General features: G+C 56.9%; 91 protein-coding genes (1 of these 91 running past the window's edge). 51 read left to right on the forward strand and 40 right to left on the reverse strand.

What is annotated here, in order from left to right; genetic code table 11:
- Window positions 1–342 (forward strand): transposase (locus tag B5D61_RS02500; protein WP_139373018.1); only part of this gene is annotated, 342 nt, incomplete at its 5' end.
- Window positions 343–360: 18 nt separating this feature from the next.
- Here the strand turns inward: B5D61_RS02500 and B5D61_RS02505 are convergent.
- The 7 genes from B5D61_RS02505 to B5D61_RS02535 form a co-directional block, all read right to left on the reverse strand.
- Entirely contained in the window at window positions 361–930 is a 570-nt protein-coding gene (locus B5D61_RS02505; RefSeq protein WP_078811741.1) for an MSMEG_0567/Sll0786 family nitrogen starvation N-acetyltransferase, read from the reverse strand.
- A 49-nt stretch (window positions 931–979) separates the two neighbouring features.
- Entirely contained in the window at window positions 980–2,260 is a 1,281-nt protein-coding gene (locus B5D61_RS02510; protein ID WP_078811742.1) for an MSMEG_0569 family flavin-dependent oxidoreductase, read from the reverse strand.
- 15 nt (window positions 2,261–2,275) lie between these two features.
- The gene (locus B5D61_RS02515; protein ID WP_078811743.1) at window positions 2,276–2,551 is read right to left on the reverse strand and encodes an MSMEG_0570 family nitrogen starvation response protein; all 276 of its coding nucleotides are present in this window, start codon (window positions 2,549–2,551) and stop codon (window positions 2,276–2,278) included.
- Window positions 2,552–2,554: 3 nt separating this feature from the next.
- Entirely contained in the window at window positions 2,555–3,688 is a 1,134-nt protein-coding gene (locus tag B5D61_RS02520; RefSeq protein ID WP_217698893.1) for an MSMEG_0568 family radical SAM protein, read from the reverse strand.
- The gene (locus B5D61_RS02525) at window positions 3,636–4,667 is read right to left on the reverse strand and encodes a Nit6803 family nitrilase (RefSeq protein WP_078811745.1); all 1,032 of its coding nucleotides are present in this window, start codon (window positions 4,665–4,667) and stop codon (window positions 3,636–3,638) included. Before B5D61_RS02525 ends, B5D61_RS02520 begins: the two co-directional genes overlap by 53 nt.
- 15 nt (window positions 4,668–4,682) lie before the next feature.
- The gene (locus B5D61_RS02530) at window positions 4,683–5,165 is read right to left on the reverse strand and encodes an MSMEG_0572/Sll0783 family nitrogen starvation response protein (protein WP_078811746.1); all 483 of its coding nucleotides are present in this window, start codon (window positions 5,163–5,165) and stop codon (window positions 4,683–4,685) included.
- Between the two features lie 211 nt (window positions 5,166–5,376).
- The gene (locus B5D61_RS02535; protein WP_078811747.1) at window positions 5,377–6,522 is read right to left on the reverse strand and encodes a hypothetical protein; all 1,146 of its coding nucleotides are present in this window, start codon (window positions 6,520–6,522) and stop codon (window positions 5,377–5,379) included.
- Window positions 6,523–6,635: 113 nt separating this feature from the next.
- Here B5D61_RS02535 and B5D61_RS02540 point away from each other — a divergent pair, with 113 nt between their 5' ends.
- From B5D61_RS02540 to gcvH, 3 genes are read left to right on the forward strand one after another with little or no spacing between them, the layout of a single operon-like run.
- Entirely contained in the window at window positions 6,636–7,238 is a 603-nt protein-coding gene (locus tag B5D61_RS02540; RefSeq protein WP_078811748.1) for a hypothetical protein, read from the forward strand.
- 36 nt (window positions 7,239–7,274) lie between these two features.
- On the forward strand, window positions 7,275–7,874 hold the full coding sequence (gene leuD / locus B5D61_RS02545) for a 3-isopropylmalate dehydratase small subunit (RefSeq protein ID WP_078811749.1): 600 nt from the start codon (window positions 7,275–7,277) through the stop codon (window positions 7,872–7,874).
- A gap of 27 nt (window positions 7,875–7,901) precedes the next feature.
- Complete coding sequence (gene gcvH / locus B5D61_RS02550) at window positions 7,902–8,279, forward strand: glycine cleavage system protein GcvH (RefSeq protein WP_078811750.1); 378 nt, start codon at window positions 7,902–7,904, stop codon at window positions 8,277–8,279.
- A gap of 223 nt (window positions 8,280–8,502) precedes the next feature.
- Here the strand turns inward: gcvH and B5D61_RS02555 are convergent, their stop codons facing one another.
- Window positions 8,503–9,729, reverse strand: a complete 1,227-nt coding sequence (locus B5D61_RS02555; RefSeq protein ID WP_078811751.1) for an aspartate kinase — start codon at window positions 9,727–9,729, stop codon at window positions 8,503–8,505.
- Between the two features lie 146 nt (window positions 9,730–9,875).
- On the opposite strand from B5D61_RS02555, the gene B5D61_RS02560 reads away from it, so the two are divergent.
- The 5 genes from B5D61_RS02560 to B5D61_RS02575 all read left to right on the forward strand — a co-directional run bounded on the left by B5D61_RS02560 (window position 9,876) and on the right by B5D61_RS02575 (window position 15,637).
- Window positions 9,876–11,843 (forward strand): acetylxylan esterase, encoded by a 1,968-nt coding sequence (locus B5D61_RS02560; protein WP_176159182.1) that lies wholly within the window; start codon window positions 9,876–9,878, stop codon window positions 11,841–11,843.
- 46 nt (window positions 11,844–11,889) lie between these two features.
- Complete coding sequence (locus B5D61_RS26945; RefSeq protein WP_281251739.1) at window positions 11,890–12,024, forward strand: hypothetical protein; 135 nt, start codon at window positions 11,890–11,892, stop codon at window positions 12,022–12,024.
- Window positions 12,025–12,042: 18 nt separating this feature from the next.
- Window positions 12,043–12,219, forward strand: a complete 177-nt coding sequence (locus tag B5D61_RS26065) for a hypothetical protein (RefSeq protein ID WP_176159183.1) — start codon at window positions 12,043–12,045, stop codon at window positions 12,217–12,219.
- 175 nt (window positions 12,220–12,394) lie between these two features.
- Window positions 12,395–14,980 carry an ATP-dependent chaperone ClpB gene (clpB, locus tag B5D61_RS02570; RefSeq protein ID WP_078811754.1) on the forward strand — a complete coding sequence of 862 codons (2,586 nt, stop codon included), beginning with the start codon at window positions 12,395–12,397 and terminating at the stop codon, window positions 14,978–14,980.
- A gap of 186 nt (window positions 14,981–15,166) precedes the next feature.
- The gene (locus tag B5D61_RS02575; RefSeq protein WP_176159184.1) at window positions 15,167–15,637 is read left to right on the forward strand and encodes a lipocalin family protein; all 471 of its coding nucleotides are present in this window, start codon (window positions 15,167–15,169) and stop codon (window positions 15,635–15,637) included.
- Between the two features lies 1 nt (window position 15,638).
- Here B5D61_RS02575 and B5D61_RS02580 read toward each other — a convergent pair whose 3' ends face one another.
- Window positions 15,639–16,586, reverse strand: coding sequence for a YHYH protein (locus B5D61_RS02580; protein ID WP_176159185.1), 948 nt, complete (start codon window positions 16,584–16,586; stop codon window positions 15,639–15,641).
- Window positions 16,587–16,725: 139 nt separating this feature from the next.
- Here B5D61_RS02580 and B5D61_RS02585 point away from each other — a divergent pair, with 139 nt between their 5' ends.
- Entirely contained in the window at window positions 16,726–18,840 is a 2,115-nt protein-coding gene (locus tag B5D61_RS02585) for a M3 family metallopeptidase (protein ID WP_078811757.1), read from the forward strand.
- A 63-nt stretch (window positions 18,841–18,903) separates the two neighbouring features.
- Here the strand turns inward: B5D61_RS02585 and bioA are convergent, their stop codons facing one another.
- Entirely contained in the window at window positions 18,904–20,172 is a 1,269-nt protein-coding gene (gene bioA / locus B5D61_RS02590; RefSeq protein WP_078811758.1) for an adenosylmethionine--8-amino-7-oxononanoate transaminase, read from the reverse strand.
- Between the two features lie 183 nt (window positions 20,173–20,355).
- A complete protein-coding gene (locus B5D61_RS02595; protein ID WP_139373019.1) occupies window positions 20,356–22,116 on the reverse strand; it encodes a hypothetical protein in 1,761 nt (586 codons plus the stop codon).
- Window positions 22,117–22,178: 62 nt separating this feature from the next.
- On the opposite strand from B5D61_RS02595, the gene B5D61_RS02600 reads away from it, so the two are divergent.
- On the forward strand, window positions 22,179–23,411 hold the full coding sequence (locus tag B5D61_RS02600) for a glycosyltransferase (RefSeq protein ID WP_078811760.1): 1,233 nt from the start codon (window positions 22,179–22,181) through the stop codon (window positions 23,409–23,411).
- 41 nt (window positions 23,412–23,452) lie between these two features.
- Here B5D61_RS02600 and B5D61_RS02605 read toward each other — a convergent pair whose 3' ends face one another.
- Window positions 23,453–23,665 carry a hypothetical protein gene (locus B5D61_RS02605; protein WP_139373020.1) on the reverse strand — a complete coding sequence of 71 codons (213 nt, stop codon included), beginning with the start codon at window positions 23,663–23,665 and terminating at the stop codon, window positions 23,453–23,455.
- Window positions 23,666–24,198: 533 nt separating this feature from the next.
- Window positions 24,199–25,137 carry a histone deacetylase family protein gene (locus B5D61_RS02610; RefSeq protein ID WP_078811762.1) on the reverse strand — a complete coding sequence of 313 codons (939 nt, stop codon included), beginning with the start codon at window positions 25,135–25,137 and terminating at the stop codon, window positions 24,199–24,201.
- Window positions 25,138–25,229: 92 nt separating this feature from the next.
- Here B5D61_RS02610 and recG point away from each other — a divergent pair, with 92 nt between their 5' ends.
- Window positions 25,230–27,320: an ATP-dependent DNA helicase RecG gene (gene recG, locus B5D61_RS02615; RefSeq protein ID WP_078811763.1), complete on the forward strand. Its 2,091-nt coding sequence runs from the start codon at window positions 25,230–25,232 to the stop codon at window positions 27,318–27,320.
- A gap of 9 nt (window positions 27,321–27,329) precedes the next feature.
- On the opposite strand, the gene B5D61_RS02620 is transcribed toward recG, so the two are convergent.
- The 3 genes from B5D61_RS02620 to B5D61_RS02630 form a co-directional block, all read right to left on the reverse strand.
- Window positions 27,330–29,696: a protein kinase domain-containing protein gene (locus B5D61_RS02620; RefSeq protein WP_176159186.1), complete on the reverse strand. Its 2,367-nt coding sequence runs from the start codon at window positions 29,694–29,696 to the stop codon at window positions 27,330–27,332.
- 94 nt (window positions 29,697–29,790) lie between these two features.
- Complete coding sequence (locus B5D61_RS02625; protein WP_078812152.1) at window positions 29,791–30,543, reverse strand: RNA polymerase sigma factor; 753 nt, start codon at window positions 30,541–30,543, stop codon at window positions 29,791–29,793.
- Between the two features lie 72 nt (window positions 30,544–30,615).
- Entirely contained in the window at window positions 30,616–32,499 is a 1,884-nt protein-coding gene (locus tag B5D61_RS02630; RefSeq protein ID WP_078811765.1) for a DNA topoisomerase IV subunit B, read from the reverse strand.
- A gap of 281 nt (window positions 32,500–32,780) precedes the next feature.
- Here B5D61_RS02630 and B5D61_RS02635 point away from each other — a divergent pair, with 281 nt between their 5' ends.
- Together B5D61_RS02635 and B5D61_RS02640 are read left to right on the forward strand one after the other, a co-directional pair.
- A complete protein-coding gene (locus B5D61_RS02635; RefSeq protein ID WP_078811766.1) occupies window positions 32,781–33,608 on the forward strand; it encodes a hypothetical protein in 828 nt (275 codons plus the stop codon).
- The gene (locus tag B5D61_RS02640) at window positions 33,605–35,587 is read left to right on the forward strand and encodes a hybrid sensor histidine kinase/response regulator (protein ID WP_078811767.1); all 1,983 of its coding nucleotides are present in this window, start codon (window positions 33,605–33,607) and stop codon (window positions 35,585–35,587) included. Before B5D61_RS02635 ends, B5D61_RS02640 begins: the two co-directional genes overlap by 4 nt.
- 71 nt (window positions 35,588–35,658) lie before the next feature.
- On the opposite strand, the gene B5D61_RS02645 is transcribed toward B5D61_RS02640, so the two are convergent.
- The 10 genes from B5D61_RS02645 to B5D61_RS02690 all read right to left on the reverse strand — a co-directional run bounded on the left by B5D61_RS02645 (window position 35,659) and on the right by B5D61_RS02690 (window position 47,764).
- Window positions 35,659–37,713 carry a TonB-dependent receptor gene (locus B5D61_RS02645; protein ID WP_078811768.1) on the reverse strand — a complete coding sequence of 685 codons (2,055 nt, stop codon included), beginning with the start codon at window positions 37,711–37,713 and terminating at the stop codon, window positions 35,659–35,661.
- A gap of 144 nt (window positions 37,714–37,857) precedes the next feature.
- Window positions 37,858–38,283, reverse strand: coding sequence for a hypothetical protein (locus B5D61_RS02650; protein WP_078811769.1), 426 nt, complete (start codon window positions 38,281–38,283; stop codon window positions 37,858–37,860).
- Window positions 38,284–38,362: 79 nt separating this feature from the next.
- Window positions 38,363–41,527, reverse strand: a complete 3,165-nt coding sequence (locus B5D61_RS02655) for a putative Ig domain-containing protein (RefSeq protein WP_078811770.1) — start codon at window positions 41,525–41,527, stop codon at window positions 38,363–38,365.
- Between the two features lie 157 nt (window positions 41,528–41,684).
- Window positions 41,685–42,815 (reverse strand): GTP-binding protein, encoded by a 1,131-nt coding sequence (locus B5D61_RS02660; protein WP_217698894.1) that lies wholly within the window; start codon window positions 42,813–42,815, stop codon window positions 41,685–41,687.
- A 197-nt stretch (window positions 42,816–43,012) separates the two neighbouring features.
- Window positions 43,013–43,498: a molybdopterin-dependent oxidoreductase gene (locus B5D61_RS02665; protein WP_078811771.1), complete on the reverse strand. Its 486-nt coding sequence runs from the start codon at window positions 43,496–43,498 to the stop codon at window positions 43,013–43,015.
- Window positions 43,499–43,510: 12 nt separating this feature from the next.
- Window positions 43,511–45,493, reverse strand: coding sequence for a TonB-dependent receptor plug domain-containing protein (locus B5D61_RS02670; protein ID WP_078811772.1), 1,983 nt, complete (start codon window positions 45,491–45,493; stop codon window positions 43,511–43,513).
- A gap of 49 nt (window positions 45,494–45,542) precedes the next feature.
- Window positions 45,543–45,929 carry a winged helix-turn-helix domain-containing protein gene (locus B5D61_RS02675; RefSeq protein WP_217698895.1) on the reverse strand — a complete coding sequence of 129 codons (387 nt, stop codon included), beginning with the start codon at window positions 45,927–45,929 and terminating at the stop codon, window positions 45,543–45,545.
- 63 nt (window positions 45,930–45,992) lie between these two features.
- Window positions 45,993–46,316: an ArsR/SmtB family transcription factor gene (locus B5D61_RS02680; protein ID WP_078811773.1), complete on the reverse strand. Its 324-nt coding sequence runs from the start codon at window positions 46,314–46,316 to the stop codon at window positions 45,993–45,995.
- A 60-nt stretch (window positions 46,317–46,376) separates the two neighbouring features.
- Complete coding sequence (locus B5D61_RS02685) at window positions 46,377–46,952, reverse strand: DUF2062 domain-containing protein (RefSeq protein WP_078811774.1); 576 nt, start codon at window positions 46,950–46,952, stop codon at window positions 46,377–46,379.
- A gap of 11 nt (window positions 46,953–46,963) precedes the next feature.
- Window positions 46,964–47,764: an undecaprenyl-diphosphate phosphatase gene (locus B5D61_RS02690; protein ID WP_078812155.1), complete on the reverse strand. Its 801-nt coding sequence runs from the start codon at window positions 47,762–47,764 to the stop codon at window positions 46,964–46,966.
- Between the two features lie 210 nt (window positions 47,765–47,974).
- Here B5D61_RS02690 and B5D61_RS02695 point away from each other — a divergent pair, with 210 nt between their 5' ends.
- Both B5D61_RS02695 and B5D61_RS02700 read left to right on the forward strand, forming a co-directional pair.
- A complete protein-coding gene (locus B5D61_RS02695) occupies window positions 47,975–48,316 on the forward strand; it encodes a hypothetical protein (RefSeq protein ID WP_078811775.1) in 342 nt (113 codons plus the stop codon).
- Between the two features lie 47 nt (window positions 48,317–48,363).
- Window positions 48,364–48,840, forward strand: coding sequence for a hypothetical protein (locus B5D61_RS02700; RefSeq protein WP_078811776.1), 477 nt, complete (start codon window positions 48,364–48,366; stop codon window positions 48,838–48,840).
- Between the two features lie 66 nt (window positions 48,841–48,906).
- Here B5D61_RS02700 and B5D61_RS02705 read toward each other — a convergent pair whose 3' ends face one another.
- Window positions 48,907–54,120 (reverse strand): DUF1549 domain-containing protein, encoded by a 5,214-nt coding sequence (locus tag B5D61_RS02705; RefSeq protein WP_245846438.1) that lies wholly within the window; start codon window positions 54,118–54,120, stop codon window positions 48,907–48,909.
- Window positions 54,121–54,190: 70 nt separating this feature from the next.
- On the opposite strand from B5D61_RS02705, the gene B5D61_RS02710 reads away from it, so the two are divergent.
- The 8 genes from B5D61_RS02710 to B5D61_RS02745 all read left to right on the forward strand — a co-directional run bounded on the left by B5D61_RS02710 (window position 54,191) and on the right by B5D61_RS02745 (window position 64,336).
- On the forward strand, window positions 54,191–54,466 hold the full coding sequence (locus tag B5D61_RS02710) for a hypothetical protein (RefSeq protein WP_078811777.1): 276 nt from the start codon (window positions 54,191–54,193) through the stop codon (window positions 54,464–54,466).
- Window positions 54,463–55,020 carry a nucleotidyltransferase gene (locus B5D61_RS02715; RefSeq protein ID WP_078811778.1) on the forward strand — a complete coding sequence of 186 codons (558 nt, stop codon included), beginning with the start codon at window positions 54,463–54,465 and terminating at the stop codon, window positions 55,018–55,020. Before B5D61_RS02710 ends, B5D61_RS02715 begins: the two co-directional genes overlap by 4 nt.
- Window positions 55,021–55,100: 80 nt before the next feature.
- Window positions 55,101–56,579, forward strand: coding sequence for a Wadjet anti-phage system protein JetA family protein (locus B5D61_RS02720; protein WP_139373021.1), 1,479 nt, complete (start codon window positions 55,101–55,103; stop codon window positions 56,577–56,579).
- Window positions 56,576–57,211 (forward strand): DUF4194 domain-containing protein, encoded by a 636-nt coding sequence (locus B5D61_RS02725; protein ID WP_078811780.1) that lies wholly within the window; start codon window positions 56,576–56,578, stop codon window positions 57,209–57,211. Before B5D61_RS02720 ends, B5D61_RS02725 begins: the two co-directional genes overlap by 4 nt.
- Window positions 57,212–57,238: 27 nt before the next feature.
- Window positions 57,239–60,604 (forward strand): SbcC/MukB-like Walker B domain-containing protein, encoded by a 3,366-nt coding sequence (locus tag B5D61_RS02730; RefSeq protein ID WP_078811781.1) that lies wholly within the window; start codon window positions 57,239–57,241, stop codon window positions 60,602–60,604.
- A gap of 160 nt (window positions 60,605–60,764) precedes the next feature.
- The gene (locus B5D61_RS02735; protein ID WP_078811782.1) at window positions 60,765–62,015 is read left to right on the forward strand and encodes a Wadjet anti-phage system protein JetD domain-containing protein; all 1,251 of its coding nucleotides are present in this window, start codon (window positions 60,765–60,767) and stop codon (window positions 62,013–62,015) included.
- 115 nt (window positions 62,016–62,130) lie between these two features.
- The gene (locus tag B5D61_RS02740; RefSeq protein WP_078811783.1) at window positions 62,131–63,411 is read left to right on the forward strand and encodes a hypothetical protein; all 1,281 of its coding nucleotides are present in this window, start codon (window positions 62,131–62,133) and stop codon (window positions 63,409–63,411) included.
- A 49-nt stretch (window positions 63,412–63,460) separates the two neighbouring features.
- On the forward strand, window positions 63,461–64,336 hold the full coding sequence (locus tag B5D61_RS02745; protein ID WP_078811784.1) for a YicC/YloC family endoribonuclease: 876 nt from the start codon (window positions 63,461–63,463) through the stop codon (window positions 64,334–64,336).
- On the opposite strand, the gene B5D61_RS02750 is transcribed toward B5D61_RS02745, so the two are convergent.
- Complete coding sequence (locus B5D61_RS02750; protein WP_078811785.1) at window positions 64,281–65,537, reverse strand: TCR/Tet family MFS transporter; 1,257 nt, start codon at window positions 65,535–65,537, stop codon at window positions 64,281–64,283. The two genes, B5D61_RS02745 and B5D61_RS02750, sit on opposite strands and share 56 nt — an antisense overlap.
- Window positions 65,538–65,682: 145 nt before the next feature.
- On the opposite strand from B5D61_RS02750, the gene B5D61_RS02755 reads away from it, so the two are divergent.
- The 14 genes from B5D61_RS02755 (at window position 65,683) to B5D61_RS26755 (ending at window position 91,666) form a co-directional block, all read left to right on the forward strand.
- Window positions 65,683–69,561, forward strand: a complete 3,879-nt coding sequence (locus tag B5D61_RS02755) for a S8 family serine peptidase (RefSeq protein WP_078811786.1) — start codon at window positions 65,683–65,685, stop codon at window positions 69,559–69,561.
- A 49-nt stretch (window positions 69,562–69,610) separates the two neighbouring features.
- Window positions 69,611–70,387: a dioxygenase family protein gene (locus B5D61_RS02760; RefSeq protein WP_176159187.1), complete on the forward strand. Its 777-nt coding sequence runs from the start codon at window positions 69,611–69,613 to the stop codon at window positions 70,385–70,387.
- A gap of 48 nt (window positions 70,388–70,435) precedes the next feature.
- Window positions 70,436–71,866 carry a sulfatase gene (locus B5D61_RS02765; RefSeq protein ID WP_078811788.1) on the forward strand — a complete coding sequence of 477 codons (1,431 nt, stop codon included), beginning with the start codon at window positions 70,436–70,438 and terminating at the stop codon, window positions 71,864–71,866.
- Window positions 71,867–72,014: 148 nt separating this feature from the next.
- Complete coding sequence (locus B5D61_RS02770; RefSeq protein WP_078811789.1) at window positions 72,015–74,636, forward strand: DNA topoisomerase III; 2,622 nt, start codon at window positions 72,015–72,017, stop codon at window positions 74,634–74,636.
- Window positions 74,637–74,782: 146 nt separating this feature from the next.
- Entirely contained in the window at window positions 74,783–75,643 is an 861-nt protein-coding gene (locus tag B5D61_RS02775) for an acyl-CoA desaturase (RefSeq protein ID WP_078811790.1), read from the forward strand.
- Between the two features lie 124 nt (window positions 75,644–75,767).
- The gene (locus B5D61_RS02780) at window positions 75,768–77,585 is read left to right on the forward strand and encodes a BatA domain-containing protein (protein ID WP_078811791.1); all 1,818 of its coding nucleotides are present in this window, start codon (window positions 75,768–75,770) and stop codon (window positions 77,583–77,585) included.
- The gene (locus B5D61_RS02785) at window positions 77,582–80,302 is read left to right on the forward strand and encodes a vWA domain-containing protein (RefSeq protein WP_078811792.1); all 2,721 of its coding nucleotides are present in this window, start codon (window positions 77,582–77,584) and stop codon (window positions 80,300–80,302) included. Before B5D61_RS02780 ends, B5D61_RS02785 begins: the two co-directional genes overlap by 4 nt.
- Window positions 80,303–80,375: 73 nt before the next feature.
- The gene (locus tag B5D61_RS02790; protein WP_078811793.1) at window positions 80,376–80,909 is read left to right on the forward strand and encodes a sigma-70 family RNA polymerase sigma factor; all 534 of its coding nucleotides are present in this window, start codon (window positions 80,376–80,378) and stop codon (window positions 80,907–80,909) included.
- Window positions 80,906–82,363 carry a LamG-like jellyroll fold domain-containing protein gene (locus B5D61_RS02795; protein ID WP_078811794.1) on the forward strand — a complete coding sequence of 486 codons (1,458 nt, stop codon included), beginning with the start codon at window positions 80,906–80,908 and terminating at the stop codon, window positions 82,361–82,363. Before B5D61_RS02790 ends, B5D61_RS02795 begins: the two co-directional genes overlap by 4 nt.
- A 20-nt stretch (window positions 82,364–82,383) precedes the next feature.
- On the forward strand, window positions 82,384–85,131 hold the full coding sequence (locus B5D61_RS02800; RefSeq protein WP_078811795.1) for a PSD1 and planctomycete cytochrome C domain-containing protein: 2,748 nt from the start codon (window positions 82,384–82,386) through the stop codon (window positions 85,129–85,131).
- On the forward strand, window positions 85,128–86,594 hold the full coding sequence (locus tag B5D61_RS02805; protein WP_078811796.1) for a DUF1501 domain-containing protein: 1,467 nt from the start codon (window positions 85,128–85,130) through the stop codon (window positions 86,592–86,594). The genes B5D61_RS02800 and B5D61_RS02805 overlap by 4 nt, the downstream gene beginning before the upstream one ends.
- 239 nt (window positions 86,595–86,833) lie before the next feature.
- Window positions 86,834–87,826, forward strand: a complete 993-nt coding sequence (locus tag B5D61_RS02810; protein WP_078811797.1) for an SGNH/GDSL hydrolase family protein — start codon at window positions 86,834–86,836, stop codon at window positions 87,824–87,826.
- Window positions 87,827–88,152: 326 nt separating this feature from the next.
- On the forward strand, window positions 88,153–89,829 hold the full coding sequence (locus tag B5D61_RS02815) for a 30S ribosomal protein S1 (RefSeq protein ID WP_078811798.1): 1,677 nt from the start codon (window positions 88,153–88,155) through the stop codon (window positions 89,827–89,829).
- A 307-nt stretch (window positions 89,830–90,136) separates the two neighbouring features.
- Window positions 90,137–91,666, forward strand: a complete 1,530-nt coding sequence (locus B5D61_RS26755) for an SGNH/GDSL hydrolase family protein (protein ID WP_245846439.1) — start codon at window positions 90,137–90,139, stop codon at window positions 91,664–91,666.
- Between the two features lie 335 nt (window positions 91,667–92,001).
- Here B5D61_RS26755 and B5D61_RS02830 read toward each other — a convergent pair whose 3' ends face one another.
- Together B5D61_RS02830 and B5D61_RS02835 are read right to left on the reverse strand one after the other, a co-directional pair.
- The gene (locus B5D61_RS02830; RefSeq protein ID WP_078811799.1) at window positions 92,002–92,658 is read right to left on the reverse strand and encodes a PEP-CTERM sorting domain-containing protein; all 657 of its coding nucleotides are present in this window, start codon (window positions 92,656–92,658) and stop codon (window positions 92,002–92,004) included.
- 51 nt (window positions 92,659–92,709) lie between these two features.
- Complete coding sequence (locus B5D61_RS02835; RefSeq protein ID WP_078811800.1) at window positions 92,710–93,732, reverse strand: hypothetical protein; 1,023 nt, start codon at window positions 93,730–93,732, stop codon at window positions 92,710–92,712.
- Between the two features lie 252 nt (window positions 93,733–93,984).
- Between B5D61_RS02835 and B5D61_RS02840 the strand changes: the two genes are divergently transcribed.
- Window positions 93,985–94,755, forward strand: coding sequence for a DUF3313 family protein (locus tag B5D61_RS02840; protein WP_176159188.1), 771 nt, complete (start codon window positions 93,985–93,987; stop codon window positions 94,753–94,755).
- Window positions 94,756–94,780: 25 nt separating this feature from the next.
- Here B5D61_RS02840 and B5D61_RS02845 read toward each other — a convergent pair whose 3' ends face one another.
- The 3 genes from B5D61_RS02845 to B5D61_RS02855 all read right to left on the reverse strand — a co-directional run bounded on the left by B5D61_RS02845 (window position 94,781) and on the right by B5D61_RS02855 (window position 97,374).
- Window positions 94,781–95,011: a PEP-CTERM sorting domain-containing protein gene (locus tag B5D61_RS02845; protein WP_078811802.1), complete on the reverse strand. Its 231-nt coding sequence runs from the start codon at window positions 95,009–95,011 to the stop codon at window positions 94,781–94,783.
- A gap of 86 nt (window positions 95,012–95,097) precedes the next feature.
- Window positions 95,098–96,630, reverse strand: a complete 1,533-nt coding sequence (locus B5D61_RS02850) for an OpgD/OpgG family glucan biosynthesis protein (protein ID WP_078812158.1) — start codon at window positions 96,628–96,630, stop codon at window positions 95,098–95,100.
- Window positions 96,631–96,696: 66 nt separating this feature from the next.
- On the reverse strand, window positions 96,697–97,374 hold the full coding sequence (locus B5D61_RS02855; protein WP_078811803.1) for a YceH family protein: 678 nt from the start codon (window positions 97,372–97,374) through the stop codon (window positions 96,697–96,699).
- 166 nt (window positions 97,375–97,540) lie between these two features.
- Here B5D61_RS02855 and B5D61_RS02860 point away from each other — a divergent pair, with 166 nt between their 5' ends.
- Complete coding sequence (locus B5D61_RS02860) at window positions 97,541–97,831, forward strand: FmdB family zinc ribbon protein (protein ID WP_078811804.1); 291 nt, start codon at window positions 97,541–97,543, stop codon at window positions 97,829–97,831.
- A gap of 5 nt (window positions 97,832–97,836) precedes the next feature.
- Here B5D61_RS02860 and B5D61_RS02865 read toward each other — a convergent pair whose 3' ends face one another.
- Window positions 97,837–98,322, reverse strand: coding sequence for an 8-oxo-dGTP diphosphatase (locus tag B5D61_RS02865; RefSeq protein WP_078811805.1), 486 nt, complete (start codon window positions 98,320–98,322; stop codon window positions 97,837–97,839).
- A gap of 160 nt (window positions 98,323–98,482) precedes the next feature.
- Between B5D61_RS02865 and B5D61_RS02870 the strand changes: the two genes are divergently transcribed.
- The 3 genes from B5D61_RS02870 to B5D61_RS02880 all read left to right on the forward strand — a co-directional run bounded on the left by B5D61_RS02870 (window position 98,483) and on the right by B5D61_RS02880 (window position 101,197).
- Window positions 98,483–99,001 (forward strand): sigma-70 family RNA polymerase sigma factor, encoded by a 519-nt coding sequence (locus tag B5D61_RS02870; RefSeq protein ID WP_078811806.1) that lies wholly within the window; start codon window positions 98,483–98,485, stop codon window positions 98,999–99,001.
- Entirely contained in the window at window positions 98,998–100,437 is a 1,440-nt protein-coding gene (locus tag B5D61_RS02875; protein ID WP_176159189.1) for a DNRLRE domain-containing protein, read from the forward strand. Before B5D61_RS02870 ends, B5D61_RS02875 begins: the two co-directional genes overlap by 4 nt.
- An 82-nt stretch (window positions 100,438–100,519) precedes the next feature.
- The gene (locus B5D61_RS02880) at window positions 100,520–101,197 is read left to right on the forward strand and encodes a bifunctional nuclease family protein (protein WP_078811808.1); all 678 of its coding nucleotides are present in this window, start codon (window positions 100,520–100,522) and stop codon (window positions 101,195–101,197) included.
- An 86-nt stretch (window positions 101,198–101,283) separates the two neighbouring features.
- On the opposite strand, the gene B5D61_RS02885 is transcribed toward B5D61_RS02880, so the two are convergent.
- Complete coding sequence (locus B5D61_RS02885; protein WP_078811809.1) at window positions 101,284–102,864, reverse strand: sodium:solute symporter; 1,581 nt, start codon at window positions 102,862–102,864, stop codon at window positions 101,284–101,286.
- Window positions 102,865–102,912: 48 nt separating this feature from the next.
- Window positions 102,913–104,043: a glycosyltransferase family 2 protein gene (locus tag B5D61_RS02890; protein ID WP_176159190.1), complete on the reverse strand. Its 1,131-nt coding sequence runs from the start codon at window positions 104,041–104,043 to the stop codon at window positions 102,913–102,915.
- A gap of 12 nt (window positions 104,044–104,055) precedes the next feature.
- On the opposite strand from B5D61_RS02890, the gene B5D61_RS02895 reads away from it, so the two are divergent.
- Window positions 104,056–104,658 (forward strand): type II secretion system protein, encoded by a 603-nt coding sequence (locus tag B5D61_RS02895; protein ID WP_078811811.1) that lies wholly within the window; start codon window positions 104,056–104,058, stop codon window positions 104,656–104,658.
- A gap of 200 nt (window positions 104,659–104,858) precedes the next feature.
- Complete coding sequence (locus tag B5D61_RS02900; RefSeq protein ID WP_078811812.1) at window positions 104,859–106,979, forward strand: hypothetical protein; 2,121 nt, start codon at window positions 104,859–104,861, stop codon at window positions 106,977–106,979.
- A 173-nt stretch (window positions 106,980–107,152) separates the two neighbouring features.
- Here B5D61_RS02900 and B5D61_RS02905 read toward each other — a convergent pair whose 3' ends face one another.
- Window positions 107,153–107,671, reverse strand: a complete 519-nt coding sequence (locus tag B5D61_RS02905) for a PH domain-containing protein (RefSeq protein ID WP_078811813.1) — start codon at window positions 107,669–107,671, stop codon at window positions 107,153–107,155.
- A 279-nt stretch (window positions 107,672–107,950) separates the two neighbouring features.
- On the opposite strand from B5D61_RS02905, the gene B5D61_RS02910 reads away from it, so the two are divergent.
- The 6 genes from B5D61_RS02910 (at window position 107,951) to B5D61_RS02935 (ending at window position 113,121) form a co-directional block, all read left to right on the forward strand.
- A complete protein-coding gene (locus tag B5D61_RS02910; protein ID WP_078811814.1) occupies window positions 107,951–108,541 on the forward strand; it encodes a hypothetical protein in 591 nt (196 codons plus the stop codon).
- A 6-nt stretch (window positions 108,542–108,547) separates the two neighbouring features.
- Window positions 108,548–109,480 carry a glycosyltransferase family 9 protein gene (locus B5D61_RS02915; RefSeq protein ID WP_078811815.1) on the forward strand — a complete coding sequence of 311 codons (933 nt, stop codon included), beginning with the start codon at window positions 108,548–108,550 and terminating at the stop codon, window positions 109,478–109,480.
- 130 nt (window positions 109,481–109,610) lie between these two features.
- A complete protein-coding gene (locus B5D61_RS02920; RefSeq protein WP_078811816.1) occupies window positions 109,611–110,480 on the forward strand; it encodes an ABC transporter ATP-binding protein in 870 nt (289 codons plus the stop codon).
- Between the two features lie 25 nt (window positions 110,481–110,505).
- Window positions 110,506–111,384 carry an ABC transporter permease subunit gene (locus tag B5D61_RS02925; protein WP_078811817.1) on the forward strand — a complete coding sequence of 293 codons (879 nt, stop codon included), beginning with the start codon at window positions 110,506–110,508 and terminating at the stop codon, window positions 111,382–111,384.
- A gap of 4 nt (window positions 111,385–111,388) precedes the next feature.
- Window positions 111,389–112,174, forward strand: coding sequence for a hypothetical protein (locus tag B5D61_RS02930; protein WP_078811818.1), 786 nt, complete (start codon window positions 111,389–111,391; stop codon window positions 112,172–112,174).
- A 176-nt stretch (window positions 112,175–112,350) separates the two neighbouring features.
- Window positions 112,351–113,121: a polysaccharide lyase gene (locus B5D61_RS02935; protein ID WP_176159191.1), complete on the forward strand. Its 771-nt coding sequence runs from the start codon at window positions 112,351–112,353 to the stop codon at window positions 113,119–113,121.
- Between the two features lie 46 nt (window positions 113,122–113,167).
- Here B5D61_RS02935 and B5D61_RS02940 read toward each other — a convergent pair whose 3' ends face one another.
- The 3 genes in view from B5D61_RS02940 to B5D61_RS02950 are tightly spaced (each overlapping or abutting the next) and all read right to left on the reverse strand, a layout consistent with a single transcriptional unit that may run on beyond the window.
- A complete protein-coding gene (locus B5D61_RS02940) occupies window positions 113,168–114,136 on the reverse strand; it encodes an ABC transporter ATP-binding protein (RefSeq protein WP_078811820.1) in 969 nt (322 codons plus the stop codon).
- Window positions 114,133–115,119 (reverse strand): ABC transporter ATP-binding protein, encoded by a 987-nt coding sequence (locus B5D61_RS02945; protein WP_078811821.1) that lies wholly within the window; start codon window positions 115,117–115,119, stop codon window positions 114,133–114,135. Before B5D61_RS02945 ends, B5D61_RS02940 begins: the two co-directional genes overlap by 4 nt.
- Window positions 115,116–115,343 carry the end of an extracellular solute-binding protein gene (locus tag B5D61_RS02950; RefSeq protein WP_176159192.1) on the reverse strand. It continues 1,713 nt past the right edge of the window, so the window shows 228 of its 1,941 coding nt (coding positions 1,714–1,941); the start codon falls outside the window, past its right edge; its stop codon occupies window positions 115,116–115,118. Before B5D61_RS02950 ends, B5D61_RS02945 begins: the two co-directional genes overlap by 4 nt.

Consider the following 115,343-nt stretch of genomic DNA (forward strand, 5'->3'; position numbering starts at 1 on the left):
ACCAGTCGCCAGTTGCTCGCAGCGCTGCCGGAGTTGGGCAAAGTATCGCGAGGGCAGATCGCGGCGCTGGCAGGCCTAGCGCCTTACAACCGGGACAGTGGCAAATGGCGTGGGCGGCGTTTTATCTCAGGCGGACGCAGCTGTGTGCGGCGTGTGCTTTACATGGCAGCGTTGGCGGCCAGCCGCCATAATCCAGAACTGAAGGTGTTCTACAAGCGTCTGAAGGAAGCCGGCAAGCCGTCCAAAGTGGCGCTGGTGGCGACGGCCCGCAAGTTGCTGATCCATCTCAATGCTATCCTCGCTCGCCACTTTAAAAAAACTTCTTCTAACACTTGCCTTTAACACAGTTACTCCAGTAGCCTACGCCACCATCGCCGCCGGAGGATAATGAGGCAGTTCCGCCCGCATATGCACATGTAAGCGACCATGCAGTTGCCGCTCCCCCAATCGCTGCCAGTGCAGACGCTGGAAGAATTTGGCGTTCTGCTCCTGCACATCCGCCAGGAACTCATCACAACCTATTTTGTTAGCCGTGGACACCGCTTTGTAAATCAAGCCTGCACCGATAGCACCGAACCCGCGATACACCGGCTGATGACTGCGCACGCTGACACTGCTGCTCATCTCGGTGAGACGGCGATAGTCGCGATGCACACACAGACGGCTGCCATACCAGAGGCGAGGTGCGCGCTCGTCAATACGCACGGTGCCGATCACCTCGTCCACCATGCCAGCGACTAGCGTAGCACAGATGATGGGGTAGGCATGCTCATCAATGGCATCACGATCATCGCCATCATGAAAGACATGTTGCTCTTCACAGAACACCGCTCTTCTCAGCGCCCAGTAACCGGCGAGTTCATTGGGTGTGCTCGCGATCTTAAAGACAAAATCACGCGGGCGGAACGGAGGGTAGTTATCAAAAAGCATGACATGAAGGTGTGTTAAGGTTTCAGTCCGCAGGAGGCATGCCAGATTGCTAGGAGCCGAGCGCCCACATGTTTAAAATATGACCCACGGCCGCCTTGGGTGACACATAACGGGACTCGATGGCCTGGGCCAGATAACGCGCATCTTGAGCAACCCCCGAGAAGCGACCGCTACCCCAGGTGTATTGCCACGGAAGCCCGATGAAATAGACCCCTGGCACCGTGGTGATACCGCGATCATGGCTCGGATAACCTTTGCCATCAAAGAGCGGGACCTCCAGCCAGCGATAGTCGGTGCCATAGCCCATGCTCCAGATGATGCTGGTGATGCCCGTCTGCGCAAAGTCGAGTGACAGAGGCCTCTCCTCAGGATGCCACAGGGGCGAATAACGATCCTCATGTGGAGCCTCAATGCCCTTGGCCGCGATGTGTTTATCAATCGTCGTCTTGATGCTATCCGCCACCGTATCAGCCTGATCCAGGTTTTGTTTGAGATCATCGGCGAAGGTCAATGTCGTGCCGTTGATCTCCTTGAGCCGCCCATAGAGCTGCATGCCCTCCACGGCAAAACGCCGCAGGTCAATGTCGCGTCCACCATCACGCCCGGTCACGTAGTGATTGGCCTTGGCGCGGACAGTGTCCTTTTTCGGATGTTCATGAATCGGCAGATCATAATAACCCATGTCATGCAGCCACTCGACCACATCCCGCCCGCGATAACGTCTCGCTGTGCGAGGGGCACCGCCGACGCAGAGATGCACCTTGCGTCCGGCTAGATGCAAGTCCTCCGCGATCTGGCAACCAGACTGACCCGTGCCGACGACGAGCACTTCACCTGGAGGGAGGGCATTCGCGTTCTTGTAGTCGGACGAATGCAGTTGCGTGATCCCTGCCGGGAAACGCTCGGTCATACGAGGCAGGCGAGCTGTTTGATAACCACCCGTGGCGACCACCACTTGATCGGCAGTGAAATCACCCAGATCGGTTTTCACCTCAAACACACCTGAATCGTTGCGGCGCAAGCGAGAGACGGACACGCCTTCTTTGAGTGGTGGATTGAAGGAACGCGCATAGGCTTCGATGTATTCGATGATCTGCTCCTTCACCATGAAGCCCTTCGGATCATCGCCGGTGTAGTGAAAGCCAGGAAGTGTGCATTGCCAGTTCGGCGTGACGAGGCAAAAGGAGTCCCAACGTTTGCTGCGCCAGGATTCGGCCATGCGGTTTTTTTCAAAGATGAGGTGAGCAATGCCTTTTTCCTTCAGGCAGTAGCTCATGGACAGGCCGGCCTGACCGCCGCCGATGATGATGACTGGATAGTGGGTTTCCATGGAAACGAAATGAGTTCAGAGACTGATGATGCGGACCGTCTGGTCGGCGGGATAGCTGCGGCCCCAGCCCTCGATCTCGCTGAGCTGGTCCATGGCGGACGAGCAGGCGAAACCGAAACGCTGGCGCACTCGCTCGCTGGCGGCGTTCAGGGCCGTGCGGCTGCGGGTAATGAAGTCCTTCATGGGCATAACCTCGCCCTTTTTGAAATGATCGTGAATGACGGTGGAGGGAGAGTAACACTGCCGACGGGTGCCATCCGGCAGTTCAACGGTGTAATGGACAGCGGGCATGGATCAGGCAGCGCAGGACGTTTGTTTTTCAAAGGAAGAGAGTGAGGAACAGGCCCCGCATTTGGCACAGCCCGCCTTCACCGTGTCCGAGGTCATGCCCGCAGCCGTGAGCATCTCCCCGAGCGGGAGGAGGATGGAGCGCATGAAGTCCGAGGACGGCGGCGGACGGTTCTCAAGCTGCGTTCCACCAATGGGCACAAAGGGCACCACGAAGGGATACACACCGAGGGCGATGAGCTGCTGACAAGCGCCTAACAAACTTTCTTTTGTATCACCCAACCCCGCGAGCAGATAGGTACTGACCTGACCTCGCCCAAAAACCTCCACGGCGGCTTGGAAGGCTTTGAGGTAGTAGGACACCGGCACCTGGGCCTTCCCCGGCATGATGCGGGCACGCACCTCTTCATCCCAGGCCTCCAGATGCATGCCCAGAGAATCCACTCCGGCCTCATGCAGATGTCTGAACCAGATGAAGTCCGCTGGAGGTTCGCACTGTGCCTGGATGGCCAAACCCGTGCGCAGCTTGATGGCACGAGCCACTTCCGTCAGCACGGCCGCACCGCGATCCTCCGTGGGTGGTGTGCCTGTGGTGAGAACCACTTGCTCGATGCCGTCGAATCGCTTGGCCGCCTCCGCCACTTCCGCCAGTTGCTCCGGGGTCTTGCGGGCAATGGTGCGGTCGCCTTTCAGCGATTCACCAATGGCGCAGAACTGGCACTTCGTGGAGGTATTGCCATAACGGATGCAGGTTTGCAGCACCGTTGTTGCCAACACGTTGTGAGAGTGCAGTTGGGCGATCTTCCAATATGGAATGCCCTCCTCAGTCTCCATCGAGTAAAAGCGCGGCTGACGCGGAAACAGGATAGGCGATTCCGGTTCGCCGTCGCGATACAACATGGCGCGACCATCATTACCAGGAACACTCGCCGTGAAGGGCGAGTGATGCGCCGGACGCGTGTGGATGGGCACCATGATCGTCGTGCCCATGATAGACACGGCTTTATGATCGCTGGGACCCGCACCGCCTCGTCGGCTGGAGGCGGAAGAGGCCTCATCCAGCATGCGCAGCCCGAGGGATTGCAACTCAGACAGCAGCCATTGCTTCCGGCTGACCAAGGCGGTCTCGTAGGTCATCATGATCGTGATTGAGTTGAGTGTTAGGCCAGGATTCTTCGGTGGCTGACGGCACGCCGTTTTTCGGCATGACCTGGAGGTTTTCCTGGAAGTTTTGACGCAGGGTGAAGATGTCGGGCCGTGAGTAATGACCGACGCTGTCCATCATGCGTTTGCGTTTCGTGATGAGGGCAAAGTCGAGATCAGCAATCGCCATGCCTTCCCCCTCCGTAATGGGTTCACTCATCAGGGCTCCCTCGGGCGAAATGATCGCCGTGTAGCAGCCACCTCGCAGCGCCTTTTGCATCTTCGGATCGCCGGTGATGGAGGTGATTTGCTCATCGGTCAGCCAGCCCGTGGAGTTGATGACGAAGCAGCCGGATTCCAGAGCGTGATGCCGGATGGTCACTTCGATCTGATCCCGAAAGATCGGCCCCACCATGCTGCCGGGAAACTGCGCGCAGTGGATCTGCTCATGCTGGGCCATGAGGCTGAAGCGGGCAAGAGGGTTGTAATGCTCCCAGCAAGCGAGAGCCCCCACCCGACCAACCTCCGTCTGCACGACCTTCATGCCCGAGCCATCCCCCTGCCCCCAGATCATGCGCTCGTGGTAGGTGGGCGTGATCTTGCGGCGTTTCAGCGCAAGGGTGCCATCGGCATCAAAGATAAGCTGCGTGTTGTAGAGCGACCCTTGCTCACGCTCGTTCACCCCGACGACGAGGACCATGCTGTGCTTTTGCGCCTGCTGGCTCAGCACCTCAGGCACCCATCCAGGAATCTCCACCGCATTTTCATAAAGCCGCAGGTGCTCCTTCCCGGCACTCACCGGCGGCTCCACGAAGCTGAAGTAGGGATAATAAGGGACGAAGGTCTCCGGGAATACCGCGATCTCCACCCCCTGGGCAGCGGCGTCCGCCACGGCCCGGCAGATGCGATCCACCGTGCCTTCGGCACTGGTAAGATCCGGTGCGATCTGCACCGCTGCTGCTCGAATTGTCGCCATATAAAAGAAGGACGATCAGAGGTTCCAGGAATGGATGACCACGGCACCCGCACGGCCGTGGATGAGATTGATATCCAGGACGTCCAGCGGGTTGATTGGGATGATGCCGGGGATGAAGGCTTTCTCCGTCTGGCCATACAAAGCCTGAGTGGAGAACCGGCAGGCGTAGATCTTGCCACCTTCCGCCATGAACTGAGCAAGACGCTTATTCACCAGCAGGTGGCCGGGGAAAGCTTCATCGCCGAGCGTGGGGAAACCCTTCTGGAAGCCCATGGTCACACCAGGACCATAGAGCAGGATGGAGGTCTCATAGCCTTTGCGCAGCAGGCGGGTGGCCACCAGAGTATTGACCAGACCAATGGAGCCCTCATGAGCGACACCGTGAAAGGTGACCAGGGCTTTCTCCCCGGGATTGGCCTTCACGTCCTCGAAGACTTTCTCTTCATAGTTGACCAAGATGTCTCCGTCTTTGTGAGCAGGGTGGGTTACTTCAGGCATAATTCGTTAGGTTTTGAATGTGGACTTTGAGTGAGGATGACATGCCACCAGCAACCGCCAGGGCATGCTCCTCAAAGCAGCACTGCCAGTGCCACCGCCCGTGCCAACCTTTCCTCGCAGAAGCGTGATTCATGCAAACCGTTGCATGAATTTGCGCAGCCTTAGGCCTACGCCTTTCTCACAGGCTCAATCTTTGGTTAGCTCACCCGACTCACTTGGTTTGTTCAAACCGGTAGATCGCGTTTCGGCCCATCTTTTCGATGCCCGATTGGAGCAGGACTCGCATCTGTTTGACCAAGAGAGCCCCCTCTAGGTCGGCTGCTTGTGTGCGTTCATTGAGGGCCGTCTCCAACGTTCGGTCATAGGTCATCAGAGTCGAGATCTCGGCTTGATCACGAGCTTCGGCCAAGCGTTGGAGAGACGAACGATAAGTCGCCTGCAAAGACTTCAGCACGGTTACCCCAAGAGCTGCCGCTGAAGGGATCGGTTTGTTTTCCTCGACGCGTTTTTTCTCGTCCCGAATGGCCAGAGCATCATCGAGCTTTGAAGCTTGGGTCGCCTCCGCCAGCGATCGATCCAGCGCGGCTTGATAATGTGCATTCAGTGCCTTCACCCCTTCCTGATATGGAACCTCCACATTCCGCTGGCGGACTACTTCATACGCCGCATGCAACTCAGCCAGTTTGGGATACTTCGCCACCATCACCTGGAGAGCCGAGGCAACAGCTGAGGTGGGTTTACCATCGAGAGTGAGGCTGCGCACCTGGATGTTTGAAAACCAAGCATTGCCTGCCGCGGGGCCCCAATAGCCTGACGTCGGAATGGCATCGTCCTGAATCTCCAAAGAAGGTTTCCCATCGACGGAGATTTGCAGGCGATTACCCACGGCGGAGAATTCGATATCCATCTGATCTCCGATGCGCAGTGACTGAGGTAAGTGAACGGTGCCGATGACCTTCCCCTGCTGCTTGGGGATGATTTTCATGATATCAAACTTCTTCAATTCAGACTGCCCGTCTCGAATGAACATGATCAGATTGTAATAAGCCGCCTCGTCGGTGCCGCCGTCAGCACTCCGCCGAATCCGCAACTGCGGAAAAGTCGTGCCCGTCAGGAAATGAAAACGCGCGCGGATAGCACCATTCGGGCTCGGTTGAGGCACCAACACACCTGCTCCTGATCGGACATGCAGGAATTCTTTGTCTATCTCCACCTGCTGTGTTGGAAAAGCCTCGAGTTCATGGGCTCCTCCTAAAATGGTCGTCCAGCCTTCCAAATCTGTGCTCTGTCCATAAGTATGAAAAGCCGCGCTGAAAAGTAAGCCAAAAACCAAGAGCCATCGGGACGCTTTCATCATGAAAGAGGGATGTTAGATACTGACCTCCTTGATAGCCAGCGTAATTGTCATCCATGCCCCCCGAATACTGATTCCAGCTAAGATCGGCGATGAGCCCCACGTTAAAGGATCGAATGTCCACGACGCCATCCCGCAGCCTCCTGATCGATCTCCTTCACGGCGCGCTGGGCTTTGCTTTGGTTAGCCTCGCGGCCTTCTCCGTTTGGGCTTTCGGAGCGGGTTACTTCCGCAACGTCGGGGGCGAGCTCGGCATGTATGCGGCCATTGCTGCCGTGTTTTTAGGGCTTTCAGGTCTCGTCCTGGGGCCCCTGGCGGGTGGCGCGAAGCGTTTTTATCGAGCCTTTCTTCCCGCTTTTCTGATCTACGCGGTGGTCTGGTGCATCGCGTGGTTCGGCCTACGAGGCAGACTTGGGGAGTGGGTGGGGGCAGCCGCAGGCTGCGTGGCCTTCACCTGGATCTGTATGAAAATCCTGGGTTCCACTCGCGGGTGGCTGGGAGCCGCCTTGGGGTTATTCGTCCTTCACACCGCAGGATACTTCGCCGGAGATTCGGCCATGTATGATTACTGGGTGCCGCTGGCGAAAGATGTGGATTTGGGCAAAACCGAAAAAGCTCAGGCCCTGATGATGGGCAAACTCTCCTGGGGCCTCTGCTACGGTCTCGGCTTCGGGGCAGGCATCGGCTGGGTCTTTCATCGGGCGCGGGTTGGGGCTTGAGTGTCGCCAGTTCCTGGGTATGAGTGCAAGTTCACCATGGCCCTCGCAAAGATCACCCAAGTCACCGGCACTGCCGTTCACGTTCCAGGTTCCGACATTGACACGGACCGCATCATTCCAGCCCGTTTCATGAAGTGCGTCACCTTTGACGGCCTCGGTGAGTTCGCTTTCTACGACGTGCGCTTCGATAAGGACGGCAAACCGACTGGCCATCCGGTGGACGATCCTCGCCATCAAGGAGCCTCCATCCTGCTTTCTGGCCCGAACTTCGGCTGCGGCAGCTCCCGTGAGCACGCCCCTCAGGCTCTTTACCGCTTCGGTTTCCGCGCCATCATCGCCGAGAGCTTCGCTGAGATCTTCTTTGGCAACTGCACCACTCTGGGCATCCCGTGTGTGGTCGCAACCGCCGCTGACATCGCCAAAGTGGCTGCTGCTGTGGACGTGAACCCAGCTCTGGAAGTGACTGTGGACGTGGCAAACAGCCGTGTCGTTTACGGTGACGACAGCTTCAGCGTGAAGATCCCCTCCACCGCTCACGATGCGCTGACCGCAGGCAAGTGGGACCCCATCGCCGAACTCCTGGAAGCCAAAGACGCCATTCACAGCCGCATGACTGAGATGGGCTGGGTCAAATAATTCCTTCAACACTCTGCACCACCCACCATGAGCAACGTTCCCGATCAACTTCGTTACCGTGACTCTCACGAGTGGGTGGACCCCACTCAGGAAATCAGCCCGGTGGGAATCACCGATCATGCCCAAGCGGAGCTGACAGACGTGGTTTTCGTCGAACTCCCCAAGCTCGGACCGGCGACCGCAGGTCAGCAGGTCTGTGTGGTTGAATCCGTGAAAGCGGCCAGCGATATCTACGCTCCGGTGAGTGGCGAGATCGTGGAAGTGAACGAAGCCCTCAACAGCGATCCTGGCCTTATCAACACCGATCCCTACGGTGCTGGCTGGATCTTCAAGATCAAGGCCAGCAACGCGGCGGATGCCGCTGCCCTGATGGATGCCACCACATACAAGGCGCACATCGGCTGATCGTTGTTTAATCCTTTGGAACACCCCACTTCAGCTTCTGAGGTGGGGTGTTTGGTTTCCGACTTTCATCTCTTCGACCTTCGGAGCCCCGCTTTCAGGCGGAATGCGAGGATTTTGCGTAACCTTGATTCCGCCTAAGACAGGGACTCCCAACCCAATCCGGCACAAAAAACCCGCCCGGATTGCTCCAGGCGGGTTTTTGAAAGGGCTGGGTTGATTCGAATTACGCGGCGTCCAGACCGAAAGCCGTATGCACCGCGACGGAAGCCTTCTCGATGTCGGCTTCTTTCACAATGACGGCGGTCTTGATCTCGCTGGTGGAGATCATGAGGATGTTGGCGCTCACGTCGGCCAGGGCTTTGAACATGCGGGCGGCGACACCGCTGTGGCTGCGCATGCCGATGCCGACAACGCTCAGCTTAGCCACGCCGGATTCGGTGCGCAGGGTCACTTTGTCACCCAAGGTCGGCAGGATCTCGCGCAGGGCTTTTTCAGCCTTGGGCAGATCGGCGGCGCTGAGGGTGAAGGAGATGTCGGTTTCACCATCAAAAGACACGTTCTGCACGATCACGTCGATGACGACGTTGGCACTGGCGATGGCTCCGAAGATCACGGAGGAGATGCCGGGACGGTCGGGCACGTCATCAATGGTGATTTTGGCCTGATTGCGCTCAAGGCTGACGCCGCGAACGACGACGGATTCCATGCCGGGGGTTTCTTCTTTCACGAGGGTTCCTGGGTTGTTGTTAAGGCTGCTGCGCACTTCGAAGCGGACACCAAATTTTTTCGCAAACTCGACGCTGCGGCTCTGCATGACCTTGCTGCCGCTGGAGGCCATCTCGAGCATTTCGTCGTAGCTGATCTCCTGAATCTTGGTGGCACTTTTCACCACACGAGGGTCACAGGTATAGACACCGTCCACATCGGTGTAGATCTGGCAGATATCAGCTTTGATCGCGGCTGCCATGGCGATGGCGGTCAGGTCACTGCCACCACGGCCGAGGGTGGTGATTTCGCCGCTGGCCGTTTCTCCCTGGAAACCGGCCAGCATGACGATATTTCCCTCATCCAGCATCTTATGCACGGCATCGGGGGTGATGTTGACGATGCGGGCCTTGGTATGGACGCGGTCCGTAGAGATGCCAGCCTGAGCACCGGTCAGCGAGACGGCTTTGCCACCCAGGGCATTGATGGCCATGGCGGTGAGGGCGATGGTGGTCTGCTCACCGGTGGAAAGGAGCACGTCCATCTCGCGCTCACTGGGGTCCTGCTCAGGGGAAACTTCTTTGGCAAGCTTGATGAGGCTATCGGTCACCCCAGACATGGCGGAGACGACAGCCACCACTTGGTGACCAGCACGCTGGGTTTCCAGGATGCGACGTGCGCAGTTGCGAATGCGTTCTGGATTGCCGACGGAGGTGCCGCCGTATTTCTGGACAATGAGGGCCATGGCTGGAAAGGGGCGGCGAAGGTGGCACGGCCAGCCCCGGGTGCAAATGGGAAATCATCTTTGGTTGGGCAAGAGAAAGGGTGTCTGCGCGATCTGAGTGCAATTTTCCTTCCCAAACCGCGATCTTCTCTCTCATGCTCCCGCCCATGAAAGCCTGGCTCTTCCTCCCTGCCCTCCTGCTTTGCTCCGCCTCCCTGACCTGTGGGCAATCTCCACGGCCTATTCGGGACCTGAATGGCTACTTTCCCTTTACCCCCGCGGCCGATGCCCAGGCCTGGAGCGAACGCCGAGCCGAGATTGAGCAACGCGTGCGGGTCGCTTCTGGACTCTGGCCCATGCCGGAAAAGACCCCACTGAATGCCGTGGTGCATGGTCGGGTGGAGCGGGAGGATTACACCATTGACCGAGTCTTTTTCGAGAGCCTGCCAGGGCATTTCGTCACCGGTAGCCTGTATCTGCCGAAAAACCGCACGGGGAAAATCCCCGCCATCCTCTGCCCACACGGTCACTGGCCGGACGGCCGGTTTATGGATGTGGGCCTAGGCACTGAGGCACTGAAAAAGCAGCTCGATACGAAAGCTGAGGAGAGAGAATGCGCCGCGAGGTCACCCCTCCAGGCCCGCTGTGTGCAGCTCGCCCGCATGGGCTGTGCGGTGTTTCACTATGACATGCTCGGTTACGCGGACTCCATCCAGTTTCCCGTGCATCGGCATGGCGCAGGCCCGGAAGGTTTCTTGAGCCCCGCTGCCGATCTCCGGCTGCAGACCTACTTTGGCCTGCACACCTGGAATAGCGTCCGCGCTCTGGATTTCCTGCTCAGTCAGGAGGGCATCGATGAAAACCGCATCGGCTGCACCGGAGCCAGCGGCGGAGGCACCCAGACCATGATGCTCACGGGCATGGATCCGCGCATTACGGCCGCGTTCCCCTGTGTGATGGTTTCCACCGCCATGCAGGGCGGCTGCACCTGTGAAAACACCCACTACCTGCGCATCAATCAAGGCAATGTGGACATCGCCGCACTCACCGCCCCACGTCCACTGGGCATCACCGCAGCGGACGACTGGACCAAGGAAGTGGAAACCAAGGGTCTGCCTGATCTGAAGAAGCTGTATGCCATGCTCGGCGTGCCGGATCACATCACCGCGCACATCGCCACGCAGTTTCCGCACAACTACAACCTGCCCTCCCGGTTGGCGATGTATGAGTTCTTCAATAAGCACTTCCAGTTAGGCCTGAAGAGCCCCATTCAGGAGCAGGACTTCACCTTTTCCACTAAAGCCGATCTCACCGTCTGGACGACCGAACATCCCGCTCCCACGGGCGATGCGGTGGGCGACACCCATGAAAAAGCCGTGTGCGCCTGGATGACCACTCAGGATGAGAAGAACATCGACAGCCTGGTGAAGGAGGCGGACACGACTCGAGTTCGTGAGGTGGTCGGCAGTGCCTGGGAAACCATCGTCGGTCGCAAGACACCGACTGCGGCTGACGTCGCCTATGAAATGCTGAGCAAGGAGGACAAGACTGACTTCCTCATCGTCAAAGGTCGCATCACCAATAGCCGCGATGATGAAGCGTTGGAAGCCACGTTCCTCTACCCCACGAAGTGGAACGGCGAAGCCAGTCTCTGGCTCAGCCTTAAGGGCCCGAGCTCCATTCTCGAGGGTGAAACGCCCACCACCGCTGCCCAAAAGCTACTGGATCAAGGCATCGCCATCGCCTGCCCTTCGCTGTATTTGGAAGGCGCGACCGAGCAGCCCAAAGCGGGTGATAATCTCAAAGCCAAACCCAACGACTTCCGAGAATTCAGCGGCTACACCTTCGGTTATAACCCCACGCTCCTGGCCCGCCGTGTGCATGATGCGATGACCATGGTCACCATGATGCAAAATCAGGAAAAATACCCAGTGAAGCAGCTCAAGATCCACGGCACCGAAGGGGCAGGCCCCATCGCCCTCGTCACGGGTGTCGTTTTGAAACTCGACGGCGTCACCGCCGAGCTCGACGGCTTCCGCTTCGCCGATCTCACCAGCCCCTGGGATGTGAACTTTGTGCCCGGTGCGGTGAAGTATGGCGATGTCGAGGCACTGCTGAAACTGAATGGGCTGTGAAGTTAAACTCGCGGACAAAAGGTGCTGTCAGACATTGACCCTGCCCATGGACGTTGCCGCCCCTTTTTCAGACGATTCAGATGAATTGCCGATCCAGCCTCAACGTCGGCGTTTCGTCTATCTGGTCTCGGCGTGGCTCGCCGGGATGCTGCTTCAGATCGTTGGTCTTCCCTGTTTGTGAGCGATTGGGAGTTGGCGCATGGAGATCGCCGCTTGGTTTGATGCGATGATCCTGCTGCGTATGATCGTGGCCTACTGGAGGCGGGAGACGGGCCTTGCGTGGATGCTTTACACCGCCCTTTGTCTCACGTCGTTTCTATGGCTGCATTGGCTCACCGACCTGATCCTTCAAGTCGCTGGGCGCTCGCATTTTTAAAAATGCCCAAATGGCACATTTGATCCGCTCTTTGGAGACGAAACGACTCAAACTTCGACCTCCCAGTGGCATGACAATATTCACGCCACCTTTGTTAAATAAGGGCTAGCGGCTCATTGCGCCTTCCTGGCACAGTGCAAGCGTATCCAGAGGTAGAAAGATTCTCCTCCAACCTATGTCTCCTGAAAAATTCACCGTTAAGCTTCAAGAAGCCTTCAATGCCTCTCAGTCTGTGGCCACGCGTCATGGACACCAGGAATTGAAACCGGCCCACCTGCTCACGGCTCTGCTGGATCAAGAGGGTGGCATCACTCGCCCCCTCTTTGAGAAAGCTGCCGTCAACCCAGCGGCCGTGGCCAACCTGAGCACCCAGCTCGCTAACCTCCTCAGTCGTCAGCCGAAAGTCAGCGGCGCCACGGGGAGTCTGTATCTCTCCAATGAGTTCCGCGAACTCATGACCAAAGCCGAGGACGAACAAAAGAAACTCAAGGATGATTTCCTCAGTGTCGAACACGTCCTGCTCGCACTCTTCAAAATCAAATCCGATGTCGCCGACCTGCTCAAGCAGGCCGGACTCACGTATGACACCGTCTCCAAAGGCCTTGCCGCTGTCCGGGGCAGCCAGCGTGTGACGGATCAAGACCCTGAAGGCAAATACCAGACCCTGGAAAAATACGGCACGGACCTCACCGCCCGCGCTCGCCAAGGCAAGATTGACCCTGTCATCGGTCGCGATGAAGAGATTCGCCGTGTCATGCAGGTGCTCAGTCGCCGCAGCAAAAACAATCCCGTGCTCATCGGTGAACCCGGTGTGGGTAAGACCGCCATCGCGGAAGGCCTGGCCCGCCGTATCGTCGCTGGTGACGTGCCCGATTCCCTGAAAGGCAAACGCCTCATCAGCATGGACCTTGGAGGCATGATGGCCGGGGCGAAGTTCCGAGGCGAATTCGAGGAACGCCTGAAAGCCTTCCTCAAAGAAGTCACCAGCAGCGAAGGGGAGATCATTCTCTTTATTGATGAGCTGCACACCATCGTCGGTGCTGGTAAAGCTGAAGGCGCGATGGACGCAGGCAACCTGCTCAAGCCGCAGCTTGCCCGTGGTGAACTGCGCTGTATTGGCGCGACCACGCTCGACGAATATCGCAAATACATCGAGAAAGACCCCGCTCTGGAACGTCGCTTTCAGCCCGTAATGGTGGGTGAACCCAGCGTCGAAGACACCATCGCCATTCTGCGTGGTTTGAAAGAACGTTATGAAGTGCACCACGGCGTGCGCATTCAGGACGGTGCCATCATTGCTGCGGCTACCCTGAGCAACCGCTACATCACGGATCGTTTCCTCCCCGACAAAGCCATTGACCTCGTGGACGAAGCCGCCAGCCGCATTAAGATCGAACTCGACTCCATGCCCACGGAGATTGATGTGATCGAGCGGGAAATCATGCAGCACGAGATGCAGCGCCAGGTCCTGAAAAAGGAAAAGGACGCTGCCAGTCTCGCTCGCTTGGAAAAGCTGGAGAAAGAGATCGCCGACCTCAAAGAACAATCTGGGGCTCTGAAGGCTCAATGGCTGAAAGAAAAAGAAGCCGTGGATGCGGGTCGCAAAGTGAAAGAGGAGATTGATCGTCTCCGCACCGAGTTGGAACAAGCCCAACGCCGGGGAGACTTTGCTCGCGCTGGAGAGATCCAGTATGGATTGATCCCTGACCTGGAGAAGAAGCTGCAAAACGAGCCTAACCAAACCCAGGCTCCAGCGCCTAAACCCACGCTGTTGCGTGAGGAAGTCACAGAGGAAGACATTGCCCGAGTCGTCGCCAACTGGACGGGCATTCCCGTGTCTCGTTTGCAAGAAGGCGAACGCTCCAAGCTGGTGAAGATGGAAGAACGTCTGGCTGCCCGCGTCATCGGTCAAAAGGACGCCATCGTCGCTGTGTCGAACGCCGTCCGCCGTGCTCGTGCCGGCATCCAGGATGAGAACCGCCCCATCGGCAGCTTCCTCTTCCTCGGACCCACCGGTGTGGGTAAGACCGAGCTTTGCAAAGCCCTGGCCGAGTTCCTGTTCGATGATGAAAACGCCATGACTCGTCTCGACATGAGCGAATACATGGAGAAACACAGCGTCAGCCGTCTCATCGGTGCTCCGCCTGGATATGTCGGTTATGATGAAGGCGGTCAGCTCACCGAAGCCGTGCGTCGGCGTCCTTACAGTGTCGTGCTCTTCGATGAAGTGGAGAAGGCTCACCCAGATGTGTTTAACACACTCCTCCAGGTGCTGGACGATGGCCGCATCACCGATGGCCAAGGCCGCACTGTGGACTTCAAAAACACGGTCATCATCATGACCAGCAACATCGGCAGCCAGCACATCCAGGATGTGCAGAACCCCGAGCAACGTGAGGCGCTGGTGCGTGACTCCTTGAAGCAATTCTTCCGCCCCGAGTTCCTCAATCGCATTGATGAAATCGTCATCTTTGACCGTCTGAATGCGAATGAACTCGACAAGATCGTGAAGATTCAGCTTCAGCGTGTGATCGATCGCCTCGCCAAACAGAACATCCACCTCACGGTCAGCGATGACACCACGCGTTATCTTGCCGATGCTGGATTTGACCCAGTCTTCGGTGCCCGCCCTCTGAAACGCGCCATCCAGAAGCACCTGCTCGATCCGCTGTCCCTCGCCGTCCTCGAAGGCAACTTCAAAGAAGGCGACCATATCGATGCCGTCCTGAAAGATGGACGTGTGGAGTTTGTGAAAGCTTAACGAACTTTAGGAAAATGAAGCTGCAGCTTTTCACGAGGCTGCAGCTTTTTCTTTGGACACCATCCATCACTTCGGGGCACCCATTTTAAAGGCTGATCCGTTCTACGGGAGATGAAGACTGCTTCATATTTTCGCCTGCTGCTTTCGGCTCTGGCTCTCCTTGCCATCACCTCATGCTCTAGCCCCATGAAACATCCCCCACTCCGCACCGTGTCGCACGTGGATCTCCAGCGCTATATGGGCGACTGGTATGTGTTTGCCAACATCCCTTATTCATTGGAGAAGGATAAGGTCGGCACACTGGACCGCTATGCCCTGCGTCCCGATGGCAAACTGGACAACATTTTCTTGTTCCGACGGAAGACCCTAGACGCGCCTCTAGAACAGTGGAAAGGCACGGCCTGGATTCACAATACCGAAACCAATGCCGAATGGCGGGTGCAGTTCATTTGGCCATTCCGAGTGCCCTACCTGATCATTGACCTCGATAAGGATTATCAATGGAGCGTCGTTGGTTATCCCAACCGGAAGCTGGCCTGGGTGTTGAGCCGTAAGCCCGCCCTCGATGATGCCACCTATCAGGAGATTTTACAGCGTCTCAAAGAACAGGGCTACGATCCAGCTAAGCTCCAAAAAGTGCCACAGAACATTCATTGATTCAGTTGTCACGCGGCGGACCAAATCCGCGCGGAGGGCGACCTTCGCCGTCCGGCGGAGGGCCCATCCCTGGAGGCCCGAAGCCGGGGCCTCCACGACGACCACGACGCGGTGGCCCTCCCCCAGGAGGCCCGCCGTCTTGCTTTTCAAAACTTGCATCTGGAGTTCCTTTCCACAGTCGTCCCAAATACGGAAAGTCTTCCGTGATGTAATAGTGATAGATGCCCTCGGGATATTCAGGCGTGACGCCGAAACGACCGTTGCACTCATCGAGATCACCACTGCCAGCCACAAACTCAAAATCCTCCGTGTAATAACCATCATAGCGCCCCCCTGGACCGCCACTACCACCCGGGCGATTACCTTTCTTGAGTTGATAGCTGGAGCGCATCTTCACCAATGGACTGGCGGAGTTCTGGGGGGCTTGGTGTCCGCGCGTTGCGTAAATGGGAAAGCCATCCGCTGCCCACCCCAACAGGAGCATCTGATCCGGTTTTTCACCGCCCAATTGCTTCACCAAGCCACTCGGCAAGCCATGATAATGATAGGCCCCGTTCGGTTGCACATGCGCCTCATTCTGATCCAGCCCCAGATTGATTTGGCCGCTTTTGGCTTCAGCCACCCACCCTGAACGGGGATCGCGATTCCAGAACTCGGCGGTGCCGGGTTCAAAAGGCACCCCATTGACGGCCACACCAAAAAAGGCTCTCCGCGAAGGTGTGGGTTGTGCTGCTACCTCGGGTGTCAAGGTCATGCGAAATTCATACTGCTGAGGCGCTATCTCATTGGGGTTGTTGCGGTTAGGGAATGCCCCCACATCATGAGAAGGAATGCCATTGGAAACCACGATACGCATGCCACCCTCCTCACGTAGAGTCACTTGGGCGCTGGGGTTTTGGGCTAGCAGCAGCCCGGTCAGCATCGACAAAAGAATCGGAAGACGTTTCATACTCTCCCATGAACGCCTCATTTTGACGGGTGATTTGCGAATTTACCTAAGCTTAACAAAATTCATTCCTGCGCCTTCAGCCTTGCCACAAGCCCCACGCTGACGATAATCGCCGATCTTTTCGCCAACCGCCCCCCTTATGGCCCAACCGTTCCTCACTCAGGACTTTCAAATCCGCTGGTCCTCTCTCTCGCCATCTTGCATCCAAGCCGACATCCAAACCGCGCTGCAAGAGGCGGATGCGAACATCAATCGTCTGACTGAGCAGGACCGGGGTAAAATGAACTTCGATAGTGTGGTGCTGGCCCTGGATGAATCCACACGTCATCTCAATGAAGCCTGGGGGCTGGTCCAGCATCTGGATGCTCTGTGCAATTCTCCGGAACTGCGCGAGGCCCACAATGCCATGCTCCCCCAGGTGAGTGCATTCTTCGCCAAAATCCCTCTGAACGAGCATCTGTGGGATCTCCTGGAAACCTACAGCAAAACGGAGGAAGCGCGCGACCTCCCCCCCGTCAAAAAGCGTGCTCTGAAAGAGACGATGGAAAGCTTCATCCAGGCCGGAGCAGATCTCCCGCCCGAGAAAAAGAAGCGATTGGAAGAACTGGAATCTGAACTCTCTCAGGCGACCCAGAAGTATTCCGAAAACGTGCTCGACTCCACCAACAAGTGGGAGCTCATCATCACCGATGTAGCACGCCTGAAAGGCATGCCCCCCTCCGCCATCGAGGCAGCCCGTGCCGAAGCCATTGCGAAAGGTTTAGGCAGTCCCGAAGAGCCGCAGTATCGCATCACTCTGAAGGCGCCCTCCATGATCCCGGTCATGGAGTATGCAGAAGATGAATCTCTGCGCAAAGCCGTGTGGGAAGGGAGCACCAACATCGGACGCGGTGGAGAGCATGACAACACGGACCTAGTCTGGAAGATCCTGCGCCTGCGCCATGAGAAAGCCCAGATCATGGGCAAGACCAACTTTGCCGATCATGTCCTGCAGCAGCGCATGGCCAAGACCGGTCAGAGCGCTCTGAACTTCATCGAAAACCTTCACCATAAAGTGAAGGCGGCGTTTGATCGTGAAACGATCCAGCTTCAAGAATACCGTGCGGATGCCGTCGGCCAAGCCACGGATCTGCTCCAACCCTGGGAAGTGGCGTTCTGGTCGGAAAAACAGCGCAAGGCGGAGTATGATTTCGATGAGGAAGAACTGCGTCCCTACTTCCCTCTCGATAAGGTGCTTGGCGGCATGTTCCGGCTCGCCGAAATCGTCTTTGATTTGCGTATCGTGGGTCGAGATGTCGTTTATTACGGCTCTGGCGAAACTGGCACTGCGAGCACCCAGCCTGGGGAACTCGGACCTGTGGAAGTCTGGCATCCTGATGTGAAGTTTTATGAAGTGCGCAATGAGAAAGGCGTGCACATCGGCTCCTTCTATGCCGACTGGCATCCGCGTGACTCAAAGCGTGGTGGCGCCTGGATGAACTACCTCAAAGGAGGCGTGCCACCTTCAGGAGATCGTGACCGCCGCCTGCATCTGGGCCTCATCTGCGGTAACATGACTCCGCCCGTAGATGGCAAACCCGCCCTGCTGACGCATGACGAAGTCTGCACCGTCTTCCATGAGTTCGGTCACCTCCTGCATCAGCTCTGCGGCAATGTGGAGATCCCTTCTCTCAATGGCGTGAACGTGTATTGGGACTTCGTCGAGCTTCCTTCTCAACTTATGGAGAACTTCTGCTGGGAACGTGAAAGCCTGGACCTCTTCGCCCGTCATCACGAGACCAACGAACCCATCCCAGCCAAGCTCTTCAAGAAAGTTATCGCAGCGAAAAACTATCGCAGCGCCAGCGACATCATGCGCCAGCTTTCCTTTGGCAAGCTAGACCTGGAACTGCACATGCATCATGCCACCGATGAAGGCGCAGATCTGGATCAACTCTCCCGCCAGCTTCTGAAGCCTTACCTGATGCCGCTGAAGACGGAGAACCCCTCCATGGCACGTCGCTTTGGACACCTCTTCAGCAGCCCCGTCGGATATGCCTCCGGCTACTACAGCTACAAATGGGCTGAGGTGCTGGATGCCGATGCTTTCACCCGTTTCCAAACTGAAGGCGTGCTGAATCCAAAAGTCGGCCGAGACTATCGCGATAAGATCCTCAGCAAAGGCAACTCCGAAGACCCGGCCAAACTGTTCAAGGACTTCATGGGCCGCGATCCCGAACCCGTGGCATTGCTCATCCGCGCAGGCCTCGCCTAACCAACGTTGATAGAGGGTGAGGATTTTATCTCCACCCTCACTCCATGGATCAAGCTGTTGCGATCACTGAGCGATCACCTCGGTGATCGCATGACGGATCGCAGAGAACATGGCCTCTAACTCCGTCTCGGAGATATTGAGCGGCGGCATCAGCACGATGGTATCCACCACCGGACGTGTGAGCAGCCCATACTTGCGAGCCGCCAGACAGGCTTTCACGCCCATCAGCAGCTCCGGCGCATAAGGGCCGATCTCCACGCCTGCGATCAAGCCACACTGACGGATATCCATCACCGCCGGGATCTCCCGCAAGGTCTCCAGATGTTGCGTAAACGAGGCCGTCTTGGCGGACAAGGTCTCCATCGTACCCTCCTCACGAAACACCTGCAAACTGCCCAGCGCCGCTGCACAGCCGAGCTGATTGGCCGTGTAACTGTGGCCATAATAAAAAGCACGACCTGCGCCCAAGAAGCCCTCAAACACTCGCTCCGTCGTCAAGGTTGCTGCCAGAGGCAGATACCCCCCGGTAATGCCTTTGGCCAAACAGAGAAAGTCAGGAATCACCCCCTCCTGTTGACAGGCAAACATACTTCCGGTTCGGCCAAACCCCGTCATCACCTCATCCAGAATCAAGAAGACATCGCGTTGCTGGCACCATTGGCTTAACCCCTTTAGCATACCCTTCGGCCACAGACGCATGCCCGCACTCCCCTGGATCAAAGGCTCAAGGATCACGCCCGCCAAACGCGAAACCTCATCAACACTCAAAGCATCCAGCGCCTCCAAGTTCGGAACACGCACCACTCGATACCCAAAGTCATTGCCACTGCCCTTGAAAATCGGGATACCCCCCACACTCGCTGCACCCAAGGTATCGCCATGATAAGCACGATCGAAAGCCAGGATGGTATCGCGCTCGGGATGCTCGTTTTGTTTCCAATACTGCAAGGTCATCCGAATCGCCGACTCAATCGCCGTCGAGCCATTGTCCGAATAAAACACCCGACTGAGCGCACTGCCCGGCAATAGATCCACGAGCGCCTTACCCAACTGAATGGCAGGCTCATGCGTGAAGCCCAGGAAGGAGGTGTGCGAGATCTTCTCCAACTGCGCCCGGATGGCATTGTGAATCGTCGGATGACTATGCCCATGAATGTTCGTCCAAATGGAGCTGTTCCCGTCCAGGTATTCGCGCCCATGCTGATCCTTCAGATAACTCCCCTGCCCTGAAACCAGCATCAGCGGCTCATGCGCCTCCTCACACCACGCCTGCATGGGAGTGAACGGATGCCACAGGTGGCGTTTTTCGAGTTGGAGGAGAGTTTGGATCATACTGGAGCGCACGCGTCTCGCGTGCCGTGTTTCGCGTCCTCGCGGAACACCGTTCTAAGTTCGAGATCCGCATCAACCGCCAAATCCAACAACGAAGTCTCGCGAGGACGCGAGCCTTAGCACGCGAGACGCGTACGCTCCAGTGAGAGTTGAACTTCGTTCTCCCTTCTCAAAACCCCCATCTCACCTCCCTCCTGCTGTCACACCCGGAGTCTTGTCCTCTTCATTCAGCGAGACCGTATGCACCACGCGATGATCCATTTCAACAAAGCGTTCGCCATCGAATAAAGTGCGTTCGAATTCGATCTCGAGTCGCTCCACAGGATGCTCACCCTGGTAAGTGTGATCCGGTGTTTCCTTGGAAAGAACATAGGCATGCAACGGAGGTGACAGCGTATGCAAGGTCTTGGGCAGAACGCCCTCAAGAGCACGATGCTGAGCAAACCATCGCTTCAGAAAGCCATCGAAGGAAGCGGTGCGCTTCGCGTCGATCTGCACCTTGCCATGGGTGGCGATAAGCCCCCGCACGGCCTCCACCGTCCGGGCTTCACGTGCAGCCTGAGCCACGCGGGCCTCATGGATCGCGCCAAAGGTGCGCGTCAGGACTTTTTCCGGCAGGAGGAAATGGAACTGCGATTGGATGAACGCAAAGTCATAAGGCTCAAAGAAATCCGGCTTCACATACAGACGCCGCCCACCCTTCATCACAGCATAGACACTGTAGCGTTCGGTCACTTGCGAATCGAACCAAGCCAGATTGCTGGCCATATGGGAGTTCGCCGTGATCAGCAGATAGACCGCAGCCACAGCTCCCGATTGCCAGGAGAAAAGCCGCATCTCAGCACCCATCGTCGGCGCGCTTTTTTCATCCCCTTGCCCACGCCGTGGCCACTCGATGAAAGCCGCGGTGAGAGCGATCTGTAGCACGATCCAATTCCAAAAGCTGTCCCCCGAAAAGAAGAAGATGCCAGCGTGCAGCATCACGCGCCCCGCCGAGAGCAGCACAAACCAACGCCGATTCCAAAAGGCCGTAATCAGGGCCAGCTCCACCACCAGCACAAACACCTTCATCGGCAGTGCCAGCGGTTGCAGGAAAGCGAGAAGCCGCACGAGCCCCTCCTCATCCCAAAAGGCGCTCCACCCATGCACGAACGTAGAGGCGGAGAGATTGAACAAATCATCGTGCAGCAGCCAGTCCCAGCTATCCAGCCCCACCTTCAGTTTGGCCACGCCGGGAATCCAGTAGTGGATCAGCGCCGCACTGATGCAGGCCAGCGTGAAAGCATACGTCGCCTTGGGCAGACAACGGTTGATCAGAGGTCGTGCTAGACCCGCCGCGCACAGCACCCAGGCCAGATCCAGCACCATCTTACGGTTGGTGTATTCCGCATCGCTCAATCCCGGCACCCGCCATTGCAGATAGGTGACCACCACCGCATACAGCAGCGCGGGAAAGCAGGCGGGAAAACGGAGGCTGACCAGCCCCAATAGCAGGATGATCCCACGATCCACCAGATGCCCCTGACCGAAGTAAAAGTTAAACGGATACAGGCTACCGGTCCAAACCAGGACACCAATCAAGGTCCAGGCGACCCAAGCCATACGACCTCCTCGAAGTAGGTCACCCCAGCTTCGCAGATCCCGATTGAAAACCGCATAACCACCGGCCAAAAGCAGGCTCCCCCAAAAGGCTGGCTTCAGCGCATTCTCTGCCAGTAAGGAGAGCAAAAACGACTGCGCCGTGTAGTCCGCTCGCGCCCATCCACTGACCGGCTGTCGAAAGAGCCGATACAGACCAAACACGATCAGCATCGCCATCAGCGTCTGCGCCGCCGCAGGCAGGTTGTGTATACAGGCCAGCCAACGGCTTCGCCCGGTTGGGGCATCGCTCTTACAGGGAAGGATGCATTTTTCGTTAGGCTGAACAACGTCGGATTCGGGCATTTCCCGCAATGAAGGCATGTCGCTGCGCATCTTCACCTGCTCTTACGTGACACCCCTGTCACTTGAAGATTTCTTCCACTGAGACGAGCCATTCCTTTAGCCAAGCCCTGCGGGCTCTGCGTGCCATCATGAATATTGTTTGGGTCAATAAATGCAAATGGCGGTCCTCCGGCCCCATCGTCAATGTGGGTGTCCACAACGCCCATTCCTTTGCCTCCATTGGCTTGGAAACGGATCTCTTTGTCGGTGGCGGACCGGCGACAGAGACCACTGCGGATCTCGCCGACTTCTATTCGCTCGATCAGCCTCCCGGCCTGCACATTCACCGCATCGCCCGGGGTCAGTCCATGGGCATGGATGAGAGCGGTCCCATCTATCAGGCTGCCCGCCAACGCATTTTCCAACTCGCTAAAACTGGCCCCGTCGCCGTCTTCAGTCGCGAGCCCGGTTTCCTCTTCAGCCTCGCCCGACTGCGCTACCGACGCAATATCCGCACCTTTTACGAGCTGCACGATTTCTACTCCGATCTCTCCTGGCATGAGCGCAAGGTGCCCTTCTCTTTCCACCGCAAAAAGTGGGTCGAGCGTGCCCTCCTCCCGCATGTGAGCGGCCTCGTTTGCATCACTCGCGATCAGGAGAAATTCTATCAGCGTCTGTTTCCCCGGGTGCCCACCATCTACGCCCCGCTCGGCACTAAACCTTTTCCCGAGACGGACCCCGAGGTGAAACGGCGCGCTCGCACGGTCTTCTACGTCGGCCACATGCATGGCATGAAAGGCGTGGCCTTTCTACGTCAGGCCAGTCTCGGCCTCGCCCGTGCAGGCATCCGCACCGAGTTCTGGGGCGGAGGTGAAAAAGATACGCGCCCCATCCTCAAGGCCGCGAGCGACGCTGGGCTCCAGTCCTGGATCTCCGCCGTGCCCTTCCAGCCGCCCAAGGCCATGCATGATGCTCTGGCGGATCGCGCCAGCCTCGGCGTCGTCATGCTGGCGGATACCTTTTACAATCGGCACCTCACCTGCCCGGTCAAAGCGCTCGACTACCTCTCCCATGGCATCCCAGCCCTAGGCACCGACATCCCCTCCGTGCGCGATATCCTTTCTGATACAGGCCACTACCTCCCCGAGAACGACACCGCCGCCTTTGTCGCCCAAGCCACCGCCCTGCTCGACGACCCCACCGCCTACGCTCAGGCCGCCACCGCCAGCCGTAGCCGCTGCGCCACCATCACCTGGCCCAAACGCGCCGAGTCCCTGCACCGCTTCGCTTTGGCTCAGTTTGAGAAGAAGACATGAAGACGTCGAGTTAGCTCGTTGAACCCTGAGCATCGTCCATCCTATGAGGTGCCTCTTTTATTCTTCTTTTGATAGATCACATACACCCCGCCAAGCAAAAGGAAGGTTATGATTTTGCACACTTCGATAGCTAACTCATGATCGGGGAATTTGGCCTTCAGGTAACCTGATGCAAAGGACACCACAAAAACAACCACCATCGCAATTAGATAAGGTAAGATAGTCTTCATCCGTTCATCGCGATAAGGTTTCATAGATGCGAACTGTAAAATCCGCGTCCTTAGTTCATGAGGGTCCGCCTTGGTCGATGCGCAATAGCTTCTCTCGCGACGCATGACTCCATAATGATCCAAAAACAACCAGTAGGACGACAGATGCGACACTCACGCGGGTGATGGCGTTACACGGAATCAACCCAGCATTGAGAAGTAACTTGCTGATAGCAGCCGCCCCACAACCCGCCAAAATGGATTCGAGGGCAAACCAAAAGAGCAGCAGGTATCTAAAAAATTGAGATGGGCTTTTCATTGAGATCTCCATGAGAGTCCAACGACATAACGAGTTGACGACGCCTTAGCAAGACAAGCATGCTAACGCATTTTCGCTCAAAACTACATCCAACTTTTGCAGTGAGAAGAAAGATGAGAGCCTCGATTCGTTAGCCCCAAAACCGCGCTATCCCGGATCTAGAGAATCTGCCCCCTTGATATCTGATACCGAGCGTCTCTTCGCTCGGGTCGAATGTTGCCTCACCTTGGAGAGGGGCCTGCATGGCAGAACATTTATCTCACTCCGCCAAGGCCTCCACATGCGCCGTCACGGCACTGGCGAGGCCACTGAGATTGTAGCCCCCTTCCAGCACGGAGACGAGGCGGCCTTGGCAATGTTCATCGGCGGCTTGCATGAGGAGACGAGTAAGTGCCGCAAAATCATCATCGGTGAGTTTGAAGCGACCGAGGGGATCATCCATGCGGGAGTCAAAACCGGCGGAGATCATGATGAGGTCGGGTTTGAATCGAGCGATCCCGGGGAGCAGTTTTTCATCAAAGGCGGCGCTGAATTCTTTCATGCCTGCACCGGCGGCGAAGGGGAAGTTCATCGTGGTTCCCTTGCCTTTGCCGCTGCCCGTTTCCTCGGCATGTCCGGTGAAGGGATACCAGGGGGACTGGTGCGTGCTGGCGAAGAGCACGCTGCCATCTTCATCAAAGATGTCTTGGGTGCCGTTGCCATGATGAACGTCCCAATCCACGATCACGACCTTGGCGGCACCATGCTTACGCTGAGCGTAACGCGCCCCCACGGCGATGTTGTTGAAGACACAGAAGCCCATGCCCTGCGCGGGACGCGCGTGATGACCTGGAGGACGCACGGCACAGAAGGCGCGTTTCAATTTCCCCTGCATGACGGCATCTACGGCATTGAGCACCGCGCCTACAGCATGGGTGGCGATGTCGTAGCTCTTCTCACAGACCTGCGTATCGCCTGTGCTCAGGGTTTCTAAACCGGCGGTGATTTCTTCACGGGCGAGGTCGATGTAATCGCGTGTGTGACAGAGTTCGATCTCAGCTTCCTCGGCGATACGTTTTTCAATGAGGGTGAGTTCCTTCAGCAGCCCTGACTCTGTCAATGCACGTGTGATGGCGGTGTAACGTGAGGGAGACTCCGGATGCCCCGGACCTGTCTCATGATCCGTGTAGAGTGATGCAAGGTGCAGGCCTGTGGTCATGGCGGATGATTTTTGACGGCAGGACAAGTTTTTCAGGATTTACACGAATGGCGAGCCATCTTTTCATCCCCCTGCCCTTCTAAATATCGTTCATGTCCCTTGCCCTCGATGCCTCTCTTTCAGATGTCCCCGGATTACCCGCGCGCATCGTCAAAGCCTTGGCCAAGGAACAGGTGACCCAGGTGGCGGAGATCGTCTGGTGGCTGCCCTTCCGCCATGAGGATCGGCGCCAGATGGACGGTGCCTCTTTTCAGCCCAGTGAGATCCCCGCTTGCTATCAGGTGCAGGTGTGTAAAACCGGCAATAAATTCTTTGGGCGACGGCGTGGGGCAGGTCTGTTTGAGGCACAGGTGGAACCCATCGGCGGGGCCATTATGGGCGAGCTTCTCACCCTGCGCTGGTGGAACATGTCCTTCATGAGCCGGACCATTGCCGAGGGGCAGCGCCTCATCGTTTACGGGCGTGTGAAGGAGAACAAAGGGCGACTGTTCATGGATCACCCCGAGTATGAGATCCTGAACGATGAGGATGAAGCGGCTCATATCCACAGTGGGCGCATCACACCCGTGTATCGGCTGCGGGCGGGCATCACGCAGAAGAGTGTGCGCACAGCAGCGTGGTATGTCCTGCAAGCACTCTCTGAAGACTTCATCCCGGATGTGCTCCCCACGCCAAGTACCCAGGGTGAATTCGCAGGCTGGAGCCGAGCACGAGCACTGCGCACGGTGCATATGGCCTCTTCACAGGAGGATCTGGAGAAAGCCCGACGCTATCTCGCGCTGGAGGAGTTTTATGGCTATCAGCTCCGCGTGGTGCGGCGTCGCCGGGCAGTTTTGGATGCGGGAGGTCATGCGCATCAGGCGGGTTCTTTGGCCCAAGAGTTTGAGGCCTCCCTACCCTTCCAGATGACGGGAGCCCAAAAGCGCTCGCTGGAAGAGATCCAGCGAGACATGGCCAGCAATGCGCCGATGAATCGCCTGCTGCACGGGGATGTGGGGAGCGGTAAAACCGTGGTCGCTTTTGCCGCCATGCTGGGTGCGGTGGAATCAGGCCGCCAAGCCGCGCTGATGGCTCCCACGCAGATCTTGGCCGAGCAGCATTTCAACAACGCTCGCAAGTGGCTGGAACCTCTGGGCCTGAACGTCGCGCTGCGAACGGGGAATCGTCTAGAAGAAGGCGGTGTGGAATTGTGGAGCACGAAAAAGGGATCGGATCGAAATCACATCCTCATCGGCACCCATGCCCTCCTTCACGATGAAAACCTGGTCAAGAATCTGGGCCTCGTCGTCATTGATGAGCAGCACAAATTTGGCGTAGCTCAGCGCGCGCGATTGATTCAGAAAGGCAACACCCCGGATGTGCTGGTGATGACGGCGACACCGATCCCCCGCACGCTGACGCTCACCATCTACGGAGATCTGGATGTCTCCACCCTGGATGAACGCCCCAAGGAACGAGGCAAGATCATCACCAAGGTGCGACCTGCCTCCAAACAAGCCGAAGCCGCCAAGTTCCTGCTGGAACAACTGGAGCAAGGGCGACAGGGCTATCTGGTCTTCCCACTCATTGAGGAATCCGAAAAGCTCGAAGCGACTGCCGCCAAAAAAGGTCATGAAGAGTGGTCCAAACTTTTACCTCACTTTCAGGTAGGCCTCTTGCATGGCAAACTCAGCGCCGAGGAGAAAGACCTCGTCATGCGCGATTTCCGGTCCGGGAAAACGGATGTTTTGGTTTCCACCACGGTGATCGAAGTGGGGGTGGATGTGCCCAATGCCACCGTCATGTTCATCCACAATGCCGAGCGTTTCGGTCTGGCTCAGCTCCATCAGCTTCGTGGCCGCATCGGGCGTGGTGAGCACACCTCTTACTGTGTGCTCTTCATCAAAGACAAGGATGAAGAAGCCAAGAGCCGCCTCGCCATCATGGAAGAGACCACGGATGGTTTCCGCATCTCCGAAGAGGATCTGAAACGTCGCGGTCCAGGCGATGTGCTCGGCCGAGCTCAAAGCGGCCAAGCTCCGCTGAAGTTTGCGGAACTGCTGGCAAATACTCGACTGGTGCGCCTCGCTCGACAGTTGGCTGAAAAAACATTGGATGAAGATCCTCGGCTAGAGTCACCACGCCTGGCGGAGATCCGTCCCTTTGTTTTCCAAGAGGACGCTCCGCAGGCGATGATGCAATAAAATCCGTTGTTAGTTAGGCCACAATTTCTTTTTGGAGAGGGCCTGCGTCACGGCGTCAAAGAGAGCCTGACCTCGCAGTCCCACCGCCAGAAATTCACCTGAATCTCCATCGATGAGAAAGTAGGCTGGAATGCCTCGGATTCCATAACTTCGGCAAAGAGTCGAACGTATGCCCTGCCCGTCGCAAATCTGCGGCCACGGGATCTTGCGTTCGCGAATGAATGGCGGCAGCTTATTGACGGATTCCTTTTCATCCAAGCTGATGCCTACAATCTCCAGGCCCTGATTTCCAAACTTCTCGTGTAAGGCCACTAGGTTGGGCAATTCGGCGACACACGGCCCGCACCAGGTGGCCCAAAAATCCAAGAGCACCACTTTACCTTTTGATTGCAGCGGCATTTCGACCAGACGCTGGTCTAAAGTTGTTGCTTTAAAAGCAGTCGCAGGTTCGCCCACCAAGGGCAAAACCTGAGCCTTTCGATGGGTGACAACCTCACTCAGCCGAAAGGAAGGCTTCGGAGGTTCAGGGGTCTCTTGAACCAGGAGGGGGAGATTGGACTTCCTCCACGTGAACCGATCTCCTAAAGGAGAGATATCGGTCACTTGATAGCGCACTCCGTTCACCTGAACGGCATCCATGACTCGAAAGTATTCGTCTCGATTGTCATAGCGAGCATCGCCATCGCTATCCACAAGCAGCACGGGATCGGTTGAAAAGTCGCCATCGCTGTCAGCATCTTTTAAAATGACAGCGGCCTGCTTCCCGCCCATCAACGAAACTTCACCGCGGCGGTAATAATCCAAGTGATAAACCACCGAAGGAAAAGCATAGCCACTGGCAGGCGTCGGCCCTGGCCTGGACAAAGCTCTCAAATTGATACGGACACGCACGCGTTTATCTCCCAACGGGAGGTCCACCTCCGATGATCCAGAGAATGTGAGGTCAGGGTTCACCCCTTGGTCAGCGACAAACGGTGGATCGTCCGTAAAGTCTCCATTCTCATTGGTGTCCAAAAATACCCGTCCCATCTGGGACGGAATGTAATCTACCAATAGAGGCACCTTGATCTTCGCATCCCGGGGGCCCATTTCCAGCACCCCATAACACGCCTGGGTGATATCGTCCGGCAGGCGCGTCACACTTTCGGGTTTGTTAGGCCCGGTGCGGAGAATCATGGGTTTATAAGCCCTGGTTTCACGATGAGCCCCCGCAGGCATCAACGTGAGAGTGACCTTCTCGGGATCCAATGGAACTGAAGATGGAGGGGTAACTTCTGGGCTCATCTTCATGACAGCTACATGCGGCTTCGAAGGTTTTTCCAGAGTCGCCCAATGAAAAGTGAGCATTCCTAAAAATAAAAACAGGAAGATGGCTCCCACAATCGATACTGCACGCCAGATGACTGAGCCTAACCAATTAAGACTCGGGGAATTGACTTTGGGGGCCTGAGTAGGCTTAATCTCATCCAAACGTGTGCGCATTTCGCTCACGGTTTGGAACCGACGTTCTGGGCTTTTTTCCAAGGCGCGCAGAACAACCTCATCCAACCGCACATCCACCTGCACACAATGGGAAGGTGGTAGCAGACTCGCACCAGGGAGTTCCCCCGTGAGCATTTCGTAAAGCACCACGCCCAGTGAATAAACATCCGCGCGATGGTCGGTCTTACTCGTGCCTTGGCGTTGCTCAGGAGCCATGTATTGCGGTGTTCCTCCTGTGAAAGTCACCGCACTGCTTATCGTTAGATCTTTTTGCGTTCCGGCTCGGCTCTGCTCGGTATCTGTGGAGTGAATAATCTTGGCAATGCCAAAATCTGCGATCTTCACCTTGCCTTCCTTATTCATCAAAAGGTTCTCGGGCTTGATGTCACGATGCACGATGCCATGGTCGTGAGCGTATTGGAGAGCTTCACATACCGGGGGCACGATGGTCAAGGCCTGCTCTGGCGTGATGCGCCCCGCTTGCATTGCCTGCCGCAGATTGACTCCGTCCACGTATTCCATCAGCAGATAATAGAAGCCGTTGGTCTCACCGAAGTCATACACCGTCACGATGCTCGGATGTGCCAATTGAGCGAGAGCTCGGGCTTCCGTGGCAAACCGTTGGGCGAAGGTGCTATCTTTTTCCGATTCAGGTGAAAGCAGTTTGAGCGCCACGTAGCGCCCCAAGGTCTTCTGTTGGGCTTTGTAAACCACCCCCATCCCACCACGGCCAATCAATTGCAAAATCTCCAACTGAGGGAAATGAGGGGCCAGCTCTTCCGGTGTCAAAAGTGGGCGTGGCTGCGAGACGGGTTGAGTTGCAGCTTGGCTCCAGTTCATGGCCAAACTCATCAAGCACACAGGGCAGAGTCCATAGCTAGTGGACTCTTGCATGGGTTCTCCACACTTAGGACAGGCGGTAGGAGATGAAGAGTTGTCGATCATACCGGATGCCTGACGGATGAGCCTGGAAAGGTTGCCAAAAATTTTAACGATTCCTCAGCGCACTGAAAAGCATTTGTAGCTCTTCTTCGACATCGCTGCCCTCAGGCAGGGTGGAGGCGACCTCCTCACGCACCCAATGACGGAACCTCTGACGCAGGCGATAGACCATGGACTTCAGCGAATTCAGGTTCAATCCGAGTTCTTCCGCCAAGGCGGCTTGATTCCCATGCTCCGACTCTCCGGTTAACCAAGGTTGCAATCGAATAAAGACTTGAGCTTTTCCTTCGGCTTCACTTTCTCGATGCAGCGCCTGCATGGCACGATCCAAGACAGTAAGAGCCCACTGCCGATCAAAGGCTAGGTCGGGAGAAAGCTGTGATTCATCGGACACCACGAGTGCAGAGGCCTCGTCATCATCGCCACTGAGAGAAATCGCCGCCTGACCCGCACCACGACGCAGTCGCTGAGCGGCCTCGTGGCGATGCGCCAAAAAATGTTTGATGGCCCCCAGGAGGTAGGAGCGAAAGCGCCCTTTCACCTTCTCCGCAGTGCGGATGGCCTGCCCCTCCAGCATGTAGGCAAAGAACTCGTGCGCCACTTCTCGCGCCACCTCAGCCTCACGCCCCTGCCGCCGCAGAAAAGCCTGGACGGGGGCATAGTAGGCCTCGCATAATTCTCGCAACGCGTCCTGCCCTTCCCTCGAAGACTCCTTGGCCTGGATGACCTGGGTCCAGCGGGTGGTGTGGAAATGACCTGCCGCTGGGGGCAGCCCTCCAGCATCAGAAATAGGCGTCATGGGCGTCAGCATAACGAATGCCTGACGTTCTGACTTGGAAAAGTTGCCGAGGTTTCTTGAATCAGGTCAAGATCAGGCCGCTACCGCAAGCTCACCCTGCTCATTGAACTCGAGTTCTTTCTCCACCCGCAGATTGTCCACGATGTACATCTGGCGATCGGGTGTGTTCTTACCCATGTAAAAGGTGAGGAGTTCCTTGATGCTCTTGTGCTCAGGCATCATGACAGGTTCGAGACGAATCTTCGGCCCAATGAAGTGCTTAAATTCATCCGGCGAGATTTCCCCCAGACCTTTGAATCGGGTGATTTCAGCACTCTTGCCACAGCGATGGATCGCACGCTGGCGTTCTTCATCGCTGTAGCAGTAGAAGGTCTCCTTCTTATTGCGCACTCGGAAGAGGGGTGTCTGAAGGATGAAGAGGTGACCTGCGCGGACAATGTCGGGGAAGAATTGTAGAAAGAAGGTAATCATCAGCAGGCGGATATGCATGCCGTCCACATCGGCATCGGTGGCCAGGATGATCTTTTGGTAACGCAGGTCTTCGATGTTCTCGTCAATCTGGAGAGCATTCGCCAGCAGGTAGAACTCCTCATTCTCATACACGATCTTGCGGCTAAGGCCATAGCAGTTCAGCGGCTTACCACGTAGGGAGAAGACGGCCTGGGTTTCCACATCGCGGCTCTTCGTGATGGAACCCGAGGCGCTATCACCTTCGGTAATGAAGATGGTGCTCTCCTCACGCCGCTTGTCCTTGGTATCGAGGTGGATGCGGCAATCACGCAGCTTTTTGTTATGCACCTTGGCCTTGCGAGCGGACTCACGAGCGGCTTTCTGGATTCCGGAGATCTCTTTGCGCTCCTTCTCGTTGGCGACGATTTTTTCCTGAAGGGCCTTCGCGGCGTTGGGATTCTTGTGGAGGTAGTTATCCAACTCCTTCACCACCGTGTTGATCACATGGGTGCGCAGGCTTCGGCCATTCGGCTCCATGTGGGTGGAGCCGAGCTTAGTCTTCGTCTGAGACTCGAAGACGGGCTCCTGCACTTTCACAGAAACGGCCGCGATGATGCCAGTGCGAACGTCGTTGGGTTCATACTGCTTTTTGAAAAACTCCCGGCACTCCTGGACGATCGCCTCGCGGAAGGCGGCCATGTGCGTGCCCCCCTGGGTGGTGTGCTGACCATTGACGAAGGTGTAGAACTCCTCGCCATAACCTGTGCCGTGGGTAAAGGCCACTTCCACATCGGTGCCATCGAGATGGATCACCGGGTATTGAGGCTCTTCCGTCAGTTTAGCCGCGATCAGATCCCGCAGACCGTCTTTGGACTTAAAGGTCTCTCCATTCAACTTCAGGGTCAGCCCGGGATTCAGCCAGGCGTAATAGCGCAGCATCTCGCGGACGTAGTCCAATTTATAATGCACGTGGCTGGTGAAGCTCTCCGGGTCGGGACGAAAGGAGATGCAGGTGCCATCCGCCTCGTCGGAAGCCTGCGGGCTCTTCATGTCTTTTTTCACGATTCCCTGGCTGAACTCCATGGCCCGGGTCTGCTGGCTGCGGAAAGCCTGGATGCGGAAATGACTGCTCAACGCGTTCACGGCTTTGATACCGACGCCGTTGAGACCCACGGAGCGCTTGAACACCTCGCTATCATACTTCGCCCCGGTATTGATTTGCGCACAGCACTCCATCAACTTCCCGAGGGGGATACCGCGTCCATAGTCACGCACCGTTGCCTGATGATCTTCCGTGATGGTGACCTCGATCACCTTGCCATACCCCATCACGTGTTCATCGATGCAGTTATCGATGACCTCCTTCAACAAGACGTAGATGCCATCCTCAGGCTGAGAGCCGTCCCCCAGCTTCCCGATGTACATCCCCGGACGGAGGCGGATGTGCTCACGCCAGTCGAGGGACCGAATGCTGTCTTCCGTGTAATTATGAGCTGGGGTGGCCATGAGATCGAGACGAGAAAAGGATTTTAAAAAGACGTGCTTACCTCTTGGTAGGGCAGATTAGCGGAGCGTCAAGGCTGGGGGGAAGCCTACTCTCAGCAGGATTGCCTTTTTATTGCAGAAGGCATGATTTGGACGGGACGACCCGAGACCAATAGCATCAAAAACCCCTTTCGTGCAGGATGCGGCACCCCTTGGAAACACCGATATTCCAAAAAAGTTTAATTTCCTCTAGCGCATCGCTGATATTTTATATAAATTTACATAACAGTTACAAATATCATATGGCGTTCTCTTTCTCGTTTTTTGCTCCACCGAGCACCGGGGATCTCTACCCGGTGACGGCTGAGAACGAGCAGGCTTCTGAAGAGCCAAAAGCCCCTGTAACTGCCCCCACGGTGATTGACTGGACACAGTATGAAGAGCTGTTGGGATTGATGGAGCAGCCGACTTCTGCTGCCGTGCAGGAGCCAGAGTTACCCCTCTCCCAACCACCAGCACCACTCACAGCAGGTCTCGCCGCTCTGGCCGTTCAGCAAAGCACCGCAGAGCCCCTCGCAATGGCCCCTCCCTCAAGGAAATTAGGCAGCCTGACACCGGGCCCCGCCATTGCCGCCAGCCTTGCTTTAGCGGCCCAGGCCTCGGGCCCCGTCCACCCGCCTCCACAGGCCCTCACTTCGACACCTTCCCCCTCGACCTCAACGCCATTCAACCATCTCCACGGCCTGCAAAGCCATGAGTTGGCCCAACTGCGCTTGGATCTGGAAAGGGAGATCGAACAAGTGCGTCAGGATCTTTTCGGCGCAGCTATGGGGGTCAGTGCCTTGAAAGACAGGATCGATGGCTTGGAATCCCACGTCGCCAAATCACCTGCACAAGATCCTGGACTCACGTCTGGTGAGATTGAGCGGCTGGTGAAAGCTTGGCTCAATGCGCACCTCCCCTCGCATCTGAAGGAGCCGGTCAAAAAGACTCTCGATCAGGCTCTGCAAGAGACCATTAACACTTTGAGCAGCAGCGAATTTTTCCGCCTCCCCGTGCGCTGCCCAGGTTTCTCCCCCGACTCTCTACTCTCCCAAGCTCCTCAGGTCATCTCCTCTTCCCGCTCATGAACTCCCTGCGACTCCGATTTTTGCTGCCGCTTATGCTCTTCGGCTTTTTGCCGGCGATTGGTGCAGCCCGCCTGATGGGCCATCCTTTAGAATGGTTCTTCGGCACTGAAGGCGTCCTGCTAGGCGGCGGCGTCTTCTTAGCTGGCTATCTTCTCAGCGGTTGGGTTTTAAAACCTGTCGCGGCTGTAATGAATGCCACCGCCTCCGTCCTGCGTGGTGTACCTCCATCCAAAGAAGTGGCCCAATGGCTGCCAGCCGACTTCTGGAAACTGCGCTGCGACATCAACATGCTTTTTGCTAAGCATCGCCAGTCTCTCAATGCTGCGGAGAGCCACGCCTGTCAGACGGCCCAGCGCCTGCTGAATGCCGAGCGTCTGCTGAGGGAAGCCTTCACTGCCCTGCAAGGCATCTTTGCCGCCAGTGATGAAGGGGTGGCCGTGGTGGACTCCCAAGGCACCATCATTGCGTCCAACACCAAACTGGATGAATTCCTCGGCAAGCCGCTGGAAGAGCTGGGAGGACGGGACTCGGATACTCTGCTCAAAGCCGTGGCGTCCCGGTTTGCTGAGAGTGAACAAATGACTCAGTGGATGAAGCGTTGCATCCAAGACTCGCGTGCCACCGACCGGATCGAGGCTGATTTGGCAGGTCGTGATGGTCGCAGCTTTAGCATCCGCACAGCGCCGATGCAGACGGACACGGGTGAAGTCATCGGTCGCCTCTGGATGGTGCGGGATTGCACGCAGATGCGCGGTCTCCAGCAGCAGCTACGCGAATCACAAAAGCTCGGCACCTTGGGGCAACTTGCGGGCGGCATCGCTCACGACTTCAACAACATGCTGACTGCCATCCGCGGGAACCTGACCTTGGCTGAACTGCAACCCGCTAGCAATCAGAGCCAAGTGCGCGAAAAACTGCAATGCGCCAACCAAGCGACCCAACGCGCCGCAGATTTGGTGAAAAGCTTGTTAGGCTACTCGCGCCGCAGTTCGGGGAACAGCCTGCGTAAGGTCACCAATGTGAAGAAGTTACTCGCAGAGGTACAGACTCTGCTCAAACACAGCGTGGATCCTCGCGTGGAAATCCGCATGCGTGCCGGCATGGACGCCTCCTTCGTCGTGTCTGACCCAACCCAGCTTGAGCAAGTGGTGCTGAATCTTTGCCTAAACGCCCGTGATGCTCTGCCCGAGGATCATGGCATCATCGAAATCGGTATCGAGAACGTGACCCATCGTAATCCTGGTGGTGACGGAGCTCCCGCGGAGTTTGCCATGATCGTCGTGCGTGACAATGGCAACGGCATTCCCGAGGAATCCCGCGGCCGCATCTTCGAGCCTTTCTTTACCACGAAGCGGGATGGCAAAGGCACCGGTCTGGGATTGAGCATGGCTCAAGACATCGTCCGTGAACATGGAGGCTGGATCGAGTTCGACAGCGTTGTCGGCCAGGGCACTGAATTCCGAATTTTCCTGCCCCGCACGGCTGACCCTGAGAATGTCGAAGACGAACCTAACTACGAACAGCCACAGACCGTCAATACGCCGGTCAACATTCGGGGCCATGTCTTAGTGGTGGATGATGAAGCACCTGTGCGTTCCATTGCGGTGAATATGCTCACCTTCCTCGGCTATCGGGTCTCAGAAGCAAGCGATGGCCAGCAGGCACTCAACATCGTGTTGAATGGTCCCGATAAAGTGGATGTCATGCTGCTGGACATTTACATGCCGAAACTGAGCGGGCGTGACACCTTCAAGCAACTGCGTGCTGCAGGCAATGATATCCCCGTCGTGGTATGCAGCGGTTTCGTGATTGATCCCGATGAGTTCGTCGTCCTCGGTGAGGGCCGCAATCCTCCGGTGGACATCATGCTAAAGCCTTACTCACTCGATGGACTGAGCAAATCCATGGCAAAGGCCATCAAGACCGCTCACTCCCCCGAAGATTTTGCCCGCGAAATGACTCCCGTGATGCCTGCTTAATCAGCTCATCAAGACACACGAAGGCGCAAAGGATACATTCCTTTGCGCCTTTGTATTTTAACGCTGAGCGGTTAAAACCGATACGTCACCCGGAAGCGGAACATGCGGGGCTCCACGGGATGCAAATGCACATCATTCACAGGAGCCACTTCGTTACGCAGCTGACTCTCGTAGTAGTATTCGATGTCGTTATCCGCCCGATTGAGCAGGTTCAGGCAATCCACCGCCGCTTCCCAGTTTTTGCGACGATAGCCGACGGTTGCATTGATCATGAGGCTCTCGCGGCCTTCGATTTGACCCGTCTCTTCGAGGGGGCGCCCGGTGAAGACACGAATACGCATTCCGGCGAACCAGCCATCGTCTCGGCCCTGAGCACCGAGCATAAAACCGCCGCTGAACATCACTGGCACACTGTTGGGGATACGGTCCGCGTTTCCACTGTCTTGGAGACGCGCATAAGTCAGCGCCAGCTCCGCATCCGCACTGAACCAGTGGTTAGGCCGCCAGTAAGTGGCCAACTCAACACCATAACGCTCCGAACCAGGGCCAGGTTCATTGGTGCCCGCATCCCCCACGTAAATCAGCTCGCTATCGCTTTGCAGCCAAAACAGAGCCAGCGTGGTGGTCAGGGTCGGGATCGTTTGGGTGCGCAGCCCGATTTCAGCCCCCATTGTGCGAACCAGAGGATCGGCTTGCATGGAACGTGCGGTCACGCCACGGGCATCGTTGCTGTGGAAACCCGTGCCGAAGTTCAGATAGAGCTCCGTTTCATGCCAGGGGCCGAAGATCGCGCTGAATTTGGGACTGATGATCCCGGCCCACTCCGCATCTTCCCCTGCCACGGTGCTTTCCAGGGAGTCGAAATAATACAGGTCTCCGCGCAGACCCACGACCGTGCGGAACCAGGAAGTCCAACGATTGACCATCTCGCCATAAAGCCCCGCACTGCCCTCCCAAATATCATCACGACGTGTCGTGGCTAAACGACTGCGATTACGTGTGGTGTAAAGGCCGATGCCATCGATCAAATCATGCCTCGTCTGGAAACCTAGTGTTAGGTCGGAATCGATGCCCAAGATCTTCCGGTCTTCCCAAGTGCGGGAGAGTTGGCCACCGAAAATCCAGCGTTCCTCCACTTGCTCAAACTGGTCCCCCTGCGGGCCACTGGTGAAGTAGGTGAAGTTAGAAAACAGATCGAGTGAGTAGTAGATGCCATAGACATTTGCCCGCGTGACCACGTCATCATCACGATGCTCATAGGCAATGTTGAGGCTGTAACGCTGACTCTCGCCACCCGCCGTATCATCGAGCGTGGAGTAACGATCCAAGAGACCGCTGCTCATCGCACGCTGGGGGATCTGATCAGTGCTGGTCCAGGTGCCACGATACCCCATGAAAGTGATGGAGAACTTGTTATCTTCATCCCCGGCGAAGTAACGCAGGAGGCCATTCCACCGATTGAACTCCTCCGGCTGCTGCCACGGGCCATCGTAGTAGTTGTATTCCAAACCATACGTGAGCCCCTGCTGGACAGAACCTTGCTCACTTGCACTGATGGGTAAAGAACCCGCAATCAGAGCGCGATAATAATTGTATTCTCCAAACTCCAGGCGCACGAGGTTCTCGGGCATCATATCCCAAAGCAGGAAGTTGGCACTGCCCGCCGTTGAGAGATCTCCATCCGCAGCCGTGTAAGTGCCCTTGGCGTAGTCGATGGATTGCACCAGTTCAGGGATCACCGGGTTGATGTCCGTGTAGCCCTGACCATGAGCATGGGTGCGCATGTTGAGCGGCATGCCATCCAGACTGATGGAAAAGTCCGTGCCGTGATCCAGATTGAATCCACGCAGGAAATACTGGTTAGCTTTACCCCCGCCCGCATGCTGGGTGATGATGACCCCGGGAATGGTTTCCAGGATTTCCCCACGACGCATCAGCGGGCGGGACAGGAAGTCCTCCTGAGTGGCGTGTCCTTTGGACGCACCATCGGTGGTGCCGAGCAGGTTGCTGGCTTTACCTTCCACCAACACTTCAGGCAGTGTTTCTAGATCTTGAGGTCTTTCGGCCTCTTGAGCGGCCAAGCTGCCTGCCAACAGGCAGGGAATGAATAAGCGGGAGAGTGACATGAATGAATAACAAAAAGAGTGACATGAATGTAGAGTGACCTGCCCGCGACACAGCGGAGCAAGTCAAAGGTTGGAGTCACGGACATGCACGGCCTGTCGTCCGAGGTTTTAAAAACCTCCGCAGGTCAGCGAGTATCCGTCAATTCATGCCCACCTTGGCGGCGGTAAAGGCGGCGCATGGGCCAGCCTTGGCGGGACCGGATCATGCTTGCCCCTCATCCATGTTTGCAAAGGTTCTGGGTAGGCCCAGGAAAACCGCGTCAGGTCATTCAGCACCCACAGCTTATCTTTGCCATCCTTCAGCTTCCGAGGCTGGGGTGCCTGAGGTTTGGCTGGCGGTAACAGGCCGTGATCTTGTGTCCAGATCCACTCTTCCCCGCGACCTGCCAGCGTGTCTTGCTGGCCATCCATGTGATGCAGCGTTGCCGAGACACTCTGAGCCAACGTCATCTGCTGCTCAGACATCAGCTTTGAAACCATCATGAGACCACCCAGCACAAGCGGCCCGCCCAAGAGTTGAAACAGGGCGAGCAGATAAAGAAGCCGGGCATGTCGCTTGAGTTCGGCCATTCGGGATGCGCCAGTCTGAAAGCCAGCGTCAGAAACGCAAGAAGCATCTCTGACACTTTACGGGATTCCGTTTGTTAAATCAGGGCGCATTATTCCGCAGAGTCATTTTACCTGAGAGAATGCGCGTGTTCGTTGGCACTTCAGATGTCGGCAACTCTGGCAGGAGGAAATAACCCACCCCGAAGTGAGTTCCCTCATCTTGAATCAGCATCCCCTGCACTTTCACCGCTCGTTTCACAGGCTTGGTGAGGCCAGGGCGGAGATCATCATCCACTAAAGTAAAGCTCCCTGATAAAAGCCCTGTCTTCAGATTGGCACTCAGCTTCGTCACCGCAGGATTGGCTAGAGGGTCAGCCGGCAAGATTTTACTTTTCAACCCAATACTCAGCCCTTGATCTGGGTTGTCTGAACTGGATTCGATCCCGCCGAAATCAAACTCCACGCGAGCATTCGCTGCGCCCGCTGTCAGACCGAGAATCACGGCATCCGTCCCCACCGGCGGCAAAAATCTGGCTCCAACAGCCTCCAGGTTCACAAAAGTTGCCACCGGAGTTCCCGGCAGGCCGAAGCCGTCTTTATATACCCTTACTTTCAAGGATGGGTCCGCAGGTCGGGTCCAGGTCAGTTCACCGCCCACGGTGTTGTCTTCGGTGTTCGCGAGATTGCCTACATCCCCCGCATCAATGTACAGTTCCCCCAGAAGACTACCTTTAATGATCGTCGCATAGAGAGCCTGATACACGAGCACCTGCCCCTGCGGGCCGACAAATGACCCACAGGTGATCTTCTGCCCGTCAGCAGTCACTCCAGCCACATTCACTTTGCCATCTTTCGCTGTTGTGAAGAACCCATATCCACACCCCTGAGGCACATCCGCATCACCGACCAGCCCACCAATTGTAGGCACTCGCAAACCAAAAGTGTGGAGCCCGAAGTAAGGCACAGCTTGCTGATCCTTCGCATTCCATTTTTGACGCCAGCCATGCACGACAGCGACAGAAGCCGATTGGGTCACCGCCGCATTCGTCAGCACTTGATTCGTCGTATTCACATCGAACTCCAGCGTCACCACAGCAGGGGCAGGCTTGCCCGGAGGCTGGACGGTGAGTTCCGCATGCGGCGGGCTACCACCATCAGCTTGAATCTCAAGGCTTCCTTTGAGCGCTGTCTTCACCTTTCCAAAAGTCAGGCTGCCGGTGAAACTCCCCAGTGCCGTGATCTTCAAATCCAAACGTCCCCCTACGGCTCCAAAGATCTGCTCATGTCGTTCCACCCATCCCACGTAGGTTCCCGCCAAGTTTTCTGGGTAAGGTTTCACCACCAGGAGGAGATCGACCGTCCCGGTGCCGGAACTGTTCTTGACGGTAAAAGTGACCAAACGACTGTCCGCCTTAGTCGGCTTACCTGTGATTTCACCGGTGGCTGGATTCAGTTTCAGCCCGGCAGGCAGATTCTTCGCACTGAAAGTCAGCGAGGTGCCTGCCGCTTCGTCATTGAGGATGAGTTTGTGATAAAAAGCCCCTCCAACGATGATCTCATCCATGTTTTGAATCTCCAGAATCGCCGGTGCCGTGGACGTTACTGCGACACTCAAGGGAGGACTGAAATGCCACAACCGCCCTGAAATGATAGGCCTCACCGAAAGCATGTAATCCCCACCTTCTGTCGGATTAAAATCAAATTCCTCCTGCCCTGCCTGAACGGTCTTAATCACAGTATCCGACGCGTCTAACAATCCCGTGAAAGCAATCTCGTCGATAAACCATCCGATTGAGTCCTGAGTGCCGGGAATGTAAAAAATGCCACCATTGTCGTAGTTGAAGCGGAGCTTGATCTGCCTCCCCACATAAGGAGCCAGAGACACGGTGCGAAGCAGAAAAGAGGTTTCGCCTGCTTTGATGTTTTCACGGTCTGGACTCGTGCCAGCCTGCTCATACACACTTTCCCAGCTTAGACCGTCGTTGATCGACACCTGCACCTTGGCGGTCTGATAAACACTGGCCGTTCTCAGACGGCTTCTGAAAGCCAGTTGAGCGCCAGGCTGCACAATGAATGGCTCTTTATAAGTCAGTGTTACTGCGGACACCCCCAGGTGAGTCAGACGGTAAGCTGCCGACCCTGAATGCTTCACCGTGGTCGAGCGCGGCGTGTAGCCCGCCGTTGTCACAGCATTCATTCGACTCAGGCTGTCGGCCGAGTCATTCGTGGCAGGTGTGGGAAGCACGGCCTGCCATTGATAGCCTGTCGCTCCACCCGTTTGTGGGAAGGTGTATGTGGTCGAAGCACCCGCCGCCGTAGTGGCAGGTCCAGTAGGGCTAGGCTCGATATAAACGGGTGTAAAATCGACTTTCACATTCGCCTGATTGGCAATGGCGGCAGGTCCCGAACTGTTCATACCTAAGCCTGAAAAGCTTGCCGTGCGATTCGCATTCGCCGTCGGCACAGGCACGGCATAACCACCTGAGGTGGATGTGACAGCATGAAAGCTGGAGCCGGATACATTCACCGTGATACCACCAATACCTTCACCGGGATCATAGAAGTCATTCCCGTTGATGTCATAATAAGCCACTCCTGTGACAAAGGCTTGGTTGGTATTCCGTGCACCGAAGTTCTGAGTGACCAACTGAGGCCCGACGGTCAGCCCTGAAACTGTATTTTTTTTGCTGCCCAGTACGATGCCAATACCCACTTCTCGGAAATCTTCGTCATGAATGTTGACGCGATGGCCTCGGCCCGACTGCATACCCCCCGGGCCTGCCCCCCAATCCACTTGGAAACCAGCATGCCCGTTCAAAACGGAGGCGGCAAAGGCAAAGACATTCTCGCCGAGGGTTGAAAAGTTATACCCGGCATCTAAGGCACGATCACCGACATCATCACCATTGGCACTGAAGTGGGTTTGCTCCGCGCGGACAAGCATGTCCTGCGAATGCAAACGTGCGCTATTGATCAGATTGGCATTCATCGCCAACGGCGGCCGGGCAGCGATGGCATCAAACTCATCCTGCATCATATCCACATCCACCTCAAAAGAATCAATGCCCCCCTTCACTGCCGGGTCCGTGCTGGTGGCCAGCCACTCCCCCTCAGCAGCGGGATTGGCGCGAGCGCGGTTGATCAGCTCGAGATACAACTGCTCGTCATCCGTGGGCACACCGATGGAATACAATGTGGTGCTCTGAGCGCCAACTGGGATGGCAAATGCCCATGCTAGGCAAAGCATGGCGGCTGCTTTTTTCATGCCAGCAATGTTCCATTCCTCCACCTATCAGGCAAGGTCCATAAGGTCAGAAATCAAGAACAGGCGGCTAGGTCAATATCCGCCCGCTCTCTTTTTAAACACTGCGTTTTGCATGCCCTAACAACATCTGATTCCCCACATACCTGCACACTACGGCTCAAACTACCTCCGCACCGTCACGGTGAGTCGGGGTCGGTTTACCCGGACGGAAATGCTCCTCATGCTCGAGCTTCGCCGTCAGCCCTGGGAATGCGGAAGTGGTCTTGTTTAAACCAGCCTGCACGGCCTGCATTAGAGTCGCAGGATCCGCCTCGGCACGCAGATTGACGATGAGCTGTCCACCCTCGCTCGGTTCGTCCAGTTCCATGCCGAGTTCCGGAATGTAGTCACTGCGAACGAGATTGATGGACGCCAGTTCCCCGGCAATGCCGTCATCCGGGCTGTAGGTCATTTTGAAATGAGCGATTTCGGTTCCCTCGCTCTGCAGGCGCTGCTGCACATTCACGGCGAGGGATTTCAGGAAGTCATTCGCTTCAAACTCATCTTCCGATTTCAGGGTCACTGTCGCATTCAGCCATCCTAGCAGTGCCTCTCCGTCGGCATACACCTCATAGTCCACCGCCATGGGATTGCGGCGTGCTTGTTCATCGGTCATGAGCTGGGAAAAGAGCGTCTCCAGACCAGCATCGAGGCGCGGTGAGGCGCTGAGAATACGAGCCTCGGGAAACTCACGCTGGAGGACCCCATGCAGTTCTTCACGCTGCTCATCACCGATCAAATCGCTCTTGCTGATAACGATGACATCCGCCTCTTCGAGCTGCTTTTTGAAAATGTAGGCCACCTTGCTGGAGAACGTGCCGCCTTGATCCAGACCAAACACGCGACGTGCCCGCACCGGATCCACCAGCACGCTCAGTGGAGCGATGGTAAAATTATCTCCATACATGCGGCGCAGCGGATAGGTCACGGTCGCCACGAGGTCCGTGCAGCTTCCCACAGGTTCGGCAATGAACACATCCGGCTTGGATTGATCAGACAGTTTGTTAGCCGCATCCACCAGCGTATTGAAACGGCAACAGAAGCAACCGCCTGCAATCTCCTCGGTGGCGTAGCCTTGACCCCGCAGCAATTTCGTATCCACCAGTCCACCGGCTTGATCGTTGGTGATGAGGCCCACGCGGAGGCCTTGATCCGTGAGGTGCTTGGCCAAACGACCGACCGTGGTGGTTTTCCCCGCACCGAGGAATCCACCGATCATGATGTAACGTGCTTTAGACTGGGTTGGCATGGCTTCTTTTGATCCACCGGGAGGTTCGATGCAAGCTTCAGCTCAGAAAGGCTCGGCAGAGAACCTCCGTCCATCCGTGGACACGGCGGGTAGCGGTGGAGTCTGTCGGCTCGTTGGCTTCATTTGCACAAAAACGCAAATACAAACCAGCTTCCCGGCCTGAGTCTTTCAACGGCCGTGCCGAAAATCCCCTCGATTTATCGCGCGCTCAGCACGTCAATCTTCACCACCTGCCTGACCCAGCGAAAGTGCCGCCGTTCTTTCGGCAACACGATGCGAAACGAGCCCTGAGCCGTATCCAGGCTTTGCCCGTTCACCGCATCAGCCAGGATCACGGGATCATCCGTGCAGCGGGGATCGAACTCCGGCGGAGCAAACACAGTCCGATAGCCATCCGCAGCAGTCACAAGAACATATTGGGCCAGGGCTGAGCCTCTCAGGCTATCGCCTAGGCGCAACCCAGCCTGTTGTAAAACCTGATACAACGGCACTCCCGTCCACTCAGCCTCCAGACCGCCGTGATCTTTGGCTTTCACAGTTTGGTGAGGTAGCAATTCCAGATCTTCGGCGGTGAGCTTGAGCGGCTTTTCTTCCCCGACTTTCACGATCAATTCAGACGCGTGAGACGTGATGGCTAACGCTAAGACCAAACACCCCAAGAATCCACGCAGGTAAGCAGTCATAAAATTCGCGGCCTAAAACTTCACCTGCATGTTCACAAAGAAGCTACGCCCTGCTTCTGGAAAGCCTTCAGCCAGTTTATAGTTCCGATCCGACAGGTTATTCACGCCCGCACTAAGTGTGAGATCGCGAGGCAGGTGCAAAGAGAGCTTCAGGTTCGTGATCGCCCAAGCACCTGCTTCGATGCCATAAGTGGTGGAGTAACGTGAGCCGTTGTATTCCACGCTGGGAATGATGCTCAGCCACTTTACCGGACGAATGTCTGCATAAGTGAAGAAGCTGTGCCGTGGCGTATCAATCAAACGCACATTCGGTTGGCTTTCGTTCTTGCGATCAAGGTAGGCGTAGTTGGCCGTGAGTTGAAAGAACTCCGAAGGTTTCCAATCAAAACCCAACTCAGTGCCGAGATGGCGGCTGCGGCCGACGTTTTGAAGCTGGTAAACACCGAGCTGCACGTTGTCCACGCGCTGAATGGTATCGTCAGTCTCCGCCGCAAAGACATTGGCTCGCAGCGTCCAGTTCTTCGCTACTTCGCCATCGTAGCCGAGCTCAAAATGCCAGGCTGTTTCAGGCTCAAGATTGGGATTGGGAAGTGCAGAACCCATGCGATAGGAATAGCGATCCTTGATGGTGGGGAAGCGGCTTTTCCGAGCCACGGTGGCGTGTAGCTGTTGAGCGTCATCCAACTTGTAGAACACGCCGAACTGAGGGTTGAAGGCCTCAAAGGCATCACTGCTCAGGGGTTCATTGAGCGCATCTACAGCCTCCGACACTTCACGACGATCATAGCTTACTCCCACCACTACACTGAGCTTGTCCGTAAACTCATGTGTATCCTCGATGCCCAAGGACCAAGTCGTATCCTCAAAGACAAAGTGATCACCTTCCACCCTTGCCGTCGGGTGATCGGGGAGAGAGGTCTGCTGTTCATCATGATGATCCAGTTTCGCGTGAATGGCCGCTTTCAAGGTATTGTGTTCCCCGAGCTTGGTGCCGAACTCGATGGCTCCGCCGAGAGTCCAATCATCGTAGAAACTTTGGAATGCTGAGTTTGCCGTCTGCGCATCATAGCCGTTGTTATCGTAAGCGAAGAGACTGTTTTCAAATTGGTCGTAGAAGAACCGAGTTTTCACATAGGTATCTGGGGTCAGATGCGTCTTCGTCATCAGATACACCGTTTGTTTATCCCAACTCGGCCACTGCCAGAAACGGGAACGCATCAGGGGATCTTCACCCACATAAGTTGGGTTGCCTTTAGAGCCACGCTGAATGACATAACCCAGAGCGAATTCATCCGTTTCATTGGGGGTATAACCGATCTTCGCACTGAAACGCCAATCTTCGCGCCAAGCATTGTTACGCCGTCCACCGTCTTCCAAAGCATGCCGCTGATAGTCATCCGATAGCGGATAAGAATCGACATTCAAAAACGAACCGCCGAGTTGCAGATACCCCTTCTCCCAACGCATGCCCACATTGAGCGCAGCCTGATACCCCCCTTCTTGAAACCACCCCGCTAACAAATCCCCTTCCAAGGGACGCTCGGGCCGACGGGAAACGATATTGATGGCACCGCCGAGTGTATTGGCACCATAGAGGACCGAGGAAAATCCTTTGTTCACCCGTATCTCGGCCACATCAGCGGTCGTGAAACGACGCAGGTCCACATAACCATCGTAGGGGACGTAAACGGGGATACCATCGATGAAGACCGGTGTTTGGCGCAGATCAAAACCGCGCACGTTCATACCCGCTTCATTGCGGGGCCCCGTATTGCTCATCGTCACACCGGGAGAGAGGCACAGTGCTTCCGCCAGGTCCATGCGCTCGAGTTGACGAATCGTATCTGCGGGGAGGACATCCGCATTGGCATCCACTGTGGGCTGATCAGCATAGGCCGTCACCACGATGGTGCCGAGTGTAAATGGTTCCGGTTCTGCCGCGCTAGAGGCGGGCGCAGCAAGGGCACACAACAGGACAGAAGCACGCGGGGGCATGCTGCCAAAAAATCATCTCGTTATATTTTGTCAAACATAACGACCTGAATTAAACCTTGGACGCCAGCTTTAGAAGGGTGCGCTGATGTTTTTTGACCGCCGCGTCCACCTCACCGAGCAATGCTTGATAAGCCTTGAGCACCGTTTCGCCCTGCTCCGTCAGACTGGCCCCACCTCTCACGGCTCCGCCGCGCGACGAGGCGACCAAGGGGGAGGGAAAGAGATCGTTCATCACCTTCACATGGCGCCACGCCCGCTGATAGGACATATCCATCCTCCGTGCGGCCTCCGAGATGGAACCCGTCTCCTGAATGTGCCCCAGCAGTTCCGCTTTGCCCGGGCCTAGAATGGTGACCTCACCCAGGAGCATCCGCAGATGCAGAGCCATGCGAGGGGTGGCGACAGTGTCCGGTGTGGAGGCTGTAACGGCGGTCATGCGGCTATCCTACGCGCATCCACCAGGAACTTCTAGCACCGCCTTTGACAAGCTGGTGTCCGCTCAATCTTCCTCAAACTGATCGAGATGAAACTGGCAGCAGCCCAGGTCGAGGGTCTGAGTGCCGGGTTTCATCCGTATGCGAAAGGCCTCGGCGAGCGAATAAACTCGCTGCTGGCTATGCTTTTCCACTTCGATCAGCCCGGCTTCGCGCAAGACTCGAAGGTGCTTCGAGGCATTGTAGGGCGTAGCCGCCAGTTGCTCGCACAGGTCATTGACGCAACGAGGGCCGTCCAACAAAGCACGCACTAGGGCAAAGCGAGTCGGTTCACCCAAGGCACGCATGGCGGTAAGGCAGTCAAAGTGGACACGACGGCTGCGAGGCATGGCAGGATGATGACGTGGAGAGGCTCTTTATGCAAGATCGGCCTCTCAAAGCCTCGGCAGTTAGTCGTCAGCGCCAGGTTTAAGCGGCAACTGCGGCTGGCTGCGGAATTTGTTCCAGTGATCCACCGCTCCCCAAATGATATAGGTCAGCACATAGCCCACGGGAGCAAGAGCCCCGCCTAAAAAGACACCGCCAATGAACATGGCCTTGGCAAACTCGATGCCTCGAGCGATTCGTTCATGTCCCTCGGCGATCTTGGCCACCGCGGCCGTGGGATCACCGAACTGATGCATGATCCAGGTGCCTATCCAGTTTTCGAGCAAACCGATGGGGGCCAACGTCGCTGGGTTACTGACCCAACACATGGCGATGGCGATGGGGATATTGACACGAAAAATAGCGGCCAAAATCGCTGCTGTGGGCATCTGAATCGGCAGCAGTTGCACTGTGACAAACAGCCCTACCGCCATACCACCAGCAAAGGTATGCTGCGTGGGCTTCCACACTCGCTTATCCAGAAAGTGCCGGGCAAACCAGCGCATGAGCGGACTGGTCTTCAGTTTCCTCGGGTGCTTGAGGAAACGGTAAGTCTTAAAGACGGAGCGGCGAAAATAGCCTTTAGCGTATTCAACCATGAATCAAATTTTCAATGTGCTGCTGTCGCAGCGTAAATCAGGAGTCCAAATCCTAATACGATCCGATAGACCGCAAATCCGTTGAATGTGTGACTTTGGACAAAACGGATCAACCATTTCACCACCACGAACGCCGAAAGCGCACTCACCACAGTCCCCAGGGCTAGCAGCGACCAATTTTCACCTGCCCCTCCGTGTTCGCTCAATTCAGAAACGATTTTGAGTCCTCCTGCAGCAATGAGCGTCGGGATGCCCAGAAGAAATGAAAACTCGGTTGCGGAGGGACGCGCAATCCCAAAAGCCATGGCCATCAGAATGGTGGCTCCAGACCGCGAAGTGCCGGGAAAGACGGCCGCCAAAAGCTGAGCGCCAGCAATCGCAACGACCACCAACCAAGACATATCAGACGTTCCTTCTTTGCCACGATACAAACGCTCCAGGACTAAAATAACGATACCTCCAATGAAAGTCGCCCAGGCCACGGGAGTCACCGTTTCAGGGAGCTTGACCTCCAGTTTCTTCAAGATCAGTCCGCCGATGGCCGTGAGCAGGAAAGCCACCGCCAACTTCGCCAGATAACCACGGGTTTCAGGAGATCCCAAGGTAGTGACCATCCCTTTCACTCGTTTGGCAAAGACCGCCAGCACGGCCAGCACAGCCCCGCTTTGGATCACCACATTGAACAAATCACTCCTGGGCTGAAGCCAACCCAGAGTCTGAGGAATCAGCAAATGCCCCGTGGAGGAAATGGGTAAGAACTCGGTGACACCTTCGATGATGCCGAGAAAAATCACGGAAAGCCAATCAGGCATGAGAAAATGGACGGGGGCAAGGGGATGAGAACTGAAGGGGCCCAATAACGGGCGGGAGGCATAGGTTTGCAAGTTTCACAGACAAACCCATCAGAATCATGTGACGCCTCCGCCGCAATCTACGCCCTGATTGCGCCATATTGACACCGAGATGCAGTTTCTGATAGCCTTCGCTGAAACCACCCAGTCCCGATTCGGTTTACACCATCTATGAAAGACCTGCTCACCCTTTCCTTAGCCGTCGCCCTGCTCACGGGATGCGAAAAAGTTCGCATCGTCAGCCCTGAACAGGCGGAAATGGAAAACCGCATGAACTCGCTAAGAGCCGAGGACGCTGGATTGCAGCAGAAAATCCAGACGCTGCGCCAAGTGCTGCCTCCAGAGACGAACTCACTCCAGGCGGCGACTCAACTCTCGGCCAAGCTGGAAGGTGATAATCAGCAAATCTCCCGGCAATTAACCCAAGCCATTCAAGATTACGAAGCGACCAAAACCTCAGCCGCCAAGCTCCAGCAGGAGGTCGATGTCCTGCGCAAAGCGTCCGCTCGTTAACCCTCCTCAGTCCTTCGCTGGTCACTTTCATCACTCTTTTTCCTGCCATGAAAAACTTGATCGCCCTGGTCATTTTCGGTGTCGGAGCCTTTGCGGCCTACAACTACTGGGAACATCTCAATTTCAAAAGCAACACAGACCAACTCACACGTGATCTGGCGGCTTACGAACAAGGCGTCGAACTCAAGCGAACCGAATTTCAGACCCTGGTGAAAGCTGTGGCGTGGGACCAAGACAACAGAAAGAAACTGGCTCAGATTTCCGAAGTTCAGAAACAGCAGGCCAGTCTCCAAGAAACTCAGGCCAAACTGAATCAAGAGCGCAATCAAATCATCACGTCCCTCCGCGCCTCGGTCCTCAACAAGCCCATTCCTGAACTCGCGCTTAAAGATGGCCGCAAGCTCAATCAGGCCACCATCACTCAGGCGAACGACAGTGTGATTACGGTCTCTCTTCCTAGCGGCATCGTAAAAATCACGCCTGCCGATCTAACACCAGAATGGCGTCAGCGCCTCCACTACTGAAGCCTCGAGACCTACCTGTAGCGAGAGCTAGTCGAATCCTAACTAGCCTCGCCCACAGAACTGTCTTCAGTGATTGAACAGGAAGGCGGGTGAATTGATCAACGCCCACGCAAGGTCTTGAGCGGCGGTGAGGCGCTTATCTTCGAGCTGTTTGCGGCTTAGCTCGGCATCGCGACGGAGTTGCACCAGCTTCGGATCTAACACGATCGGATTCGTAGCCTCGGTGTATTGATTCTTCAAGACGATCAACTGAGGATCCACTTGCACGGGTCTTTGTGCCGCCACCAGGGTCTTCTTCGTGGATTGGTAATCTTTGAATTGAGCCAAGAAATGCGCGGCGAGAGCTTCCTTCTGTTCTTGCGTGCGCTTTGCCACAGGAGCCTTGATCGCATCTGCCACCAACTTAGCAACCCCGAAGCGTGGCGCTGGGCTGGAGGTCACCCACAAGCGGAAACGCCCGAGGTTATACTTCCCATTTTGGAAGGGCTGACTCATCTGCACGATGATCTGCGCCCCACCTTTGTAGGCAATGGGCTTGGCAAACTCAAAGATGGCTTCATGCCGGTAACCACCCTCAGGTGACACGGCCCAGCCTTTGTCCCGGTTCCCCTTCTTCAGAGCCTCTGTCACAGGAAATCCAGTCTGCTCGAAGTCAGCCTTGGGATTGCGCACTTCCACGGGTGTTCCGCCTTTGACACGCTTACCGCCTTCGGCGCTTGCCGGAGTCGCACTGACATTGAATTCACTGAGCACGAAGTTGCCATCCGGGGCCAAACCTGGTCCATTGTTAGGCAGGCTGTCATCGGGCAGCACTTCCAGCTTGATGGCCGTGATCGTCTCCAACGGTGACTTACCATTCACCATGTAGTTGCCCGGAGTGACCTTGCCATCCGCAAGGGGTGTGGCTAAAACAGAGCCATCCGGCTGCACTTCCAGTTTTTCCACGCCTCCAGCGCGATTGACAGTCAACTCCAAGGGATACCACTCCGTGCTGAGATCCGCATACTGCTCCCATCGGGGTTGCTGGACAGGCGCGGTGTCAGCCACTTTTTTCACACCCTCTTCCGCTTTCTTGATAGCTGCCAGACGAGCCTCTTCTTTCTTCTTCCATTCGGGAGCCATTTTCACTTTATAACTTTCCAGTTCCCCCTTGGTCTTCTCCATGAGCGCTAGGCGATCTGCTTCAGCTTTTTCGATGACAGGCTTTTGCTCCACCTCCTTGGCTTGCCACTCTGCGGCCAGCACTTTGTTTTCGGAATCCATGCCTGCCATGCTAGCCAGGGCCGCATTGATCTCCTTACCTGTGGGTTTGCGATTGAGGATACGAACAAAGATCTCTTCCACGAGCTTGGCATCATCCTTCACCTCACGAGCCAGCTTGGCGATGGCGTTGTTCGGATCGCTGATCGCATCCCCCACGGTAGGCCCCGACATCAAGGCCATAACCGGCCCGAGGTTCACTTCATTGCTGCGTTCGCACTCACAAACGCTCTCACGTGCAGGTTTGCCAAAGTTAGTGAGGAAGCCATCGGGAAGCTGGGTCTGTCCGTCAATGAGCTGAGCCGCACGAGTTCCCTTCGGCACACCCGGAATGTTAGGCATGGAGCCCGTCACGGCAAAAACGGAGTCAAACAGCACCTCAGCGGGCAGACGGCGCGCCTTCGCATGACTGTAGTTCACCTTGTCGTCTTCATTCCATTTGTTGGTGGCGAGACTGAGCTGATACGAGCGGCTCTGGGTGATGATCTTCATCAGGTGCCGCACATTGAAACCACTCTGGATGAATTCATTCGTGAGGTATTGTAGCAATTCGGGATTGCTCGGTGGATTACCAGCGCGAATGTCATCCAGCGGCTCAATCACACCTGTGCCAGTGAGATAACCCCAGATGCGGTTGGCATAACTCATGGCGAAGTAGTCATTGTCCGGGCTGGTCATCCAGGTGGCGAATTGCTCGCGCCGTGTTTTGGCGGTCTTGCTCACCAACTCCATCTCGAAAGGCACCTTGGGTGCGACTGGGGCATTGGTGCGCAGGTGATTCATCTCCCCTTCAGTCTTGTCGCTGACAATCTCGTAGAGAGGTTTGGCTCCTTCGACGGCCGTGCCACCGATGGTCTTACCCGCACTTGCAGGATCGGTCTTCAGATCCACTTGGGCAAAGAAGGCTGCGGTTTGATAATACTGATCCCAGGTCCATTTCTCGAAGGGATGGTCGTGACACTTGTTGCAGTTGAAACGAGTGGCCAGGAACAGGTGCGTGGTATTCTCCACCAACTCTTCAGGTGTCCGCACGGTTTTAAAGTAAGCGGCGGCCGGATTGTCCTTGGTAGAACCCGTGGCCGTGATGATGCGATAAGCCATCCGATCATAAGGTGTGTTATCCGCCACCTGCTGCTTGATCCAATCCCGCAGAATTTTGACCCCCTCAGTGCCCAGGAATTTACTATTCACCTGAAGCATGTCCGCCCATTTGTTGGCCCAGTGATCCACGAAGTCTGGATTGCCAATCAGCTTATCAATGACTTCGTTGCGCTTGGTCCGGGTATCACGGTTATCAGCCACGAAGGCGCGCACTTCCTCCGGCTTCGGTGGCAAGCCCGTGAGGTCAATATGAATACGGCGCAGGAAATCCTCATCCGTGCATAAGCCGCTGGGCTCAATCTTCATGCGCTGCCATTTCTTGGCCACCAATTCATCGATCTTGGTCCACTTCTCGGGCTCTTTCCAAGCGAAGCCTGTGCGGTCTCCCATCACGGTCACCGTGGTGGCTGCATAGGCGCCTTCAAAGCGTGCCAGGATGGCAGCCTCACCACGACGCAGGCTGGTCATGAGTCCGCTCTTGTCGGCTTCGATCACATCGCCATTGCCGCTTTCCATGAAGGCTTCAGCGGTCACGTCTTTGACATAACCATCTGCATAACGAGCGATCACTCGCATCTGCTGACGATTACCGATGCGCTCAAGCACAGGGTTCTTCGGAAACACCTCGATGCTGGTCACGCGCGGAGTCTTCAGATCCAGCCTGGCCCCCTGGCTGATCCAGGCTTTCAAGGTCTCATAATACAGTTCTCCAGGAACGGTGAGCTGCCCACCTTCATGTGGCACAGAACCGCTGGCTTTCAGCAGCATAAGCGAGTGATCTGGGGAGGCCACATTCACACGCCGACTGCCGAGTTCGTCGGTGAAAGCCAGCACGTCATAAATCGGATCATAACCGCGCAGGCTGAGCTTGAAGCCTGCTTTACCATCCTTGGCACCGTGGCAGGTTCCCATATTACAACCCAGCTTCGACGTGATGGGCATGACGTCACGCACATAGTCCGGTTTCAAGGCTAAGTTCATGCCCGCAACACTGACGGGGATCACCGCGCTCTTGCCCATGAAAGCCACCTTCACCTCGCCTTTGCCATCCTTGATCGGACGCACCATGCCGCGTTCATTGACCGAGGCTGCGTCACCGCCATTGAAGGTCAGTTTAGCCATGCGGGTGATGTCAGCCTTGGAGCCGTCACTCATCGTCGCCGTGACCAAGAGTTGTGCATATTCCGTGGGTTTTGCCACGGAGATGGACGTGGGCTGGACCTCGATGGAAGCCACGGTGAGCCCAGGAACCAGAGTTTCCACCTTATCGTCCTTCGTGGCCGTGGCACGCACGCTGTCATCGGCGATCACTTCACTGGCAGCCAAGGCCTTGTTTTCGGTCAAGGGCACACTAACAAATTCCTTGGCAATTTTGCCTGTGCTTGCCTCGATCAAACGAATCCGGCCATCCTGACCCGCCGCAGCCACGGTTTGGCCATCGGGACTGAAGCTCACGGTGAAAACGCCCCCAGTAGGCATCGGCGTGCTGGAGATCAGCTTCACATCTTTGACGATCCAGTCATCCAACGCTTTGCCAGTGCCACTGCGAGTTTCCACGATGGTCTTCACCTCGTCCGGCATGGTGCTGTCGTAGTCGGAAGCGTAGATATTGACTTGACCCGTACCTTCATGGGAGGCGCCTGCGACGATGCGTTTACCGTCAGGTGCAAAGTCCACACCGAAGATACGACCCTGCATCACGGGGAATTTACGAATGAGGTTGGCGTTATCTCCAATGACGCGCTTGGTGATGCGCTCCATGCGGTAAATCGCAGGCATGCCATCGGTGCCACCGATGAGGATTTCATTCCGAGATGGGTGACGTGCCAAAGCCTGCACGCCGCCTTTCAGGGCTCCAGGAGTGATGGAGGTGATGTTGTCAATGAAGCGCTGGGTTTCCACCTCGGTCAGCTTCACACTCATGTCGCGGCCGCAGGAGACGAGCAGCTTGCCATCCGTGCTCCACACCGTGTCCAGTACCCAGTCACTGTGCCCACCCATGAACAGGGTTTCTTTACCCGTCGCCGCATCGATGGCCCGCAGGCCGTTATCCGCACAGCCGACAGCAATGAACTTGCCATCAGGCGCCCAGCTCACCCCATAGAGGGTGTCAAAGGTGAGTGACTTCGACAACTCCAACTTCTTCTTGGTCACATCCCAGACCTGAATCTCGCCCTCTCGCGCCGGGCTCCCCCCAGTCACGGCGATCTTTTTGCCATCGGGGGACCAAGCCAGCTTCTGAATGCGCTCCGAGAGCCCCACCAGACGCGCCACAAGGCCGCTGCCGTCCGCTTTGTGAATGAGCACCTCATGATATCCCGCCACCGCGAGCATGCTGCCATCAGGCGAATACTCCATCGACGTCACCGCCGGAGCCGTGACATACACAGGCGGATGCTCCATGTCATAGTGAGCCAAGGCCGAGGCCGGGGTATCATCCTTTGCTCCTTCGCTGATCCAGCGTTTGATGAGGGCCAGTTGCGTCTCATGCAGAGGATCGCCTTTGGGTGGCATTTCGACTTTTCCCTCCGCATTGGGAGAAGACAACTTGATCAAATTCGACTCCTCGGGCTTCCCAGGCACAATGGCATTTCCCTCTTCGCCGCCCGCGAGCAATTTAGCGAAGTCCGTCATCACGTAATCCCCCTTGGCCTTCGCTGGCTGGTGGCAGCCCGTGCAGTTCGCCTGAAGGATGGGACGGATGTGTTTGTAAAACGACACCGGCTTGTTCGGATCGATGCCCTCCTCCTTTTTCGGCGGTGCCGCGTGAACGGCCAGCGCGAGCATGGACAAGCATGAGAAGGTAAATAGCGGTGTCTTCATGGGTGGCTGAAGGAGGTCTAACAAAAGTAACGCACGAAAACGCAAGCCATAGCTGGTCTCTTGCCCTCCCCAGTGCAGTCCGGCGGGATCATCCATGCCAGATGGGGGGAAGTGACAGGGGAAGATGCCCTCTTGGCAAAACCCTTAGCCTGATTAAATTGCGTCTATGAACTTCGATTCCGTCCACCCAGGCCTCCGCCCGATGGTTGACGCTATTCAGCGGGACCAGATCTTGCGTGCTCGTCAAATGACGCCCGAGGAGCGCTTTGCGGAGGCTCTTGACCTCATGGATTTCGCTTATGAAGTCATGGAAAACGGTGTCCGCACCGAACACCCTGAGGCGAACGACGAAGAAGTGACTCAGCTCCTCAGGAAAAAGCTTTCTCGCCTGCGCTACAGGGAGGACTATGGCCTTTTTTCTCCGCCCCGGAAAATCCTATGAAACAGAGCGAGTCTGTCATCTTCATTCTCAGCGCACTCGAAACCTCAGGGATTGAATACATGGTTGGTGGTTCCGTCGCCTACATGAATTATGCCATTCCTCGGGCAACCAAGGATTTTGATTTGGTCATCCAGATTCATGAACCGGAATTCACTGAATTTCTAGGAGCCGTCGCGCCGTCCTTCGACTTGGATCCACAGATTTACGTGGAGAGTCTCACTGGAACCAAACGCTACATTCTCCAGCATCGGAAAACCGCTTTTGATGTCGAACTCTTCATCCGAAGCGAAGATCCACATCATCTAGAAATGTGGGGGCGCAAATTCAGGCGGCGCCTTGTCTTCTGCAATTACGAAGCATGGATCCCCACTGCGGAGGACATGATCATTCAAAAGCTCCGCTGGGGACGCCCACAAGATCTGGTGGATGTGGATAATATGATCACGATCCAATCCCCCAACCTCGACTGGCCTTACATCGAGCATTGGTGTGATCAGCATGGCACAAGGCCGCTGCTAGAGCAGATCCGAGCCAGCCTGCCGCCCCTGGACTGACCGCCGTTCCACACGAAAAGTCGGTCTCTCATCGCGCAAAGGTTGCAGTCGCCGTTTGTCCTGTCAGGATGGGTTCCCCCATGCCAGTCGAACACCTCAGCCAGCGCCTTTTTGCCAGTGTCTCTGCGGACTTCTTTCGTCCGTTGGTGCGCCCTTCGGCACCGGTGTATGTGGATGGTGCGGATCGCCTGATCGAGGAGGCCGGAGAGGCCGGCCGCCTGCCCCAGTCCGACGCGCTGGCGATCTTACGAGAGGTGCTCTCTCAGCATCCCCAGGTGGCCTTGCAAGAGGACGAAGGCGGCGGGCTTCAAGACATTCGCGCCCGAGCAGGCAAGCTGTTTAATCAGATGCTCCAGGTGCGCTGGATCGAGGACCAAGCTGTCAGCCTGAATGAGCGCTGGGTCATCATCTCCCCTTCCCTGCGCCCGCTGATGCGCACCCTGCGGGATCTGGCGGAAAGCGAGATCGCTGAATTGAAAAGCTTTGCTGATACCCTGCGCGGCGTTTGTGTCACTCTGGAGCAGCGGGATGTGCTGAACCCGGTGGTCACTCCCTCCCAGGAACTCCGGGCCACGGTGCACGATCTGCTCCAACGTATGGAGCACGCCATTCTCCAACTCCATGGGGTGGAAAAGCTGATCCACGGCTTTGAAAAACGCCAGCGAGAGACGGAATCCGGTGCCGAGACCCTACGACTGTTTTATCACGACTTTCACGAAGGCCAGCACATGGTCTGCTATGACGTGCTGCGCAGCGGTGGCCTGCTGCCTCGTCTCCAGCGTGCCCGCACGAAGGTGCGCGATGCCACAGAGAACCTGCTGCTCGTCCAGCACCTTGCGGATGGCATTCGCGAAAATCGCACGCACCTGGATGAAAACGAGGCCTGGGAATTGGCCAATACCCAGATCCAACGCCTGGAGCGCCAGCTTGCCGGTCTTCGCCTGCGAGCCGAGGCCATTGATGCTCGTGTGGCTTCCTTCAACCGCCTGTCCGTGCAGCGATATCGTTATCAGTCAGAGCTGCGTGGTCGCCGTCCGGACATGATCAAAAACTACTGCGATGCCATCAATGCCGTGCATCGCGGTAAGAAGTTCAATGAACTGCGGATCGAGCCGGACTTCCCGCTCATGACCCCAGAGGTAGATTTCTTCTATGGCTTCGCTTCCCTGGCCCGTCCGCGCCGCGCCCGCGCCCAGGTTGCCCTGGAGCTCGGCGAATCCCTTTCCGCCGAAGACGAAGCCGCCGATCTGGAGCGCCTGCGCCAGCGCCAGAAATTCGCCCTCACCCCACACCGCGCGGCCCGCCTCGTGGCCCGTCTTCTACGTGAGCATGGCCCTGGTGTCAGCACTGAGGGTTTCAAATTGGAATCGCCCGAGGAACTGCTCGACCTCATGGCCGCAGCCGCCTATCACCACGGCATTGATGCCACCTCGGGTGAAGAGCAGCGCTGGCAAATCCAGAGCACCAGCCGCGAGCACGCCCTGCAACCTGAAAACATTCCCCTCGATGCCCAGGCTGGCTGGCGTGTCGAACGTTTCGCTTTAGTCCGTCCCTCATGAGTTCCCTTCCCTGGCCATCCTTCTGGGCCGATGTGCCCGAGCGTGATCGCTCCCCCATCCGCGATGTCTTGTCTGACCTCCTGCGTCACGGCGTCATCCTCGGTGATGAGGGCAGCGGTCGTGACTCCTACCTCCTCGTTCGAGATCAGTATCCAGATCACATCCGCGAATACCTGGCTCCGCTCGGCCTGGAGCTGATCATTGACCACGAGCCTCCGCTCATTCAGGCACGGCCCGTGCCGGAGGAGTGCCAGCTTTTGGCCACCTTCACCAAGGATGAAACCCTGCTCGTGCTCGCCCTGTGGCGTATCTACGATGAATCCCGTGCCGAGCAAGCCGCCGAGGCTGTGATCGTCACCGCCAATGACCTGTGGGTGAAATGGCGCGTCTTCTTTGAAAACATCGAGCCCCCGGGCATCACCGCCCTGGAGGAACTGCTCGCCCGCCTGCGCCGCAAGAAGCTGATCCGCTTCCAACGCAGCGACGACAGCGCCCGCCCCGGTGAGGCTGTCATCGAGATCCTGCCCAGCCTGCCGCGCTGCATCCCCTTTGATAGCATCGAGGCTTGGTTAGAACGCGCCAAGCTCTACGAGCCCGAGCAAGTCGGCACCGCCTTGCCTCTGGAAGAATAACCCCCGTCCGTTTTTAGCCCTCTCCTCATGGATCGCCCTCAGCGAATCACTCTCAGCCGCGTCATTGCCATCAACTGGTATGGCTTCCGCCGCATCATTGACCTGAACGGTCTGGCTCTCCTTTGCGGTGAAAACGGCACGGGCAAGTCCGCCCTGCTCGACCTCGTGCAATTTGTTTTGTTAGGCAGCAAAGGCACGCGCTTTAACCGCGCCGCCACGGGCGATGGCAAACGTCCCACGGGTCGCGATCGCGACCTGCGTGGCTACTGCCTCTGCGACACCAATACCAAGACCCAGGATGGCCAGCCGCGCTACCTACGCCCTAGCGGCGTGACCTTGGCCGCACTCGAGTTTGAGTGGCCTGCGGAGGAAGGCGCTGCTGAACCTCGTCGCGAGACCTGGGGCGTGCGTGTGGAGTATGAGGGCCCGACTTCGGATGCCCGCTACGTTTGGTTTTACACCCCCTGCCGCCTGCATTGGTCGGACATCACGCGTGAGGCGGATCTGACTCAGCCCGGCAAACAAGAGTTGCTGCCGGAAGATGAATTTCGTGTGCGTGTGAAGCGCGATCTCCAGGGCGATTACTTCGGTCGTCTGGAAACCTATCTCGAAGAGATGGGTGCCCGTGAGCACCTCTTCTTTGACCGCACGCAGATGAATAAAACCCTGCCGGGAGCGATCGCCTTCCAGCCGGTGGAAAACTTCGAGCAGTTCATCCGTGACAATATCCTGGAACCCGGCCTGCCCGAGGTGCGTGAGGTTCGTCGAAGTCTCGATGCGCTGCGTGAAGCGGAACGTCGCGTTGATACCTTGGGAGATCAGCTCGGTTACCTCCAGCGCATCCGTGAGCATCATCTGACCTTCAGCTCGGCTCGGCGTGAAGAAGCCCTGTTCGGCCATCTACGTGCGGCTCTGGACCATGCCGAAGCCGAAGAAAAATTCCTGCGGGCCGGTGGCGATCTCCTGGCCCTGCGTGACAAGCATGCTGAGGATAAGCTGAACATGGCCAACGCCGTGAGCGAGCGTGATCAGGTGAAGTCCCGCTACGATGAGGTGAAGCTGGTCGCGGGCCGCGATGACAGCCTGCGCAAGCTCAGTGACCTGCGTCGTCAGCGCGAGGATCTGAAGCCCCGCATCGAGCGCCTGCGCCTTGCGGCACGCACCGCCCATGAGATGCTGAATCAACGTGCTCAGCATTGGGAGGAGTGGCTGCGCTACGGTCAACGTGTCGGTTTGAACGCCAAACTGGAACGCGCCGATCTGCTCTCCGAGCTGAGGCATCAGGACGCCCATGTCGGCCTGGAAGCCCTGCCTGGGCTCGCCCGTGAATACGACCGCATCAGCCGCCTGGGAGAGGACTGGATGCGCCCGAAGAAGGAAGAGCTGGATGATCTGGAGCAGGCCGAAATGGATCTGCAACGCCAGCTCGTCAGCCTCAGCGAGGGCCGCACCCAGGCGACTCCGCTGCTGGATAATCTGCGCTCCCGCGGTCACAAAGCTGACCTCTTCGCCCGTGTGGTGGAGGTCAAGCCCGAATTCGAAGCTTGGTGGCCACTGCTGGAGTCCGTTCTTGGACCCCTGCGCCATACGGTCATCATTGAGGATGGTTCTTATCTCGCCGCCTGGGAGCAATTCCAGAAAATCACCAGCACGGAACTGCTGGCGAACATGGATGAAATTCGCGCCCTAAACCCCGAAGCCGCCAAAGGCTCTCTGGCCACTATGCTGGAGACGAAGAACAGCGACGCACAGCTTCTCATCAATCACTGGTTAGGCCAGATCATCGCCGTCAGCAGCACCGACAAGCTGAAGCTGCATGATCGTGCCGTCACTCAGGAAGGTATTCTCAAAGAGCCAGGTCTGCGCCGTCACGTCAGCATCGAAAAAGAACTGACGCTGGGTGAAGAAGGTCTGCGCCGCATGCGTGAGGAACGTGAGGAAGAGATGGAACGCGTGCGTGGGTTCATCGCCGATTATCGCCGCGAAGTTCATGCCGTGCGCGGTTGGCTGCAGCGCGGTCAGGAATATCGCCTGGGTGAAGATGCCCCGAAAGCCTCCGCATCGGAACTCGCCCAACTGCCTGCTCTGGAAACCAATGAGCGTCAGTTGGAGGAGACCATTCAACTCCTGGCCACCCCTGAACAAGAGCGGCAACTTCAGGAAATGGATGAGCTGGAAATGCGCCTGCGCCGCTTGGAGCAGCGCATCGGTGCCCTCACCACCGCCGTCACCGAATTCGCCGTCAATGAACGCATCCTCACCGAGTTGGTGGATAGCAGCCGCGAGGAATTCCAGACCGCCACGCTCAGCCTCCATGAAAGCCTGAACCGGCTGCCACGGGGGTTGTCCCAGGATGAAATCTCCGCCGCTCTCACCGCAGCGCTGCAATCTGGAGGCAGCTGGCAGAAGCGCAAAGACCAAGCCGACTACGGACGTCAGTCTGCTCACGACCGTGCCGAACGCACGCGCCGGGATCGCAATGACGAGCGCAGCAAGCTGGCCGAAGCCCATCAGGAGTATCGTTACGACTTCGACATCGAGGACGATGACAACGCCCGCTATGACGCGCGCTGCAATGACCTGGAAACCCACGGTTTGAGTCACTATCGCAAGCTGGCCGAAGAACGCCGCCGCGAGTGGGAAGAGCGCCTGCAGAGCCAAGTGCTCGATGTCCTGCGTGAAAAAATCGATGATGCCACCCGCACCATTCGCGAGCTCAGCAAGATCCTCGATCAAGACATCGGCCGCTACCGCTACCGCATCTCGCAGACTCGTGATCGCGCCCAGTCCGCCATGTGGGGCCTTCTGGAAAACGGGGTCGGATTCAACTCCTCCGACGTGCTCTTTGCCGCCTCTCATCAGGATGAAATCAACAAGGCCAAGGAGGAACTCATGGCCGCCATTGATAACCCCGATGATCCGAAAGCCCAGCGCCTGCTCGACTACCGTTTCTATCATCGTTATGACATGCTCATGATCCCGAGCGGTCACAGCGAAGAGGCCGCCATCTCCCTGCAAAACAACGCCCGCAAGATGAGCGGTGGTGAAAACCAAGCGCCCTTCTTCGTTTCCATGCTCGCCGCCTTCCACCGGGTCTATGACCTGGGTCGTAAAGACGCCCGCAAAAACCTCGGTCTCGTGGTCATGGATGAAGCCTTTTCCAAGCTCAGCGGCGACCGCATTGACGACTGTCTGGCCCTGGCTCGAAACTTCGGTCTCCAGCTCCTCCTCGCCTTCCCCATGGACCGCCTCGGCACCATGATCGAACACGCCGACACCGTCATCGAGTGCCGCGTGGACCGCAAGCGCGACGGCCAAGGCCGCGACATTCACATCGAAAACTGGGTGGTGCCATGGAATAAGGACAAGCTCTTGCAGGCACTGGCGGGATAAAGCGGGGGCACTGTCGTTGGGCCCACCATGTTGAGTGGCGAAAAGACGTTCTCCCTCGCCCCACTTGTGGGGAGACGGCCGGGGTGAGGGGCCTTGTTGCTAAGCGCAAAACCCCTCCTAACCATTGGACACCTCTGTCCACTACCCCCTATTTTGAGCCATGTCGCCCGCATGGCTCAAAACCTTTTACGACCGATGGAATGCCGCGCGAGGCGAGCAGCTCACGCCCGGCAAGATCGCCTTTCGTTATGACTGGAACCAGCTCCTCGATGAAGCCAGTCTGCTGAGAGTTGAAGATCGCCGTGCCGCTGAACGCAACCTTCTGAAACTCTGCCAGACCACCTCGGCAAGTCCCGCCAGACTCCAAAATCAGGCACACAAATACCGCCGCTACATCATCGAGAAGATCATCCTTCCGGTCGCGAGCGAACCCTGGCTCATGGAGACCTTCGGACACATCCCGGCGGTTCAATTGCAGGCCGAGGCCTTGCAGATCGTCGAGGCGTTCAAAGGATGCCCCCATCCGCTCTACCCCGAACTCTGGACCTCCTGGTGTCTCCAGATCGAAGCCGCCTTTCAGCAAGGTCGAAACCTGCATCCGCTGTTTTGGAAAAGACCTTCCGAAGTCCGTGAGTTGCTCCAGCTCACTCACGCCTTCACTTCGAAGACCTGGCAGGACGGCACGAGGATTCGTGAGGCCAGCATGGCTCTCGTCCAGGACTCCAAAGCCTTGGAAGATCGCCTGACTCTTCTGGAATCCTGCCTGAGCAGCCTGTTCGAGCGCCCCTCCACCTTGGAGTCCTTCGGCATTGTGCTCTCGGAGAGCGAGGTCAAATTCGTCGGTGATCTGACCCTGCACTATGCAGACGGCAGCTCGCGCCTGATCCACAAACTGAAAGGCATCACCACCGTTTCTCTGTCGCCCGATCTGGAAGAAGCCGTGCGTGCCAGCACCTCCGCCACGCGTCTGCTCACGGTGGAAAACTCCAAGACCACGCTCCCCGCTCTGGCGGCCAAGAACACCGATGGCAGCACCTTGCTCGCCGCCTGCTCTTTCCCCAGCAAAGCCTTGGTGCGGCTGCTTCAACTCCTGCCGCCGGATCTTCCCGTTCATCACTTCGGTGATACCGACCCCACCGGCTTTTTGATCCTCTCCAAATTGCGGCAGCAAACGGCTCAATCCGTCCGTCCCTTCCTCATGCAGCGTCAGGCTTCAGGCCCGCCCGTGCCCCTTTCAGAGCGCGACCTCGCCCTCCTGCCTGGATTGCTCGCCGATCCCCTCCTTGCGGATGTCCGCGACGAGCTGCAACGCATCTCCGATACCCGAGACAAAAGCGGCTTCGAACAAGAAGGCCTCGGCAGGCCCGACCTCGATGGTTGGCCGTTTTACCGGAGTGCCGAGGGATGCTGAGGCCATTGATTTACACCGCAGAGATTGGAAGACCGCAGAGAAGACTTTGTTAATGTCCCTCTGCGGTGTCATTCCATTCTTGCCTGCTCCTGCGTCTTTATGACACGATGTCGTCATGAGATATGGCGTATGCCTGCGCTTCCTGCGTTTGAGCCTTTGCATTATCAGCCTGTTCCTCTCTTGGGAGGTCTGGGGCTGTCCCAATTGCAATGTTTACAATCACCTCGCGACCGCCGTTTATACCGCCGATTTTGTGGGCATCGGTTCCGTTGCCACGGTGTCGGCAGATCAGAACAGTGTGACTGTAAGGATGAAAAAGGGATTGCGAGGCAAGGTGACAGCCGCCGAAGGCTTCACCTATGAAAACCCTCTTCGGCACGCGTTGGCACCGGGGGCTGAGGTCGCGATCCTGGGCATGAATAGGTCCACGGGAATGACCGGTGCCCCGATGGTGCTCCCTGATTCGCTGATCCCGGAACTGCATCTGCTGCTCGCCCAGGCACCGGCTCAAAACGCCGATGAGGCGGCGCGCCAGATGACGGCGGTTTCGAGTCTTCTTCATTGGCAGGGAGTCGGGTATTACAAAGCCTTTCCGGATCCGGTGCAGCAGCTATTGAAGGAGAAGGTTCAATCCTTTCGCTACGATCCGGCAAGCACCTCTTTCCATGAGCAAACGCAATGTTTGTTCGGCATCGCCGCCATCATGCGCGGCCCGACCGCAGGCGCGGAGGAGATCGGCCTACAGATCATGGACGAGTTTTGGAAGCTGCCCGAGACCGGGATGGATCCGCGGCAGGTTCAATGGGCTCTCACCCGGCTGACCGCGGTGTTTGACATGATCACCGCCCTGAACTTGCCACGTCTCAAAGAGCAGGCTGTCAGTATGATCGGGTCCGCTTCGGGAGGCCAGTTTTTGCGCCTGGCTCAATGCCTGATCGTTTCACGGCTGATGACTCCGGCCGAGATCGCCGGAATGATCCGATACGCCCCGAATCTGGCCTTGCTGAAACAGGCGACGGTCCTGGCGGCACTGCGGTTTCAATCCTACTGGTCCAGGGATGAGGCGAGAGATCTGGCCAAGGCGGCGCGGGCCCTGTCGCCAGGACAGAAGGATCTCGTTCTGGATGGCCTGGAGCGGGAACTGTCAGGACAGCCGATGGCCTTATCCTTCAGACGCCCTTCGTTGGAAGAAACGCCGGATGGCCCTGGCTGGGCGGTGGAGTCCGCTCTTTACAGCAATGACTTCTGGAACCGCATTGAGCCCTATCGCCCCGTCAGCTTGCTTTGGAAGCTGAGCCTGGGAGTCCTCGGTCTCGGACTGCTGGCCTTGACGGCATGGGGTTTCAGCCGTCTCAAAAACCGTTGCCGTGGCAGGATGGAGGCCATTCCAGCCTGACAGATAACAGAGGTTGCCAGACCTGCCCGACACCGCTTCAATCGCGGCCATGAAAAGCATGACAGGATTTGGCCGTGGTGAATCGCGGCAGGCAGACGGCACCACGTGGGTGGTGGAGTGCAGCAGTGTGAACCGCAAGCAGCTGGAGGTCTCCGTCAATCTCCCGCGTGATCTGCATGATCTGGAAACGCAGGTGCGCAATCAGGTGGCTCAGGTTTGCTCGCGCGGACGGGTGAACGTGCACATCCGCAGCGATGCCGCCGATGCAGTGAAACTCCCGCATGTGGATGAAGCCGTGGCGCTGCGCTATGTCGAGAGCCTGCGTGAGCTCGCGGGTAAGCTGAAAATATCAGCGGAGATCAGTCTGAGTGAGATGCTGCGTCTTCCGGGTGTACTTAGCGGTGAATCGGTTGAGGCAGACCCCATGATGGCTCTAGAGCCCATCCAGGAGGCGCTCACGGTGGCACTGAACCAACTCTGCCTCATGCGGGGCGTGGAGGGTGGGCATCTGCGTGAGGAGATGGAGTCAAGGTTGAAAACGATTGAAGCTTTAGCGGCGCAGATCGCCGAGAAAGCTCCTCTGGTGCCTGAGCATCAGCGGACGGTTTTGCGCCAGCGTTTGGAGCAAGCTGGGTTGCCACTTCCCCTCGACGATGAACGTCTGCTCAAGGAGATCGCGCTCTTTGCAGATCGCACCGACATCTCGGAGGAACTCTCCCGTGCCGCGAGTCACTTGAAGCAATTCCGCGCTTACCTCGCCTCCGAGGAACCGGTCGGGCGCAGCCTGGATTTCCTCGTGCAAGAGTTTTTCCGTGAGTTCAATACGATGGGGTCCAAGTGCAACAACGCCGAGATCGCCCACGCCGTGGTCAGTGCGAAGACGGAACTGGAGAAGATTCGGGAGCAGGTGCAGAATGTGGAGTGAAGTGGCGCAGCATGCGCACTGCTAATCCGAGAGCGACAAGCGAAAGCAAGGCACTGGCAAAGAAAGCGGCCCCTGGCAAATGCACGGGGGCCCGATCACTGATGAAATAGCCGAAAAGGCTGGTGCACATCAGAGGCCCGATGATGCCAGCCACACTCGCCAGGCTGGTCAAAGCGCCCTGCAAACCGCCCTGCTGATCCGGCGCGACGCTGCGTGATAAAATCCCCTGTACCGCTGGGCCTGCGACCCCCGAGAGGCTGCCGACCAAAATACAGAGGTAGATCATCCACCCCTGACTGCACAGTCCATAGCACACATACATGGCCACACTTAGACCCAGACCATAAAGTGCCGCTTTCATCTCGCCCAATTTACCAACCACCATGCGGGTGAGGCCGCCCTGCACAATAGCCGTCATGACTCCCACGAAGGCCAAAGACAACCCATTATCCTTCGTATCCCAGCCGTAGCGGTAGCCCGTGTAGAGCACCCAAATGGCGGGATACACTTGATGCCCCATCGTGAACAAAAAGGTGGTGCTGATCAGGCCCAACACATTGGGAAATTGGCGCAAGGCCATCAGGGAACCCACCGGATTGCTTTTAGCCCAACTGAAGACGCGTTTATTTTCCGGGGCCAGGGACTCAGGCAAAACGAAGAGACCATACAACCAGTTGATAAGGGTCAGGGCTCCAGCGGCAAGGAACGGCACCCTAAGGCCAAAGTCGCCCAGCCATCCCCCCAAGGCAGGACCGATGATGAATCCCAAGCCGAAAGCAGCACCGATCAGACCAAAATTGGCGGCCCGCTTTTCTGGCGGACTGATATCGGCAATGTAAGCCGTGCCCGCCGCGAAGTTTGCCCCGGTTATACCCGCAATGACACGCCCAATCACAAACCAGGTGAGATTCGGAGCGTAGGCGATCAGCAGGTAATCCAAGCCAGCGCCAAAGAGCGAAATCAAAATGACGGGCCTGCGCCCAAATCGGTCCGACAAGCTGCCGATCAGCGGCGCAAACAAAAATTGCATCAACGCGTAGGTGGCATGTAAAAGGCCATAGGTCGTGGATGCCGACTCCAGATCCCCGCCCTGATATTGCTCGATCAACTCGGGCAAAATCGGCACGATCAGTCCGATGCCGAGAATATCGAGAGTCAGCGTGATGAAGATGAAACCAAGGGCGGGGCGGCGGCCAGACATGCGGGAGGCTCATTCTGGAGCACGAAAGCATGCAATGTGCAAACGACAGGTCGGTCATTTCCAGGTCATCCCCCCTACATCTTTCGCATTGCTGCAAACGCAAAAAGAATGAACTTTCCCGACCTCAGAATCATCTGAGTGTGTCATGTCTCGCCCCCCCCTGGTCCACCACCTCATCCTGGGCATCTGCATTCAGTGCTTTGCATGGATGCTCCTTCCGCTCCATGCCCAGGAGCCGAAGGACTATGTGGAAGGTGAGGTGCTTGTTACCTTTAAGGCCTCAGCAACTGAGCAAACGGCTGAAACCGCACTGAAACGAAAATCACTGCGATTCACACGTCGCTTTGATCGCATCTCCAGGATGCGTGGTAAACCCATGGGGCTCGTCAGAAACAGAGACAAGACGACCCAAGCTCTCATCGAAGAACTCAAAGCAGATCCAACGGTCGAAACGGTGGAGCCTAACTATTTACGCTATATCAATGCCTTACCCAATGACACTCGTTTCAACGAACTCTGGGCTCTCAAGAATACAGGCCAGACGGTGAACCAAGTTACAGGCATCAGCGGAGCCGATGTCAGCTATGAAGCGGCTTGGAGTAAAGGCCGCGAAATCTCAGAAACCGTCGTCGTCGGTGTCATTGACACGGGCGTCGAGTATGTCCATCCAGACCTCCTGCCGCGGATGTGGACGAATGCCGGGGAAATACCAGGAAACGGCATTGATGATGACCACAACGGCTACAAGGACGATTACTACGGTTTCGACTTCGTTGGAGGCGATGCCAATGTTCTCGATTCCGGTGAGCATGGCACCCATGTCTCCGGCACCATCGGCGCTCAGGGGAATAACAATCAGGGCGTCATCGGCATCAACGATAGGGTTCAAATCATGGCCCTGAAAGTCTCTGCAGATGGCGACACCATGAGCACTTCTGCGGTGGTGGATGCCATCGAATATTCCATCGCCATGAAGCAGCGGGGTGTCCCCATCCTGGCTCTCAATGCTTCCTATGGAGGGAGTAGCTTCAGCAATGCTGAGCGTAATGCCATCGCCAGTGCTGGCAGCGCCGGAATCATTCTGTGCGCGGCAGCAGGGAACGACAGCAAAGACAATAACAACAACGCCTCCTATCCTGCCTCTTACAATCTCAACAACATCATCACTGTCGCAGCGACGGATCAAAATGACGCTTTGGCCAGTTTCTCCAATTATGGCAGCACTTCAGTAGATATCGCCGCTCCCGGCAAAAACATCTTATCCACTGTCCCCACAGTCGAAATCCAAGTCGGAAATAAAACCTATGAAGCTGAACGCATGGCCTACAGTGGGCGGGTCGTTGGGCTTTCGGGGCAAATCGTTTATTGCGGCATCGGTAACCCGGCGGACTTTCCAAGCGGCATGAGTGGGAAGATCGCTCTCATTGAGCGTGGTAGCTTGTTTTTTTATGAAAAGGTCGCCAATGCGCAAGCCGCTGGGGCCGCTGCCGCCATTATTTACAACAACGTTTCGGGTAGTTTTGGAGGCACACTGCAAAACTCCGACGATTGGATCCCTGCCGTTTCCATTTCGCGCGCCGATGGTTTAGCCATTAAAGGTGCTTTACCCACGTCAGGTTCGATGAGTCCTGGCATTGGCTTCTCCTTCCTTGATGGCACCTCCATGGCTGCGCCGCAGGTCACTGGCGCCGTGGCTTTTGCGGCCATGAATTTCCCGAATGAAACAGTCACCCAAAGAGTTCAGCGCATCCTCAAAAGCGTGGATGTTAAAAGTAGTCTGCAGGGGAAGATCATAACGGGAGGCCGTCTGAATCTCCAAAAAATCGTCGATGCCACCCTCGATGGCATTCCAGATTGGCTGGCGCTCGACCTCCCGATTGAAAATGCAGCTCTTCTACCGGGCAGTCTGATCCATCAACCCTATAACGAGTCCATCATTGCTACCCAAGGCACGGCTCCCTATACCTTCCGGCTGACGAACGGCAGTCCTCCTGCGGGCTTATCCTTATCTTCATCAGGCGTCCTTTCAGGCACGCCCACCGAAGCAGGTCAATTCACCTTCACCGTGCTGGTCGCAGACAGTAGTGGGAAAACCGGAGGCAAGGCATTCACGCTTTACATCGCTGCGGAGCCTCTACAGGTCACCAGCACGGAAACCTTGCCCTCAGGGACAACGGAAGGACCCTACAACGTGACGCTCTCGGCCACAGGCGGCAGCGCTCCTTACACCTGGACACTCAGCGAGGGCAGTCTTCCAGAGGGCATCACCTTGAGTTCCAATGGTGTTCTCAGCGGGCTACCATTGTCGACCAGCAGCAGCACTTTTACTGTGAAGGTTGAAGACGCGGGAATGATGGTGGACGAACAAGAACTCAGCCTAACCATTCTTCAATCTCCCATCACGGTGCTGACTGAAAGCACTCTGACTTACGGCATCAAATCGCTTCTTTACACCCTCAACATGGAGGCGGAAGGAGGCACACCGCCTTATACCTGGACACGTTACAGTGGTAACCTCCCCTCTGGGTTAGGCCTGAACTCTAACGGGACCCTCACGGGTAAACCAACCACTCCGGGGACCTATCAATTCAGACTCCTCGTCGAGGACGACGTGGGCATTACCACGTCACGACAGTTCAGTCTGACAATCCGCAGTGTTTACACCGCTCCAACAATGAACCCATTGAACTTGGGTAGCACCTATGTAGGAGCGGATTATTCCGCCACACTCACCGCGTCTGATTATCCCACCAGTTTCAAAGTCACAGGATTGCCAAAAGGCCTGAAATACTCCTCTAAAACCGGCGTCATCTCGGGCCGTCCTCAGCAGCACGGAGATTTCACCGTCGTCGCCACGGCTAAAAACCCTGGAGGCACGAGTGCGGAAGAATCAGCCCTCCTAACCATCCGAGCCTTGGATGAAGAATGGATCGGCAGCTTCACGGGCATCATTCATCGCGATGACGCAATGCCCCAATCGTTAGGCAGTCGCTTCACGTTAACCACCACCTCATTAGGCGCCTACACATTGAAAGTCACCACAGGGACCTCCAGCAAATCCGCCAAAGGTTATCTCGTGGAAGCGGCTCCTCAGATCCGTGTTTCGATCCAAGACCAACCCCTCGAACTCACCCTCGATCCAGTCACGGAGTTGATCACGGGGACCCATGGTAACGCAACGGTTGAGGGCTGGCGCATCCCATGGCATGCCAAGATGAAACCCGCCTCGTCATTCATCGGTTATTACAGCGCAGCGCTCAATCCTATAACAGATCAGGGGTTGGGTAATGCAGCCATTCCCCAAGGCTCCAGCTACTTCACCATGAATGTAAAAACATCGGGTATTGCTTCCATCACAGGTCGATCCGCAACGGGGGATAAGCTCACCAGCTCGATGGGCCTTGGGCCAATAGGACAAGCTTATCTCTACCAATCTCTCTACAAGAATAAAGGTAGCCTCCTGAGCACCTTCGACACCAATGCAGGCGCTCTGGAATCCGCCGAAGATAATACTCTCACGGGCAGCGCCTCCTGGCTCAAACCCAGTGATACCTCTCGCCTTTATCCCGCAGGCTTCGGCCCAACTCCGCTGACTCTCAAAGGTGGTTATCTGGCCTTGAAATCCTCAGGAAGTATCGCGCATGGCTTGCCCGTGACTGGCTCTGCGGATCTCATCTTTGATGAAGCAGGTCTATCGTCATCCGATACAGATCCAAATATCTTAGACTTTGATTTCACGGCAGCCTTCGTCCCAGTTTTACCAGCTCTGAATCCAGCCCACACCGCCCTGAAGATCAATAAAGCCTCAGGGGCTGTTACGGGCAGTTTCACACTGATAGAAGAAGACTCCGGCCTGAAACGCAAGGTGAGCTTCCAGGGCATCGTCGTGCCGCAGGCTCAAGCAGGCGTGAAGGCGCAGGGTTACTTCCTCCTCCCACAAATCCCAGCGACTGGTCAAAAGGCCAATACCACCTCGATTCTCAGTGGCGGCTTCCAGATTCAGCAGGGTTTGAATGAAGAATGAGATTCTGCGCAGAACCAATTGGCACGAAGCGAGTTTCATGCACCACACCATGAACTCGATCCCCCAGCCTTTTCACATTCGCCTGAACCGGCGTCGCCTATTGAATAGCTTGCTGATGACCACCGGCGGCATCATCACCAGCGCCATTTACGCGGAGGCCCTGGTGCTGACCCCACGTGCGACGGAAGGCCCTTATTACCCCGATCACCTCCCCTTGGATCAAGACAACGATCTGGTTCAGATCCAAGACAAAGCAGCTTCTGCATTGGGGACCATCACCGAGTTTGGGGGACGCTTGCTCAATGCCGATGGCAAACCCATCCAGAACGCCATGATCGAACTCTGGCAGGCGGATAACAATGGCTGCTACATCCACAGCAATGGCGTGCAGCGGGGGAAGGAGCGTGATCCAGGCTTCCAGGGTTATGGCAAGATCATCACCAATGAAAAAGGTGAATATCGCTTCCGCACCATCAAGCCCGGCCTTTACACGGGGCGCACCATCCACTGGCACCTTGCCGTGAAACAGGGGGATAAGCGCATGCTCACGACCCAGCTCTTCATTGAGGGCGTTCCCCAGAATGACAAAGACGGCATCCTCCGCCGCATGGGCACGGATGAGCAGCGTCTTTCCGTCATCCGCGAGTTCAAACCGAAGTCAGCAGGCAGTTCCGAACTTCTCGGCACCTGGGACATTGTTCTGGGAACCACGCCCGAAGAGCCAGAAGAACGTCGTGGTCCTGGCCCACGGGGACCGGGAGGCCCACCACCCGGCTTCGAAGGTGGACGTCGGCCTCGTCGTGAAGGTCCTCCTCCAGGGATCTGAAGAAGATCACGCAAGATCGCCCCATCCCCCATTCGTTTCAGCGCGGTCATGCGACCTCTGATTTTACTCGCCCTCAGTCTGCTCTCCATCGCAGCCGCTCAGGCCACCCCGCCTAACATTATTTTCATCATGGCGGATGATCTGGGTTATACGGATGTCGGCAGCTTTGGCAGTCAGTATTACGAAACACCGAACATCGATAAGCTGGCCAGCCAAGGCCTGAAGCTGACCAACCATCATCATTGCCAAAACTGCCAGCCCACCCGGGCCGCTCTGATGAGCGGCCAGTATGCTCCACGCACGGGTGTTTACACGGTCGGGGACATCGGTCGGTTCGAGTGGCAGACACGACCTCTGCGTCCAGTGGATAACCTCAATTATCTGCCCCTGGAGAAGATCACCATCGCGGACTCCCTGAAAAAAGCAGGGTATGCCACCGGTATGTTTGGGAAATGGCATCTGGGGCAAAAACCCGAGTATCATCCTTCCAAGCGTGGGTTTGATGAAGCCCTCGTTTCCGAAGGGAAGCATTTCAACTTCAAGACAGACCCGCTCGTCGAACACCCCAAAGATCAATATTTGGCCGACTTCCTCACGGATAAAGCCCTGGACTTCATCCAACGCCATAAAGACGGCCCATTCTTTCTCTACCTGCCCCACTTCGGCGTTCACTCGCCACATCACGCCAAGGAAGAGCTGATCGAGAAATTCAAAAACAAACCGGGCGTGGGTGGCCATAACAACCCTGTCTATGCCGCCATGATCGCCAGCGTGGATGAAAGCGTCGGCCGAGTGATGGCAGAATTGGAGAAGCAAGGTCTTGCTGACAATACCGTGCTCATCTTCACCAGCGATAACGGCGGTGTCGGTGGTTATGTGCGTGAAGGCATCAAGAAGGCGGGCGACATTACCGACAACGCCCCGCTGCGCAGCGGCAAAGGCAGTCTCTATGAAGGCGGCACTCGAGTGCCTTTCATCGTCCGCTGGCCCGGAGTGACCACCGCCGGCGCCAAGACGGACGTGCCCACCATTCACGTGGATCTGTATCCAACCTTCCTAGCCATTGCGGGAGCCCCCGCACCGGCGGACTACCCGCTCGATGGCGAAAGTCTCGTCCCCCTCTTTAAAGACAAAGAAGGCAAAGTCAGTCTCAGGCGAGAGGCTATCTTCCAGCATTTCCCAGGTTATCTCGGAGCCGGTGAAAATACTTGGCGCACCACCCCAGTCGGCCTCATCCAAAAAGGGGCGTGGAAGCTCATGGAATTCTTCGAAGACCACCGTCTAGAGCTCTACAACCTCGACAACGACATCGGCGAAACGAAAAATTTGTCGGGCGAAATGCCTGACAAAGTGAAGGAACTTCAGCAACAGATGCTGACCTGGCGGGAAAGCGTCGGCGCCAAGATGCCAACACCCAATACCCCCACTGAAGCCCCTAAAAAGAAGGGCAAAGGCAAGAAAAAGAAGAAAGCGGAATAACCTCCCAGTGCTTTGGATTTGAAGCTCATAACAGCAAGTCCTTCAGGCTTTCTCAAAGCAGCGAGGGGAGCCTCCGCTGATTGAAAAGTTTGACATAGGGCCGGAATGCGTGCCCTTGGTGGCCCCCATTTCGTAACGTTGTCTCATCATGCCTAAGGCCCTCATTATCGCCGAAAAACCCAGTGTGGCTGCCGATCTCGCCCGAGCTCTGGCCAAAGCCCCGGGAATGACCGCCTTTAGCAAGGAGAAGGATTATTATGAAAACGAGACCCACATCATCTCCAGTGCTATCGGTCACTTGATCGAGCTTGGAATGCCAGAAGTGAACGGCAAAAAGATTGGCTGGGGCTGGACTCACCTGCCCATCATGCCGCAGGAGTTCGAGCTTAAACCCATCGAAGACAGCGCAGATCGCTTCAAGCTGTTGAGCAAACTCATGAAGCGGAAAGATGTGGATAGCCTCATCAATGCTTGCGATGCCGGGCGTGAAGGGGAGCTCATTTTCCGCTACATTGTCGAGGCCGCCGGGATCAAGAAACCCGTGCAGCGCCTATGGATGCAATCGATGACGCAGGGGGCCATTCTGGACGCTTTCCAAAAACTGCGCAGCGATGGCGAGATGCGCCCGCTCGCCGATGCTGCCAAATGCCGCAGTGAATCTGATTGGCTCGTGGGCATCAATGCCACCCGCGCCCTGACTGCGCTGAACTCCCGCAACGGCGGTTTCCGCCTGACCCCTGCGGGTCGTGTGCAGACCCCCACGCTCACCATCCTGGCCAAGCGTGAACTGGAAATTCAGTCGTTCGTGCCCCGCACCTATTATGAAGTGCATGGCCTCTTTGGCGTGCCTGCCGGTGAGTATGAAGGCCGCTGGTTTGACGAGTCCTTTAAGAAGGACGAAACCGACGAGCACAAGAAAGCGGAGCGTCTCTGGGATCTGGAAAAGGCCCAGGCCATCGTCCAGCGCTGCTTGGGTAAACCTGGCAAAATCGAGCAGATCACCAAGCCGACCAAGCAAATCGCTCCCCTGCTCTACGATTTGACCAGCCTCCAGCGTGAAGCCAGCAACCGCTTTGGATTCTCCGCCCGCCGCACCCTGCAAATCGCTCAAGCGCTGTATGAGAAATACAAGGTCCTGACCTATCCACGAACCGATTCCCGCTTTCTTCCCGAAGATTACCTGGGCACCGTGAAAGGCACCCTTGGCACCTTCGCCAAACAAGATCCGCGGAAAGGCAGCGCCCTGCCCACCGACCTGAGCACGCATGCTGCCACTGCTCTGGACAAGGGCTGGGTGCGCCCCACCAAGCGTGTCTTTGATACTTCCAAGGTCAGCGACCACTTTGCCATCATCCCGACCGGCCAGATTCCTCCGAAGGAATTGCCTGAGGCTGAGCAAAAGCTTTTCGACATGGTATCCCGCCGTTTTGTCGCGGTCTTCTTCCCACCCGCTGAGTTCGAGGTCACCACCCGTATCACGCGCATTGAGAAGGACACCTTTAAAAGCGAGGGCAAGGTGCTTGTCGAATCTGGCTGGCTGGCCGTTTATGGCAAAAAAGCCGCCGAGGAAGCCGCCTCCGATGGCGAAGGCAAAGGCAAGCTGCTGGTGCAAGCCCGCGACGGCGATGACGCCAAGACTCTGGATGTCAAAGCTGAGGAGCAGCAGACTCGTCCGCCCGCTCGCTACACGGAAGCCACCCTGCTCTCCACGATGGAAGGTGCAGGCAAATTGGTCGAAGACGAAGAACTCGCCGAAGCCATGAGCGAACGTGGCCTGGGCACACCCGCCACCCGCGCCGCCATCATCGAAGGTCTCATCTCGGATAAATACATCGAGCGTGTGGAGCGGAACATCGCCGTGACCACCAAGGGCCTGTCCCTCATCGACCAGATCAGCCAGATCGGAATCGAGGCCTTGAGCAGTCCGGAACTGACCGGCCAGTGGGAATACAAGCTGCGCCAGATGGAGCAGAACAAGCTCGACCGCAGCAGTTTCATGCGGGACATCCGCAGCCTCACCAGTCAGGTGGTGGAAAAAACCAAGGCTTATCAAAAGATCGCCAAGGAGCGTGTCTATCCCGACTTCGAAGCCAAATGCGGCACCTGCGGTCACTTCGGCTTCGAGCAGAAGGAAGACTTTGTCTCCTGCAAAAACCCGGACTGTAAGGTGCGGGTTTACAAGGTCATCGCTGGCCATGAACTGAGCGATGATGAGCTGCGTCAACTCCTCGAAACCCGCTTGCTTCCTCCGATGGAAGGCTTCAGGAATCGCCTTGGGAAAGAGTTCACCGCCGGCCTGGAAATCAAAGAAGACGGCAAAACCGGCTTTGTCTTTCCTGGAGGCGAAAATGATCCCGACGCTCCACCTCCCTTTGATTTTGCTGCCGCTACACCCATCACCCGCTGCCCGGTGTGTGCGCTGAAAAAGCGGGACGGCCAGATTTACAACACCCCTGAGGCTTACGTCTGCAACATTGCCGCCAAGGAACCCAAGGTCTGCAACGCCCGACTACCCAAGGTGCTCTGCAAAAAAGAGATCAGCGTCGAGAATGCGATCAAATTCTTCAACGAAGGCAAGACCGACGTTGTCGAAGGGATGATCTCTAAAAAGGGCCGACCCTTCAGCGCCTTCCTCCTGTGCAAGCCGGGTGAAAAACGACTGCTCGGCTGGGAATTCCCTCCGCGAGAAGCCAAACCTAAAGCCCCCCCTGCCGCTAAAAAAGGCCGCTTCGCTAAAAAAGCCGCCGCTCCTCAAGGTGAGGACTCCTAATGCCTGCGTAAGGTGGAAGGAAGCCCATTCTTGCAATTTGCATCCTGCGCCAAAGCTCCGCAAAAGTGTGCCAATTCTGCCGCCTTTGCAGCGCGTGGTTGCTTTTTTGCAAATAAGTGTCAAATATCGCACCTCTTTCCTTCCACGTGACTAAGCCCGCCTTCCAAATAACTCCCGGTTGCATTTTGTTTTTCGGCATACATGCACTCGCTCTCGCTGCTTTCTTCGTAAAGCCTGACCTCACCGCTATCCTCCTCTGTGTGGGTCTGTTTTTGCTCCGCAAATTCGGTATCACGGGCGGTTATCATCGTTATTTCTCCCATCGCTCCTTCAAGACCTCTCGCTGGTTCCAGTATGTGTTGGCTTGGCTGGGTGGCATGTCTGCTCAAAAGGGTGCGCTCTGGTGGGCAGCTCATCACCGCCACCATCACCAGCATTCCGACCAGGAAGATGACATCCACTCGGTGAAGCAGCAGGGCTTCTACTGGGCTCACGTCGGCTGGATTCTCGCCCCTGACTACAATGATTATGACGCCAAGCGCGTGAAAGACCTGACCAAGTTTCCAGAACTGGTCTTCATCGACAAATACCACTTCATTCCCCCGATGGTGCTGGCCCTGGCTACTTACGTCTTCGGTCTTCTGATGACAGGCACCGCCATGGGTGGCCTCAGTTATTTCCTCTGGGGCTTCTGCCTCAGCACCGTGATCCTTTATCACACCACCTTCGCTATCAATTCCTTCTGCCACCTGCTGGGCAGCCGCCGCTACGAAACCGGTGAATCCAGCAAAAATTCCTTCATCCTGGCCATTCTGACTCTGGGCGAAGGCTGGCACAATAATCACCACTATTACCCGCACTGCGCACGCCAGGGCTTCTTCTGGTGGGAAATCGATCCAACCTACTATGTGATCAAGGTGCTCAAAATGGTGGGCATCGTCCACGAGATCAAGGAGCCGACTCGTCGGGTGCTGGAAGGCAAGGAAGCTACGGCTGCTCTGGGTTAATCCCGAGTTCATCCAACTTTTCACGTGAGCGGAGGTCCCCCTAAGGATCTCCGCTTTTTTATGCCTCCGATGACGCGTCTGCTGGACGGATGCCTCGGAGTTGTGGAGACTCAGGCACTCCATCATGCTGACTCTGACACATCCCGCTGCTCTATGGGCTCTGCTCGGGATTCCTGTCGTATTAGCAATTCATTTCCTTCAGCGCCGCAGCCGACGGGTCACCGTCACCACCCTCTTCCTCCTTCAGCAACTTCAAAAAGAGTCTGAGCAGGGCAATCGCATCGAGCGCCTGCGCCTTTCCATTCCCCTCTGGCTGCAACTGCTCATGGTGCTGCTTTTCACTTGGCTCCTAGCCGGGCCTCGGTGGTTAAGACAGGACGCAGTGCACCGCATCGCCATCATCATGGACGATTCCGCCTCCATGCAGGCTTTCCGGGAGGCTGCGATCGAGGGTGTCCAACGCGTACTCAGCCGGAGTGTGCCTTCGGGCTCGAAAGCCGAGCTCGCTCTCCTCGGCTCGGATGTCCACGAGGCAAACCTCTACTATGGAGGTAGCGCTCAGGAACTGGTGAAAAGCCTTGCTTCCAGATGGCATCCCACTGCAGGCGTTCACGATTTCACCCTGGCCCTGCGACAGGCTCGAAGCCTAGCGGGGCCAGAGGGGGCGGTTTTGCTCGTTACCGATCACCCACCCGCAACGCCCCTGCCCTACGCTGCCAAAACCCTCTCCGTAGGGCGACGGATTGAAAACGTCGGCTGGGCAGGTGTGACGGTGGAAGAAAAAGACGGTCAGTGGTTTTGGCGTGCGCTGGTCCGCAACTATGGCGAGAGCCCTCAGCAGCGACAATGGCACGTGGAGACCCAAGGGCAAACCACCCCTCCCATGTCATTGGCCTTAGCCCCACGGGAAACGCGAACTTTGAGCGGACCCTTCCCTGGATCGGATGCCACACAGGCCCTGACCCTCCAGCTCACCCCGGATGCCTTCGGAGTGGATGATCAGCTCCCGCTTGTGCAGCCAAGCCCCAAAAAGCTGAGCGTTCATCTTCCCCGCAGCCGTGATGAATCTTCCACTCAGCTTGCCGATCTCTTTGGCCGGTTCGCTCATCTGAATGTCTCACCTCTCGTGACAGAAACCGACGTCCGCGTCATGACGTGGCCGCCTTCCACCGCTTTGGAAAACCATCAGCATGCCTGTGTCTTTGCCTCCCCATCCCGAGCTGACAAGCCCGCCCCTGTGCGCGGTGCGGTCGTCAGCGAATCTCACCCTCTGGTGGAAGGGCTGAACTGGAACTCCCTGCTGATCCCTGAAGGCATGGTGATGCCGCGAGATCCTCAAGATCAGGTTCTGCTCTGGCAGGGGGAGCGACCTCTCATCAGCCTGCGGATCACTCCCGTCGGTGCCCGCCAACTTTTCTGCCATTTCGATCTCATCGGCAGTAACGCCCGCAAGCTTCCAGCCCTGGCGATTTTGCTACACCGCTTTCTCGAGACGATTCGTCAGGATAAACTGGCGGCAGAATCCGCCAATTATGAATTACGTCAGTCCCTCAGCGTCGCCCATCGCCAGGGAGAGGCGGCTCAGCCTCTGGTGTTAAAAGGCTCAAACGGGCTCCATGAGACCATCCCTCAGACCCAAGCACGCCTGCTCCGCTCCCCGGCAGTGCCCGGATTTTTTCAAATCTCGCAAGGACCTGACACTTGGCTCACCGCTGCCGCGCACTTTGCCGATAGCCGCGAAGCCGATCTCTCCAAGGCAGCTCCCTTTGACGAAACACCCCAACTCGAAGCTGAACAGGTAGATGCCCTTCAAGAAGCCGATCCTCATTGGCAATGGTGGACACTGCTCCTCCTGCTCTGCCTCCTGGGAAGCTGGTGGTGGGGCAAAAGAGTGCTGACATCCAATGCGCCATTCGGTGAGCAATCCTCCCCTGCACCATGATCCTCCTTCACCCAGAATGGCTCGCCCTTTTTCCTATCCTGCTTCTGGCAGGCTGGGGCTGGCCTCGACTGGGTTTGTTCAAGCCTCTGCGGCTTCTCTTGTTAGGCCTGCTCACTTTCAGCCTGGCCCAACCGCAATGGCAAAAGCAGGCGGAGGGTGTGGATTTGTGGCTGTTACTAGACAGCTCCGTTTCTGCCGAGGAACCTATGGCCAAGGGCTTACCCGAGTGGGAAAAGCTTTTGGAACAGAGCCGTGGTCCTCAAGACCACCTTCACCAGCTTGCTTTTGCGGGGGAGGTGATGAAGCCAGAGGCTGAGGGAGCAACTCTCTACGATCACCAACGGCAAGCTACCCGCACGGCCCTCGCCATCAACCAAGCGCTCGCTCACGTGCAGAAAGAAAGTGCCGGACGCCCGGCACGCCTACTCATTTTTACCGATGGTTATGCCACCGAGCCACTCTCTGGCGTGGCGGAAAAACTGATTCAGCAGGGGGTCGAATTGGACATGCACCTAGCTCGTCAAAACGAGGTCACTGATTATCGTATCGCGGCTCTACGCACCCCGACAAAGGCTCAACTCGGCGAGCCCTTTCTTTTGGAGGTGGAAGTGCGTGGCAGCCAAGATGGGCGCGTGCCGCTCAAGCTTCTCCGACAGGGCCGCGAGATCACCGCCGCCCAAGTGGATGTGCGTCTCGGCACCGGCATCGCCCGCTTCACGGACCGCTCAAACATGGCCGGAGTGATCCGCTATGAAGCCGTCATCCAACCTGCGGAAGACGCTCATCTGGGCAATAATCAGCATCAAGCCTTGGTGGAAATTGCCGGTGGGCCACGGGTGCTCTTGCTCACAGCCTACACAGATGATCCGCTGACTCAGATTCTCCAGCAGCAAGGCTTCACGGTGGACCTCGTCACTGACCTCCACCATGCGCAACCCGGACAGCTTACCGGTGCCCGCTGTGTGATCCTCAACAACGTGCCTGCCTTTGAACTGAACAACGACTTCCTCGACGCCATCGACTTCTACGTCCGTGAGCAAGGCGGCAGTCTTCTCATGGCCGGGGGTCAGAAAAGCTTCGGTGCGGGAGGTTACTTTGAGTCCGCCATCGATTCCCTCCTTCCCGTCTCCATGGAGTTGAAGCAGGAGCATCGGAAACTCATGGTGGCCATGGGGATCGTGCTGGACCGCAGCGGCTCCATGAGCATGACCGTGCAGAATGGTTTCTCCAAGATGTCTCTGGCTGACGAAGGTGCAGCCAATGCGGTTCGTTTTCTCGGTCCTCAAGATCTGCTGACCGTCTTCGCCGTAGATAGCGAGGCGCATGTGATGGTGCCTCTACAGCCAGTCGGCCCCAACCGCGACAAGATGGAGAGCGCCATCCGCCGCATTGAGAGCACAGGCGGAGGCATTTTCGTCTATGAAGGCCTGAAAGCCGCCTGGGATGAACTCAAGAACGCCGCCGCAGGCCAACGCCACATCATTCTGTTCTCGGATGCCGCAGACTCCGAACACCCCGGTGACTACAAGAAGCTACTGGCGGAAATCACTACCAATGGCGGCACGGTGAGCGTGATCGCCCTCGGCACGCGACAAGATCCTGATGCACGGCTTTTGGAAGACATCGCCAAACTCGGCAAAGGACGCATCTTCTTTACAGATCGGGCCGAAGAACTACCCAGCATCTTCAGTCAGGAGACCGTGACCGTCGCCCGCAGCGCCTTTGTGCAAGACCCCGTCAAAACCAAGGCCATTAGCGGCTGGCTGGAAATCACCAGTCAATCGCTCAATTGGTTAGGCGAAGTGGATGGTTACAACCTCAGCTATGCACGAGATTGGGCCAGCCAAGCCCTCATCAGCCAGGATGAATACGCCACCCCACTGGTCGCCTTCGGACAGCGCGGAATCGGCCGAACTGCCGCCGTGAGTTTTCCTCTCGGGGGTCCCTTTTCCGAGCGTGTGCGAGCTTGGCCCGCCTACGGTGATTTTTTGCAGACCCTCACCCGCTGGCTTATGGGGGAATCTTTACCTCCAGGAATAGGGCTCAAGCATCGCCTGCAAGGCACCACGCTCACACTAGATCTCCTGCATGATGAAAGCTGGGAAGCCCCCTTGATGGCACGTGCTCCACGCCTCGTTTTGGCTCAAGGGCTCAAGGGCACGCCCCAGGAAATTGCCTGGGAACGCCAATCTCCCGGTCATTACCAGGCCAAAATCGATCTGCCGGAAGGCGAGATGGTTCGAGGCGCAGTTCAGCTCAATTCACAGGCCCTTGCCTTCGGTCCCGCCCTTGTCGGAAAAAGCACCGAATGGGCCTTCGATGAAGCCCGCACCGACGAACTCCGCCAAGTCGTGCAAGCCAGCGGTGGGCGCGAGCTGTTGGAACTCAGCCAAGCGTGGCGCAGTCCAGACACGGATCGTTTTGTCGATCTTCGTAACGAGCTGCTCTTGTTCACACTGGGCCTCATGCTGTTCGAGGCTTTCGTCACCCGCACGGGTTGGCGGTTGCCCAAGTTTTCGCTTCCGGTTCGGAAGACTCGACTGGCATCCGCCAAATCTCCCACTCCGGCCACGGTCCACCAGAAGCGCTTGGCAAAACCCTCTGACCAGCCTTCCCCGACAGAGGCTTCCAAAAATTCTACCCCACCCATCATTCAGGCCGAACCCCAAGTGGATCGACAAAGCCGCTTTGACCGAGCCAAACGTCGGTCACATTGAGACCCTGATGCAGAAACCAGAAAAAGTTCGTTAAATCCCGGCGGGTTTTGGAAAATACCCATAACCCGCCATCATGTCCCCTGCCGAGATCGAACAACATCAGCGTTTTCTGCGTGCTCTCTCCACGCATGAGCCGACGGTGCGTGCCTACATTCGCCGTCTGGTCCCCAGCCGTAGCGATGCCGATGATGTGATGCAGGAGGTGGTGATCCTGCTGTGGGAAAAGTTTGGAGAGTTTCGGGAAGGTGCGGAGTTTCTTCCCTGGGCCTTTGGCATCGCCCGCTACAAGGTGCTCTCCTGGCTGCGAGATCGGGGGCGAGATCGGTTGGTGCTCAGTGAAGAAGTGGTGGACCTCATCGCCGAAGAGACCGCTCAGGATGAAACCCGACTGGATCGTCAGCGTCGCGCCCTGGAAACCTGCACGCAAAAGCTGGAGCCTGAACAAAGAGATCTGCTCATGCGTGCCTATCAGCCGCAGGCCCAGATTCAAAACATCGCGGTGACCAGTGGCCGCTCCGTAGCGGGCTTCTATCAATGGCTACATCGCATCCGACGCTCTTTGTTAGACTGCATTCAACGTGAAATGATTCGGGAGGAACCGTCGTGAATCTCGAAGAACTCACCCATCGTTATCTGGATGGCCACGCCACCGAAGAAGAGGTGCGGAAACTGGATCGTCTGCTTTTGGCCCAAGCCGATGCCCGCCGTGCCTTTGCAGAACTGGCCAATCTGGATTCTGCGCTGGCTGAACAAGCTGCTGGATGGCAAGAGACCACGACAACTCCCATCAAAGCAGCTCCTCCCGCGCGGATGAATACGTGGCGTTGGCTCACAGCCGCCGCAGCGGTAATCGCGATATTTCTAGGCATCTGGGGCTGGGTTATCAACGCTCAACCCTATGCGACCGTGGTGCGGGGCATGGGCAGGCTAGACTTCACTCCCGGCATGGAGGTTGGTTCCGGCTGGCATGACATTGAGGTTGGCACGGTGGAATTCGTCACGACACGCGGTGCCCGTGTGGTCATCGAGGCACCGGCCTCCTTTGCTTTTGAAAATGGTCAAAGACTGCGTCTGAAACATGGGCGGGTGGCAGCGGATGTGCCGCCTCCGGCAAAAGGTTTCACCGTCATCACTCCCACCGGGAAGGCCGTGGATCTGGGCACCAAGTTCGGAGTCGATGTCTCCCGGCAAGGGCAAGCGGAAATCCATGTGTTTCAAGGCGAAGTCATCGCACAGTCGGCTCAAGGGGGCAAACGCCAGAGCCTGCGCGATGGTGAAGCTTTCTCCCTAGAATCTGGAGCGGGCACCTCACGCGAAATCCGCTCCGCGGCGTTCATTCAACCGGATGAAACCGCAGCACTCCAAGCAGCGCTCGCCGCAGGTCAGCAAGCCCACTCCGATGCCGCCACTGCTGCTTTACGCAAGGACCCCACTTTGATCGCCTATCTCGATTTCGAAGGCAGCTCGCTCCCTGAAGGTGTCTTTCACCTCACGCAAGGCCGTTGGCCAGGTTCGAAGGCCCCTGAGTTTGTGCATGTGGGGGATCACATGAAGCTCAATGTCGGTGGCGATCATTCCTGGCCACAACTGACGCTTGCCGCATGGGTGCGCCTGGATCGGCTTGGGGCTCCTTACCAATCCCTCTACCACACCGATGGCTGGGATGAAGACAAGTCAGGGCAGGTGCACTGGATCATCAACCGAGACAGCACCATGCGTTTCGCGCTGAAGCACAACACGCTGGCTCCAGGCTCCACGGAGACTCAAGGCTTCCCCGATTCACGGACTCCGGTGCTACCCGAGCAAGGACGCTGGGTTCATCTCGCCGTGGTTTACGACTCGGTTGCCAAGACGGTGCGCTTTTATCTGAACGGTCGTTTCGACAAAGAAACGCGGCAAGCCATCGCGCATCCAGCTCGTCTGGGCCCAGCGCAAATCGGCAACTGGAACTCACGCGACCGGAAGCTGAGCGGACGGGTGGACGAACTCTTTTTGTTAGGCCGTTGCATGCGTGAGGATGAAATCCGCCGCCTGTATGAGGCAGGCAATCCCTACCGCTGAAGCCCTCTCCACTTTCAACCATGAAGCTGCTCTCCATCACTTGGGTTCACCTTGTCGCCTCCGCGTCTCTCGCGGCGCCTGTCGATTTCATCCATCAGGTGCGGCCCATTCTGGAACAGCATTGCTACTCCTGCCATGGCCCGGAAAAGCAGAAGTCCGGCCTACGCTTCGACATCAAGAGTGAAGCCTTACGCGGCGGTGATTCCCATGCGCCCAATATTCACATCGGCAAGGCCGCCGAGAGTCCGCTGATCCACTTCATCACCACCCAGGACGAAGACACCCGCATGCCACCGAAGGGCGAACGCCTATCGGCGGAAGAAATCGCTCTGCTCACGCGTTGGATCGATGAAGGAGCTGCTTGGCCTGATGGTGTCGATGTGGCTCAGGCAGTGGATAAGCGGGACCATTGGGCCTTCAAACCCATTCAGCCGCTCAGCGGATCTCTGGATTCCTTTGTCGAAACCAAGCTGAAAGAGAAACAACTCAGCCTTTCTCAAGAGGCCGACAAACGCTCGCTCATCCGTCGCCTTTATCTTGTGCTGCATGGCCTTCAACCCACTCCTGAAGAAGTCGAGTCCTTCATCGCTGACAACGATCCCAAAGCGTATGAAAACTTAGTGGATCGTTTGTTAGCCTCGCCACGTTATGGCGAGCGCTGGGCGCGGCATTGGCTGGATGTCATCGCCTTTGGTGAAACCCATGGCTTCGAGGTGAATACCCCGCGCCCCAATGCCTGGCCTTATCGGGATTATGTGATTGAGGCTTTCAACAAAGACACGCCTTACCCTCAGTTCATCCTGGAACAGCTCGCTGGGGACACCGTGGGCAAGGATGCAGCCACCGGCTTCATCGTGGCGAATGCCGCCTTACTCCCAGGCCAGATCGGCAAGGACGAGGAGTCGAAAGCCAAGGCCCGACAGGATGAGCTCAATGACATGGTGAGTATCACGGGTGGGGCATTCCTAGGCCTCACGCTCCATTGTGCACGCTGCCACGATCATAAATTCGATCCGGTTTCCCAGACCGACTATTACAGCCTGCAAGCGATCTTTGCCGGAGTTCGCCATGGAGAGCGTCCCCTGAAGAGTGCCGATGCTCAAAAGCACGAGGAGGATCACGCCACCCTGCTGCTTCGGCTTGCCAAGGCGACTCATCGTTTGCTGAAGTTTGAGCCCCCGGCACTCTCGGGCACTCAACGCACACCGGTGCATCCGCATCGCAATCTGGAGCGCTTCGCTCCAGTCACGACGCAAAAGCTGCGCTTCACCGTCTCGGCCACTTCGGATAACAATCGTTATGAACCCTGTCTGGATGAGCTGGAGATCTATTCCACCAGCGGCCAAAACATCGCTCTAGCCAGCCTAGGAGCCAAGGCCAGTGCCTCTGGAAGTTGGAGCTCTGACAGACATCGGCTGGAGCATGTGAATGATGGTCTGTATGGCAACAGCCGGAGCTGGATCAGCAAGACCAAGGGCGGAGGCTGGGTGCAGATCGAGTTTCCGCAAGCCACCCTCATTGAGGGAATCGCTTGGGGGCGCGACCGTTTGGATGAATTCAAAGACCGACTGCCTGTCAGCTATCGCATCGAGGTGGCCCAACCAGATGGTTCGTGGCTCAAAGTGGCGGACTCCACGGATCGTCAAACTTACCCCGGCTCGAAAGCCAAACTGGCCATGCCACAGCCCGAGAACGTGGAGGCTTCCGTCATTGCTGAATGGCATGATGCACGTGGCGAACTCAATGCGCTGGAAACCCGGCTCAGCAGCAGCAAGACCGGCCCCATGGTCTATGCAGGCCGCTTTGAGCAACCTAGCCCGATTTTCAAACTCAATCGAGGCGATGTCACCCAACCGAAGGAAGAAGTCGTGCCTGCCGCCGTCAGTGCCATCGGTTCCCCTATGAAACTCGCGGGCGATCTCCCTGAGCAAAAGCGTCGGGTCGCCCTTGCTCAATGGCTGGCAGATCCGGCTAACCCCTTACCCGCGCGAGTGTTGGTGAATCGTCTCTGGCAGCATCATTTCGGTGAAGGCATTGTGGCAACACCGAATGACTTTGGCCGCAATGGCGCCATGCCCACGCATCCCGAGCTTCTCTCCGGGTTAGCCGCCGAGTTCATCCGTAGCGGCTGGAGCATCAAGCACATGCAAAAGCTCATTGTCATGAGCCGCACTTGGCGACAGAGCAGCGCTCCGAATGAGGCAGGTCTCGCTGCCGATGCGCAAACGCGTCTGCTCTGGCGCTATCCGCCTCGGCGTGTCGAGGCGGAGGTGGTGCGAGATGGCATGCTGGAGGTCGCTGGCACTTTGGATCTCAAAATGGGGGGGCCTGGATTCAGCGTCTTCGCACCTAACAGCAATTACGTTCGCGTCTATGATCCCAGGGCAGAATTTGGCCCCGAGGAGTGGCGGCGGATGATTTACATGACCAAGGTGCGCATGGCTCAGGATGCCACCTTTGGCAGCTTTGACTGCCCCGATGCCGGGCAAGGTCAACCCAAGCGACCGCGCTCCACCACGGCCATCCAGGCGCTGAGCCTTTTCAACAGCGGCTTTGTCAATCAACAGGCGGAGCTCTTTGCTCAACGCTTACAGAAGGAGGCCGGGAATGATTTAACACGTCAAATCGAACGGGCCTTTGCTCTCACGGCGCAACGATCTCCTGCACCCGATGAAGCTCAGGTCTGCGCCACCCTCGCTCGTGAACATGGCCTGCCCGCCGTCTGCCGTGTGTTGCTGAACACTAACGAATTCCTCTTTGTGCCATGACTGCCCCTCTCTCCTCCCATGGACTCGGTCTGCTCGACCGTCGGCATTTTCTCTCCAGTGCAGCCGGGTTAGGCTTAGCATCGCTGCTCGGCTCCAGGGCTACTCAGGCCTCCACCCCACCGATCCGTCCTGTGATAGAGGCAACGAATCCGTTGCATGCTCGCGCACCCCATTATCCAGCCAAGGCCAAACGTGTGCTGGTCCTGTTTTGCTCCGGTGCCGTCAGTCACCTGGACTCCTGGGACTGGAAACCCGAACTACTGCGCATGGATGGCAAACCCATGCCTGGAGCCAAGGAGAACTTTCTAACGTTTCAAGGCGAAAACGGAAACTTAGTTAGGCCGCTGTATGAGTTCAAGCCACGTGGTCAGACGGGCAAGATGGTGTCGGATCTTTTTCCACACCTCGCCTCGATGACGGATGACCTCACGTTCATCCACTCCATGACGGCCAAGTCTAATACCCATGGTCCAGCGGAAAATCAGATGAGCACGGGATTCATCTTCGATGGCTTCCCGAGTCTGGGTTCCTGGGTGAGTTACGCACTTGGTTCGGAGGCCGATAATCTGCCAGCTTATGTGGCCATTCCTGATCCTCGTGGCGTGCCTCAAGCCGGTGTTAACAATTGGGGCAATGGCTTCCTCCCCGCTGTCTTCCAAGGCACCGCCTTTAACTCCAGTCGCCCGATTTACAATCTGGCACGGCCTAACAACGTTTCAGTCGCCAGTGATCTGGCCTCACGAGACGTGCTGAAGTTTCTCAATGACAAGCACCTGGAGCAGTTCCCTGGCGACACCGAACTGGCCGCCCGAATCGCCAGCTATGAACTCGCCGCAAAGATGCAGCTCTCCGTGCCCGAGGTGAGCGATCTCTCCAAGGAATCGACCACCACGCTGAAGGCCTATGGCGTGGATGATCCGAATCCCATCAAAAGTGGCTTTGCCAAAAACTGCCTGCTTGCTCGTCGCCTGCTAGAGCGTGGAGTGCGCTGTGTGAAACTCTACAATGGCGCTTATGCCATGGGTGAAGGCATCGGCAACTGGGATGGTCACAAGAAGCTGAAGGAGCAGTATGACAAACACGCACCGATCTTTGACCAACCTGCCGCCGCACTGATCCGTGATCTACGTCAACGTGGACTGCTGGAGGATACCCTGGTGGTCTGGTGCACCGAGTTTGGCCGCATGCCTACCTTCCAAAAAGGGGCCAGCGGGCGCGATCATAATCCGCAAGGGTTTACCGTCTGGATGACTGGGGCTGGCGTGAAGCCCGGCATCAGCTATGGCTCCACCGATGCCTTAGGACACAAAGCCGCTGAGAACGTCACCACCATCTACGACTTCCACGCCACCATCCTCCATCTCATGGGGCTGGACCACGAGCGCCTGAGCTACTATCACAACGGCATCGATCGCCGCCTCACGGATGTGCATGGACATGTGATCCGGGACATCCTGGCTTGAATATCAGTGATGTGGCCACTCCTGGCCGCAGGTTCCCGGACGTAGTTGTAATCCATGGTCCTGCACAGCCTTGCGTCTCTGCCAGTGCTGTCTTTGGCTGGCGCAGATGACGACTCTACCTAGCTATGCGGAAATGTGGCTGGCAGCAGAATTCCTAAACGTGCAGCCAAGAGTGGCTGCATCACTTCTGATTTCCTCTCTGGACATTCGTTGGTGCATCATCTCCAATAACGCCCTGCATGAACCGGACCGCCTTTTTTGCCCTCGCCCTGACCTGCTCCCTGAGTGGAGTGGCCGCCATTGCTCAGGAGACGGCCGCCCCTTCACCCGCGCCTGTGTCTGCCTCTGTGCCGCCGCAGAAAAAGACCTTTGAATTCAAAGAGGGAGATCGCCTTGTCCTGTTGGGGAATACGGTCATCGAGCGTGAGCAGCACTACGCCACCTTCGAGCCTCGCTTGGCTCTGGCTTTGGGAGAAACCAAGGTCACTGTGCGTAACTTGGCCTGGAGCGGCGACACCGTGTATGGTCATGCCCGGTCCTACTTTGGCCCGCCTGAGGAAGGTCTGGAGCGTCTCTCCAAGCATCTGGAACTGCTGAAGCCCACCGTGGTGCTACTATGCTACGGATCGGAAATGGCCTTCGAGGGGCTGCAGGATCTGCCTCGTTTCCTGACCGGTTACCGCAATCTAATCAGCCTCATCCGCAAGCAATCCCCCGGCGTGCGCGTCATCATCGCCTCCCCACCACCGCTGGAAAATCTGGCTCCCCCGATGCCCGACCAGACCGATGCCAACAAGGACCTCTCCAGCTTCCGCGATGCCCTGCGGAAGTTCGCCGGTTCTCAGAACGCCTTCTTTGTCGATTGGTTCGAGCTCATGGGCGGCATCCCTAAACCAGGGCAAACTGCCAAGCCTCTAACCGAAAACGGCGTCCATTACACCCGTGCCGGTTATGAAAAACTCAGCGCCAAGCTGGTCGAGGGCCTGGGATTGAAGACGCCTGCCATCGCATCCGCTGAGCTCGCCCCCCTCCAGCGTGAAGTGCTCAAAAAAGACGAACTCTTCTTCAACCGCTGGCGCCCGCAGAATGAAACCTACCTCTTCGGCTTCCGCAAACATGAGCAGGGCCAAAACGCCAAGGAAATCCCCATGTTCGACCCGCTGATCGATCAGGCGGACGCGAAGATTCAGGAGATCAAAGCGGGGCTGCTAGCTTCGAAAAAGACTCTTTGAGTTGATATCGAGCTGTTTAGTTGGCGCGCATGAGCGAATAGTGGCGCGATTCGTTGAGCGGATTGACTCGCCTCCTGGAGGGAGGCCAGATAAACGACTGTTTGAGTGGCGGCCGGTGGGACTTAATCTAGAAAACCCCCGCCCAGGAATCACCTCCCGCCGCCCCCCTGTTTTTCCCCTTGCGAAAAGGCGCTGACGCCCGACAATGGCGGCCCTTTTGTCCGGTAGCCCTCAGGTTATGCGGGACATCAGCCCGCGATAGCCCTCAGGAGTGGAAGGCTGTGCGCGGTTATCATTGCCAGCACTCCCAACCCAAACACACATACATGAGCGCAAGCACACTCGCGGAGATGATCGCAGGATCCTTCCGTGAACTCTCCGAAGGATCCATCGTTAAAGGCCGGATCCTCGAAATCAAACCGCAGGTCGTCCTGGTGGACATTGGCTACAAGTCCGAAGGCGCTATCCCTGCCAGCGAGTTTGAAGATGAAGACATCCAGGTCGGCGATGAGGTCGAAGTCCTCCTCGAGAAACTGGAAAACGACGAAGGCATGGTCGTTCTCTCCAAGGAGAAAGCCGCCTACAAACAGAACTGGGAAAAAATCGCCTCCGTGTTCCGCGATGGCGGCCTCGTCAAAGGCAAGGTCAAGTCCGTCGTCAAAGGTGGCCTTATGGTCAACGTCGGCGTGGAAGCCTTCCTCCCAGGCAGCCAGATCGACATCATCCCGCCGAAGGATCTCAACGAATACGTCGGCAAGGTGTTCGAATTCAAGATCGTCAAGATCAACGACGACCGCAAAAACATCGTCCTTTCCCGCCGCGAAGTCATCGAGGCTGAGCGCGCCGAGCAGCGTCAGAAGTTCCTCGACTCCGTCAACCCTGGCGACAAAGTCGTCGGCGTGGTCAAGAACATCACCGACTTCGGTGTGTTCGTGGACCTCAACGGTATGGACGGCCTGCTTCACATCACCGACATGTCGTGGGGCCGCCTGAACCATCCTACCGAAATGGTGGGTATCGGTCAGCGCCTGGACGTCGTGATCCTGGAAGTGAACCGCGAGAAAGAGCGCGTCTCCCTGGGCCTCAAGCAGCTCCAGAACAACCCTTGGGAAAACATCGAAGCCCGCTATCCTGTCGGCCAGACCGTCAAGGGCAAGGTCACCAAGCTGGTCGCCTACGGTGCTTTCTGCGAAGTGGAAGAAGGCGTGGAAGGTCTCGTCCACGTGTCCGAGCTCTCCTGGACCAAGCGCATCGCCCGTCCATCCGACGTGCTGCAGGTCGGTCAGGAAATCGAAGCCGTCGTCCTTGGCATCAACAAGGAAGAGCGCAAGATCAGCCTGGGCGTGCGTCAGCTCGACGCCAACCCATGGGACGATATCGACGTCCGTTACCCGATCGGCACCGTGCTTACCCGCCCGGTCCGCAACCTCACCGCTTACGGTGCCTTTGTGGAACTGGAAGAGGGTATCGATGGCATGATCCACGTGTCCGACCTCTCCTGGACACGCAAGGTCAACCATCCTTCCGAAATGCTCAAGAAGGGCCAGGAAGTGGAAGCCACCGTGCTCGGTATCGACAAAGCCAACCAGCGCATCAGCCTGGGCATGAAGCAGCTTGAGACCGATCCATGGTCCGAAATCGACAACCGCTTCAAGGTGGGTGACGTCGTCAAGGGCAAGGTCGCCAAGATCGCTTCCTTCGGTGCTTTCGTGGAACTCGAAGGCGATATCGACGGTCTGGTGCACATCTCCCAGCTGAGCGAAGACCACGTGGCCAAGGTCAAAGACGTGCTGAACGTCGGCGACGAAGTGGAAGCCCGCGTGATCAAAGTGGACAAAGTGGAGCGCCGCGTTGGCCTCTCCATCAAGGCCATGAACTACAGCGACGCCGAGATCCAGAAGGAAAGCCAAGCTTTCGAAGCCCTCCGCCCAAGCACCGACCTCGTCGGTCTGGAGCAGGCCTTCAAGTTTGCTACCGAAGACTGGCGTCCAGGCGGTCAATAATCCGCCTCGGTCACAACTTCAAAACCTCACGGAGGGACGTCGCAAGACGTCCCTCTTTTTTTGTTGGAGGCGCGAGGCGAAAGATCCACGCGTAGCTCGATTTTCCAAAATCGAGATGGGGAACGGGCTAGCGACATGATTCGCGGCATTATTTCAGAACATCGATAACAGCCGAGGCTCAGAACATGGGTCACACATGGGAGCCACAGCCCCACCTGCTGAAGCTCTTCCAAGCCCTCGATTTTGGAAAATCGAGCTACGCTTCTCGATGAAAGGCTGCTTCTCTACCGTTCTGTCTTTCCCAACCATGCGCCTTTCCATCTTCCCCCTCGCAGCTTGTTTGTTGCTGCATCTCGCCCTTCCCGTCTTCGCCGGTGAGCCCACCAATGCCAAAGAAGCCGAGGCCCAGAAGAAAGCTGCGGAAGCCCAAAAGGTCGCCGAACAAAAAGCGCTGAATGAGAAGTTCGCCGCTTGGAAAGCCACCCTGTCACCAGAGCAGCAAGCCTGGGAAACCGTGCTGGAGCAAAACCTCGGCATGGGCTTTTACCTGCCGCTTTACCAGAAGGACAAGCTCGCTGGCCGGGTCACCGCTTGGGATTATGTGAAGGCTGATCCCAAGCTGCCACGAGTGCTGCTGATTGGCGATTCCATCTCCCGGGGTTACACCCTCGCCGTGCGGAAAGAATTGGCCGGTGTCGCCAACCTCCACCGTGCGCCCGAGAACTGTGGCCCAACCGCCAACGGCCTCAAGAAACTCCCCGTCTGGCTGGGCGAGGGCAAGTGGGACATCATCCATTTCAACTTCGGCATTCATGACCGGAAGACACCGCTGCCGGATTACGAATCGCGGCTGGATCAGATCGCCACGCAGCTCAAGGCGACGGGGGCGCGTGTGATCTGGGCGAGCACCACCCCGGTGGCCGAAGGCGGCATGAAGGACGCCACGAATGCGGACCTGATCGCCCGCAACGAAATCGCCGCGAAAGTGATGCAAAAGCACGGCATTGAGATCAATGATCTCTACACCTGGATTGAGCCTGATCTCGCCAAGTATCAGAACCCGAACGATGTGCATTTCAGCAATGACGGTTATGATCGCCTGGGCGAACAGGTCGCCGGAACCATCCGCAAAATCATTCCTACGCTGCCCGGCATCAACACCGCGCTCATCCCCATGGGGAAGCTGGAAAAGGACGGCTATGACTGGGAGGCCCGTCATGCTGAGATCATGAAGATCAAAAACGAGGTCAATCCGGAAGTCGTCCTCATTGGCGACTCCATCACCCATTTCTGGGGCGGCCTGCCGGAGGGCGGGAAGATCGGCAATCGCGGTACAGAGACATGGCAAACCTTGTTCGGTCAGCGCCGCGCCCTCAACCTGGGTTTTGGCTGGGATCGCACTCAAAATGTCTTAAAGCGGATTCAGTTAGGCGAGTTGGATGGCTTAAACCCGAAGGCCATCGTGATCCACATCGGCACCAACAACCTGGCGAAAACCGTGAATGCCCGCGATAACACGCCCGAAGAGATTGCCGCAGGCATCAGCGAGATCGTCGCGCAAGCGCATCTGAAATGCCCGCAGGCCAAGATTATTCTCATGGCCATCTTCCCGCGCGGTAAAACAGCAGCGGAACCTCGTCGGGCCATTTTGCGCGATATCAATCAGCGCATCGCCCCTCTCGGCAGCCAGCCCTACGTCACCTTCCTGGACATCACAGACAACTGGCTTGAAAAGGATGGCTCCATCTCCAAGGAGATCATGCCGGATGCCCTGCACCCTAACCAAAAGGGCTATGGCATTTGGGCCGAGGCGTTAAAAACCTTGTTGCCTGAGTAAACGGGAGCTCTGGGGCCTACCAGCCTCCCCTTCAGTTCCCTCGACTTGTTAGTAGTGTGGATTTAAGCCCAACGGGCTTGTGTCATTCAGCCCGGGGTTGGCTCAACCCCGGATCGTGGGACGAAAGACATCCCCAGCAGAGGCGAAGCCTGAAAGGCTTCCGTCCATCCCGGAAAGACCAAAAAGACAGGGCACCTCCTCTATCGTGGACGGAACCCCGTTGGGGTTCGTCTCAGATCCGAACGTTCGTTCTTGGAATATCCCAGGGTTCAGAGAACCCTGGGCTCAGTTCCACAAACCCTTTGGTTTTGAAGAAGAAGGTATTCTCAGTCCACCTAGCGGCGGCGGCGAAGCAGCAGGCCCAGGGAACTGATCAGGAGAAAGAGCAGACGTGAGGGCTCAGGCACCATGCTGGAGGCCCCGGCGGTGCTGTAGGCGGCCTGGATTCCTTCGCCAAAGTAGTTGCCGGAGTGAGCGGTGGAACTGCCCCACAGGAGGGTGGCATTGCCACTGCTGAGGTCGATGATGGCGGAGGCGTTGAAGAAGGGGGAGTCCTCTTGAAAGAGGCCGCTGTGCTTAAAGATAAGCAGCTCGGTGGAGTCGGCCAGCGTGGCGGCATTGCCGATGATGGAGTAGATAGACTCGCCGATGAAGTCGCTACCTTCCAGGATGGGGGCCTGGGCATTGCCTTCCAGAGCTCCGGCGCCAAAGGCCCACCAGGCGCTGGCTTCATCCAGAGCCTCGAAGGCACCGCCGGAGGTCACCAGATCAAAGGCGATGGCGTCCAGGTTCTGGAGTTGGGTATCGCTGAGGCCGGAGAAGTAACCCACGCCGACATAGACGTTTTGCAAAGCCGTGCCGGTGCTGGAGACGATGGCATTGGTGGAGCCGTCGTGGGTGACGTTGGTGATCAAGACCGAAGCGGCCGGGCTGACGACGGGCAGCAGGGTCATCAGGGCAGCGATGCCGAGGGTGCAGAGGGAGAAACGCATGGGGGGTTGGTGCGAGACAGGGTTGGAAAAGGCAGACGGGGAGGCAGGGAATTAAAGATCCCCGTAGAGGCTGCTGTCTGGGGCCAGCTTGATGTTGGAGGCGGCGGCTTTGCGCTCGATGATGAACCCCGGTGTCAGGGCCACTCCGGCTTGGTCGGCATTCCCTGCTCCAATGGCGCGCCACCCGGCAGTGATGCTGGGGGGCTGGGCCACGGCGTAGTAGTATTTGTCATAGCCGCCGGAGGCATTGGTGAGCCAGATGACATCCGCTGTGGTCGGGGTGCCGGACTGGAGAGAGGTGGCCAGGCCCGAGTTCCCCAGGGTGGCTCCCAGAGGGTAGCTGCGCTCCAGGTAGTTGAATCCGCTGGTGATGGGGATGACGCTGACGGTCGTCTTCACCACGCCGGAGACCGTCAGCCGCAGGTCGCCTGGGGCGCGGCGCTCAATGATGATGCCCTCCACGTGATAGATGGGGGTCTTCGCCATATCCGCGTTCCCGGCCCCGATCATGCGCCAACCGGCGGTGAGGAAGGGAGGGCTGGCAGCGGCGTAGTAGAGCTTGTCAAAGCCGCCGTTTTCCTTGGGCACCCACACCATGTCCGCCGTCTGGGAGTTTCCCGTTTTCAGTCCCGCCTCGTTGTTGAGGCCAAAGATGTCCGCCAGGGTGGTGGCAGCGCGGATTTCGTAGCGCACGCCTGCCGTCACATAGGCGGAGAGGTCGCTCACGGTGTCCAGGGTGGTGGCACCGATGGGGGTGATGATGGACCAGCAGCCTTGATTCACCCCATCCACCAACTCCAACCACAGCCGGGTGCCGGGGGGCAGCGCGGTCTGGAAGTCTCCCTGAGCATCCGTCACGCTCGTGGCGGTGGCGGATTCCAGCGATCCCGAGGCGAGCACGGGACGCAGAAAGTTGATCCCGATCAGGCTGTAGTTTCCGCCTTTCACCGTCAGGGTCTGGAAGCCGGAAGGCTCCGTCTTGGCCTCCTGAGCTGAGGCAGAAGTGAGGGCTAAAACGGCAGCGGCCAGCCAGGGCAAGGCGGCTTGGGGTTTCATCGGGGGCATCTCAAACATGCCAGGGGGATAGCGTGAAATCTCAGCCTGCGTTATTGATTTAGCGTGACGATCTCGAGCCAGATCTCGGGGTCTCGTGGACTTTCATTAGGGCTGGTCGGGGGCCTAAAAACCCGTTCTGTAGGATCAAAAAAGCACGCGGTAGAGGCCAGGGGTGGGCTGCAAACTGTCGCCGAGTTGAAACAAATACCCGCTTTCCCTGGCACAGATTCGTATTCACTGTCTGACCGCGTGATGTTTTTTTCCTCGACCATGATCGTCCGGCTGCTGCTGCCGATGCTCATCCTCCTGGGATGCAGTTCTTGCAGTTCCATGCAGAGACTGGCGAAAGCCGGTGCTGCCGAGCCCTCCGCCTTCCTCGCCAACGGACCCAAGCTGCAGAAGACCAAGGCCAAGTATGACCCCTTCCTGCGTGTGTGGCGGAATGACTCGCGCGAGGTCTGGGCCAAGGCGGAGGCGAAGAAAAAGCTCTACATCGCCCCGGTCTCCCTGGACTACCTGAGACCGATGACCCAGCCGCTTTCCCGCGTGGAGGTGAGGGAGAAATCCCGGCAGAAGGAGGCCCAGAAACTGGCGGTGTATATGCGGGAGCAGTTTGCCCTCGCCTTTAAAAACTCGCCAAACGCGCATTACGAGATCGTGGACGAACCGGAGAAGGACGCGCTGACGCTGGAGATGGCCATTGTGGAGTTCAACCCCAACTCGATCGTAGCCGGGATCACAAGAAGGGCCATCAACCTGATCGCCGTGCCCGGCGCGGAATCCCTGGTGGGCCGCCAATTGAAGGGGAATATCGCCATGGAGGGTCGCGTGACCGATCCGGCGCAGAAGCAGAGCCTCTACGAATTTGCCGATGCCGAGCAGAATCAATCCGCCCTGATCCTGTCCGTGCACGATTACAATGCCTACAGCGCCGCCCGGAAGATCATCCGTGGCTGGGCGACCCAGTTTGAGGAGGTGACGCGCACCAAACCGGGCGAGCGGGTGAAGGACAGCGCTGCCTTCACGCTCTGGCTGTGGTGAGGCCGGACCTAGCGGATGGGATTAGTTAGCCTTTGCGTTTCAAATTCAGCCACGCTTTCCGGTAAGTGAAGGCGATGGCCATGATGCCGACTCCCAAAAGCACCGCCCGGGAAGGCTCGGGCACAGGCAGAACATCCGCAGCACCCGAGGGTGCCCAGAGAAGATCTGCCGCCTCACCCGCCGCTGACTGCCCAGAGGAATGCGCCATCGCCACAGCAAATGCTGTCGTCGCCAGCCAATAAAGAATCGTGCGCATACCGTCGGGGGGAACCTCTTGATTAAGAAATCAAATTTAAGAAGACAGGGCAAGACAAATCCATCTTCTTCAACGGATTACGTTTCTCAGCGGCGCCACTGATACATCCAGCGCTCGGAAATGATACGGTCGCCATCCTTCATCTCACACATCAGCTCCAGGAGATTGGTGCTGTCAGGCACGTCCAGTTTGAAAAAGGCGCGCCAGCCACCCGTCTCGCGGTTAAACATCACACGCTTATCCAGCACCTTCGCCGGATCGCCGTTAACCACCACGTCCACATCTGGCACCCAGTCCTGGGGTTTCTTCAGATTCAGGCCTCCCTTGGTAAAGTCGATGACGTACTCGTGATCGTCCGCCTTCATCACAAAACCACGGCGGGTGGAGATAACCTTGCAGAGCAGGCCAGGGAGTTGCTCATCCTGCCAGGCGAGGCGGTATTCGAAGCTGATCGGCTCGGTCGGGCTCTTCGGCAGCTCGCTGGGCCGCCACATGGCGACAATGTTATCCCAGGTCTCCTCGCCGGTGGAGAGCTCCACGAGGACGACGGAGCCCTTGGAGAAACCTTTGATCGGCTCCACCCACACGCTGGGGCGGCGGTGATACATGGCCTCGAGGTCCTGGAAATTGGCAAAGTCACGATCGCGCTCGCCCAGACCAAAGCCCTTGAGTTTATCGACATCGAAGACGCTCAGGCGGAGATCTCGGCTGACATCCAGCGGACGCCAGATGGAGGGGCCGTTCTCGATCTCGATCTGGAGACCATCACTGTCATGCACCTCCGGGCGGAAGTCATAGGGCTTCGGATGGCTGTTTTCACCAAACCAGAACATGCTGGAGAATGGGGCGATGCCGAGCATCTCCACGGGTTTACGTAGAAACAGCGTGGCTTTCACGATCATGTCCGTGGTCTTGCCTGGGCTGGCATCGAATTGATACGCTCCCGTGATGCTGGGACCATTGAGCAGGGCCAGCACAGTAAAGTATTTTTCACCGGCCTTCGGCTGCTTGAACCAAAAGTGGGTGAAGTCTGGAAACTCCTCCGGTTTCCCGCCGATGGTGTTCACCGCCACGCCACGAGCACTGATGCCGTAACCCAACTCCGTGGTCACCGCCCGATAGTAGCTGGCCCCCATGAAGACCATGAACTCGAAACGCTTGCCCATGAAGGCATGCGGGGCCAGGACGCGGAAACCGGCATAACCTTCGGGCTTCTTCAGGTTCTCAGGCAGTTTCAAATCATCGTAATCAAAGAGCCCTTGATCAAAGGCGATCGGTGTGGTGGTGACGCCATCCACATTGTAAAAAACGACCGGCTTTTTAAACATCCAGCCAGGATGGAAGAACTGGACTTTGTAAGTATCCCCCAAGTCTGAATACACCGATTTCTCCTCCCGGAAACGGATCTTGCGATGGCCGTCATACTTCAGTCCTTCAAAGAACGGATCGAGCTGCTGAGAGGGAGCCTCGTATGGCTGCTGGGCCAATTGAGCCGCCAGTTTCTGCAACGACTCATAGTCCGTCACCTCCGTCAGGGGAAGATCAGCAGCATGAGCGGCCAGGGAGGCAGCAGCGGATAAAGACAGAATCCAAGACCCAAGGGAGCGGGGGGCAGTCATAGAGAAACGTAAGAGCACCGCAAGCATGCCCTTACGCATCTGACAGTCAACACCCAGACACGACGCTCAAGCCTCAATTCCGAGCTTCGTTTTCAAACGTGAGAGCTGGGCCTTTAATAGCTCGATCTCCATCTCCATGCGTCGCTTCCACTCCTGATCCTCCTGGCTCACAGGCTGCGCCACCGTCGCCGAGACGATCTCCTCCTGTGGGGCCAGACCTACTGGATCTCCGGTGAGAAGCTGGGCATACAGCGCCACACGACGGCCAGGCCCTGCGGGGAGACAGGCTGCGACCGGGCCTTCGGGATAAGCGATAAGGTTATTCAACTCGGCCTCCACGCTCTCCAGATCCGGGAAGGTCTGCAGACGCTCCGTGCGCTGGCGGAGTTCCCCCAGCGTCTGAGCCCCACGTAGCAACAGCACTGCCAGCAAGGCAATGCTTGGCTTCTCTAGCCGTGGCAGTTTGCCTTTCACATTGTGCCGAAACTTCTGCACGCGTGCTCCTACAACGGTGACCTGAAAGACCCAGCCACGGGTCTTCATGTTCTCCAAAGCACGCTGCACCGTGCCTTCATCCAGGTTCATCACCGGCTCTCGATTCGTCGATTGGTTACAGGCAGAAACCAAGGCGTTCAGAGTCAGAGGATAATAATCGGGGAGAGTGATTTCCTTCTCGATCAGGCAACCAAGGATGCGCGCTTCCGTAGCCGTGAGAGTTGGAGAAGAGGGTTGGGGGTCTTCCATGACTACAAACTATCCGACAATTTCTTATCCGCAAGACTGAGCCCCGTAAGCGGAGCAAATCCTCGAATGTGAATTTCCCTTTGCACGGGAGCGACGTATCCCGCATACATCCGCCCCCAAACGTTTTCACAGTCCCCCCGAAACTCGATCCCCAAGGAGAATAGCCATGCCCACCTACGACTACGAATGCCAGACCTGCGGTCATCAGTTCGAAGCTCGTCAGTCCATGAAGGACCCGCATCTCACCGATTGCCCCGTCGAGTCCTGCCCTGGTCCCGTGAAGCGTAAGATCGGCCTCGGCTCCGGCCTGATCTTCAAAGGCAGCGGTTTCTACATCACCGACTATCGCAGTGACTCCTATAAAGCTGCTGCGAAGAGTGACGCCGCCTCTTCATCCTCTAGCAGTGGCAGCAGCACTACCTCACCCCCCGCCAGTCCCAAACCCAGCGGCAGTTAGGGAGTCTAGCTCCAGTCCACCTGGTGGCTGAGCATGGTGTCGTCGTCGAAGAGAAATCTGCCGACGAAGTGCTTTTGTTCAATCAGCACTCCTGCCAGCCAGAGCTGATCATCGGACCACATTTCCTCGAAAGGCAAGGCAGACAGCGGCGTCCATAGCGGCACAGCCTCGTCGGTTTCCACCGCCTCACCCGTCCACTGCGTGGCGCGGTAAACATCCACATGCAGAGCCAGCCCATCGACAAACTGGAACCAAAGCTCGCCATGATGAACGGGATTCATCGCGGTCACCCCCAACTCCTCCTGAGTCTCCCGGACGGCACATTCTTCGGAGGTTTCTCCGGGGTCCTGCTTCCCCCCAGGGCCATTGATTTTCCCTGCACCCAGGCCGCGCTTCTTCCGGATCAGCAGCACTTGGTCTCGCCCCTCGTCCACGATGAACATGAGTGTCGCGCGAACAGAGGGCTGCCAGTGATTCCAGTCAGGGGTCATAAGGGACGGCGATCATGGCACGACGCAGAAAGAATGCCACCCCGGAAGCCGCATGGCATGAAAACAAGCTCGGGGTCGCTCCGCCCGCCCTTCTTTCTCTTCGTCGTTAGTTTTCCTGTCCAAATCTCCGCTCTCTCGGCCTATCTTCCTGAGAGAACCAATGTCTGCCGATAAGACCACGACCTTTTTAGAGCTGTTGACCGCGCATGAGCGATCTCTCTCGCTCTATGTCCATGGCCTCGTGCCGCGTGACAGCGAAGCGGAAGACATCCTCCAGCAGACGAAGCTGCTGCTGTGGAAGCATTTCGATGATTTCACCCTGGGCACCAACTTCATTGCCTGGGCCAGGAAAACCGCTTTTCACCAAATCCTCACGCATCGCCGGCAGAAGAAGCGCGAGCATTTACCCCTGGATGAGGAGGCGCTGGAAGCACTCGGACACGCCATTTCTGAATTGGCGGAGGAGGGCAGTGCTCGGCAGGAGGCCCTGCGCGCTTGTTTGACGCGCCTACCCACGGAGCACCGCCAACTGGTGCACTTACGTTACTTTGATGACCTAGAGATTGATCAGATCGCTGAGCGTGTCGAGCGCACGGAGGCGGCCGTCTATCGCGCACTCAGCCGTGTGCGCATGACTCTGATGCAATGCGTGCAAAAACAGATGGAGACTCATTCATGAAAACTGACGAAACCTGGCACTGGCTGGAGCTGTGGGAGCGTGCCCGCGATCATGCTCTGACGACTGATGAACAAGCCCGGCTTAACGACGCACTGAAGAACAATGCTGAGGTGCGTAACCTCCTGGCTGAAGCCGCCCTTCTCGAGGCGGAGCTACGGAGCGGTAGTCTGGAGGAAGCCCCGGTCTCCCCCGCCGCTGGATCCACTTCCCCTTCCCGCTCTTGGGCCTCGCGTGTGGCCCAGGTGGTGCTGCCCCTAGCCGCAGCCATCGTCTCCGCCGGAGCCGTTTGGCTTCTGAGCCGTGAGCCCGCCCCCGCAGCCACACTCACGAAAGCCAGTGCTTGCAAGTGGGGTAACAGTGCTCTGCCCACGCTGGAGGGATCCAGCTTACAGCCTGGAATGCTCGAATTGCTGGACGGGATTGCCACCTTGAAATTCGCCAGTGGAGCGGAGGTGGCCCTCGAGGCCCCCGTCACCCTGGAGGTAGTCTCGGCCATGGAGTGCCGCGTGAAAAAAGGCACCGTGGTGGCTGAAGTGCCGCCTCAAGCCAAGGGCTTCACCATTCACACGGATGAAACCACCGTGGTGGACTATGGCACACGCTTCGGGGTCAGTGCCGGAGAGGATGGCAAATGCCTCGTGCATGTGATCGAGGGCCTTGTGGAGGTGGAGCACGCCGGAGTGAAAGGCCGCAAAGAACTGCGCGCGGGCCAACGCGTGGACTACGGTGGCTTCATCCAGAGCGCCGCCAATCCCGACGCCAACGTAACGGACTCCCAACCCGAACCCGGCCGCTGGCTGCCTAGCCCGATTAACGACTTGGGTGACGGCTGGCAGATCCTCACCACCGCTTTTGGCCGTGGCAAGGATTCGTGGATTCAATCCAACCTCAAGCAAGACGTCACAGGGCGTGAATCCTACCTGCGCATCAAACACACCACGCATGACATGAATCTGGATCGCAAAGCCTATGTGGCTTTCGATCTCACACGCTTTGCCGACAAGCACATCGCAGAGGCTGAGTTCACCCTGCACGTGGAGCCCAGTGATCTCGGCTTTGCCTCTCTCGTGCCTGACGCCGTGTTCAGCGTCTATGGCCTCACGGATGAAACCCAAGATAGCTGGGATGAAAAAGAGCTGCATTGGTCGCATGCCCCCGCTCACAGCATGGCCTCTGAGCACCGAACCGGAGTCGTCGAAGGACAAGCTCTGAAGTTGGGCCAATTCACCGTGCCCCAGGGCACCACCCGTGGTGGGTTCACCGTTAAAGGCCCAGCCGTGGCAGATTTTCTGCGGTCTGACACCAACGGTTTGGCGACCTTCATCATTATCCGTGAGACCGATGAAACGGCCCGAAACGGCCTCGCCCATGCCTTTGCCAGCAAGGAAAATACCCGTAATACGCCTCCCATGCTGAAAGTGCGCTTAGAAGATTGAGGGGCTTCCGCTCCTGCAAGAAAGGTCGGGAATTCACTGCGCAACGGTTGCCTTTATTGAGGCCCCGAGTTTAAATTCCCACATGAATCGTGATGTCATCGAGATCCAAGTGCGCGCTGTCCTGCCCTTGGAGGGAAGCTTCGCCGTGTTTCTGGGGAACGCCGACAAGACCTTTGTGATTTATGTGGATGAGTCCGTGGGCACCGCCATCTCGATGTTCATGCGAGGGATCGCCAAAGATCGTCCGCTAACGCATGATCTATTGGCGAGTGTCTTGCTCGCCTTCGGGGCCAAAGTGGAACGCGTGATTATCAATCATGTGGAAGGCAGTGTCTTCCATGCCCGCATGATTCTTTCTGCCTCGAATGAATTGCATCAGCGGAAACTCATCGAGCTGGATGCCCGCCCGAGCGACAGCATCGCCATGGCTGTGCAGCAGGGCGCACCACTCTTCGTGGCCAAATCGGTGTGGGATAGCGTGGAGGATGTGACTCACACCCTTCACGAGATCGAAAAACAGGGTCTGGAAGGCACGTCCGCGGGCGCCGACCTCTCCGAGGACGAAGAGGATGAGGAAGAGGAGGGCGCGGATGAAGAAGACGATGAGGATACGGAGGATCTCGATCCTGACGATATCGACTTAGACGACCTCGAAGATTTAGAACTGGAAGACGACGAGGGGGAGGATGACGACGACGGCTATGACGACGGCTACGGCAACGATGACGACGACGAAGGCGAAGAGTGGAAAAAGAAGTGAGGCGGCGAACCGCAAGCCGCCTCAAGGCCTGCCAACGCACTTCTTTAGGTCTGCCTCCTCCGACTAACGTGCCTCCAATCCAGTGCCTACTTCTCTGCCAGATAGCGGTGATGTTGCTTCACCAGCGGTGTCGGGAAAAGAATCGCGATGGCCACGGTCACGAAGGTGCCCAAGGTAATGCGCCAAGGAAACGACAAGACGAACGGTGTCTTCATGCCCAAGGCCTTTTGAACCCCGAGCACATTGCTCAGGAAAAGCACAGCCAGAATACCACAGGTCATGGCAATGATGTTCCCAGCATCGCTGCCTCGTGTGCGAGTGAGCACCGCCAGGAGGAAGACTCCCAACAAAGATCCAAAGGTAAACCCAAGGATGCCTAACACCAAGGGTAGGATCTCGACCTTCGGATTGTGGGCCATGAACCAAGCGGTCCAGACACCGACTCCGATGATGAGAATGGCAAAGAAGACTGTGCTCCAGCGTAACACAGAGATCTTTTTCGCTTCAGGCGCATCCTCGCCAAGGCGAGGCAGGATGAAGTCGCGAGACAGGCTGGTGGCCAAAGCATTTAGCGCTGTGCTCAGGGAACCCATGGCCGTAGCGAGAATACCAGCGGTGACGAGGCCGCGCATTCCTGCGGGCATTTCATGCATGATGAAGAAGGGGAAGACCTCCCGGCTTTCAGCAGGTAATTCTGCACTCGGATGGGCCATGTAATACGCCTTCAAAAGCACGCCAATGAGGATGAAGGCCGAGACAATCGGAAGATCCACGATGCCTGACAGAATGGTGGCAAAGGCGCTCTGGCGGCGGTTCTTCGCCGTAAGCATCCGCTGCACTGTATCCTGGTCGATCCCATGCGTGCTCATCGTGACAAAAGTACTGCCGATGATGGCGGCCCAAATGGTGTATTCGCTGGTGAAGACGTTTTTAAACCACGCCCAAGCGCCGGCTTCGGCGGGTTTTGCAAAGTCAAAGAACACAGGATTTTTGATCACCTCGCCCACCGTTTCCCAACCCCCTGGAATTTTCATGAGCAGGTAGGGAATGGTGAAGCCTAAGGAAGCAACGAGCACACCGACCTGGATGAAATCCGTCCAGATCACAGCGCGGATACCGCCCACGCTGGTGTAGAGTGCGGTCAAGAGTGTGACCACCACCACAGCACCGGCATACAGCCAAAACTTGGTTTGAGCATCCACGGCTCCCCCCTGCCACAGCGCCACCGCAAGGACGAGAATGATGGCGGAAACATACAACCGTGTCCCCATGGCCAGCACCCGAGTAAACATAAACGTGATGGAAGCGAACTTACGCGTCACCGGGCCGAAACGGGTCTCGAGAAACTCGTAGAGCGAGATCACACCGTGCTTGTAGAAGACCGGGATGAACAAGAAGCTAACGATGATGCGCGCCATCACAGTGCCGATGGCAAACTGCGCATAGCTCCAGTTTTGCCGGCTGTATCCAGCCTCCGGTGCACCTAAAAAGGTGGCGGCACTGATCTCCGCCGCGAGGATCGACGCCAACACTGCCCACCAAGCGATCTGACGATCCCCAAGTGTAAATCCCTCAACGCTACCGCTCTTACTCCGCTGAGACAGGCCAATGCCAATGATGAGGCCGAAGTAGGCTACGATGACGATGGCGTCGATGAGGTAAGGCATCCCGCAATCTCGCAGGTAATGCCCGAGGTCGCCAAGTGAATTGTCAACTTATCCCTGGAAGCCTTTACGCAAGATGTGAACTCCCAAAAGACCGAAGGCGATCATGGCGGGTACAGCTAGGAAGTGCAGCCAAATGACCAGGGGCCCGATCTCATTCAGCCCACCGAAGCCAGCCAATGTCCACTTCGCAAACAACCAAAGGATCACCGCACCAATCGCGGTCATCAGGCTTGACAGCAAAAAGAAGAGACCGCCTTCATCCATCTCAATGAGGCGGCGGGTGATCGCTCGCGGTTTCTCCGTCTTTTGTAAAAACATGGCGGCAGACAGCATATAAATCTGCGTGCCCAAGAGTGCAGCCAGCATCAGCAGCACTTGGCTGTGGATGTTGAAAATGTTAAACCCGCCCAGATTGATCGGTCCGGTGAACCCGGCCACAGCTTGCAGGATTGAGGCCAGAAGAATCAGCGTGAGCCCCTTCAACTCAAACAACCGGGGACGCTCAGAGAGAATGAACAGCAGGTGCCGCATGCCATCCCGCCAAGTGCGCAGGTGTGGCACACGATCAACCGGCGCTGGACGCAGGCCCGAAGGGATCTCAACCGTGCTGGCTCTGTGCTTTAGCGCTTTGATCAACAACTCCGAGGCAAACTCCATGCCGCTAGCGCGGATGTCCCATTTTAGATAAGACGTTTTTTTCAGACAGCGGAACCCGGAGTTACAGTCACTCAGGCGCCCCTTGAAAAGCAGATTGATCAGCGTGGTCAGCACGGGCGTGCCCAGGATGCGGTGCAGCGTGGGCATGGCACCGTCTTCGATCTTCCCTTTCATCCTGGAGGCGATACCCATATCCACATCCGCGATAGACGTGGTCTTATAAAGATCCAGCGCGTGCTCGTAGCAGTAGGTGCCGTCCGCATCCGCAAACATGACGTATTTGCCCTCAGCCGCTTCGATTCCGCCCCGCAATGCAGCGCCGTATCCTCGCTGAGCGACAGGCACGACACGAGCGCCGAGCCCTGCCGCGATTTCCCGGGATCCATCCGTGCTGCCATTGTCCGCAACGACGATCTCATACTTCAGCGCCGGATCAGCCCGCAGAGAGTCGTTCACGGCGTTGATACACAGAGCGATCGTGCGGCATTCATTGAGGCAGGGGAAGACAAAGGTCAGATCCATTACAGGCATTGGATGGCGAGCACCTTCGTTTTCGCCAGCAAATTGTCTAAAAGTCCGCTTCAAAAGATTCGTTTCACAAACAAAGGCGCGATTTTAGGCATTCTTCCTGTCAAATTTTCGTTTCGTCTGACGAGCCAGCGCAATGAGGACAATAAAGTTGCTTCCCATCGGGCATGGGTTATAATTATTATAACACCCTGCTCCGTGATCGTTTCCCCTCGTCATCAGGCTTCTTTACCGTCCATGTGGAGCCAAGCGTTCAGTTTGGTGGAGATGCTCATCGTCATCGCCATCGTTGGTGTCATGTCAGCGGTGGTCATTGCCTTTCTCGGTGGCGCACATCGTGAAAGCATGACGCGAGTGCGCGATCAGCGGAATGCTCAAGAAGTGGTCAGCCTGTGCATGGGGGCCGTTGCAGTGGGTGCCCCTGTCGTGGAGCCTGGAAATATGCGGACCACGATCGAGAATCTCATGGAGGGGAAGGCTGCATCATCCGGCATCTTTCAAGGCCGGATTTTCCGCATCAGCCAAATGAGTGAAGAAGAAATTGATGGCGCTCTTAAATATCTCTCTTGGCACGACAGCCAGCCTGTCTATGACGCCAAAGCCCATTAAAACGTTTTTCTGGATGGGGCCGAGTTCGCCACTAACAACAGGGTAAACAAGCCTCAAACTCTGGTCGGCAAGCGGGAATAGCTAGCGCCTCGTCGTGCAACTAATCTTTTTCGTGATTTTTTTGTAACGGGAGACTCTTAGACCCGGTAAAGTCTCTACTGAGTTGAGGCCTCAGCCCCGCTCATCATCCCGCTCCCCTCATGTTATCCATCTCGACCGTTATTCAAAAGCGTGCAGCGCTCTTTGCTGTGGCCGTCTTGGGGTTATCCAACCTCCAAGCTGCCTCACTGCCTTACCCTGGTAAACTGTTGTCGTTCTCCGCAAAGGAATCATATACGGATTACGTTTATTCATACAAGGATTCTGAAACCCGTGATACTTACACGGAGCAAGCATCGAAAGGAACCACCACCGTCTCTTTCTCCATGGCCCTCGGCCAAGAAAACGAGGAGACATTCGAGATTGAAGGGTTGGATTTATCCACAATTACGAGCGAAACTGCCTTTTCGTTTAACGTGGGGGAGGCCCTTTACGAAGGAACTTTGGAGATGGATCCCAACATCGATACGAATCTCCCTAAGCGTCGTGCCATTATTCCTCTCGGCTATGATGACGAAACGGGGGAGCCTTCTGCAGCTTATGCCAGCATCAAGCTATCTTGGACTGCGACAAAACTGACGGTAACTAGCGTGTTCCCATCAACTGAGAGCAACATTTATTTGTCCAATGTTCTGGGCGTTGAACCAGGCACTTCGGAGACCGTCCGAGGCAAGGCAGCCATTATGATTAATTTCGGGCCTGTGGAATCCAGCAACTACTACAGTGACGGTCTGGATGGCTACGTTTCTGGCACCACAAAAACGGTTATCAAGACCGTTGGAAAAGGAGAATCTGCGATGGAATTCGAACTTTCATCAGCGAGCCTCTCCGTCGTATTGGATACAGCTCCGCCGAAGATTACGCTACTGCCCCCCAAAGGTGGCTTCGTCGCCAAGAACGGTATGGTTACGCTTAAAGGCAAAGTGACTGATGCCTATGGCGTTCCGACGCTCTATTATTTCAATCCGAATGCAGAAGAATACGTTTACGAAGTTATTGACGATATCAACATCATCAAGGGGATAGAGCCTGAAGATGGACCTCCAGATTGGTGGGGGCCCGCAGAGGTAGAGTGGGAAGCCACCCTGCCTGTGGTTGAAGGAGTCAATGAATTTGAAATTGATGCTTATGACCAATCTAGCAACTACGCCTCCGTGCCCGTAAAAGTCATCGAACAAGTGTCTGATGTAAATGTGGGGCAATGGGTGGGCTTGATGGATCCTGAAGCGGGAGGAGGCGGCGGCTACATCAGTTTTACGGTCACTTCGACAGGTTCAGTGTCAGGCAAGTTGAGCCTCGAAGGCGGCCTCACAAAATCCCTCACTGGAATCTGGCATGGGCCTCATTTCCATGCCTACATCGACAAAGGCAAAAGCAGTGAGCTTTATGTGAGTGCTTACGCTGACGGCGAAAGCGTCGAAGACGTTCAATTGGTGATCGATGTGACGGATAACTTCGGTGACTATTCCTTCTCGGGCATTGCTTTCCGTGCACCGTACTCCACGACCAACAAGATACCAGCCGACAACACCTTGTTAGGCCAATTCAATGTGCAGATCGGTCAACCCGAAGAAACCTCTCTGGGTTACGGCTACTTCTCCATGATCATTGCAAACAAAGGCATCAATACTGTCGCCGGACGTTTGGCGGATGGGACTGCTTTCACCGCCTCTGGTTTGGTCGGGGCAGCAGGCCAGTTGCCGTTCTTTACACATCTCTACAAATCCGGGGCTTTCCAAAGTTCACAGTCCACTCTGGACAGCAACTCACTGAACATAGGCAATGCCTACTGGTCCAGACCTCCACTGTTCTCTGACAAGCAACTACCTGATGGCATTTGGGCCTCCCTCCCCACCAATGGTAGTCGCTACATCGCTCCAGGCGCTGGTGAGCGTATCCTCAATTTGGGCTCTGACATATCCCCAATCGGAGTTGTCGCAACTTGGTTCGGAGATGAAGTCATCATTGAAGAAAGCCAAGAGATTTTCATCTCGAACAAAAATGGCATTTCGGTGACTGATGGTGCGGCATTCACAGGAAAGGTTGATGCCAAGAAAAGCCTCGTCACTGGCTCCTTCAAGCTTCAAAACGATGCCACACGTGTGGCCACCTATTCGGGAATGATCGTCGGGGATAGCGTTGTCGGCCACTATATCCTGCCGCCCGAAAAAGGGACTGGCCCCGAAAAAGGCTTCGGAAAATTCAGGATTGCACTGCCATAGTGAATTGAGACTCTAAATTGGCGATCGTCTCCAAAACCGCAATTCAGGCTTTCTCTGGCCATCCAGAGAGAGCCTTTTGTTATGGCTTATCGATGAGAAGTCTACTGGCGGATGCTCAGGAAACTAGACGTGAGGAGGCTCCTTTTCTCGTGCTGCTCTGACCCTAAAATCGATCAATGGATCGGACCACCATCGCTATCTTCGAGATCCATCGCGCGAACACGTTTGCGGTCCCGTTCTGCCTGAACGACATTGCGCAGCTTTTCACGCACGTCTTCGACTCCCGCGATCGCTTTCATCTCCACCGTTGGCGTGGAGGCATCTGAGGTAATCATGGTAAGATTCCCAAGCCCCATGAGACGCAGGAAGAGCGGCTGGGTCATGGAATAATCTTTGACACGAAAAAGCTCCAACTCATCCAAATGCTTATTCAGGATGCCAGTGCTGATTCTCAAACGCTGTGTTGTCAGTTCATAGGAGGTGCACTTGGTCATCCACCAGCGGATGATCCACATGAAAAAAGGCACCACCAAGCCAATCGCGGACAGACCGGCAGTAAAAGGAATGCCTCCGATGGCCGCTGTAGCCAAAATCAGACAGAAGAGGTAATACCAAAAATGGACCCACTGGGAAGTGTGTCCTTTCCAGAGAGTGGTCTCAGCCGGTGAATTTAAGGGAGCAGGCGTGGACATAAGTTTTAAGTTTGGGAACGTGCGTGGCCAGAATAATCCTGGAGCGATCTTCGCGCCAAGTCTCTTTCGAGGGTTTTATTGTAACGAGATCAGATAGGATTTTTAGCATTTGCAGAAACATGGCTCCGCCCGAGTGCTTTCAAAGCCTCTGTGGTCTCAATTCGAGTCTCGGCCCAGTCGCCCAACCCAGCCGCAGGGACAAAGAACATCCCAGAAACACAGTCTCTGAGACGAAGTGATTGATTCGGCGCGGAGACGCGACACGGTGGCGGCCCTGACATGCTCACTGACCTGCACAATTACCTCTATCATCTGGAGCCCACCGGGGGCATCCCGCTGAAGCCTACGGGCGTCGTGCTGGGTCTCGCCCTGCTGGGCAGTCATCTCTGGGCTTGGCTGAAGGCGGATCAAGCCCGCGCTTTTTTGAAGGCCTTTCCCCGCCACTACGGCTGGGGGGTAGCACTGCTGAGTGTGGGTTTCCTGTGGGGAATGATGTGCCTGTTTAACATGGACATGGGGGAGTTCTTCTTTTTGCGGAAGTGGTTTCTCATGGCTGTGCCCATCGGCTTTGTGCTGGTGCTGACTCAGGTCAAGGAATTCCTGGCCGTGCGCGCGCTGGGTAGCCTGATGCTGCTGGCGGCTGGGCCGGTGTTGGCGGCGGCTTTCCTACAGCCGCAGGTGACTCGCCTGCTGCTACCACTGCTGGCCTATGTGTGGATCATCGTCGGCATGTTCTTTGTCGGCATGCCTTATCTGATGCGGGATTGGATCGACTGGGTCTTGGCCAAACCTGTGCGCTGGAGCTTGGCGGTGTGGTCAGGGGTGGCCTACGGGGCTCTGATGCTGATCCTGGCGATCACGACTTACTGATCTCCCATGAAAGGGCAGCCACCGCGTGTCCTCGTTATCCGTGGGGGAGCCATTGGGGACTTCGTCCTCACGCTGCCTGCCATCCGGCTGATCCGGCAGAACATTCCCGGCTGTCACCTGGAAGTGCTAGGGTATCCGGGGATCATGGATCTGGCCGTAACGGCGGGTCTGGCCGATGCCACGCGCAGCTTGGAGCACCGCAGTATGGCTCTACTCTTTGCCAAAGGGGCTGCCCTGGATCCAGCATTGGTGGATTACCTGCGCAGCTTCAACCTGGTGGTCAGTTACCTCTTTGATCCCGATGGTATTTTGAAAGGGCAAATGGAAGCGGTCGGCGTGAAAACCTATCTCGAATGCCCGCATCAAGTCTTGCCTGGCCAAGGTCATGCCGCTGAACAACTCGCACGACCGCTGGAGAAGCTGGCCATGTTTCTGGAACCTGAGCCCGATTGGCGCAGCCCGCTTTTCCAATTCGGTGAACCTCTGAGCAAGAAACCCCGCATCGCGCTCCACCTCGGCAGTGGTTCGGTGAAGAAAACCTGGCCCGTCGAGCATTGGCTACAGGTGACCAAGACGCTTCGGGAGGTCATGCCGGAGACTGAACTCGTGCTGATCACCGGGGAGGCCGAGCAGGAACGCGGCCTCACCGCAGGCTTTGAAGAGGCGGAGCGTTGGCACAGTCTGCCTTTACCAGAACTCGCCGCACGGCTTTGTACCTGCCGTCTTTTCCTCGGCCATGACAGCGGCATTTCCCATCTCGCTTCGGCTTGTGGAGTGCCTAGTTTTCTCCTCTTCGGGCCTACCGATCCAGCCACCTGGGCTCCACCTCAGGCTCAGGTGACCGTCGTGCAAGCCGAGGGAGGGGTTTGGGAACTGCTTCTCCCTGAGAAGGTGACTGAGGCACTCGTGACCAAGGTGCTGCCAGCGATGCCCCTCTGAAACAAGAAATGAGCATCTGGATGGTTTTACCATCCAAAGCTGATAAAGGGGCACCTAGATTCCTTTTCCTCAGGTATGCGGGATTGACAGTGCCCACTTCTTTCCGTCATAAAGTTCTGCCCCTCCCCGAATGTCCCAACCACCCCCTCCAACCCCTGCCGTAACTGTGGAGAACCTGACCAAGGTCTTCAAAGCTGGGCTGGGAAAAAAAGCGTTTATCGCCGTGCGCGAGCTCTCCTTGCAGGTGCAGCCTGGCGAGGTGTATGGCCTGATTGGGCCCAATGGCTCTGGCAAATCCACCACGATGAAGGCTATCCTAGGCCTTCTGTCTCCCACTCGCGGCAAGACCACCGTGTTTGGGAAATCCAGCACCGAAGTGGCCAGCCGCCGTGAAGTGGGTTTCTTACCGGAGAACCCTTATTTCTACAAACATCTCAACGGTCTCGAAACACTGCATTTTTATGGGCGCCTTTGCAGCATGAGCGGTAAGGATCTGCAAGATCGTGCCCGAGAAATGCTGGCCCTCACCGGCTTAGAAGATGCGTCGGATCGCCGCGTTGCAGGTTACTCCAAAGGCATGCTCCAGCGCCTTGGTCTGGCACAAGCGCTGTTGCATCGTCCGCGCTTGATCGTTCTGGATGAGCCCACAGCCGGGGTGGACCCGGCAGGCTCACGGAAGATTCGTGATCTCATTCTCGGATTCAAAGAACAGGGCATCACGGTGCTCGTCACCAGTCACCTGCTGGAACAGATGCAGGAAGTCTGCGACCGCGTCGGCATCATGGCACACGGCCAGATGATGCGTGAGGGCCGTGTGGATGAACTGATTGCTGTCGAAAACCACACGGAGTTGGTTCTTGAAGATGCCAGCCCTGAACTGCTCACCGAGATCAATCGTCTCATCAGTCAAGATAAACGGGCAAAGCTGCTGCATCAGGGCCACCCACGCACGACCTTGGAGCGCCTCTTCTTAGAAGCTACGGAAGACCCCAAGAACTGATCCAGCCGTCCTCCCCCCCACTCCAATGTCTCACTCGAATTTCTCTCCAGCCCGCATCTGGACCCTTGCCTCGGCGACGGTCACTCAGTTGCTGCGCATGAAGATCCTGGCCTTTCTCATTGTCTTCAGCGTCATCGTTGTAGCAGCCGGTTTTGCCTTCCCCGTGCTGAATCCTGAGCAGCAGCTCAAACAGCTGAAAGACGTCTCATTCGGGGCGCTTCAGGTGTTCAGCATCGTGATCGGCATCGTCGCGACCGCCCTACTGCTACCTCGCGATCTCGAAGACCGCACGCTCTACACGATCTTGTCGAAGCCTGTTCCTAGACATGAATATTTGTTAGGCAAGCTTCTAGGCGTCTTGCTTCTCATTGGCGGGGGACTCATTCTCATGGATCTGGGTTTCAGCGCGGTCCTCTGGCTGCGACAAAAGCTACTGTTAGCCCAAATGATTCAGTCACTGAATGCGCAGCGGCCCGAGGACGTCGCTCAATTGGAAAGCATCGTGGCTAAGCAGGGCCTGACCTGGAATCTTCATCTCGGCGTGCTTGCCGTGTTTCTCAAAGCCTCGGTCGTTTCTGCTCTAGCGCTCATGGTTTCCTGCTTTGCCAGCAGCACTCTTTTCACCGTCGTCATTACATTCTGCATCGTTATCATCGGCCATGGTCAAGGGATGATGCGGGAGTATTTCTTGAATGGTAAAATGAGTGCCTGGGCCGAGAAAGGTTTCTCTGCCTTGCTCGCCATTCTTACCCCCGACCTTGCCGTCTTTGACGTGGTGGAAAATGTCATTCAGGGGGAGCTTGTGACTTGGGGAGCTACCCAAGTGATGCTTGGCACGGCTGCCATGTATGTGGTGGCTTACTGCGTGGTGTCACACCTGTTGTTTGTTGAGAAGGAGCTGTGACCGCATGAAACGCAACATTCAGGCTCTGCTCGTTCTCCTCCTCCTCGGTATCATCAAGTTACCCGTGGAACAGGCTGCCACGGGCTATCTGCGCCAGCAACGTCTCCTGAGCCCCCCGCCCGATATGAGTGTGCGGGATAGCATCGGTCAAATGGGCTTTGCAGCCTCACTGGGAGGTCTGCGCTCTCTGGTGGCTAGCATTCTCTATCTCCAAGCCTACGATGCCTGGACGAATATCAACTGGGCCAAAGTGGATAGCCTTTTCCAGCTCATCACCAGCCTGCAACCTCGCTTTGATCGCTACTGGGATGAAGCCGCCTGGCACATGGCCTACAACGCCGCCTCCAGTTATTTGAATAACCAAAAGTTAAACTCCGCAGTGCGAGGCAAACTTTTCCACGATCACATCCAACGTGGAGTGGACATTCTTCAGCAAGGGTTGCGCTTCAATCCCAACAGTGCCCGTCTCTGGAATACTCTGGCGGAGACGTACGAGCGCCGTGTGCATGACCCCAAGAAAGCCGCCGAGTGCTATCTGGAAGTGGCACGTGTCATGAACAACGCCCGCTATGCCCGTCTCGCTGGCTATCAGTATGCACAGACCAGCGACCCTGAGCTGTGGAGGAAAGGCTATGATTTGCTCAAGGCCTCCTATGATCGCGGCCAGCGCCAGCCGACACTGATCAACACCCTCAAGCAGCTTGAACACCAGCTCAAACTCCCGGCGACTCAGCGCATTCCTGATGCCCCTGTGCCTGTCCAGATAGAGCGTGGTGCAACCGGGCCTTAGAGAGAAGCTATTTATCGCGCAGTCGTAAAATTCTGACCTCCGCTCTTCGTCAGAAAAAGTTGGACTTTCGTTCTTTCAGACCACGACCTTTTCGCCTGTATAAGTGTATGTCGTCAGCCTCCACTCTTCGGTCTTGTTGTGCCTTAATTACTTTCGTTTCGGTCTTTGCGTCGCTTTTGCCAAGCCTAAGCACGGAATTGCCACTCCGAGTGACGCTGACAGGCAAGCCTGGGCTCTACACCCAAGCCCAGTGGAAGATGGACTGGCCAGGTTGTGAATTTGAGGGAGGGGTGACTCCAGGTCGTGTCGAACTGCGACCCGCTGATCTGGCGGCGAAGATGGGCCCAGCTCTACGTATCCACTTTGCCCCCGGTCAAATCGGTCCCGAAGAGGGTGGTGCTGGCTGGCGCTGGCCCATCGGCACCCATGACGCGGTAGAGTTGCTCTACACGGTGCGCTTTTCCCCCGACTTTGAATTTGTTAAAGGTGGCAAGCTTCCCGGCCTTTGTGGCGGACCTGAAAATGTCAGCGGTGGCCGTCGTGCGGATGGTCATAATGGCTTCTCCGCCCGTCTGATGTGGAGACGTGAGGCTCGTGGTGAAGCTTATCTCTATCACAAAAACCAGCCGGAGAAATACGGGCAAAGCTTCGCCTTCCCCAAGGACTTTCATTTCCCCGTCGGTGTGCCTGTGAAGGTGCGCCTAGCTGTGACAATGAATCGTCCAGAGCAAAAGGATGGCAGTGTACGCGTCTGGATCACGTTACCTAACGAAAAGGAAAAAATGCTAGTAGAACAGACCCACATGGAGTGGCGCAGCTCGGCCAAATTCGGAGTGGATGGCCTCTATTTCGAAGCATTCCACGGTGGCAGCGATACCACTTGGGCTCCTAAAACTCCCTGCTGGGCTGAGTTTAGCGACATCCAGGTGACCGCTGCGAGTCGGTAGAAGGAGTCTTTTCAGCTCGCTGATTGATAACAGTCCGTCCTGGCTTTCAAGTGCAGCACGGACAAGGTTGCACCCAGTGACCGGGACTCACTTCCTTGAGAGAAAGGTCCATGCCCACACTCTTTTCCCAGAGAGGATGCTTCATCCGGTGACCGAAGGCACAGCCTGGGGGTGGGTTGATGGGAGATGGGACGTCGCCTTGCAGGAGCAGCCGCTTGCGGCGCTTCGTCGGATCAGGTTCGGGAATGGCATCCAAGAGAGCCCGCGTATAAGCATGTCGAGGCTGGCGATAGAGTTCCTCGGCTGGGGCGAGCTCGACGATCTTGCCGAGATACATCACCGCTACTCGGTCGCTCATGTGCTTCACCACGCTCAGTCCGTGTGCAATGAAGAGGTAGCTGAGACCCATCTCACGTTGCAGGTCTAACAGGAGATTGAGAACCTGACTTTGCACGGAGACGTCCAGGGCCGAAACGGGTTCATCGCAGATGATGAGCTTGGGTTTCAAGGCGATGGCTCGGGCAATCCCAATGCGCTGACGCTGCCCCCCCGAAAATTCGAAGGGGAAACGATCTGCGGATGCGGCAGACAGCCCGACTTTATCCAGAAGCTCGGCCACCCATTTGCGCCGTTCGTCTTTCGTGCCCAGTTTCTGGACGATGAAAGGCTCTTCAAGAATGTCGCGCACAGTATGCCGAGGATTGAGGGACTCAGCGGGATCTTGAAAGATCATCTGCATGTATCGGCGCATGGGACGCAGTGCGCCGATGCCAGCCGTGGTGATGTCCTTGCCCTCGAAGTGAATGCTGCCACTGGTGGGTTTCAGCAGGCGAACGATGGCTTTGCCGAGCGTGGTCTTACCACAACCCGATTCGCCCACGAGCCCCAGCGTCTCACCTTCCTCCAGAGAGAAACTCACCCCATCCACGGCCTTGCAGGAGGCGACGGAACGGCGAAGCAGACCACCCCGCACCGGGAAATGCTGCTGAAGATTTTGAACAGTGAGAAGGCTCATGCGACGCAAACAGGGCAGTTTTCCACCCAGTGACCCGGGGAGATTTCGATGAAGGGGGGACGATTTTGCAGATGTGCTTCCGTGTGAGGACGACGTGAACGGGCTGCAAATCGGCAGCCGGGTAGGAAGTCGGCAATCCCAGGCACGTTACCGGGGATCGCTTTCAGAGGCGTCTTGGGCACGCTATCCAGGCGGGGGATGCTGGCCAGCAGGCCTTGGGTATATGCATGGCGGGGATGGGCAAAGACATCGTTCACACCGGCTCGCTCGACGATGCGACCCGCATACATGACCGCGACTTCGTCACATACTTCGGCAATGACACCGAGATCGTGCGTGATCAGCACCACACTCATGCCCATGTCCTTTTGCAGATCAGCCATCAGTTCCAGGATCTGCGCCTGCACGGTGACATCCAGAGCCGTGGTGGGTTCATCGGCGATGAGGAGCTTCGGTTTGTTGATCAACGCCATGGCGATCATCACGCGTTGACGCATGCCGCCGCTGAGTTGGTGCGGGTATTCGTTCAGGCGAGTCTCCGGCGCGGGGATTCGCACCTTGCGCATCATGTCCAGGCTGCGAGACAGCACTTCGTTCTTGCTGCACTGAGTGTGTAGCAGGATGGCCTCAGCCAATTGCTTGCCGACGGTTTGCACCGGATTCAGCGCCGTCATGGGCTCTTGGAAAATCATGCTGATTTCCTGCCCACGCAGCTTTTGCATCTCCTCCAGGGGAAGCGTGCGGAGGTTATGTCCTTCAAATTGGATGCTGCCGGAGAGAACCTGGCCGTGCGGTTGGGGCAGCAGGCGCGTGATGGAAAAGGCGGTGACACTTTTTCCGCAGCCGGATTCCCCGACGATGCCGAGGGTGCGACCGCGTGGCACATCAAAGCTGATGCCATCCACCGCAACCATGCGCCCCGCATCGGTATCAAAGGCGGTGACGAGGTCTCGGACCTCAAGAATGGAAGATGGGGAACTCATGGCTGGGGATCACGAAACTGCTCAAATACGCGGCTGACTTCGCCAAAGGAACGCCCTTCACGCATGGCCTTCTGGGTTTCTTCTTTGATGTCTTCATCAATCCACCAAGCAAAGGCCTCATTGGCCTCACGGGTAAACTTGAAGTTACCGCCCTCCGGCCAGCGCAGCCAGCGCCAGTGGAAATAACGATAAAGCGGCACCTCCCAGGTGGGGATCTCGGAGGC

This window comes from Prosthecobacter debontii (assembly GCF_900167535.1).
GTDB lineage: Bacteria > Verrucomicrobiota > Verrucomicrobiia > Verrucomicrobiales > Verrucomicrobiaceae > Prosthecobacter > Prosthecobacter debontii.

Excerpts from the sequence above, each read along its gene's own strand:
- B5D61_RS02505 (WP_078811741.1), bottom strand. The coding sequence starts at position 930 with ATGCTTTTTGATAACTACCCTCCGTTCCGCCCGCGTGATTTTGTCTTT.
- B5D61_RS02510 (WP_078811742.1), bottom strand. The coding sequence starts at position 2,260 with ATGGAAACCCACTATCCAGTCATCATCATCGGCGGCGGTCAGGCCGGC.
- B5D61_RS02515 (WP_078811743.1), bottom strand. The coding sequence starts at position 2,551 with ATGCCCGCTGTCCATTACACCGTTGAACTGCCGGATGGCACCCGTCGG.
- B5D61_RS02520 (WP_217698893.1), bottom strand. The coding sequence starts at position 3,688 with ATGATGACCTACGAGACCGCCTTGGTCAGCCGGAAGCAATGGCTGCTG.
- B5D61_RS02525 (WP_078811745.1), bottom strand. The coding sequence starts at position 4,667 with ATGGCGACAATTCGAGCAGCAGCGGTGCAGATCGCACCGGATCTTACC.
- B5D61_RS02530 (WP_078811746.1), bottom strand. The coding sequence starts at position 5,165 with ATGCCTGAAGTAACCCACCCTGCTCACAAAGACGGAGACATCTTGGTC.
- B5D61_RS02535 (WP_078811747.1), bottom strand. The coding sequence starts at position 6,522 with ATGATGAAAGCGTCCCGATGGCTCTTGGTTTTTGGCTTACTTTTCAGC.
- B5D61_RS02540 (WP_078811748.1), top strand. The coding sequence starts at position 6,636 with ATGTCCACGACGCCATCCCGCAGCCTCCTGATCGATCTCCTTCACGGC.
- leuD (WP_078811749.1), top strand. The coding sequence starts at position 7,275 with ATGGCCCTCGCAAAGATCACCCAAGTCACCGGCACTGCCGTTCACGTT.
- gcvH (WP_078811750.1), top strand. The coding sequence starts at position 7,902 with ATGAGCAACGTTCCCGATCAACTTCGTTACCGTGACTCTCACGAGTGG.
- B5D61_RS02555 (WP_078811751.1), bottom strand. The coding sequence starts at position 9,729 with ATGGCCCTCATTGTCCAGAAATACGGCGGCACCTCCGTCGGCAATCCA.
- B5D61_RS02560 (WP_176159182.1), top strand. The coding sequence starts at position 9,876 with ATGAAAGCCTGGCTCTTCCTCCCTGCCCTCCTGCTTTGCTCCGCCTCC.
- B5D61_RS26945 (WP_281251739.1), top strand. The coding sequence starts at position 11,890 with ATGGACGTTGCCGCCCCTTTTTCAGACGATTCAGATGAATTGCCGATC.
- B5D61_RS26065 (WP_176159183.1), top strand. The coding sequence starts at position 12,043 with ATGGAGATCGCCGCTTGGTTTGATGCGATGATCCTGCTGCGTATGATC.
- clpB (WP_078811754.1), top strand. The coding sequence starts at position 12,395 with ATGTCTCCTGAAAAATTCACCGTTAAGCTTCAAGAAGCCTTCAATGCC.
- B5D61_RS02575 (WP_176159184.1), top strand. The coding sequence starts at position 15,167 with ATGAAACATCCCCCACTCCGCACCGTGTCGCACGTGGATCTCCAGCGC.
- B5D61_RS02580 (WP_176159185.1), bottom strand. The coding sequence starts at position 16,586 with ATGAAACGTCTTCCGATTCTTTTGTCGATGCTGACCGGGCTGCTGCTA.
- B5D61_RS02585 (WP_078811757.1), top strand. The coding sequence starts at position 16,726 with ATGGCCCAACCGTTCCTCACTCAGGACTTTCAAATCCGCTGGTCCTCT.
- bioA (WP_078811758.1), bottom strand. The coding sequence starts at position 20,172 with ATGATCCAAACTCTCCTCCAACTCGAAAAACGCCACCTGTGGCATCCG.
- B5D61_RS02595 (WP_139373019.1), bottom strand. The coding sequence starts at position 22,116 with ATGCCCGAATCCGACGTTGTTCAGCCTAACGAAAAATGCATCCTTCCC.
- B5D61_RS02605 (WP_139373020.1), bottom strand. The coding sequence starts at position 23,665 with ATGAAACCTTATCGCGATGAACGGATGAAGACTATCTTACCTTATCTA.
- B5D61_RS02610 (WP_078811762.1), bottom strand. The coding sequence starts at position 25,137 with ATGACCACAGGCCTGCACCTTGCATCACTCTACACGGATCATGAGACA.
- recG (WP_078811763.1), top strand. The coding sequence starts at position 25,230 with ATGTCCCTTGCCCTCGATGCCTCTCTTTCAGATGTCCCCGGATTACCC.
- B5D61_RS02620 (WP_176159186.1), bottom strand. The coding sequence starts at position 29,696 with ATGCAAGAGTCCACTAGCTATGGACTCTGCCCTGTGTGCTTGATGAGT.
- B5D61_RS02625 (WP_078812152.1), bottom strand. The coding sequence starts at position 30,543 with ATGACGCCTATTTCTGATGCTGGAGGGCTGCCCCCAGCGGCAGGTCAT.
- B5D61_RS02630 (WP_078811765.1), bottom strand. The coding sequence starts at position 32,499 with ATGGCCACCCCAGCTCATAATTACACGGAAGACAGCATTCGGTCCCTC.
- B5D61_RS02635 (WP_078811766.1), top strand. The coding sequence starts at position 32,781 with ATGGCGTTCTCTTTCTCGTTTTTTGCTCCACCGAGCACCGGGGATCTC.
- B5D61_RS02640 (WP_078811767.1), top strand. The coding sequence starts at position 33,605 with ATGAACTCCCTGCGACTCCGATTTTTGCTGCCGCTTATGCTCTTCGGC.
- B5D61_RS02645 (WP_078811768.1), bottom strand. The coding sequence starts at position 37,713 with ATGTCACTCTCCCGCTTATTCATTCCCTGCCTGTTGGCAGGCAGCTTG.
- B5D61_RS02650 (WP_078811769.1), bottom strand. The coding sequence starts at position 38,283 with ATGGCCGAACTCAAGCGACATGCCCGGCTTCTTTATCTGCTCGCCCTG.
- B5D61_RS02655 (WP_078811770.1), bottom strand. The coding sequence starts at position 41,527 with ATGAAAAAAGCAGCCGCCATGCTTTGCCTAGCATGGGCATTTGCCATC.
- B5D61_RS02660 (WP_217698894.1), bottom strand. The coding sequence starts at position 42,815 with ATGCCAACCCAGTCTAAAGCACGTTACATCATGATCGGTGGATTCCTC.
- B5D61_RS02665 (WP_078811771.1), bottom strand. The coding sequence starts at position 43,498 with ATGACTGCTTACCTGCGTGGATTCTTGGGGTGTTTGGTCTTAGCGTTA.
- B5D61_RS02670 (WP_078811772.1), bottom strand. The coding sequence starts at position 45,493 with ATGCCCCCGCGTGCTTCTGTCCTGTTGTGTGCCCTTGCTGCGCCCGCC.
- B5D61_RS02675 (WP_217698895.1), bottom strand. The coding sequence starts at position 45,929 with ATGACCGCCGTTACAGCCTCCACACCGGACACTGTCGCCACCCCTCGC.
- B5D61_RS02680 (WP_078811773.1), bottom strand. The coding sequence starts at position 46,316 with ATGCCTCGCAGCCGTCGTGTCCACTTTGACTGCCTTACCGCCATGCGT.
- B5D61_RS02685 (WP_078811774.1), bottom strand. The coding sequence starts at position 46,952 with ATGGTTGAATACGCTAAAGGCTATTTTCGCCGCTCCGTCTTTAAGACT.
- B5D61_RS02690 (WP_078812155.1), bottom strand. The coding sequence starts at position 47,764 with ATGCCTGATTGGCTTTCCGTGATTTTTCTCGGCATCATCGAAGGTGTC.
- B5D61_RS02695 (WP_078811775.1), top strand. The coding sequence starts at position 47,975 with ATGAAAGACCTGCTCACCCTTTCCTTAGCCGTCGCCCTGCTCACGGGA.
- B5D61_RS02700 (WP_078811776.1), top strand. The coding sequence starts at position 48,364 with ATGAAAAACTTGATCGCCCTGGTCATTTTCGGTGTCGGAGCCTTTGCG.
- B5D61_RS02705 (WP_245846438.1), bottom strand. The coding sequence starts at position 54,120 with ATGGATGATCCCGCCGGACTGCACTGGGGAGGGCAAGAGACCAGCTAT.
- B5D61_RS02710 (WP_078811777.1), top strand. The coding sequence starts at position 54,191 with ATGAACTTCGATTCCGTCCACCCAGGCCTCCGCCCGATGGTTGACGCT.
- B5D61_RS02715 (WP_078811778.1), top strand. The coding sequence starts at position 54,463 with ATGAAACAGAGCGAGTCTGTCATCTTCATTCTCAGCGCACTCGAAACC.
- B5D61_RS02720 (WP_139373021.1), top strand. The coding sequence starts at position 55,101 with ATGCCAGTCGAACACCTCAGCCAGCGCCTTTTTGCCAGTGTCTCTGCG.
- B5D61_RS02725 (WP_078811780.1), top strand. The coding sequence starts at position 56,576 with ATGAGTTCCCTTCCCTGGCCATCCTTCTGGGCCGATGTGCCCGAGCGT.
- B5D61_RS02730 (WP_078811781.1), top strand. The coding sequence starts at position 57,239 with ATGGATCGCCCTCAGCGAATCACTCTCAGCCGCGTCATTGCCATCAAC.
- B5D61_RS02735 (WP_078811782.1), top strand. The coding sequence starts at position 60,765 with ATGTCGCCCGCATGGCTCAAAACCTTTTACGACCGATGGAATGCCGCG.
- B5D61_RS02740 (WP_078811783.1), top strand. The coding sequence starts at position 62,131 with ATGAGATATGGCGTATGCCTGCGCTTCCTGCGTTTGAGCCTTTGCATT.
- B5D61_RS02745 (WP_078811784.1), top strand. The coding sequence starts at position 63,461 with ATGAAAAGCATGACAGGATTTGGCCGTGGTGAATCGCGGCAGGCAGAC.
- B5D61_RS02750 (WP_078811785.1), bottom strand. The coding sequence starts at position 65,537 with ATGTCTGGCCGCCGCCCCGCCCTTGGTTTCATCTTCATCACGCTGACT.
- B5D61_RS02755 (WP_078811786.1), top strand. The coding sequence starts at position 65,683 with ATGTCTCGCCCCCCCCTGGTCCACCACCTCATCCTGGGCATCTGCATT.
- B5D61_RS02760 (WP_176159187.1), top strand. The coding sequence starts at position 69,611 with ATGAACTCGATCCCCCAGCCTTTTCACATTCGCCTGAACCGGCGTCGC.
- B5D61_RS02765 (WP_078811788.1), top strand. The coding sequence starts at position 70,436 with ATGCGACCTCTGATTTTACTCGCCCTCAGTCTGCTCTCCATCGCAGCC.
- B5D61_RS02770 (WP_078811789.1), top strand. The coding sequence starts at position 72,015 with ATGCCTAAGGCCCTCATTATCGCCGAAAAACCCAGTGTGGCTGCCGAT.
- B5D61_RS02780 (WP_078811791.1), top strand. The coding sequence starts at position 75,768 with ATGCTGACTCTGACACATCCCGCTGCTCTATGGGCTCTGCTCGGGATT.
- B5D61_RS02785 (WP_078811792.1), top strand. The coding sequence starts at position 77,582 with ATGATCCTCCTTCACCCAGAATGGCTCGCCCTTTTTCCTATCCTGCTT.
- B5D61_RS02790 (WP_078811793.1), top strand. The coding sequence starts at position 80,376 with ATGTCCCCTGCCGAGATCGAACAACATCAGCGTTTTCTGCGTGCTCTC.
- B5D61_RS02800 (WP_078811795.1), top strand. The coding sequence starts at position 82,384 with ATGAAGCTGCTCTCCATCACTTGGGTTCACCTTGTCGCCTCCGCGTCT.
- B5D61_RS02805 (WP_078811796.1), top strand. The coding sequence starts at position 85,128 with ATGACTGCCCCTCTCTCCTCCCATGGACTCGGTCTGCTCGACCGTCGG.
- B5D61_RS02810 (WP_078811797.1), top strand. The coding sequence starts at position 86,834 with ATGAACCGGACCGCCTTTTTTGCCCTCGCCCTGACCTGCTCCCTGAGT.
- B5D61_RS02815 (WP_078811798.1), top strand. The coding sequence starts at position 88,153 with ATGAGCGCAAGCACACTCGCGGAGATGATCGCAGGATCCTTCCGTGAA.
- B5D61_RS26755 (WP_245846439.1), top strand. The coding sequence starts at position 90,137 with ATGCGCCTTTCCATCTTCCCCCTCGCAGCTTGTTTGTTGCTGCATCTC.
- B5D61_RS02830 (WP_078811799.1), bottom strand. The coding sequence starts at position 92,658 with ATGCGTTTCTCCCTCTGCACCCTCGGCATCGCTGCCCTGATGACCCTG.
- B5D61_RS02835 (WP_078811800.1), bottom strand. The coding sequence starts at position 93,732 with ATGTTTGAGATGCCCCCGATGAAACCCCAAGCCGCCTTGCCCTGGCTG.
- B5D61_RS02840 (WP_176159188.1), top strand. The coding sequence starts at position 93,985 with ATGATCGTCCGGCTGCTGCTGCCGATGCTCATCCTCCTGGGATGCAGT.
- B5D61_RS02845 (WP_078811802.1), bottom strand. The coding sequence starts at position 95,011 with ATGCGCACGATTCTTTATTGGCTGGCGACGACAGCATTTGCTGTGGCG.
- B5D61_RS02850 (WP_078812158.1), bottom strand. The coding sequence starts at position 96,630 with ATGACTGCCCCCCGCTCCCTTGGGTCTTGGATTCTGTCTTTATCCGCT.
- B5D61_RS02855 (WP_078811803.1), bottom strand. The coding sequence starts at position 97,374 with ATGGAAGACCCCCAACCCTCTTCTCCAACTCTCACGGCTACGGAAGCG.
- B5D61_RS02860 (WP_078811804.1), top strand. The coding sequence starts at position 97,541 with ATGCCCACCTACGACTACGAATGCCAGACCTGCGGTCATCAGTTCGAA.
- B5D61_RS02865 (WP_078811805.1), bottom strand. The coding sequence starts at position 98,322 with ATGACCCCTGACTGGAATCACTGGCAGCCCTCTGTTCGCGCGACACTC.
- B5D61_RS02870 (WP_078811806.1), top strand. The coding sequence starts at position 98,483 with ATGTCTGCCGATAAGACCACGACCTTTTTAGAGCTGTTGACCGCGCAT.
- B5D61_RS02875 (WP_176159189.1), top strand. The coding sequence starts at position 98,998 with ATGAAAACTGACGAAACCTGGCACTGGCTGGAGCTGTGGGAGCGTGCC.
- B5D61_RS02880 (WP_078811808.1), top strand. The coding sequence starts at position 100,520 with ATGAATCGTGATGTCATCGAGATCCAAGTGCGCGCTGTCCTGCCCTTG.
- B5D61_RS02885 (WP_078811809.1), bottom strand. The coding sequence starts at position 102,864 with ATGCCTTACCTCATCGACGCCATCGTCATCGTAGCCTACTTCGGCCTC.
- B5D61_RS02890 (WP_176159190.1), bottom strand. The coding sequence starts at position 104,043 with ATGGATCTGACCTTTGTCTTCCCCTGCCTCAATGAATGCCGCACGATC.
- B5D61_RS02895 (WP_078811811.1), top strand. The coding sequence starts at position 104,056 with ATGGCGAGCACCTTCGTTTTCGCCAGCAAATTGTCTAAAAGTCCGCTT.
- B5D61_RS02900 (WP_078811812.1), top strand. The coding sequence starts at position 104,859 with ATGTTATCCATCTCGACCGTTATTCAAAAGCGTGCAGCGCTCTTTGCT.
- B5D61_RS02905 (WP_078811813.1), bottom strand. The coding sequence starts at position 107,671 with ATGTCCACGCCTGCTCCCTTAAATTCACCGGCTGAGACCACTCTCTGG.
- B5D61_RS02910 (WP_078811814.1), top strand. The coding sequence starts at position 107,951 with ATGCTCACTGACCTGCACAATTACCTCTATCATCTGGAGCCCACCGGG.
- B5D61_RS02915 (WP_078811815.1), top strand. The coding sequence starts at position 108,548 with ATGAAAGGGCAGCCACCGCGTGTCCTCGTTATCCGTGGGGGAGCCATT.
- B5D61_RS02920 (WP_078811816.1), top strand. The coding sequence starts at position 109,611 with ATGTCCCAACCACCCCCTCCAACCCCTGCCGTAACTGTGGAGAACCTG.
- B5D61_RS02925 (WP_078811817.1), top strand. The coding sequence starts at position 110,506 with ATGTCTCACTCGAATTTCTCTCCAGCCCGCATCTGGACCCTTGCCTCG.
- B5D61_RS02930 (WP_078811818.1), top strand. The coding sequence starts at position 111,389 with ATGAAACGCAACATTCAGGCTCTGCTCGTTCTCCTCCTCCTCGGTATC.
- B5D61_RS02940 (WP_078811820.1), bottom strand. The coding sequence starts at position 114,136 with ATGAGCCTTCTCACTGTTCAAAATCTTCAGCAGCATTTCCCGGTGCGG.
- B5D61_RS02945 (WP_078811821.1), bottom strand. The coding sequence starts at position 115,119 with ATGAGTTCCCCATCTTCCATTCTTGAGGTCCGAGACCTCGTCACCGCC.